The sequence below is a fragment of the Nonomuraea sp. SYSU D8015 genome (assembly GCF_008065375.1).
In the GTDB taxonomy this organism is placed as follows: Bacteria; Actinomycetota; Actinomycetes; order Streptosporangiales; family Streptosporangiaceae; genus Nonomuraea.
The window spans coordinates 111554-222025 of the sequence record NZ_VJYI01000018.1 but is presented as its reverse complement, the minus strand read 5'-3'; the positions used below and the strand labels follow the sequence as shown (position 1 = coordinate 222025).

General features: G+C 69.9%; 119 protein-coding genes, 3 tRNA genes and 2 pseudogenes (2 of these 124 only partly in view). 76 read left to right on the top strand and 48 right to left on the bottom strand.

Features of this window, described 5'->3' with window-relative positions:
- From ID574_RS47075 to ID574_RS47055, 5 genes are all read left to right on the top strand, one after another.
- Positions 1 to 681: the 3' portion of a hypothetical protein gene (locus tag ID574_RS47075; protein WP_188195578.1), read on the top strand. The gene continues 198 nt to the left of window position 1, outside the view; the window shows 681 of its 879 coding nt (coding positions 199-879); the start codon falls outside the window, past its left edge; it ends in the stop codon at positions 679 to 681.
- Complete coding sequence (locus ID574_RS47070; protein WP_188195577.1) at positions 650 to 793, top strand: hypothetical protein; 144 nt, start codon at positions 650 to 652, stop codon at positions 791 to 793. Before ID574_RS47075 ends, ID574_RS47070 begins: the two co-directional genes overlap by 32 nt.
- A gap of 27 nt (positions 794 to 820) precedes the next feature.
- Positions 821 to 1414 carry a hypothetical protein gene (locus tag ID574_RS47065; RefSeq protein ID WP_188195576.1) on the top strand — a complete coding sequence of 198 codons (594 nt, stop codon included), beginning with the start codon at positions 821 to 823 and terminating at the stop codon, positions 1412 to 1414.
- Between the two features lie 172 nt (positions 1415 to 1586).
- Entirely contained in the window at positions 1587 to 1847 is a 261-nt protein-coding gene (locus tag ID574_RS47060) for a hypothetical protein (protein ID WP_188195575.1), read from the top strand.
- A 43-nt stretch (positions 1848 to 1890) separates the two neighbouring features.
- A complete protein-coding gene (locus ID574_RS47055; protein ID WP_188195574.1) occupies positions 1891 to 2112 on the top strand; it encodes a hypothetical protein in 222 nt (73 codons plus the stop codon).
- 214 nt (positions 2113 to 2326) lie between these two features.
- On the opposite strand, the gene ID574_RS47050 is transcribed toward ID574_RS47055, so the two are convergent.
- Both ID574_RS47050 and ID574_RS47045 read right to left on the bottom strand, forming a co-directional pair.
- Positions 2327 to 2623, bottom strand: a complete 297-nt coding sequence (locus ID574_RS47050; protein ID WP_223167789.1) for a hypothetical protein — start codon at positions 2621 to 2623, stop codon at positions 2327 to 2329.
- A 330-nt stretch (positions 2624 to 2953) separates the two neighbouring features.
- Positions 2954 to 3700, bottom strand: coding sequence for a hypothetical protein (locus ID574_RS47045; RefSeq protein ID WP_188195573.1), 747 nt, complete (start codon positions 3698 to 3700; stop codon positions 2954 to 2956).
- Positions 3701 to 3891: 191 nt separating this feature from the next.
- Here ID574_RS47045 and ID574_RS47040 point away from each other — a divergent pair, with 191 nt between their 5' ends.
- From ID574_RS47040 to ID574_RS46990, 11 genes are all read left to right on the top strand, one after another.
- Positions 3892 to 4467 carry an RNA polymerase sigma factor gene (locus ID574_RS47040; RefSeq protein ID WP_188195572.1) on the top strand — a complete coding sequence of 192 codons (576 nt, stop codon included), beginning with the start codon at positions 3892 to 3894 and terminating at the stop codon, positions 4465 to 4467.
- Positions 4460 to 5359, top strand: coding sequence for a hypothetical protein (locus ID574_RS47035; protein WP_188195571.1), 900 nt, complete (start codon positions 4460 to 4462; stop codon positions 5357 to 5359). Before ID574_RS47040 ends, ID574_RS47035 begins: the two co-directional genes overlap by 8 nt.
- Positions 5360 to 5467: 108 nt before the next feature.
- Positions 5468 to 6511, top strand: coding sequence for a hypothetical protein (locus ID574_RS47030; protein ID WP_188195570.1), 1044 nt, complete (start codon positions 5468 to 5470; stop codon positions 6509 to 6511).
- Between the two features lie 224 nt (positions 6512 to 6735).
- Positions 6736 to 6809, top strand: a tRNA-Met gene (locus ID574_RS47025).
- Positions 6810 to 6880: 71 nt separating this feature from the next.
- A complete protein-coding gene (gene rpmG, locus ID574_RS47020) occupies positions 6881 to 7045 on the top strand; it encodes a 50S ribosomal protein L33 (protein ID WP_101786011.1) in 165 nt (54 codons plus the stop codon).
- Between the two features lie 169 nt (positions 7046 to 7214).
- Positions 7215 to 7664, top strand: a complete 450-nt coding sequence (locus tag ID574_RS47015) for a MaoC family dehydratase N-terminal domain-containing protein (protein ID WP_188195569.1) — start codon at positions 7215 to 7217, stop codon at positions 7662 to 7664.
- Complete coding sequence (locus ID574_RS47010) at positions 7664 to 8092, top strand: MaoC family dehydratase (protein ID WP_188195568.1); 429 nt, start codon at positions 7664 to 7666, stop codon at positions 8090 to 8092. The genes ID574_RS47015 and ID574_RS47010 overlap by 1 nt, the downstream gene beginning before the upstream one ends.
- A 99-nt stretch (positions 8093 to 8191) precedes the next feature.
- Positions 8192 to 9229 (top strand): hypothetical protein, encoded by a 1038-nt coding sequence (locus tag ID574_RS47005; RefSeq protein ID WP_188195567.1) that lies wholly within the window; start codon positions 8192 to 8194, stop codon positions 9227 to 9229.
- Positions 9230 to 9306: 77 nt separating this feature from the next.
- Positions 9307 to 10344 carry a UDP-N-acetylmuramate dehydrogenase gene (locus ID574_RS47000; protein ID WP_188195566.1) on the top strand — a complete coding sequence of 346 codons (1038 nt, stop codon included), beginning with the start codon at positions 9307 to 9309 and terminating at the stop codon, positions 10342 to 10344.
- Positions 10345 to 10636: 292 nt separating this feature from the next.
- Complete coding sequence (locus ID574_RS46995; RefSeq protein ID WP_188195565.1) at positions 10637 to 11203, top strand: TMEM165/GDT1 family protein; 567 nt, start codon at positions 10637 to 10639, stop codon at positions 11201 to 11203.
- Between the two features lie 68 nt (positions 11204 to 11271).
- Complete coding sequence (locus tag ID574_RS46990; protein WP_188195564.1) at positions 11272 to 11628, top strand: arsenate reductase family protein; 357 nt, start codon at positions 11272 to 11274, stop codon at positions 11626 to 11628.
- Here the strand turns inward: ID574_RS46990 and ID574_RS62305 are convergent.
- Both ID574_RS62305 and ID574_RS46980 read right to left on the bottom strand, forming a co-directional pair.
- On the bottom strand, positions 11625 to 14480 hold the full coding sequence (locus tag ID574_RS62305; RefSeq protein ID WP_270094320.1) for an ATP-binding protein: 2856 nt from the start codon (positions 14478 to 14480) through the stop codon (positions 11625 to 11627). The genes ID574_RS46990 and ID574_RS62305 overlap by 4 nt on opposite strands.
- Before the next feature lie 133 nt (positions 14481 to 14613).
- Positions 14614 to 14760, bottom strand: coding sequence for a hypothetical protein (locus ID574_RS46980; RefSeq protein WP_188195562.1), 147 nt, complete (start codon positions 14758 to 14760; stop codon positions 14614 to 14616).
- Positions 14761 to 15069: 309 nt separating this feature from the next.
- Between ID574_RS46980 and deoC the strand changes: the two genes are divergently transcribed.
- The 3 genes from deoC (at position 15070) to ID574_RS46965 (ending at position 18490) form a co-directional block, all read left to right on the top strand.
- Complete coding sequence (deoC, locus tag ID574_RS46975; RefSeq protein WP_188195561.1) at positions 15070 to 15999, top strand: deoxyribose-phosphate aldolase; 930 nt, start codon at positions 15070 to 15072, stop codon at positions 15997 to 15999.
- Positions 15999 to 17453 (top strand): aldehyde dehydrogenase family protein, encoded by a 1455-nt coding sequence (locus ID574_RS46970; RefSeq protein WP_188195560.1) that lies wholly within the window; start codon positions 15999 to 16001, stop codon positions 17451 to 17453. The genes deoC and ID574_RS46970 overlap by 1 nt, the downstream gene beginning before the upstream one ends.
- Before the next feature lie 179 nt (positions 17454 to 17632).
- Complete coding sequence (locus ID574_RS46965) at positions 17633 to 18490, top strand: aldehyde dehydrogenase family protein (RefSeq protein WP_188195559.1); 858 nt, start codon at positions 17633 to 17635, stop codon at positions 18488 to 18490.
- 7 nt (positions 18491 to 18497) lie between these two features.
- Here the strand turns inward: ID574_RS46965 and ID574_RS46960 are convergent, their stop codons facing one another.
- Both ID574_RS46960 and ID574_RS46955 read right to left on the bottom strand, forming a co-directional pair.
- Positions 18498 to 19805, bottom strand: a complete 1308-nt coding sequence (locus ID574_RS46960; protein ID WP_188195558.1) for an FAD-binding oxidoreductase — start codon at positions 19803 to 19805, stop codon at positions 18498 to 18500.
- 65 nt (positions 19806 to 19870) lie between these two features.
- Complete coding sequence (locus tag ID574_RS46955) at positions 19871 to 21310, bottom strand: amidase (RefSeq protein ID WP_188195557.1); 1440 nt, start codon at positions 21308 to 21310, stop codon at positions 19871 to 19873.
- A 52-nt stretch (positions 21311 to 21362) separates the two neighbouring features.
- On the opposite strand from ID574_RS46955, the gene ID574_RS46950 reads away from it, so the two are divergent.
- On the top strand, positions 21363 to 22541 hold the full coding sequence (locus tag ID574_RS46950; protein ID WP_223167788.1) for a threonine synthase: 1179 nt from the start codon (positions 21363 to 21365) through the stop codon (positions 22539 to 22541).
- A 118-nt stretch (positions 22542 to 22659) separates the two neighbouring features.
- Here the strand turns inward: ID574_RS46950 and ID574_RS46945 are convergent, their stop codons facing one another.
- Together ID574_RS46945 and ID574_RS46940 are read right to left on the bottom strand one after the other, a co-directional pair.
- Complete coding sequence (locus ID574_RS46945; protein WP_188195555.1) at positions 22660 to 25356, bottom strand: ATP-dependent RNA helicase; 2697 nt, start codon at positions 25354 to 25356, stop codon at positions 22660 to 22662.
- A 51-nt stretch (positions 25357 to 25407) separates the two neighbouring features.
- Positions 25408 to 25788, bottom strand: coding sequence for an ArsR/SmtB family transcription factor (locus tag ID574_RS46940; protein ID WP_188195554.1), 381 nt, complete (start codon positions 25786 to 25788; stop codon positions 25408 to 25410).
- A gap of 87 nt (positions 25789 to 25875) precedes the next feature.
- Here ID574_RS46940 and ID574_RS46935 point away from each other — a divergent pair, with 87 nt between their 5' ends.
- Positions 25876 to 27024, top strand: coding sequence for an MFS transporter (locus ID574_RS46935; protein ID WP_188195553.1), 1149 nt, complete (start codon positions 25876 to 25878; stop codon positions 27022 to 27024).
- Here ID574_RS46935 and ID574_RS46930 read toward each other — a convergent pair.
- On the bottom strand, positions 26976 to 27587 hold the full coding sequence (locus tag ID574_RS46930) for a TetR/AcrR family transcriptional regulator (protein ID WP_188195552.1): 612 nt from the start codon (positions 27585 to 27587) through the stop codon (positions 26976 to 26978). The two genes, ID574_RS46935 and ID574_RS46930, sit on opposite strands and share 49 nt — an antisense overlap.
- A 71-nt stretch (positions 27588 to 27658) precedes the next feature.
- On the opposite strand from ID574_RS46930, the gene ID574_RS46925 reads away from it, so the two are divergent.
- On the top strand, positions 27659 to 28624 hold the full coding sequence (locus tag ID574_RS46925; protein ID WP_188195551.1) for a hypothetical protein: 966 nt from the start codon (positions 27659 to 27661) through the stop codon (positions 28622 to 28624).
- Positions 28625 to 28943: 319 nt separating this feature from the next.
- On the opposite strand, the gene ID574_RS46920 is transcribed toward ID574_RS46925, so the two are convergent.
- Positions 28944 to 29468 carry a PadR family transcriptional regulator gene (locus ID574_RS46920; protein WP_188195550.1) on the bottom strand — a complete coding sequence of 175 codons (525 nt, stop codon included), beginning with the start codon at positions 29466 to 29468 and terminating at the stop codon, positions 28944 to 28946.
- Between the two features lie 90 nt (positions 29469 to 29558).
- On the opposite strand from ID574_RS46920, the gene ID574_RS46915 reads away from it, so the two are divergent.
- Positions 29559 to 30815, top strand: coding sequence for a serine hydrolase (locus tag ID574_RS46915; RefSeq protein WP_188195549.1), 1257 nt, complete (start codon positions 29559 to 29561; stop codon positions 30813 to 30815).
- Between the two features lie 79 nt (positions 30816 to 30894).
- Positions 30895 to 31611, top strand: a complete 717-nt coding sequence (locus ID574_RS46910; protein WP_188195548.1) for a hypothetical protein — start codon at positions 30895 to 30897, stop codon at positions 31609 to 31611.
- Here ID574_RS46910 and ID574_RS46905 read toward each other — a convergent pair.
- Both ID574_RS46905 and ID574_RS46900 read right to left on the bottom strand, forming a co-directional pair.
- Entirely contained in the window at positions 31542 to 32372 is an 831-nt protein-coding gene (locus ID574_RS46905; RefSeq protein WP_188195600.1) for an undecaprenyl-diphosphate phosphatase, read from the bottom strand. The two genes, ID574_RS46910 and ID574_RS46905, sit on opposite strands and share 70 nt — an antisense overlap.
- A 180-nt stretch (positions 32373 to 32552) precedes the next feature.
- The gene (locus ID574_RS46900; protein ID WP_188195547.1) at positions 32553 to 33434 is read right to left on the bottom strand and encodes a MurR/RpiR family transcriptional regulator; all 882 of its coding nucleotides are present in this window, start codon (positions 33432 to 33434) and stop codon (positions 32553 to 32555) included.
- Between the two features lie 116 nt (positions 33435 to 33550).
- On the opposite strand from ID574_RS46900, the gene ID574_RS46895 reads away from it, so the two are divergent.
- The 6 genes from ID574_RS46895 to ID574_RS46870 are packed head-to-tail and all read left to right on the top strand — an operon-like array spanning position 33551 to position 39744.
- Entirely contained in the window at positions 33551 to 34684 is a 1134-nt protein-coding gene (locus ID574_RS46895; protein ID WP_188195546.1) for a C45 family autoproteolytic acyltransferase/hydrolase, read from the top strand.
- Entirely contained in the window at positions 34681 to 36288 is a 1608-nt protein-coding gene (locus tag ID574_RS46890; protein WP_223167787.1) for an ABC transporter substrate-binding protein, read from the top strand. The genes ID574_RS46895 and ID574_RS46890 overlap by 4 nt, the downstream gene beginning before the upstream one ends.
- A 3-nt stretch (positions 36289 to 36291) precedes the next feature.
- A complete protein-coding gene (locus ID574_RS46885; RefSeq protein ID WP_223167786.1) occupies positions 36292 to 37206 on the top strand; it encodes an ABC transporter permease in 915 nt (304 codons plus the stop codon).
- A complete protein-coding gene (locus ID574_RS46880; protein ID WP_188195544.1) occupies positions 37203 to 38045 on the top strand; it encodes an ABC transporter permease in 843 nt (280 codons plus the stop codon). The genes ID574_RS46885 and ID574_RS46880 overlap by 4 nt, the downstream gene beginning before the upstream one ends.
- Positions 38045 to 38980, top strand: coding sequence for an ABC transporter ATP-binding protein (locus ID574_RS46875; protein ID WP_188195543.1), 936 nt, complete (start codon positions 38045 to 38047; stop codon positions 38978 to 38980). Before ID574_RS46880 ends, ID574_RS46875 begins: the two co-directional genes overlap by 1 nt.
- A complete protein-coding gene (locus tag ID574_RS46870; protein WP_188195542.1) occupies positions 38980 to 39744 on the top strand; it encodes an ABC transporter ATP-binding protein in 765 nt (254 codons plus the stop codon). The genes ID574_RS46875 and ID574_RS46870 overlap by 1 nt, the downstream gene beginning before the upstream one ends.
- Here the strand turns inward: ID574_RS46870 and ID574_RS46865 are convergent.
- Positions 39741 to 40550, bottom strand: coding sequence for an NmrA family NAD(P)-binding protein (locus tag ID574_RS46865; protein ID WP_188195541.1), 810 nt, complete (start codon positions 40548 to 40550; stop codon positions 39741 to 39743). The genes ID574_RS46870 and ID574_RS46865 overlap by 4 nt on opposite strands.
- Positions 40551 to 40625: 75 nt before the next feature.
- Here ID574_RS46865 and ID574_RS46860 point away from each other — a divergent pair, with 75 nt between their 5' ends.
- From ID574_RS46860 to ID574_RS46840, 5 genes are all read left to right on the top strand, one after another.
- Entirely contained in the window at positions 40626 to 41579 is a 954-nt protein-coding gene (locus tag ID574_RS46860; RefSeq protein ID WP_188195540.1) for an AraC family transcriptional regulator, read from the top strand.
- Positions 41580 to 42089, top strand: coding sequence for an HAD domain-containing protein (locus tag ID574_RS46855; protein ID WP_223167785.1), 510 nt, complete (start codon positions 41580 to 41582; stop codon positions 42087 to 42089).
- Between the two features lie 60 nt (positions 42090 to 42149).
- Complete coding sequence (locus ID574_RS46850; protein WP_188195539.1) at positions 42150 to 42341, top strand: PspC domain-containing protein; 192 nt, start codon at positions 42150 to 42152, stop codon at positions 42339 to 42341.
- A 56-nt stretch (positions 42342 to 42397) separates the two neighbouring features.
- A complete protein-coding gene (locus ID574_RS46845; RefSeq protein WP_188195538.1) occupies positions 42398 to 42943 on the top strand; it encodes a type 1 glutamine amidotransferase domain-containing protein in 546 nt (181 codons plus the stop codon).
- Between the two features lie 136 nt (positions 42944 to 43079).
- Positions 43080 to 44609, top strand: coding sequence for an amino acid permease (locus ID574_RS46840; RefSeq protein ID WP_188195537.1), 1530 nt, complete (start codon positions 43080 to 43082; stop codon positions 44607 to 44609).
- On the opposite strand, the gene ID574_RS46835 is transcribed toward ID574_RS46840, so the two are convergent.
- From ID574_RS46835 to lipB, 3 genes are all read right to left on the bottom strand, one after another.
- Complete coding sequence (locus ID574_RS46835) at positions 44566 to 45240, bottom strand: hypothetical protein (protein WP_188195536.1); 675 nt, start codon at positions 45238 to 45240, stop codon at positions 44566 to 44568. The genes ID574_RS46840 and ID574_RS46835 overlap by 44 nt on opposite strands.
- Positions 45237 to 45686, bottom strand: a complete 450-nt coding sequence (locus tag ID574_RS46830; protein ID WP_188195535.1) for a hypothetical protein — start codon at positions 45684 to 45686, stop codon at positions 45237 to 45239. The genes ID574_RS46835 and ID574_RS46830 overlap by 4 nt, the downstream gene beginning before the upstream one ends.
- Before the next feature lie 90 nt (positions 45687 to 45776).
- Entirely contained in the window at positions 45777 to 46412 is a 636-nt protein-coding gene (gene lipB / locus ID574_RS46825) for a lipoyl(octanoyl) transferase LipB (RefSeq protein WP_188195534.1), read from the bottom strand.
- A gap of 108 nt (positions 46413 to 46520) precedes the next feature.
- On the opposite strand from lipB, the gene ID574_RS46820 reads away from it, so the two are divergent.
- From ID574_RS46820 to ID574_RS46810, 3 genes are all read left to right on the top strand, one after another.
- Complete coding sequence (locus ID574_RS46820) at positions 46521 to 47072, top strand: RNA polymerase sigma factor (protein WP_188195533.1); 552 nt, start codon at positions 46521 to 46523, stop codon at positions 47070 to 47072.
- Complete coding sequence (locus ID574_RS46815; protein ID WP_188195532.1) at positions 47069 to 47629, top strand: hypothetical protein; 561 nt, start codon at positions 47069 to 47071, stop codon at positions 47627 to 47629. The genes ID574_RS46820 and ID574_RS46815 overlap by 4 nt, the downstream gene beginning before the upstream one ends.
- A gap of 132 nt (positions 47630 to 47761) precedes the next feature.
- Positions 47762 to 47905 carry a hypothetical protein gene (locus tag ID574_RS46810; RefSeq protein WP_188195531.1) on the top strand — a complete coding sequence of 48 codons (144 nt, stop codon included), beginning with the start codon at positions 47762 to 47764 and terminating at the stop codon, positions 47903 to 47905.
- Positions 47906 to 47908: 3 nt separating this feature from the next.
- Here ID574_RS46810 and ID574_RS46805 read toward each other — a convergent pair whose 3' ends face one another.
- Positions 47909 to 48268, bottom strand: a complete 360-nt coding sequence (locus ID574_RS46805; RefSeq protein ID WP_188195530.1) for a ribosomal maturation YjgA family protein — start codon at positions 48266 to 48268, stop codon at positions 47909 to 47911.
- 182 nt (positions 48269 to 48450) lie between these two features.
- Here ID574_RS46805 and ID574_RS46800 point away from each other — a divergent pair, with 182 nt between their 5' ends.
- The 5 genes from ID574_RS46800 to ID574_RS46780 are packed head-to-tail and all read left to right on the top strand — an operon-like array spanning position 48451 to position 54128.
- The gene (locus tag ID574_RS46800) at positions 48451 to 50229 is read left to right on the top strand and encodes an ABC transporter substrate-binding protein (protein ID WP_223167784.1); all 1779 of its coding nucleotides are present in this window, start codon (positions 48451 to 48453) and stop codon (positions 50227 to 50229) included.
- Positions 50226 to 51278, top strand: a complete 1053-nt coding sequence (locus ID574_RS46795; protein WP_188195528.1) for an ABC transporter permease — start codon at positions 50226 to 50228, stop codon at positions 51276 to 51278. Before ID574_RS46800 ends, ID574_RS46795 begins: the two co-directional genes overlap by 4 nt.
- Complete coding sequence (locus ID574_RS46790) at positions 51275 to 52156, top strand: ABC transporter permease (RefSeq protein WP_188195527.1); 882 nt, start codon at positions 51275 to 51277, stop codon at positions 52154 to 52156. Before ID574_RS46795 ends, ID574_RS46790 begins: the two co-directional genes overlap by 4 nt.
- On the top strand, positions 52153 to 53118 hold the full coding sequence (locus ID574_RS46785) for an ABC transporter ATP-binding protein (protein WP_188195526.1): 966 nt from the start codon (positions 52153 to 52155) through the stop codon (positions 53116 to 53118). The genes ID574_RS46790 and ID574_RS46785 overlap by 4 nt, the downstream gene beginning before the upstream one ends.
- A complete protein-coding gene (locus ID574_RS46780; RefSeq protein WP_188195525.1) occupies positions 53115 to 54128 on the top strand; it encodes an ABC transporter ATP-binding protein in 1014 nt (337 codons plus the stop codon). Before ID574_RS46785 ends, ID574_RS46780 begins: the two co-directional genes overlap by 4 nt.
- Here the strand turns inward: ID574_RS46780 and ID574_RS46775 are convergent.
- Both ID574_RS46775 and ID574_RS46770 read right to left on the bottom strand, forming a co-directional pair.
- A complete protein-coding gene (locus tag ID574_RS46775; RefSeq protein ID WP_188195524.1) occupies positions 54125 to 54772 on the bottom strand; it encodes a response regulator in 648 nt (215 codons plus the stop codon). The genes ID574_RS46780 and ID574_RS46775 overlap by 4 nt on opposite strands.
- A complete protein-coding gene (locus tag ID574_RS46770) occupies positions 54769 to 55854 on the bottom strand; it encodes a sensor histidine kinase (RefSeq protein ID WP_188195523.1) in 1086 nt (361 codons plus the stop codon). Before ID574_RS46770 ends, ID574_RS46775 begins: the two co-directional genes overlap by 4 nt.
- A 110-nt stretch (positions 55855 to 55964) precedes the next feature.
- Between ID574_RS46770 and ID574_RS46765 the strand changes: the two genes are divergently transcribed.
- Positions 55965 to 57035: an alpha/beta hydrolase family protein gene (locus ID574_RS46765; protein WP_188195522.1), complete on the top strand. Its 1071-nt coding sequence runs from the start codon at positions 55965 to 55967 to the stop codon at positions 57033 to 57035.
- Here ID574_RS46765 and ID574_RS46760 read toward each other — a convergent pair.
- The 4 genes from ID574_RS46760 to ID574_RS46745 all read right to left on the bottom strand — a co-directional run bounded on the left by ID574_RS46760 (position 56996) and on the right by ID574_RS46745 (position 59646).
- Positions 56996 to 57820 carry an NAD(P)H-binding protein gene (locus ID574_RS46760; protein ID WP_188195521.1) on the bottom strand — a complete coding sequence of 275 codons (825 nt, stop codon included), beginning with the start codon at positions 57818 to 57820 and terminating at the stop codon, positions 56996 to 56998. The genes ID574_RS46765 and ID574_RS46760 overlap by 40 nt on opposite strands.
- A gap of 227 nt (positions 57821 to 58047) precedes the next feature.
- The gene (locus ID574_RS46755) at positions 58048 to 58689 is read right to left on the bottom strand and encodes a maleylpyruvate isomerase N-terminal domain-containing protein (RefSeq protein WP_188195520.1); all 642 of its coding nucleotides are present in this window, start codon (positions 58687 to 58689) and stop codon (positions 58048 to 58050) included.
- A 19-nt stretch (positions 58690 to 58708) separates the two neighbouring features.
- Positions 58709 to 59023 carry a DMT family transporter gene (locus ID574_RS46750; protein WP_188195519.1) on the bottom strand — a complete coding sequence of 105 codons (315 nt, stop codon included), beginning with the start codon at positions 59021 to 59023 and terminating at the stop codon, positions 58709 to 58711.
- A complete protein-coding gene (locus ID574_RS46745) occupies positions 59020 to 59646 on the bottom strand; it encodes an FMN-dependent NADH-azoreductase (protein ID WP_188195518.1) in 627 nt (208 codons plus the stop codon). The genes ID574_RS46750 and ID574_RS46745 overlap by 4 nt, the downstream gene beginning before the upstream one ends.
- Positions 59647 to 59722: 76 nt before the next feature.
- Between ID574_RS46745 and ID574_RS46740 the strand changes: the two genes are divergently transcribed.
- Positions 59723 to 60283 carry a TetR/AcrR family transcriptional regulator gene (locus ID574_RS46740; protein ID WP_188195517.1) on the top strand — a complete coding sequence of 187 codons (561 nt, stop codon included), beginning with the start codon at positions 59723 to 59725 and terminating at the stop codon, positions 60281 to 60283.
- Here ID574_RS46740 and ID574_RS46735 read toward each other — a convergent pair.
- Complete coding sequence (locus ID574_RS46735; RefSeq protein WP_188195516.1) at positions 60252 to 60992, bottom strand: nucleotidyltransferase domain-containing protein; 741 nt, start codon at positions 60990 to 60992, stop codon at positions 60252 to 60254. The two genes, ID574_RS46740 and ID574_RS46735, sit on opposite strands and share 32 nt — an antisense overlap.
- Positions 60993 to 61002: 10 nt before the next feature.
- Between ID574_RS46735 and ID574_RS46730 the strand changes: the two genes are divergently transcribed.
- Positions 61003 to 61818 (top strand): SDR family NAD(P)-dependent oxidoreductase, encoded by an 816-nt coding sequence (locus ID574_RS46730; protein ID WP_188195515.1) that lies wholly within the window; start codon positions 61003 to 61005, stop codon positions 61816 to 61818.
- Here ID574_RS46730 and ID574_RS46725 read toward each other — a convergent pair.
- Both ID574_RS46725 and ID574_RS46720 read right to left on the bottom strand, forming a co-directional pair.
- A complete protein-coding gene (locus ID574_RS46725) occupies positions 61805 to 62743 on the bottom strand; it encodes a ribose-phosphate diphosphokinase (protein WP_188195514.1) in 939 nt (312 codons plus the stop codon). The two genes, ID574_RS46730 and ID574_RS46725, sit on opposite strands and share 14 nt — an antisense overlap.
- Before the next feature lie 33 nt (positions 62744 to 62776).
- The gene (locus ID574_RS46720) at positions 62777 to 63427 is read right to left on the bottom strand and encodes an HAD family hydrolase (protein ID WP_223167783.1); all 651 of its coding nucleotides are present in this window, start codon (positions 63425 to 63427) and stop codon (positions 62777 to 62779) included.
- Positions 63428 to 63511: 84 nt separating this feature from the next.
- Here ID574_RS46720 and ID574_RS46715 point away from each other — a divergent pair, with 84 nt between their 5' ends.
- The gene (locus ID574_RS46715; RefSeq protein ID WP_188195513.1) at positions 63512 to 65299 is read left to right on the top strand and encodes an alkyl/aryl-sulfatase; all 1788 of its coding nucleotides are present in this window, start codon (positions 63512 to 63514) and stop codon (positions 65297 to 65299) included.
- 68 nt (positions 65300 to 65367) lie between these two features.
- Here ID574_RS46715 and ID574_RS46710 read toward each other — a convergent pair whose 3' ends face one another.
- Together ID574_RS46710 and ID574_RS46705 are read right to left on the bottom strand one after the other, a co-directional pair.
- The gene (locus ID574_RS46710; RefSeq protein ID WP_188195512.1) at positions 65368 to 65862 is read right to left on the bottom strand and encodes a hypothetical protein; all 495 of its coding nucleotides are present in this window, start codon (positions 65860 to 65862) and stop codon (positions 65368 to 65370) included.
- 50 nt (positions 65863 to 65912) lie between these two features.
- Entirely contained in the window at positions 65913 to 67325 is a 1413-nt protein-coding gene (locus tag ID574_RS46705) for a purine-cytosine permease family protein (RefSeq protein WP_188195511.1), read from the bottom strand.
- A gap of 153 nt (positions 67326 to 67478) precedes the next feature.
- Here ID574_RS46705 and ID574_RS46700 point away from each other — a divergent pair, with 153 nt between their 5' ends.
- Positions 67479 to 68888 carry an MFS transporter gene (locus ID574_RS46700; protein WP_188195510.1) on the top strand — a complete coding sequence of 470 codons (1410 nt, stop codon included), beginning with the start codon at positions 67479 to 67481 and terminating at the stop codon, positions 68886 to 68888.
- A gap of 63 nt (positions 68889 to 68951) precedes the next feature.
- Complete coding sequence (locus ID574_RS46695) at positions 68952 to 72152, top strand: AfsR/SARP family transcriptional regulator (RefSeq protein WP_188195509.1); 3201 nt, start codon at positions 68952 to 68954, stop codon at positions 72150 to 72152.
- Here ID574_RS46695 and ID574_RS46690 read toward each other — a convergent pair.
- Positions 72137 to 72703 carry a dihydrofolate reductase family protein gene (locus tag ID574_RS46690; RefSeq protein WP_188195508.1) on the bottom strand — a complete coding sequence of 189 codons (567 nt, stop codon included), beginning with the start codon at positions 72701 to 72703 and terminating at the stop codon, positions 72137 to 72139. The genes ID574_RS46695 and ID574_RS46690 overlap by 16 nt on opposite strands.
- Before the next feature lie 202 nt (positions 72704 to 72905).
- Between ID574_RS46690 and ID574_RS46685 the strand changes: the two genes are divergently transcribed.
- Positions 72906 to 73673, top strand: coding sequence for an alpha/beta fold hydrolase (locus ID574_RS46685; protein ID WP_188195507.1), 768 nt, complete (start codon positions 72906 to 72908; stop codon positions 73671 to 73673).
- 73 nt (positions 73674 to 73746) lie between these two features.
- Here the strand turns inward: ID574_RS46685 and ID574_RS46680 are convergent, their stop codons facing one another.
- Positions 73747 to 74733, bottom strand: coding sequence for an NAD-dependent epimerase/dehydratase family protein (locus ID574_RS46680; RefSeq protein ID WP_188195506.1), 987 nt, complete (start codon positions 74731 to 74733; stop codon positions 73747 to 73749).
- Between the two features lie 90 nt (positions 74734 to 74823).
- The gene (locus tag ID574_RS46675) at positions 74824 to 75030 is read right to left on the bottom strand and encodes a hypothetical protein (RefSeq protein ID WP_188195505.1); all 207 of its coding nucleotides are present in this window, start codon (positions 75028 to 75030) and stop codon (positions 74824 to 74826) included.
- Between the two features lie 220 nt (positions 75031 to 75250).
- On the opposite strand from ID574_RS46675, the gene ID574_RS46670 reads away from it, so the two are divergent.
- Positions 75251 to 76576: a sensor histidine kinase gene (locus ID574_RS46670; RefSeq protein WP_188195504.1), complete on the top strand. Its 1326-nt coding sequence runs from the start codon at positions 75251 to 75253 to the stop codon at positions 76574 to 76576.
- Positions 76577 to 76658: 82 nt separating this feature from the next.
- Here the strand turns inward: ID574_RS46670 and ID574_RS46665 are convergent, their stop codons facing one another.
- From ID574_RS46665 to ID574_RS46655, 3 genes are all read right to left on the bottom strand, one after another.
- The gene (locus ID574_RS46665; RefSeq protein ID WP_188195503.1) at positions 76659 to 77534 is read right to left on the bottom strand and encodes an aminoglycoside phosphotransferase family protein; all 876 of its coding nucleotides are present in this window, start codon (positions 77532 to 77534) and stop codon (positions 76659 to 76661) included.
- A gap of 39 nt (positions 77535 to 77573) precedes the next feature.
- Positions 77574 to 77975 carry a hypothetical protein gene (locus tag ID574_RS46660; RefSeq protein WP_336245617.1) on the bottom strand — a complete coding sequence of 134 codons (402 nt, stop codon included), beginning with the start codon at positions 77973 to 77975 and terminating at the stop codon, positions 77574 to 77576.
- A gap of 314 nt (positions 77976 to 78289) precedes the next feature.
- Positions 78290 to 78859: a hypothetical protein gene (locus ID574_RS46655; RefSeq protein WP_188195502.1), complete on the bottom strand. Its 570-nt coding sequence runs from the start codon at positions 78857 to 78859 to the stop codon at positions 78290 to 78292.
- Between the two features lie 279 nt (positions 78860 to 79138).
- On the opposite strand from ID574_RS46655, the gene ID574_RS46650 reads away from it, so the two are divergent.
- A complete protein-coding gene (locus ID574_RS46650; RefSeq protein WP_188195501.1) occupies positions 79139 to 79684 on the top strand; it encodes a dihydrofolate reductase family protein in 546 nt (181 codons plus the stop codon).
- A gap of 76 nt (positions 79685 to 79760) precedes the next feature.
- Here the strand turns inward: ID574_RS46650 and ID574_RS46645 are convergent, their stop codons facing one another.
- The 3 genes from ID574_RS46645 to ID574_RS46635 all read right to left on the bottom strand — a co-directional run bounded on the left by ID574_RS46645 (position 79761) and on the right by ID574_RS46635 (position 82060).
- Positions 79761 to 80120, bottom strand: coding sequence for a VOC family protein (locus ID574_RS46645; RefSeq protein ID WP_188195500.1), 360 nt, complete (start codon positions 80118 to 80120; stop codon positions 79761 to 79763).
- A gap of 385 nt (positions 80121 to 80505) precedes the next feature.
- Entirely contained in the window at positions 80506 to 81360 is an 855-nt protein-coding gene (locus ID574_RS46640; protein ID WP_188195499.1) for a hypothetical protein, read from the bottom strand.
- Positions 81361 to 81529: 169 nt separating this feature from the next.
- Positions 81530 to 82060: a DUF4240 domain-containing protein gene (locus ID574_RS46635; protein ID WP_188195498.1), complete on the bottom strand. Its 531-nt coding sequence runs from the start codon at positions 82058 to 82060 to the stop codon at positions 81530 to 81532.
- A 374-nt stretch (positions 82061 to 82434) separates the two neighbouring features.
- On the opposite strand from ID574_RS46635, the gene ID574_RS46630 reads away from it, so the two are divergent.
- The 5 genes from ID574_RS46630 (at position 82435) to ID574_RS46610 (ending at position 86630) form a co-directional block, all read left to right on the top strand.
- Positions 82435 to 83025, top strand: coding sequence for an RNA polymerase sigma factor (locus ID574_RS46630; protein ID WP_188195497.1), 591 nt, complete (start codon positions 82435 to 82437; stop codon positions 83023 to 83025).
- Positions 83022 to 83972, top strand: a complete 951-nt coding sequence (locus ID574_RS46625) for a CU044_5270 family protein (protein ID WP_188195496.1) — start codon at positions 83022 to 83024, stop codon at positions 83970 to 83972. The genes ID574_RS46630 and ID574_RS46625 overlap by 4 nt, the downstream gene beginning before the upstream one ends.
- Before the next feature lie 370 nt (positions 83973 to 84342).
- Positions 84343 to 84909: a MauE/DoxX family redox-associated membrane protein gene (locus tag ID574_RS46620; protein ID WP_188195495.1), complete on the top strand. Its 567-nt coding sequence runs from the start codon at positions 84343 to 84345 to the stop codon at positions 84907 to 84909.
- Entirely contained in the window at positions 84906 to 85460 is a 555-nt protein-coding gene (locus ID574_RS46615; RefSeq protein ID WP_188195494.1) for a hypothetical protein, read from the top strand. Before ID574_RS46620 ends, ID574_RS46615 begins: the two co-directional genes overlap by 4 nt.
- 627 nt (positions 85461 to 86087) lie before the next feature.
- Positions 86088 to 86630: a hypothetical protein gene (locus ID574_RS46610; protein ID WP_188195493.1), complete on the top strand. Its 543-nt coding sequence runs from the start codon at positions 86088 to 86090 to the stop codon at positions 86628 to 86630.
- A 35-nt stretch (positions 86631 to 86665) separates the two neighbouring features.
- Here ID574_RS46610 and ID574_RS46605 read toward each other — a convergent pair whose 3' ends face one another.
- A complete protein-coding gene (locus ID574_RS46605) occupies positions 86666 to 87250 on the bottom strand; it encodes a hypothetical protein (RefSeq protein ID WP_188195492.1) in 585 nt (194 codons plus the stop codon).
- A gap of 211 nt (positions 87251 to 87461) precedes the next feature.
- Between ID574_RS46605 and ID574_RS46600 the strand changes: the two genes are divergently transcribed.
- A tRNA-Sec gene (locus ID574_RS46600) sits at positions 87462 to 87557 on the top strand.
- Between the two features lie 291 nt (positions 87558 to 87848).
- Here the strand turns inward: ID574_RS46600 and ID574_RS63110 are convergent.
- Entirely contained in the window at positions 87849 to 88076 is a 228-nt protein-coding gene (locus tag ID574_RS63110; protein WP_188195491.1) for a hypothetical protein, read from the bottom strand.
- A gap of 237 nt (positions 88077 to 88313) precedes the next feature.
- Here ID574_RS63110 and ID574_RS63105 point away from each other — a divergent pair, with 237 nt between their 5' ends.
- A complete protein-coding gene (locus tag ID574_RS63105) occupies positions 88314 to 88685 on the top strand; it encodes a DUF4240 domain-containing protein (RefSeq protein WP_442939410.1) in 372 nt (123 codons plus the stop codon).
- Between the two features lie 546 nt (positions 88686 to 89231).
- On the opposite strand, the gene ID574_RS46585 is transcribed toward ID574_RS63105, so the two are convergent.
- A complete protein-coding gene (locus tag ID574_RS46585; RefSeq protein ID WP_188195489.1) occupies positions 89232 to 89495 on the bottom strand; it encodes a DUF7660 family protein in 264 nt (87 codons plus the stop codon).
- Positions 89496 to 89640: 145 nt separating this feature from the next.
- On the opposite strand from ID574_RS46585, the gene ID574_RS46580 reads away from it, so the two are divergent.
- On the top strand, positions 89641 to 90021 hold the full coding sequence (locus ID574_RS46580) for a hypothetical protein (RefSeq protein ID WP_188195488.1): 381 nt from the start codon (positions 89641 to 89643) through the stop codon (positions 90019 to 90021).
- Between the two features lie 774 nt (positions 90022 to 90795).
- On the opposite strand, the gene ID574_RS46575 is transcribed toward ID574_RS46580, so the two are convergent.
- From ID574_RS46575 to ID574_RS46565, 3 genes are all read right to left on the bottom strand, one after another.
- Positions 90796 to 91383 carry a Uma2 family endonuclease gene (locus ID574_RS46575; RefSeq protein ID WP_188195487.1) on the bottom strand — a complete coding sequence of 196 codons (588 nt, stop codon included), beginning with the start codon at positions 91381 to 91383 and terminating at the stop codon, positions 90796 to 90798.
- A gap of 449 nt (positions 91384 to 91832) precedes the next feature.
- Positions 91833 to 92201, bottom strand: a complete 369-nt coding sequence (locus ID574_RS46570) for a DUF5615 family PIN-like protein (RefSeq protein ID WP_188195486.1) — start codon at positions 92199 to 92201, stop codon at positions 91833 to 91835.
- A complete protein-coding gene (locus tag ID574_RS46565) occupies positions 92198 to 92428 on the bottom strand; it encodes a DUF433 domain-containing protein (RefSeq protein ID WP_103961631.1) in 231 nt (76 codons plus the stop codon). Before ID574_RS46565 ends, ID574_RS46570 begins: the two co-directional genes overlap by 4 nt.
- A gap of 475 nt (positions 92429 to 92903) precedes the next feature.
- On the opposite strand from ID574_RS46565, the gene ID574_RS46560 reads away from it, so the two are divergent.
- From ID574_RS46560 to ID574_RS46540, 4 genes and pseudogenes are all read left to right on the top strand, one after another.
- Positions 92904 to 93416: a hypothetical protein gene (locus tag ID574_RS46560; protein WP_188195485.1), complete on the top strand. Its 513-nt coding sequence runs from the start codon at positions 92904 to 92906 to the stop codon at positions 93414 to 93416.
- Between the two features lie 907 nt (positions 93417 to 94323).
- A pseudogene (locus ID574_RS46550) lies at positions 94324 to 94548 on the top strand (helix-turn-helix domain-containing protein); the annotation flags it as partial.
- Between the two features lie 108 nt (positions 94549 to 94656).
- Positions 94657 to 94797: pseudogene (locus ID574_RS62535) on the top strand (replication initiator); the annotation flags it as partial.
- 324 nt (positions 94798 to 95121) lie between these two features.
- Positions 95122 to 95706 carry a tyrosine-type recombinase/integrase gene (locus tag ID574_RS46540; protein ID WP_262496134.1) on the top strand — a complete coding sequence of 195 codons (585 nt, stop codon included), beginning with the start codon at positions 95122 to 95124 and terminating at the stop codon, positions 95704 to 95706.
- A 95-nt stretch (positions 95707 to 95801) separates the two neighbouring features.
- Here the strand turns inward: ID574_RS46540 and ID574_RS46535 are convergent.
- Positions 95802 to 95872 (bottom strand) — tRNA-Gly (locus ID574_RS46535).
- A gap of 99 nt (positions 95873 to 95971) precedes the next feature.
- Here ID574_RS46535 and dcd point away from each other — a divergent pair.
- The 3 genes from dcd (at position 95972) to ID574_RS46520 (ending at position 98424) form a co-directional block, all read left to right on the top strand.
- Positions 95972 to 96547 (top strand): dCTP deaminase, encoded by a 576-nt coding sequence (gene dcd, locus ID574_RS46530; RefSeq protein ID WP_188195483.1) that lies wholly within the window; start codon positions 95972 to 95974, stop codon positions 96545 to 96547.
- 249 nt (positions 96548 to 96796) lie between these two features.
- Positions 96797 to 97414, top strand: a complete 618-nt coding sequence (locus ID574_RS46525; RefSeq protein ID WP_106243913.1) for a DUF47 domain-containing protein — start codon at positions 96797 to 96799, stop codon at positions 97412 to 97414.
- Between the two features lie 5 nt (positions 97415 to 97419).
- Positions 97420 to 98424 carry an inorganic phosphate transporter gene (locus ID574_RS46520; protein ID WP_188195482.1) on the top strand — a complete coding sequence of 335 codons (1005 nt, stop codon included), beginning with the start codon at positions 97420 to 97422 and terminating at the stop codon, positions 98422 to 98424.
- A 5-nt stretch (positions 98425 to 98429) separates the two neighbouring features.
- Here ID574_RS46520 and mshD read toward each other — a convergent pair whose 3' ends face one another.
- Positions 98430 to 99332, bottom strand: a complete 903-nt coding sequence (gene mshD, locus ID574_RS46515) for a mycothiol synthase (protein ID WP_188195481.1) — start codon at positions 99330 to 99332, stop codon at positions 98430 to 98432.
- 106 nt (positions 99333 to 99438) lie between these two features.
- On the opposite strand from mshD, the gene ID574_RS46510 reads away from it, so the two are divergent.
- From ID574_RS46510 to ID574_RS46495, 4 genes are all read left to right on the top strand, one after another.
- Positions 99439 to 101232 carry a bifunctional metallophosphatase/5'-nucleotidase gene (locus ID574_RS46510; RefSeq protein ID WP_188195480.1) on the top strand — a complete coding sequence of 598 codons (1794 nt, stop codon included), beginning with the start codon at positions 99439 to 99441 and terminating at the stop codon, positions 101230 to 101232.
- 106 nt (positions 101233 to 101338) lie between these two features.
- The gene (locus tag ID574_RS46505; RefSeq protein ID WP_188195479.1) at positions 101339 to 101782 is read left to right on the top strand and encodes an NUDIX hydrolase; all 444 of its coding nucleotides are present in this window, start codon (positions 101339 to 101341) and stop codon (positions 101780 to 101782) included.
- Positions 101775 to 102443: an alpha/beta fold hydrolase gene (locus ID574_RS46500; RefSeq protein ID WP_188195478.1), complete on the top strand. Its 669-nt coding sequence runs from the start codon at positions 101775 to 101777 to the stop codon at positions 102441 to 102443. Before ID574_RS46505 ends, ID574_RS46500 begins: the two co-directional genes overlap by 8 nt.
- 32 nt (positions 102444 to 102475) lie before the next feature.
- Positions 102476 to 103015 carry a GNAT family N-acetyltransferase gene (locus tag ID574_RS46495; protein ID WP_188195477.1) on the top strand — a complete coding sequence of 180 codons (540 nt, stop codon included), beginning with the start codon at positions 102476 to 102478 and terminating at the stop codon, positions 103013 to 103015.
- A gap of 65 nt (positions 103016 to 103080) precedes the next feature.
- Here the strand turns inward: ID574_RS46495 and ID574_RS46490 are convergent, their stop codons facing one another.
- Positions 103081 to 103296: a hypothetical protein gene (locus tag ID574_RS46490; protein ID WP_188195476.1), complete on the bottom strand. Its 216-nt coding sequence runs from the start codon at positions 103294 to 103296 to the stop codon at positions 103081 to 103083.
- A 243-nt stretch (positions 103297 to 103539) separates the two neighbouring features.
- On the opposite strand from ID574_RS46490, the gene ID574_RS46485 reads away from it, so the two are divergent.
- Entirely contained in the window at positions 103540 to 103878 is a 339-nt protein-coding gene (locus tag ID574_RS46485) for a hypothetical protein (RefSeq protein ID WP_188195475.1), read from the top strand.
- A gap of 3 nt (positions 103879 to 103881) precedes the next feature.
- Positions 103882 to 106005: a carbon starvation CstA family protein gene (locus tag ID574_RS46480; protein WP_188195474.1), complete on the top strand. Its 2124-nt coding sequence runs from the start codon at positions 103882 to 103884 to the stop codon at positions 106003 to 106005.
- On the opposite strand, the gene ID574_RS46475 is transcribed toward ID574_RS46480, so the two are convergent.
- Complete coding sequence (locus ID574_RS46475; protein ID WP_188195473.1) at positions 106002 to 106427, bottom strand: MarR family winged helix-turn-helix transcriptional regulator; 426 nt, start codon at positions 106425 to 106427, stop codon at positions 106002 to 106004. The two genes, ID574_RS46480 and ID574_RS46475, sit on opposite strands and share 4 nt — an antisense overlap.
- A gap of 66 nt (positions 106428 to 106493) precedes the next feature.
- Here ID574_RS46475 and ID574_RS46470 point away from each other — a divergent pair, with 66 nt between their 5' ends.
- The 3 genes from ID574_RS46470 (at position 106494) to ID574_RS46460 (ending at position 109878) form a co-directional block, all read left to right on the top strand.
- The gene (locus tag ID574_RS46470) at positions 106494 to 107147 is read left to right on the top strand and encodes a maleylpyruvate isomerase family mycothiol-dependent enzyme (protein WP_188195472.1); all 654 of its coding nucleotides are present in this window, start codon (positions 106494 to 106496) and stop codon (positions 107145 to 107147) included.
- Positions 107148 to 107300: 153 nt separating this feature from the next.
- Complete coding sequence (locus ID574_RS46465) at positions 107301 to 108245, top strand: DNA polymerase domain-containing protein (protein WP_223167782.1); 945 nt, start codon at positions 107301 to 107303, stop codon at positions 108243 to 108245.
- Between the two features lie 145 nt (positions 108246 to 108390).
- Complete coding sequence (locus ID574_RS46460) at positions 108391 to 109878, top strand: M28 family metallopeptidase (protein WP_223167781.1); 1488 nt, start codon at positions 108391 to 108393, stop codon at positions 109876 to 109878.
- 390 nt (positions 109879 to 110268) lie between these two features.
- On the opposite strand, the gene ID574_RS46455 is transcribed toward ID574_RS46460, so the two are convergent.
- On the bottom strand, positions 110269 to 110472 hold the 3' portion of the coding sequence (locus ID574_RS46455; protein ID WP_188195469.1) for a M28 family peptidase. It continues 1317 nt past the right edge of the window; only the last 204 of its 1521 coding nucleotides appear in the window; its start codon lies beyond the right edge, outside the window — the gene reads right to left on this strand; the stop codon is at positions 110269 to 110271.

Genomic DNA, 110472 nt, shown 5'->3' with positions numbered 1-110472 from the left:
CGGCCAGCCGAGGAACGCGACGGCGGCGGGCAGCAGGAGGAGGTGATCCTGCTCGCGTCCCTCACCGCGGCCAGCGTGCTCTCACTCCTGGACGGCGGCCACCGGGTGCGGGCCACCCACGTCACCCAGCAGACCGCAAGCGGCCGCCCCGTCCGCGCCACCCAAACCGTGGAGTGGACCGTAGACCTTCGCGGGCGGGTGTCGATCGCCGAACTCCACGCCGCGCTCGCAGCACCCGGGATCATGACCGCCGCAGCCGGGCACGCTGACGACGCGGCGGGGCAGGTGTTGATGGCAGAACGATCCGGCGACATGGTCATGCGAATCACCCGCGGCCGGGTCCGGGGCGCCACCCTCGTGTCGATGCCGGCGTTCGCCCAGGCATGGATCACCCTCGACCCTGCGGAGCATCTGGCCGCCGCCTGCGATGAGCCGCCGGCCGGGCGGATGCGGGACGTCGTCGCCTACGTTGCGTCCAGCCCGACACCGGTGGGCGCTACCCAGGTCGCGAACGCGCTGGCCATGTCAACCGTCCGCACGCGACTACCGGGTGCGTGCCGCTGCGGCCGGGTACATCACTGGCCTGTCGCGCGGCTTGTACGTGGCAGCGTCCACGCTGCCGGAGGGCGCCGGAGAGGTGGTGGCCGCCATGTCGGGCGACCTCGACCTGCCGATCCATGACGACCGGGAGGCGGAATGGGACGGGGACGCCACCGCCTCCCGCGTCCTGGAATGGGCCACGCGGGAGGACGGCGAGGTGGACGCGGCCCGGCTCGGCAAGGCGTTCCTGTAGCGGGACCCGGAAGCCGACCCGGGCACGTTGGCCGCGTACAAGCTGGGGATCGCCGATGTCTACCAGCGCGAGGACGGCGAGCGGCTGGAGATCGTGCCCCGCGCCGTGTTCGCGGTCGCCGGAGTGCTGCTGGGGGCGATGGGCGGGGTCGACATCCCCGAGGAGGACAAGGACCGGCTGCGCGACCGGGTGGAGCACCTGTACGAGCGGCTCGCCGACACCTTCGACGACCCCGCCATCCGAGTCCCATGGGGGCACGAGCAAGAGGAGCCGGAGACGGACGACCTCGAGGCCTCAGCGTGGTCGGAGTTCCAGTCGCTGCCGCCGCTCCCGGCCGCGTGGTTCCGCGAGCCGGAAGGGCTGGGGACGCAGGACGGGCCCGTGCACGTCACCGACGACGGCCGCATCTACGGGTGGGTCGCCCAGAAGGGGGTGTCCCACGACGGCTACACCGGGCAGTGCGTCACCATCGACCAGCTCGGCGACGTCGACACCTCGTACTTCCTGCGGTCGCGGGTGCGGCTCGACGACGGATCCGAGACGCGCGTCGGAGTGTTCACGATGAAGGCCGGCCACGACAACGACGGCACCGACGTCGCCTCCACCCGCGCTGTTCGATAAAACGCGCACCGTGGCGGGGATCGTCACCGCCGGCACCAATGACCGCGGCATGCGGTTCTCCGGGGCCGCCGCGCCGTAGCTGTCCGAATGGGACCGGGCTGTGTTCGCCGCGTGCGCCCCGTCCGTGCATTGAGGGCGGGGCGGCCGGTGGTCGCTGCGCGCGGTCCTGTCCGTGCCCGTGCCCGGCTACCCGACCCGGCTGGCGGCGTCGGCGGTGGCGCGGGCCAACCTGGCGCTGACCGCGTCCGCGACATCTCGCCCGCTGATGCCCATCGGTGTGGACATCGACGTGCTGGCCAGCGCCGTGGTGGACGAGATGGAGCGCCGGCAGGCGGCGCGGGAGGAGATTGAGCGGCTCGCCGCGGAGCTGGCTCCAGCGAGGGCGGAGATCGCCGCCGGCATGGCACGGTGTCCAGGGCGGCTTTCGCCATAGCTACGGTCTTGGCGGTAAAGCAAGCCGGATGATCGCCGACTAGATGGAACAGCGGGCGATAACTCATGGGATCGCCCGACTTGGTCTGCCGATGCAGGTTGTCGAAGCTGCGATTGATCTCGGCACATGGGTCGACTGGCGCGGCCTGCGCCTGTGGCAGCAACGCGGTGTACCGGCCGACGAAGAACGCGCCAATGACCAATGCGATCATGCTGACGATCAACGCCGTTCGTTTGACCCAGACAGGTTCTTCCGGCTCAGCTAATCGGAGAGCCACGTCTCCCATGTGTCTTCCGGTCTCTGGGCCACAGCAGTTAGACGCCGATGCTCGCCAGCGCGTGCACATCGACTCCGAACCGTTGGCGGTGCTGTGCTTGGCTGGCGCGTATCGTTGGAGGTAGGCCCGCATGGAGCCGTCGCCTGGAACCGGGAAGCCCCGCTCTGGTCCCTACGGACCGGGGCGGGGCTTCTTCGAGTTGTCAGCTACCGTATGCGCCGGCGGGTGCGTGCGCGTACTCTCTCTCGCGCGTGCGGGGCTGCTCCTCCTGCACCAGTTCTTGGCGGAGCTCTTCGACGTGGAGGCCGGAGCCGAGCGCGAAGAATGTGGGAGCCCACTGGCCGACGAAGATGCCCCACCGGTCGGCCCTGTCGATGCCCTTGCCGGGTTCGAGCTTGAGTGAAGAGGCCCAGGCCGCGAATGACAGCCCGATCGAGGCGACGCCGCACGCGTACAGGAACGAGGACCGTACGCCCATCTTGTGAAGTGTTTTGATCATGGATTTCCCCCGTGAGTGGATGCTGCTTCTACGCCGGGGGTGCTGCCCGCGTTGGACGGGCCGATGCGGAGACGGTGGAAGATTCACTGTCCACCGTCGGGCAACTCCTGGCATGCAGAGCGTGGCCAGGTGCCGGAGGGGAATCCGAACGCGCGAGGCGTGGGCGTCCAATCAGTATCCTCTTGCTGGACGCCCACGCCACCCTGAGGGCTTCTTCGCGTTGTATGGCTACCGTCGTCACACGTTGACCTTCTCCGTGACGAGCACGTCTGGTGACGGGCCACCGGACGCGGCGTAGCGTCAGGTCATGGATGACGCGGCGGGGAAGGCTCAGTGGTGCTTGGGCTCGGTCACGGGAGCGCTGAAGGGGAGAACGAAGAGGGGGCCGGTCACCACCGCGCGCTCGCTGCCCGGGCCGAAGGGAAGATCGGCGATCTGGCGGCACGTGCCGCGGTCTTCGATCCCGTAGACCGCGTTCTGACCGTCGCGTCCGGAGTTGAAGCGGCCGATGAGCGAGATGCGGTCGCGCACCCGCCCGTGCTCATCGATGAACAGGCCGTGGATGGGCGCCGTGGCGGCGAAGCTCTCCGGGGTCAGGACTTCCTGCACCAGGTCGGAGATCAGGAAGCGCAACGTCCGGCCGTCGGCGTCGGTCACGGTGCCTTCGAGCTCGCCGACGAACGGGGTGAAGATGCCCGGTGCGGAGGCGGCGAACCCGTCGGTGTACGGGAGCGGCCGTTTGGCGAACTGCGAGACCCGCCAGGTGCGCTTGAACGTCCCTGTCTTGATCGTGTACGTGCCGTTCCGGCACTCGAAGGGGCGTAGCGTGCGCCCGGTGAGGTCGATCGTCTGCCGCTCGATCGGATTGCCGGTGGCCGGGTCGCCGAACCTCTCCTCGTCGATGCGTACGTCGAGGCCGCCCGGCGACAGCTTCAGCACGAAGCCGGGGCCGATCGCCTTGACATGGAACCGGCTTTCTTTGATCTTCAGGCCGGGGGCGCCCGGCTGCGCATGGGCGGCTGTCGCCGGTAAGAGGCCGACGGCCAGCGCCGTGAGCGCGGTGACGGTGATGCGCATTGCCGAAATGCCAGGACGCATGGGTCCTCCCACAGGCCGCGACGATCAGATCATCGTACAGCGGCTACAAAGAGAAGTCGATCACCACGATCGCCGCTGGTGCCCCGGAAGCGCCGACCGGCTGCGTGAACCTTTGGTGCCGCATCGGGCTAGTTGCCGGTGTAACCCTGAAGACGGCGACAAGGACATCCATGGGCTCATCTGAGGTGCTCGGCGACGAAAGGGATGACGCGCTGCTGGTCGCGCGATCCCTGGAGGATCCCCGGTGGTTCGGCGAGCTGTTCCGCCGGCACGCTCCGCCGCTTCATCGCTACGCCGCCCGTCGTCTCGGGGGCGACCTCGCCGACGACATCGTGGCGGAGACGTTCCACACGGCCTTCAGGACCCGGGCCGGTTACGACCCCGACCGGGGCGACGTGCGGCCCTGGCTGTGGCGGATCACCACCAACCTGATCCGCCGGCACTACCGCTCCGAGGTGCGCATGCTGCGCGCGCTGGAGCGCAGCGGCGTGGACCCCGCGCTGGAGAGCCATGCCGACAGAGTGGCCGAGCAGGTCAGCGCCGCCGCGGAGACCCGGCGCCTGGCGGCCGCGCTGGCGGGCCTCCGCAAGGGTGACCGCGACGTGCTGCTGCTGACCGCGTGGGGCGAGCTGAGCTACCAGCAGGTCGCCGACGTGCTGGACATCCCCGTGGGCACTGTGCGCTCGCGGCTGAACAGGGCCCGTACGAAGGTGCGCGAAGCGCTTGGAGGAACCGCCGATGAATGAGACCGAGCTGCTGAAGCGGATGAGGTCGCAGATCCCGCTGCGCGACCCCGACGAGCTGGCCCAGGCCATCGGCTGGCGGCCGGAGGAGCCGCGCCGGCCCCGTTCCCGCCCGCGGGCGGTGCTGCGCCGTCTGCTCGTGGGCGCCCCCGTCACGGCGGGGCTCGTGGCCGTCACCCTGGCCGTGTCGGCGCTGCCGCCGGGGAACGCCACGTCGTACGCCAACTCGGCCATCGACATCAGGCAGGAGGGCGACGAGTGGGTGGCCCGGATCAAGGACCCGCTCGCCGAGTACGAGAAGTACCACGAGGCGTTCGGCGCCGTGGGGTTGGACGTCGAGCTCCGGCTCGTGCCGGCCTCGCCCGCGAGGGTCGGCGACCTGGTCATGACACCCGGCGCCAAGCCGTCCGGTACGTTCAGCGGCGGCCTCGCCCCCGAAGGCTGCCGGCTGGGCCAGTCCGGTTGCCACCTGACGCTCCGCGTCCCCGTCGGGTTCGAGGGCCGGGTGCGGACCCAACTCGGCAGGCCCGCGGCGCCCGGGGAGCGCTACCAGGCGGCCGCCCACGCCACCGACCCCGGTGAGATGCTCCAAGGCGTCCAGGTCGAGGACCGGCCCGTGGGCCAGGTGCTCCAGGAGATCCGCGAGCGCGGCCTGCGGGTCGTTTACGAGCGGGTCCGGGATGATCCCGGCAGCACGGAGTTCAACTTCGTCGACGGACAGAAGGGGTTCTTCCAGTTGTCGTACGAGCCCGTCCGCGCATCCGACGTCGGCCGCGACTGGCTCGTGTGGCAGGCCTGGTCGCAGAGCGAGGGCGTGGTCAAGCTGCAGGTTACGCCGGCGCCGCTGCGGCCGGTCAGTCCGCCCCCCGGCGTCACGCCCGCACCGCGGGACTGACCACCCTTCGTCCTGCGCGACCGCCCGACGGCGCTTGGCACCCGGATTCGCCCGGACGACGTCTGATGTTCACGTACGGGCCCTGGTCACCCCATAGATTCCGATCTCGTGGAATTCGGTGACAGGTCTGTTCTCAAGGATCATGGTCTTTCCCGGCGGTCGCTGCTCGCCGGGGCGCTCTCCGCGGCCGGGCTCAGCGCGCTGGGCGGGGCGCCGGCGGCGGCGGGGACAAGGGGAGCTCGCGTACTGATCGCCACGAACGAGCCGTGGGGCACCTACCACGTGGCCCCGCTGCTTCCCGAGGCGCGCCGGCTCGGGTGGGAGGTCGTGCAGCTGGTGCCTGACCTGTCCGGGATCAAGCCGGGCGACCCGGTGCCGGTGGCGACTCCGGACCGGATCCCGCCGGCCGACCTGCTCGTCGTGACGGGGGCGGGAGACTGGCCCGCGGACTGTGCCGCGCGGCTGCCCAAGCTGCCGATGATCGCCAGTTCGCTCGCGTACCAGCTGCCCGTCGAGGCGCCTCGGGCGGCCGAGTTCCGCGAGCGGCTCAGGGCGGTCACCGCCTCCTCGCCCGCGGAGGCGAAGGTGTTCGACGACTACCTCGGCACGCGCCGGCCCATCACGGTCGTGGGGACCCCGCAGACCGACGACCTGCCCCGGCACAAGCCCGAGCCGGGCACCGTGCTGGTGCTCACCAGCGTGACCAGGTCCAGCCAGACCGGCGGCTCGGCCCCGGGCACCGAGCTGCTGCTGGCCGCCGCCGAGCGGCTGGCGGTGGCCGGCAAGCACATCCTGGTCGGGTTGCACCCGCGTGAGGACCGCTCCCTGTGGGACCGGTACGAGATCAGCTCCGTCCCGTCGATCCAGGCGTCGGCGCGGGCCGAGGCCGCCATCGGCATCCCGGGGACGGTCTTCCCGGTCGTCGCGGCCGTGGGCGTGCCGCTGGTGGGCTGCACCGACCCGCGCCTGCAGATCCCCGGCTACCTGTTGAGCGTCTGCTCCCACACGATCACCACTCCGGACGACGCGGTGTCCGCCGTGGCGGCGGCCGAGCCGGTCTCGCGCGAGGTGCTCTACGAGGCGGTCGGCCCCATCGGGGGCTCGGCCCGCAGGCTGCTCAAGGTGTGGCGGAAGGCGGGGGTCCGGGTCTGAGGCCCGCCTCCGTCGACGTGGGGCCGTCGCCGGTGCGCTCGCGTTCCCGGCCGGCCGCTGCTAGTCTGACCGGGTTCTCCGCACGGGGGCGGGGAAGGGGCAAAGGATTTCGGTTCTCGGGGCTTCCTGAGGCATACTGTAAGAACCCTGCCCGATCAGGCGAGTTACGAATCTGCTCCCTGCGTCGGGTATCCTCTACGGGGCCGGATCCGTACCGGCCCAAAGGCGGAGTAGCTCAGTCAGGCAGAGCAAACGGCTCATAATCGTTGTGTCGCCGGTTCAAGTCCGGCCTCCGCTACTGCCCAATCCCAGGTCGGCCGACCTGGGTATGGGCGTGTCCATGTCCCGAACGTAGAAAGGCACTCCCAAGTGGCTGCCACCGACGTTAGGCCGAAGATCACGCTGGCCTGCCAGGAGTGCAAGCACCGCAACTACATCACGCGGAAGAACCGGCGCAACGACCCGGATCGGCTTGAGCTGAAGAAGTACTGCCCCAACTGCCGGACGCACCGCGCGCACCGCGAGACCCGATAGTTCTCCGGGCAGCTTCTCCATCCTCCATATCGCACAACCGGCGTCCCTCGTCTGGGCGCCGGTTCGTCGCGTCTGGACCCTCGTAAAAACCCGTCCATCACCAGCGACAGCCGAACCTTGTTCTGTTACCGTCGGCCTCGGACGAAGGACATTTGCGAGGGAGCACTGAATGGCCTTGAACCGTGACTTCGTGGGCAGGACCTACCCGCCCAGCGCCCCCTACGAGGTCAGCCGGGTGAAGATCAGGGAGTTCGCGGCCGCGATCGGCGACAGCAACCCGGTCTACCGCGACAAGGAGGCCGCCCAGGCCGCCGGATACCCCGACGTGATCGCGCCCCCGACGTTCCCCATCGTGTTCAGCCTGCAGAGCGGCGGCGAGGCACTGGTCGATCCCGACCTGGGGCTGAACCTGGCCATGGTGGTCCACGGCGAGCAGCGCTTCGAGTACGTACGCCCCATCTACGCCGGCGATCAGCTGGTCACCTCCGCCACCATCACCGACATCCGGACCGCCGGCCGCAACGAGCTGCTGACCGTCCGCAGCGACATCGCGACCGCCGAGGGCGAGCCGGTCTGCGTCACCTACAACACGATCGTCGAGCGCGGAGGGGCCGGCTGATGGGCGCCACGGTGAAGTACGACGAGGTCGAGGTCGGGCAGGAGATCCCGGCCGTGGACTACAACGTGCGCAGGCTCAACCTCGTCATGTACGCCGGCGCCTCCGGCGACTTCAACCAGATCCACTGGAACGAGCGGTTCGCCAGGATGGTCGGGCTGCCCGACGTGATCGCGCACGGGATGTACACGATGGCGCAGGCCGGGCGGTTCGTCACCGACTGGGCGGGGGATCCCGGGGCGGTGGTGGACTTCGGCGTGCGGTTCTCGTCCATGGTGGTCGTGCCCGACGACGATCAGGGGGCGACGATCTCGGTGAGCGGGGTCGTGGAGGAGAAGCTCGAGGACAAGCGGGTGGTCATCGGGCTGACGGCCAGGTCGGGCGACGCCAAGGTGCTGTCCAAGGCGCGAGCGGTGGTCCAGCTGGCCTGAAAGGTCATGATATGTCGGGCGGCTCTCGGGTACCCGGAGCCTATGAGTGAAGCTGCGCGACAGGTATGGCCCACGGTTCGGTCGATCCCCGTCTCCGCCGTGACCGACGCCAAGCCTCCGGGGCGGCTCCGCCCGGCCCGGCTCGAGCAGGTGGCGGGAGGCTCGGGGACCGGGCGCGACACGGTGGGCGGCGCCCCGGCCGGCGGCACGGCGCCGCCCGGCCGCAGGGCGGGCGCGGCCACCGGCGTGGGAACGGCGGGCGCCAAACCACCGGGTGCGCACGCGCGTCCCAACCCCGCCGCCGAACTGGGCTTCTCCGGCGACCCCGGCCAGCACGGCGATTCGGGTGACGGCATGCTGCACGCCCAGCGCACCTGGGACGCCAGCCTGGCCACGAGCCGCCTCGACGACCTGGGCGTCAACGCCGAACGGCAGCGCGTGGAGATCAGGGACGTCACGGCCGCCGTGGGCCTGCTCGTGGACGGCTGGCCCGCGGACGTCCGCGCCTGCGTGCAGTCGGTGATGGACCACACCGGCGCGAAGGTGCTCGCGCTCGACCTGGGCGACATCGACGGCGCCGGCGACGCGCTGGACCGGCTGGCGGAGCAGTACCGGGACCGGATCTTCGTCTGGCACGTGACCGAGCGGCCGCACTGGCGCGGGGGCACGGCGACCTGGGGCGAGAGCCGGGCCAAGCTGCTGCGGCTGGACGAGTCGGACGTGCACGTGCTCATGGAGACCTCCGTCGTGCTGCGCGGCGACGCGCTGACACCGCTGGTGGCGGCCGTCGTGGAAGGGGCGGTCGCGGCGGGGTGGCGGGGCGCGGAGCCGTCCGGCGACGGCGTCCACGAGGCGGGTCCCGGCAGGGTGCGGGCGCTGACCGGAGAGCTCATGGCGGTACGCAGGTCGGCGGCGCTCGGCGCGCTTCCCGAGAACGCCAACTACGGGCGCAACGCCGATCTGGAGCTGTCGCTCGGCCTGCACGGCGAGCTGGTCGTGCCGTCCGGGCCGCTGCCGGTGGACCGGCTGGGCGCCCACGACGTCCCCGACGACTATCTGGACCGGGAGTCGCGGCGCAACTACGACGGCGTGCTCCGTTTGCTGGGGGCTCCTCCTCATGGGGAACCCGCACATTAGACCGCCGCCCCGCTCTCCTGCCTGGTGGAGCCTCAGCGGCAGGGGCCGCCGTTTTCCCATTAGTAAGCTAAGTGCCCATGGAGAAGCTCGCACCGTACACGACGCTGCGCCTGGGCGGTCCCGCCCGCGAGTTCGCCGAGGCGACCACGGCGGAGCAGCTCGTGTCACTGATCGCCGAGGCCGACCGCAACAACGTGCCCACGCTGGTGCTCGGCGGGGGCAGCAACGTCGTGGTGGCGGACGAGGGGTTCGACGGGCTCGTCATCAAGGTGGCGACCGAGGGCGTGACCGTCTCGCGCGACGGTGAGCAGGCCGTGGTCACGGTCGAGGCGGGGGAGGACTGGGATCCGCTGGTGGCCCGCGCGGTGGCGGAGGGCTGGTCGGGCATCGAGTGTATGTCCGGCATCCCTGGGCAGGTCGGGTCGACGCCCATCCAGAACGTGGGGGCGTACGGGCAGGAGGTCTCCCAGACCATCCGGTGCGTGCGGGCCTACGACCGGCGCACCAGGCACGTGGTCGACCTGGAGGCGCGGCAGTGCGGGTTCTCCTACCGGGACAGCGCCTTCAAGCGGGATCTGGCGCGGTATGTGGTGCTGGCGGTGACGTACGTGCTGGACATTTCCGAAATTTCGGGACCTGTGGCGTACCAGGAGCTGGCCGGAAGGCTGGGGGTCGAGCTCGGCGGCCGGGTGCCGCTGGCGCGGGCCCGCGAGGCCGTTCTGGCGCTGCGGCGGGGCAAGGGCATGGTGCTCGACCCGGACGATCCCGACACGCGCAGCGCCGGCTCGTTCTTCACCAACCCGGTCCTGACCGCCGAAGAGGCGGCGGAGCTGGCCACGCGTGCCCCCGATCATCCCCGCTGGGAGATGCCCGACGGGTCGCTCAAGGTGCCGGCCGCGTGGCTGATCGAGCAGGCGGGCTTTCCCAAGGGCTACCAGCGCGGGCCCGTGCGCATCTCCACCAAGCACACCCTCGCCCTGACCAACCCCGACGGCTCCGCCGCCACCGCCGACCTGCTGGCGCTGGCGCGGGAGGTGCGCGACGGGGTGCGCGAGAAGTTCGGCGTGACGCTGGTCAACGAGCCGGTCCTGGTCGGCTGCACTCTGGACGACTAGCTCCGCGCAGGACGACGGCCGGTCGAGCGCGGCCCTGGAACAGCCTCGAGTGGGCCGCCGCAAGGCGGAATAAGGGGTGGGTCGGGGCTGTTATGGTGGTTCAGAACCGAAGGGGAGTAGTCCCAATCGCGTGATCGACATACTGGCGCGGCATCCGCGCCCGGTCGCGCGGGCCTTGACGGGCGGACGAGACCTTCGGCCTGGCAGACGTACGACAAGTCGCTGCCGGGCCGAAGCCGTGCCCGAACTCCCTGGGTCGTCGCTTCCGGCCCGGTCGCGCGGAAGAGGACCGTTGGAAGCGTTCTGGATCAGCCTCGGTGCGATTTTCCTGGCCGAGTTGGGTGACAAGAGCCAGCTCATGGCGATGACGTTCGCCACCCGTTTCAAGACGTGGACCGTGCTTTTGGGCATCACGATCGCCACGACCGTCGTGCATCTGGTGAGCGTGGCCCTCGGCGGCCTCATCGGGGACGCGTTGCCGACGACGGCGATCTCGGTGATAGCCGGGCTGGCCTTCCTGGGCTTCGCCCTGTGGACGCTGCGCGGGGACGCGCTGACCGAGGAGGAGTCGCGCAAGGCCCAGCGCGTCACCAGGAACGCCCTGATCGCGGTGACGGTGGCGTTCTTCCTGAGCGAGCTGGGCGACAAGACGATGCTGGCCACCATCACGCTGGCCACGCAGCACGGCTGGGTCGGCACCTGGATCGGCTCGACGATCGGCATGGTCGCGGCCGACGCCCTGGCCATCCTCGTGGGGCGCCTGCTGGGCAGGCATCTGCCGGAGAAGATCATCCGGTACGGCGCGGCGGCGGCGTTCGCGATCTTCGGGGTCGTGCTGCTGGGCGAGGCGATCCTGTAGCCGGGCCCGATCCCGCATCGACGGGGATGGCGCGGCGGCGAGGTGACCTTTCGGGCACCATCGGAGTCATGGAAATCTGGATCAACCCTCGCTGCTCCAAGTGCCGGTCCGCGCTGTCGATCCTGGACGCCGAGTCCGTCGGCTACACGGTGCGCCGCTATCTGGAGGATCCGCCCACCATGGACGAACTACGCGAGGTCCTCGCCCGGCTGGGACTGGAGCCGTGGGACATCACCAGGACGGGCGAGCAGGCGGCCAAGGACCTCGGCATGAGCGCCTGGCCCCGCGACGAGCACTCCCGCGACCGGTGGATCTCCGCCCTGGCCGAGCACCCCATCCTCATCCAGCGCCCGATCATCACCGCCGACGACGGGTCCGCGGTGATCGGGCGGAGCGAGGAGGCCGTGCGTTCCGTACTGTCCTAGAGCAGGAGCGACAGTCGGTGCGCCGCGGCGGCGGCCTCGCCGCGGGTCGTGACGCCGAGCTTGGCCAGGATGTTGGACACGTGCACGCTGACCGTCTTGGCGGAGATGAACAGCTCCGCGGCGATGTCGCGGTTGGTCCGGCCCAGGGTGACCAGGCGCAGCACCTCCAGCTCTCGGGGTGTGAGCAGCTCGGACGGCTCCTGAGCAGGCTGGAGTCCGCCGCCCACCCGCCGCGACAGTGCCTCGATCTCCTCGATCAGCGGGGTGGCCCGCAGGTCCTGGGCCAGCGGCAGCGCCGCCTTCAGCCGGGTCGCCGCCCCCTCGCGGTCGCCGTTCCGCGCGGCCGCCGCAGCGGCCCGCAGCAGGGCCTTGGCCTGGTTGTGCGGGCGCTTGAGCCGTTCCCAGCCGGCCGCCGCGGCGTCGAAGTCGCCGTTGTACGACAGCCGGTACGCCTCCACGACAGGACCGATGACCGACAGCTCGGCCGCCACCTCGGCGGCGTGCGCGCGTACCGCGGCGGCGCGTTCGGGCTCGGTGGCCTCGGCGGCGTCGCAGACGACGCTGAGCAGCGCGAGCAGCCGCCAGCCCAGCATGGCCTTGCTCGACTGCCGGGGCAGGGAGAGCACCCGCTCGGCCACGGCCAGAGCGGCGCCTGGCTCACCCTTGAGCAGGTGCCAGCCGATGTGCAGGCGGGCGTTGACGGTGTTGTCCTGGACCCAGTCCTCCGCGCGGTCCTTCAGCACCCCGATCTCGGACAGGATGCTCTCGACCAGCTGCAGCTCGCCCCTGGCCAGGCCGATGTCGGCGCGCACCCGCAGCAGGCAGTATCTGGTCTTCAGATGGGGGCCGTGGCTGAGCGCGGTCTCCACCATCTCGATGGCCTCGTCCCAGCGGCCGAGCGACTCCAGGGCCTCGGCCCAGTTGTTCTTGATGAACAGGCCGCTGCCGCGCAGCCTGCCGAACTGCTTGGCGATCGCCCAGCCCTGCTCGGACAGACGGACAGCCTCTTCCGAGCGGCCTATGTCGATCAGCGCGTCGATGTTGTTGCCGATGGCCCGGGTGATGATGCGGCCTGAGCCCTCCTGCCGGCCGATCTCCAGCGCCTGCTCGTTCACCATGATCGTGGATTCGAGCTCGCCGTTGAGCGAGTGGCCGAGCGCCAGGTTCAGCAGCAGGTCCGCCTCCAGGCACCGGTCGCCGTGCTCCCTGGCCAGGCGCAGCCCTTCGCCGATGGCCTGGCTCGCCTCCTCGATCTCGCCGCGCAGCATGAGCTGGCGGCTCAGGGGATTGAGGACCTCAGCCTGGTCGAGGGTGTCCTCGGGGACGAGCCGCAGGGCGTGCCTGAGGTCCTCGATGACGCCCATCTGACCCTTGCTCGTCTTGAACCAGGCCCGCCGCACGATCAGCTGCGCGACGCGTCCCGGCTCGCGGGTCTCGTCCAGCTGGGACAGGGCGGCCTTGACGAACTTCATGCCCTTGTCGACCTCGCCGCCGGCGTTCGCGGCCTCGGCGGCCCGCTCCAGCACGGCGGTGTGGTCGGCGCCGATGCGCTCGGCGGCGTCGGGCACGCGGTCCCAGAGCATGAGCACGCGTTCGAGCAGCGGCACCGCCTCGGTGTAGGCGAACGCCTTGAAGGACTTCTGCGCCGCCTCCCACGCCGAGATCAACGCCCAGAGGTCGTTGCGGGCGCCGTACCAGTGGTGTGCCAGCTCGACGGGGGCGCGGCCGGGCGGGACGAGCGTGCGGTCCCTGGAGATCTCCTCGGCGTACCTGGCGTGCAGGCGCTGGTGCTCGCCGGGCAGCAGCTCCTCGTGTACCGCCTCACGGATCAGGGAGTGCCGGAAGACGTAGGCGCGGTTGTCGGCGACCTGCAGGACGTTGCCCGCGATGGCCGGCCGCAGCGCGGTCTCTAACTCGACGTCGGACAGGCCGCTCACGGCGGCCAGCAGCGCGTGGCCGACCCGGAGGCCGCCGGCCGCGGCGATGCGCAGCACGCGCTGGGTCTCCTCGGGCAGCCGCTCGACGGAGCCGAGGATCAGGTCCTGCATGGACTCGGGGAACGTGCAGTCCACGCCGCACTCCAGCAGGGCCTCGACGAACAGCGGGATGCCCTCGCTGCGCTCGTAGACCTGCTCGACGCTGCCGTACTCGGGCACCTTGCCGAGGATCCCCGTCATCTGCTGGGCCACCTCGTCCCGCGACAGGCGGGGCAGGTCGAGCCGGTGCACGCCGTGCACCCGTCCCAGCTCCGCCAGCACGGGCCGGAGGGGATGCTGCCGGTGCAGGTCGTCGGAGCGGTACGTCATGACGATCAGCACCTGCGGGATGTGCAGGTTGCGGCTGAGGAAGGCGATGAGGTCGCGGCTGGACCGGTCGGCCCAGTGGATGTCCTCGATGACGAGGACGGTGGGCCGGCTGTCGGACAGCCGCTCCAGCAGGGTGAGGAACTGTTCGAAGAGCCGCGCGCGGCCGGTGTCGGTCTCGCCGTCGCCGTTGGGCTCGCCGAACTCGGGCAGCAGCCGGGCGAGATCGCGCTCGGCGCCCTCAGGGAGCAGAGCGGCGATCGCCGCCGGGCCCTGCTCCCTGACGAGCTGCCGCAACGCCGCGGTGAAGGGCGCGTACGCCAGACCCTCGGTGGACAGCTCGACACAGCCGCCGAACAGCACGTGCGCGCCGTCGGCGGCGCAACGGTCGGCGAAGCGCTGCACGAGCCTGGTCTTGCCGACCCCGGCCTCGCCCCCCAGCAGGACCGCTGTCACCTTGCCTTTTCTTGCCTCGTCGAAGCTTTCCGAGAGAGCCGCCAGCTCCTCTTCCCGCCCGACGAAGACGGGACTGACAGAACGTCCCCGCATGTCATCCAGCATGTCATGCCTCATTGATTGCTTTCGACGCATTTTGGGGGCATTTCGCGGGCGTTGCGAGGGCGCTACGGGGGCATGGAGGCCCGGCCACGAGGGAGGTGGTGGCCGGGCTCTCGTGGGGCGCTCATGAGGAGCGGCGCTTGCCGAAGAGGGAGCGGCGCTCGGACTTGTTGGCCCGCTCCACCTCGCGGACGCGCCGGTGCTCGGCCGCCGCCTTGCGCAGCTCGCTCGCGTGGCTCTTCATGAGCTCGTATTCGATCTCGGGATTCATCTCAGGTCTCCTGATATTTCGTGCTTCTTCCTGACACCTTTAAGACTCGGCCTAAGGCCCCGTACGCCACATCGGGTGGATGCCTTATCTCCGGGCGCCGGTAGGGCTCGGCATACCTAGGACCTGCGGCGTGAGCGCTCTAAGGCGCCCTAGAGGCCGGGTTTCGCACGTGCCGCTTCGTAGGGCACCCAAGCGCTCCCCGCACCTGCCGCCCTCCTCCGAGGGGACCACTGATGTGCGGAAACGGGCTCAGGGCGGTCCGGTTTGGAGGACACGGCCCTGGTCGGCGATGCTGTGATGGTGTCAACTATGACGACTTCGCTCGCGGACGTCGCCGCGTCCGGCGCGACGCTGCGGGCATTTCTGCACGGCCTGCCCGGCGTCGACCGGGTCGGCGCGGACCAGCGGGCGGCCACGCTCGGCACCCGTTCGATCAAGACGACCGCCAAGGCCAAGGCCATCGACCTGGCCATCTCCATGGTCGACCTGACCACGCTGGAGGGCGCCGACACGGCCGGCAAGGTGCGCGCCATGTGCACCAAGGCCGTGCGCCCCGGCGGTGACGCCCCCAAGGTGGCGGCCGTCTGCGTCTACCCCGACCTGGTGGCGGTGGCCGCCGAGGCGGTACGCGGCTCGGGGGTCAAGGTGGCCTCCGTGGCGACCGCGTTCCCGAGCGGGCGCTCCTCGCTGGAGGTCAAGGTGAGCGACACGGCGCTGGCCGTGGCCGCGGGCGCCGACGAGATCGACATGGTGATCGACCGCGGCGCGTTCCTGTCCGGCGACTACCTGAAGGTCTTCGAGGAGATCGTCGCGGTCAAGGCCGCGTGCGGCGACGCCCATCTGAAGGTGATCCTGGAGACCGGCGAGCTGGCGACCTACGACAACGTGCGGCGGGCCTCGTGGCTGGCGATGCTGGCGGGCGCCGACTTCATCAAGACCTCCACGGGCAAGGTCTCCCCGGCCGCGACGCTGCCGGTGACGCTGATCATGCTGGAGGCGGTGCGGGACTTCCGCGACGCGACGGGCCGGCAGGTGGGGGTCAAGCCGGCCGGCGGCATCCGTACGACGAAGGACGCGATCAAGCACCTCGTGCTCGTCAACGAGACCGCTGGGGACGACTGGCTGACGCCCGAGTGGTTCAGGCTCGGTGCGTCCTCGCTCCTCAACGACCTGCTGATGCAGCGGCAGAAGCTGGCCACCGGACGCTACGCCGGCCCCGACTACTTCACCCTGGACTGATGATGGCGATCTTCGAGTACGCGCCCGCGCCCGAGTCCCGCGACGTCGTCGACATCAAGCCGTCGTACGGGCTGTTCATCAACGGAGAGTTCACGGACGGCTCGGGTCCCTCCTTCAAGACGGTCAACCCCGCGACCGAGGAGCCGCTGGCCGAGATCGCCTCTGCCACCTCCGACGACGTGGATCGGGCGGTTCAGGCCGCGCGCAAGGCGTTCGGGGTGTGGAGCGCGCTGCCCGGCGCCGAGCGGGCGAAATACCTGTTCCGCATCGCGCGCATCATCCAGGAGCGGGCCCGCGAGCTGGCCGTGCTGGAGTCGCTGGACAACGGCAAGCCGATCCGCGAGTCGCGCGACGTGGACCTGCCGCTGGTCGCGGCCCACTTCTTCTACTACGCCGGGTGGGCGGACAAGCTGGAATACGCCGGGTTCGGCCGGAGGACGACAAATGGGCAGGGCGGCACCAAGCCGCTGGGCGTGGCCGGGCAGGTCATCCCGTGGAACTTCCCGCTGCTCATGCTGGCCTGGAAGATCGCGCCCGCGCTGGCCTGCGGCAACACGGTGGTGCTCAAGCCGGCCGAGACGACGCCGCTGACGGCGCTGCTGTTCGCCGAGATCTGCCGGCAGGCCGACCTGCCGCCGGGCGTGGTCAACATCGTGACCGGCGCGGGCGACACCGGCGCGGCCGTGGTCGCCCACCCCGACGTCAACAAGGTGGCCTTCACCGGCTCCACCGAGGTCGGCCGGATCATCGCGCGCACCGTGGCGGGCACCGACAAGAAGCTGACGCTGGAGCTGGGCGGCAAGGCCGCGAACATCGTGTTCGAGGACGCCGCCATTGACCAGGCCGTCGAGGGCATCGTCAACGGCATCTTCTTCAACCAGGGCCACGTCTGCTGCGCGGGCTCGCGGCTGCTGGTGCAGGAGTCGATCCAGGACGAGCTGCTGGCGGCGCTCAAGCGCAGGATGGGCACGCTGCGGGTGGGCGACCCGCTGGACAAGAACACCGACGTCGGCGCGATCAACTCCGCCGCGCAGCTGGCCAAGATCCGCGAGCTGTCCGAGATCGGGGAGTCGGAGGGGGCCGAGCGCTGGTCGCCCGCGTGCGAGCTGCCTGACAAGGGGTTCTGGTTCCCGCCGACGGTCTTCACCGGGGTCGCGCAGTCCCACACGATCGCCAGGGACGAGATCTTCGGCCCGGTGCTGTCCGTGCTGACCTTCCGCACTCCTGCCGAGGCCGTCGAGAAGGCCAACAACACGCCGTACGGGCTGTCGGCCGGGATCTGGACGGAGAAGGGCTCGCGCATCCTGTGGATGGCCGACAAGCTCAGGGCCGGCGTGGTCTGGGCCAACACGTTCAACAAGTTCGACCCCGCCTCTCCCTTCGGCGGCTACAAGGAATCCGGGTACGGCCGCGAGGGCGGGTTGCTCGGATTGGAGGCGTACCTTGATGTGTGAGCACCGCCGTCCCCGGCGGAGTGAACGACGTGCCCAGGCCACGCGCGGCCACGCCTTCGCCCGGGCCGGGCGGCCCGTACGCACCGGCTGGTACGCGCACCGCTGCGGCGTGAGCCGGTGCGGGCAGGTCTTCGCGCCGGTCCAGATGTCGCAGGAGTCCACGTGGAGGGGTCGGGGCGATGAGTAGGTTGTCCGTCAGAAAGACCTACAAGTTGTACATCGGAGGGGCGTTCCCGCGCTCTGAGAGTGGGAGGTCCTACCCCGTGACCTCGCCGAAGGGCGAATTCCTCGCCAACGCCTCACGGGCCTCGCGCAAGGACGCCCGCGACGCCGTCGTGGCCGCGCGCAAGGCGTTCCCCGGCTGGTCGGGGGCCACGCCCTACAACCGGGGGCAGATCCTCTACCGGGTCGCCGAGATGCTGGAGGGCCGGCGTGCGCAGTTCGCCGAGGAGCTCGCCCAGAGTGGACAGGGCGGCAAGAAGGCGGCGCTGGAGGCCGTGGACGCCACGGTCGACCGGCTGGTCTGGTACGCGGGCTGGTCCGACAAGATCGCCTCGGTGCACGGGGCGGCCAATCCGGTGGCGGGGCCGTACTTCAACCTGTCCTCGCCGGAGCCGACCGGCGTGGTCGCGATCGTCGCGCCCGCCGATCCGCTGCTCGGGCTGGTGTCCGTGGTCGCGCCGGTGATCGTCACAGGCAACACCTGCGTGGTCGTGGCCTCCGAGCCGTCGCCGCTGGCCGCCATCACCTTGGCCGAGGTGCTGGCGACCTCCGACCTGCCCGGCGGCGTCGTCAACGTCCTCACCGGGCGACAGGCCGAGCTCGCGCCCTGGCTGGCCGCCCACATGGACGTCAACGGGCTCGACCTCACCGGCGTGGCGGACGCCGACCTGGCGCTGCAGTGCGAGCAGGCGGCGGCGGAAAACCTCAAGCGCGTCCTGCGCCCCGTTCAGGAGGACTGGACGGCCGACCCCGGCATCGGGCGGATGACGCGGTTCCTGGAGACCAAGACCGTCTGGCACCCGGTCGGCATCTGAGCCCGGCTCAGGCCGGGGGGATGTTGTGGTTCAGGCGGAACAGGTTCCGCGGGTCCCACTCGGCCTTGAGCCGCCTCAGGCGCTCGTAGTCCTCAGGCTCGTACGCCTTGCGCACCTCGTCCGGCGTGGCGTTGTCGCCGTACAGGAAGTTGAGCACGCACCCGCCGGTCGCCCACGGCTCCAGCGCCCGCATGACGCGGTCGTGGGCGGGGCGCAGCGCACCGGTGTCCGTGCCCGGGGCCAGGCGGGGCGACAGCACACCGGCGTAGTAGGCCGCGTCCCGGTTGCCGACCGAGTTGGGGTGCCCTTGCGGCTTGGCCAGCGCGCCGCCGAGGTGGCGTACCTCGACCACGACGTCACGGGCGTCGAGCAGGGCGTCCAGCTCGGGGCGCGCGCCGAGCAGGGTGTGCGTGGCGAAGTAGCCGGCCGGGTCCTTGGGGTCGCTGTGGATCGTGTCCGAGGCGGTGAACGGCAGCTCGCCCACCGTGTCCACCAGCCGCGGGCCTGCCGCGCGCAGCGGGCGCAGCAGCTCCTCGCCCTCCTCCGGGCCGCCCGTGTAGGCGACGCGGACGTGGGCCACCCGCCGGCCGCGGAACGGCGGCGGGGCCTGGGGGACGTCCGGGAACGGGATGATCGCGATCGACGAGGTCATCTCGTCGGGCAGTGAGCCCGTCCACTCCGCCCACGTCCGCAGGACGTCCTCGAGGTGGTCGGTGTCGTACCAGAGCGCGCCGCCGTACAACATGCTGACCGGGACGAGGCCGATCTCCATGGCGGTCACGACGCCGAAGTTGCCGCGACCGCCCACCAGCGCCCAGAAGAGGTCGCTGTCCGGCGTGACGTGGCGTGGCTCGCCGTCGGCGGTCACCACGTCGAGGGCGCGCACCTGGTCGGCCGCGTACCCGTAGCGCCTGGCCAGGAGGCCGATGCCGCCGCCGAGCGTGTAGGAGACCGCGCCGACGGCCGGGGAGGAGCCGGACAGCGGGGCCAGCCCGTGGCGGGCGGCCTCCTCGATGACCCGCTCCCACGTCGCGCCCGCCTCGACGCGGGCCGTGGCGGTGGCGGGGTCGACGCGGACCGCGTTCATCCGGCCGGTGGTGATCAGCAGGCCGCCGGTGGCGGCGACGGGGAGGCCGTGGCCCGTGGCCTGCACGGCGACGGGGAGGTCCGCCGCGGCGGCGCGGGTCACGGCCTGCCGGACGTCGTCGGGTCCGGCGGCGGGGACGATCAGGTCGGGCTCGTGCGCGGCGAGGAGCTGGAAGCCGCTCCGCTCCGCGTCGTACGCGGAATCGTCGCGGTGAAGGATCGATGTCACCTTTTCAGGATTGCGGAGGCATCATCCAGAAGTCCAAGAGATACATCTGCTGGCAATCAGAAGCGTCACTTATAGCCGGGTGGCCGGACGTACGGGTGGGCCGCCTGGAGCTGGGCGGCCAGGCCGAGCAGGTGGGGCTCGCCGCCGGGCGGCGCGACGAGCTGGACGCCGATCGGCAGGCCGCTGGAGTGCGTGGCCATGGGGACGGTGCCGGCGGGCCAGCCGCACATGTTCCACGCGCCCGTGGCGGGGGCGAACCTGAGATTGGCCACGACGCTGGGGACCAGCCCCCGCGCGCCCGAGCGCACGGCCCGGGGCGGGGTCGTGGCCAGCGCAGGCATGATCAGCACGTCCGCGTCGCCGAACCACTGGTCGGCCCCGTAAGCTCGCCAGCGCTCGCGCCCGCGCACGCCGTCCAGCTTCAGTGCGCCCAGCACCCGGCCCGCACGGGCCAGCGAACGGGTGCGCCGTTCCAGACGCCGCCGGTCCAGGCCGTCAGCCGCGGCGGCGGCCCTGCCGAGCCAGAAGGCGATCGCGGCGGGGCCGAGCCAGAACGGCAGCCGGTGGGCGTGCTCGACCACCGTGTGCCCGGCCACGCGCAACGTCTCGGCCGCCGCCTGCACCGCCGCCTGATACTCCCTGTCCATGGGCAGGCCGACCGGCAGCGGCTGGGGCGCGTACGCCACCCGAAGGTCGAACGACTCCGGGCTGCCGGGCGGCGGCTGCGGCTCCCACACCTCGTCGTCGTCGGCCCACACCGATCGCAGCATGGCCGGGCGCGGCTCGACCCGTCGCCCGCCGCGCCACGCCTCGGCCAGCGCCGGGTCGCCGGCCAGCACGGACAGCGCCAGCGACAGGTCGGCCGCGGTCGTGGCGAACGGCCCGTTCTCGACCAGCCCGTCCCAGTCGTCGGCCGGCCGGGGCACCAGGCCGGGGCCGGGCTTGATGGCCAGCACGCCGCAGGCGGCCGCAGGTATGCGCAACGAGCCCAGGCCGTCACCGCCGACCGCGATCGGGACCATGCCGGCCGCCACGGCCGCGGCGCTGCCCGATGACGAGCCGCCGGGCGTGCGCTCGGGGTTCCACGGGTTGCGGACGATGCCGTAGGCGCTGTCGCCGAACGCGGCCAGCCCCAGCTCCGGCATGTTGGTCAGGCCGACGATCACCGCGCCCGCGGCACGCAGGCGCGCGACCGTCTCGTGGTCTTCGCGCGCGGGCGCGTCGGAAGTGCCGGCGGATCCGCCGCGCGAGGACTCCCCGGCGACCTCCAGGTTGTCCTTCACGGCCACGGGGACGCCGGCGAGCGGCAGCTCCGCCAGGTCGCGGCGTTTCTGCAGGGCCCTGGCCTCGTCGACGGCCTGCTCCCTGACCAGCCGGAACGCCCCCACCTGGGGGTCGCGCGCGGAGATGGCGTGAAGGTGCTCCTCGACGACCGTCGTGGCCGGGACATCGCCGTGCCGGACGGCCGACGCGATCTCGATGGCGGTCCTGCCTGCCCACAACATGACTAGAGTGTGCAGCTTTTCGCACCTGGTGGCGAGAGTAGGGTCGGAATGCGTGAACAGTACATCTCTCGCCACCGGCCAACGCTCCCTCGGCGACCGGACGACCGAGTTCCCCCTGTTCCCGCCGCTGACGCGGGGCTGCCCGAAGACCAGCACCGACGAGATCGCCTATCCGCTGGAGGTCGTCTACGACTACGCGCGGGTCGATCCGCGGCTGTTCGACCAGGAACCGGGGGCCGACATCGCGCGGTGGTCGCCGCTGCTGCCCCCACTGGCCGCCCCCACGCTGGGGGAGGGCGGGACGCCGCTGGTCGAGTTCGACGGCGTCCATGTCAAGGACGAGTCGCAGAACCCGACCTGGTCACACAAGGACCGGCTCAACCGGGTCGCGGTCAGCGCCGCCGTCGCCGCGGGCGCACCCGGCGTGGTCGTGGCCTCCTCCGGCAACCACGGGGCCTCGGCCGCCGCCTACGCCGCGCGGGCCGGGCTGCCCGCGATCGTGCTCACCTCGGCCGGATCGCCGCCCGCCGTGCAGGCGTTCGCCAGGGCATACGGGGCCCGCGTCGTCTCCGTGCCGGTCGAGTCACGGTGGCCGCTGCTGCGGGAGGTCGTTGACCGGCTCGGCTACCACCCGGTCAGCAACCAGACCGTCACGCACACGGGGCACCCGTTCGGGCCCGAGGGCTACAAGACGATCTCGTATGAGCTGTACCGGCAGCTCGGAGGCAAGGTTCCCGCGGCGGTCCTCGCACCCACCGGGTACGCCGAGCTGCTCTACGGGGTGTGGAAGGGCTTCACGGAGCTGCGGCTGCTCGGGCTGACCGGCGCCGTCCCGCAGATGTTCTCCTGCGAGACGGCCGCGGGCGCGCCCCACGCGCACGCGCTGGCCACCGGCGCGCCGGCCGCGATCGTTGATATGGGACCCAGCGACGCGTACGGCATCGCCGGGACGGTCGGCGGCCACCGAGGCGTGCTGGCCGTGCGGGAGAGTGGCGGCGAGGCGGTACGGGTGACGGACGACGAGATGCGGCAGGCCCAGCGGGACCTGGCGCGGCAGGGCATGTGGCAGGAGCTGTCGGGGGCGGCGGGGCTGGCGGGCTACCGGCGGCTGCGGCGCGACTTCGACGGGCCGGTCGTCTGCATCGCCACGTCCAGCGGCTTCAAGGACGTCGGGGTGGGCGCGGAGACGTTCCCCATGCTCGCGAATCCGACCCTCGAGGACCTGGTATAGCGCTTCATCCACACGCGGAGCGGACCGGCGGTGGTGCGGGCGGGTCGAGTGTGGAGAAGCTGTCCTTGGCTGAGGCGCCCGGGCCGGCGTCGATGCGGTCGAGCACGTCGCCCGATGGTCATCTGCGCGTCCGGTTCGTGGGCGTGGCGGTCAGGGGGTCTTCGGGCCAGGGGTGTTTCGGGTAGCGGCCGCGGAGCTCCGCGCGTACGGCACGGTAGCCGTCCCGCCAGAACGACGCCAGGTCGGCGGTGACCGCCACCGGGCGGCCCGCCGGCGAGAGCAGGTGCACCAGGACGGGCACGCCCGCGATCTTCGGCGTCTCCTGCCAGCCGAACAGCTCCTGGAGCTTCACCGCCAGCACCGGCTGCTCGCCCGAGTAGTCCACGCGGACACGGGAGCCGCTCGGCACCTCGATGCGCTCGGGGGCCGTCGCGTCCAGGCGTTCGCTCCACGGGATCAGGCGTCTCAGCGCCTGGGCCACGTCGATGCGCTCCAGGTCGGCGCGGCGGCGGGCCCTCGACAGCTCCGGCTCCAGCCACTGGTCGGCCAGGCCGACGAGGTCGTCCATGGACGGCCACGGGTCGCCGATCGCGCGGTGGCAGAAGGCCAGGCGGTCCTTGAGCTCCTTGGCCTGTTTCGTCCAGGTCAGGAGGTCTTCGGTGCGGAGGCCGTACAGGATGGCCTCGCGGACGTCGGCGTCCTTGAGGGGCGTGGACGACAGCTCGATGGCGCCCAGGCGCTCCACCGTGCGGGCGGACACGTCGCCGCGACGCGCGCCCGGCGGGACCCGCCACTCGACCTCGTCCTCGACGGCCGTGGGGTGGGCCAGCCTGGCGACGTCCTCGTCGATCACCACGGCCTGCCTGATGCGGGCCGACGCCGACCCGGTCGGGCGGTCGGCCACCGCGATGGCCAGCCACTGGGCGCTCTGCAGCCGGGAGCCATCGGGGAGCTGGGCCTGGGTGCCGGACGCCATGAGATATCCGCCACCACGTCGCCTCGCCACCCGCTCGGGGAACGCCAGCGCCACGGCCATCCCGGCCAGCACGTCATCGGGCACGTCCGGCCCGGCGCCGGCCCCTCCCGGCACGCCCACCGCCCTTCCCGGCACGCCCCGGTCGGCCACCGCCCTTCCCGCCACGCCCCGGTCGGCCGTCGGCCTTCCCGGCACGTCCGCGCCGGCCGTCGGTTTGTTCGGCGCGGCCGGGGCCGCCGTCGGACTTCCTGAGGCGTCTCGTTTGGCACCGGCGCGGGTGTCGCCCGGCATGTCCGGCACGGGCGGGGTGATGGTGTCCGGTGCCTGACGACCGGCCGGGGCGTCCGGCGCGCTCGGCTCACGGATCGGCCGGGATGACGTGGCGGGCCGCGTGTCCTCGTGCGCCTGGCTCGCCGTTCGGCGCAGGCGCTGGGCCTCCTGGCGCCAGCGGGCCGCGAAGCCGGTGCCGCCACGGCGGGCCGTGCGCCAGATCTCCACCAGGTCGTCGCCCGCCTCGCGGGGCAGCTGCTCGGACAGGAGCGCCACCACCTCGGCGGCGCGCGGGCCCAGGTCGAGCAGGGCCCTGGCCAGGCGAGGATGCACGCCGGCGAGCGCCATCCGCCGTCCGCGGGCCGTCACCCTCCCGTCCTCCCCGAGCGCGCCGAGCTCTTCCAGGGTGCGGGTGGCGGCGGACATCGCGGCCGCCGGAGGCGCGTCCAGGAGCGCCAGGCCGGAGGCGTCGGGGTCGCCCCAGCAGGCCGCCTGCAACGCGAACCCGGTCAGGTCCGCGAGCGCGATCTCAGGACGCGGGTGGTCGGCGAGCCTTTCGTGGTCGGCCGCCGCCCAGCACCGGTACACCGTGCCGGGGGCCTCCCGGCCCGCCCGGCCCGCGCGCTGGCCGGCCGCCGCCTTCGAGACCCTGACCGTGGTGAGCGTGCCGAGACCCCGGGCGTGGTCGGTACGCGGCTCGCGGGCCAGCCCGGAGTCCACGACCACCCGCACGCCGGGCACGGTCAGGCTCGACTCGGCGACGGACGTGGCCAGGACCACCCGGCGGTTCGCGCCGGGAGACAGGACGGCGTCCTGGACGTGGGCCGGAGCCTGGCCGTGCACCTGAAGGATCTCCGGGCCGTCCGCGCCCAGCATCGCCGCCACTTTGGCGATCTCGCCCACACCGGGCAGGAAGCACAACACATCACCCTCGCGCTCGGCCAGGGCACGGCGGACCACCCCGGCGACGTGGGACAGGAGGGCCGGATCGACGCGCAGGCCGTGCGGCGGCGCGACCGGGCGCGGGGGCGGCGCCCACACCGTCTCGACGGGGTGCGTGGTGCCGGTCGCCGCCACGATGGGGCCGCCGAGGAGCCGGGACCAGGGGGCGGCGTCGGCGGTGGCGGAGGTGGCGATGAGGCGCAGGTCGGGACGGAGCGTCTCGCGTACGTCCAGGAGGAACGCCAGCGCCGTGTCCGCGTCCAGGTGCCGCTCGTGGCACTCGTCCAGCATGACCGCGTCGACCCCGGCCAGCTCCTGGTCGCGCTGGAGCCGCTGGAGCAGCACGCCGGTCGTGACCACCTCGACCATGGGGTTCGCCCCGGTGTGGCGCTCGCCGCGGATCGTGTAGCTCACGCCCATCCGGCGGGCCGCCGCGCGGACGGCCAGCCGTCGCGGCTCGGCCACCAGCACCCGCATCCCCGTCTCGGCCAGCGCCAACGGCACGACCGTGGTCTTGCCGGTGCCGGGCGGGGCGGTCAGCACCGCACTGCCGTGCCGGTCGATGACGCCGAGCAGCTCGGGCAGGACGTGACGGATCGGCAGCGTGCCGGTGTCGGGGAAGCTCATGGGTGTCGTATCCGGGTCAGGGCGCCGATCCTACGGCGTCCGCGCCGGGCCTCAGGCGTCCGCACCGGACCTGGCGGGGACCGGCGCGGCGGCGTCCGTCCCTTCAGCGGACGTCAGCACCGCGGGCAGGGTCGCGCGCAGGATCGAGTCGAGCAGGCCGGGGAAGCGGGCGTCCAGGTCGTCGCGGCGCAGGCTCATGTATTTGAGCCTGCCCACCTGCTTCGTCAGCACCACGCCCGCCTCGCGCAGCGTCCGGTAGTGGTGCGAGGCGGTCGACTTGTGCACCCCGAGGTCGTCGCCGGCGACGGTGCACGTCATCTCGCCGGCCACGGACAACCGGGCGACGATCTCCAATCGGACGGGGTCGGACAGCGCCCGCAGGACCTCGGTGAGCTCGATGTCCTCGGTGGCGGGGTGCGGGAGCAGGCGCATGGTGAAACCCTACCTCCGTTTTATTGTTTGACAACAATCCAACTATACGTCAGTTTGATGGGCGTCCAACTTTTTGCTGGAGGCTTCATGAGCTCGCGGCTCTACCCCTTGGCTGCCGGAAATTTCGCCATCGGTACTGGCATGTTCGTGACCGCCGGGCTCTTGCCGCCCATCTCGGCGGATCTGGAGATCTCGCTGTCGGCGGCCGGGCAGCTGATGACGGTGTTCGCGCTGGCGTACGCGCTGCTGTCGCCCCTCCTCGCCGCCCTGACCGCGCGTCTTTCGCGCAAGCGGTTGCTGCTGCTGGCCATGGGCGTCTTCGTGCTGGGGAACGCGCTGACCGCCCTCGCGCCGACGTACCCGCTGGTCCTGGCCACCCGGGTGATCGCCGCGGCCGGGGCGGCGATGTTCACGCCGACCGCGTCGGGCGTGGCGAACGCGCTCACCGCTCCGGAGCGTCGCGGTCGCGCGCTGGCGCTGGTGATGGGCGGGCTGAGCGTCTCGTCCGCGATCGGCGTGCCGCTCGGAACCTGGCTGGGCGCGGCCGCGAGCTGGCGGGCCACGCTGTGGCTGGTGACGGGCCTCGGGGTGATCGGGCTCGCATGGGTGGCGGCCGTGGTGCCCGAGGTCAGGATGCCTGTGTCGGGGCGGCTGAAGGAGCGCTTCACGCCGCTGGCCGACCGGCGGGTGCTCGCGGTGCTGGTCACGCAGTTGTTGATGTTCGCGGCGGGGTTCACCGCGTACACCTACATCGGGTCGCTGTTCGACCTGCCGCTGCCTGCCGTGTTGTGGGCGTGGGGGCTGGGCGGCATCGTGGGCAACCAGCTCGGCGGGCGCCTCACCGACGCGCACGGCCCCCGCAGGATGATCCTGATCGGCCTGGCCGCGTCCACGGTGTTCATGGCGCTGATCCCCGTCGCGAACCTGGCGCTGCCCGTCGCGCTCGTCTGGGCGTTCCTGTGGGGCGCGCTCGGCTGGCTGGTGGCGCCCGCCCAGCAGTTCAGGACCGTCGCGGCGGTGCCGGACAACGTGCCGATCGGCCTCGGCCTGCTGTCGTCCGCGCAGTACCTCGGTCTGTTCGTGGCCGGGCTCGCCGGCGGCGCGGCGCTCGACTGGCGGGGCCGGGCGGGCGTCATCGTGCTCGCCACCGCTCTCGGGCTCGCGGCGCTGCTGTTCACCGTGGCCACCTATCGTCCGGCGGCGATCTCCTCCAAGGAGAGCGTGCCTGCGAGGTAGCGCCGGAGGTTCGGCGCGATGGCGGCCGCGAGCACGGGAGCGGGCATCGAGGCCAGCGGCTCCACCTTGAGGATGTAGCGGAGCATGGCGATGCCGATCAGCTGCGAGGCCACCAGCAGCGCCCGGATCTCGGGCTCGTCGTGGGACAGGCGCCGGGTGACGGGGCCGAGCAGCTCCGTGCGCATCAACTCCTTCAGCAGGTCGGCGGCCGCCGGGGTGGCGGTCGCCGCCTGCAGCACGGCCGACAACCGCGGGCCGTGCGCAGGGTCCTCCCACACCTCCAGGTATCTCCTGGAGAGCCGTTCGGCGATGTGCTCCTCGTCGCCGTCGAGGGCCTCGACCATCAGCGCGACCGGCATGCTGTCCTTGATCGCCGCCGCGAACAACCCGTCCTTGTTGCCGAAGAAGTGCATCACCAGCGCGGGATCGACGCCTGCCGCCCGCGCCACGCCCCTGATCGTCGTGTCGCGATAGCCCTTGGCCGTGAAGGCCGCGATCGCGGCCTGCAGGATCTCGTCCCTGGTCTGCGGGTTGCCCGGTCGTCTGCCTCGCTCTTCGGCCATGGGGCTATTCAACCACGTGGAATTCATCTACCCTGTAATTCAACATCGATGAAGTCATCAGGTGGTGAAAAATGGGAAAGATCATCGGCCTCGTGGTCGGGGTCACCCTGCTGGGGATGCTCTTCGCCGGATCGTTCCTCGGCGCTTTCCACAAGCCCGAGCCGCACGGCGTCCCCGTCGCGGTCGTCGCGCCCGCCGAGCAGGTCAAGCAGTTGCAGGCGGGCATCGACCACCGCAAGGAAGGGGCCTTCGCGCTGAGCGAGTACACCTCGGTCGACGTCGCGCGTGCCGCGCTGCTCGACAGGGAGGTGGACGCGGTGCTCGTGCCCCAGGAGGGCAAGCTGATCGTGGCGAGCGCGGGCGGCCGCACCGGAGCCACGGTCATCACGTCCTCCTTTCAGGCGGCGGCCCAGGCGCAGGGGCGCGCGCTGCAGGTGGAGGACGCGGTGCCGCTGCCGCCCGGCGACCCCGGCGGCATCTCCGGCATGTTCTACGTCCTCAGCGTGGTCCTGCCGGGCATCGCGCTGGCCGTGCTGCTGTTCCAGGTCGCGCCCGGGCTCGGCCTGGGCAGGCGGCTCGGCGTGCTGGTGGCCGGCGCGCTGGTCGCGGGCACGGGCAACGCGTGGCTGGCCGACGCGGTGTTCGGCGCCCTGCCGGGGCGGTTCGGCTGGCTGGTGCTGGTGTCGGCGGGCATCTCGCTGGCGATCGGGCTGGTGGTGGCCGGGCTGGTCAAGCTGCTCGGCACGCCCGGTGTGGGCCTGGCGGGGCTGCTGTTCATCCCGATCGGCCTGCCGGCCAGCGGTGGGCCGTTGGGGGCGCGGTACATCCCCGAGTGGTACGCCGCCGTCGGTCAGGTACTCCCGGTGGGACCGGCCGCCGAGGCGGTACGGAACACGGTCTTCTTCAGCGGTGCGGCCCTGTGGACGCCGCTCGGCATCCTCACCCTGTGGGGTCTGCTGGGGCTGGTCCTGCTCGCCCTCCCCGGCCGCCGTCCCCAGCCTGCCGCGGTCGCCCCGCGCACGCCCGTCGCGGTGTGAGCACCCGGCGCGGCCGGCCCACCGAGCCCGGCCGCGCCCCTCCGCCCGGCGCCCGCCAGGCCCGGCCTCTTGGTCCGGCACCCGCAAGGCCCCGCTCCCCAGTCCGGTGATCGCAAGTCACGCGGGCCGATCTCATGATCATGAGGTCGCGCGCCGCTCGGTGGTCGCGAGGCCCGCGAGCCGACCCGGCGGAGGCAACGTCGTGCGGGCCGGCGCGAGGCTGCGCGGCCCGGGTTGTCGGCGTGAGGGTGTGCGGTCGGGCCGGGAGTGGTTCGGGGGCGGCGGACGCGAGGTGCTCATCGCCGGAGGCCGCGGACCCTTATCGGTCCAGCAGGCGCTGGATGTCCTCCAGGAGTTTCGCGTCGGCGGCCAGGTGGGCCTCGGCGTTCTCGAAGAGGGCGTCGGCCAGCGGCGACAGCCCCGCCTTCGCCTCCCGCCCGGCGGCGATCACCGCCCGCCGCGCCTCCAGCGCCCGGGACGAGGCCGCCACCAGCTCCCGCGCCTCGCCCGACTCCAGCAGGTCGTGCCAGCGCAGCGCCAGGGCGAAGTCGGACCTGGTGGAGTGCGGGGGCCCGGACAGCGCCTTGCGCAGCAGGTCGCGTAGTGTGCGGCGGCCCTCGGGTGTGATCGCGTAGACGCGGCGCAACCGGTCGCCGGTGCGTTCCTCCGAGTGGGTCTCCGCCAGCCCCTCGGCCTCCAGTTTGGCCAGCGCGTGGTAGACGGACCCGGCCTTCACCTCGGTCCACTGCTCCAGCGCCCCGGCCGTGACCAGCTGGTTGATGTCATATCCGTGCCGCGGCCCCTCGTTGAGCAGGCCCAGGACGAGCAGCCGGGTCGACGACACTCAACACCTCCACGCGGATAGTCAAGCTTGACCATATCAGCCGCCTCATGCTCTGATAGTCCAAATTGAATACTCAAAATGGAGGATCGGATGTTCACTCTCTCGCGCCGGATGGACAAGCTCGTCGGCGCGTACGCGAAACTCGGCAGGTTCAGCGGCGCGGTGCTGGTCGCGCGCGGCGACCGGCGCCTCTTCGCGAAGGGGTACGGCCACGCCGACCACGAGCACGGCGTGCCCAACACGCCGGGGACGGTGTTCCGGATCGGCTCCCAGACCAAGACGTTCACCGCGATCGCGATCCTGCTGCTCCAGGAGCAGGGTCGGCTCCGCGTCGGCGACCCGATCGCCCGTCATCTGCCCGGCTACCCGCACGGCGAGCAGATCACGCTGCACCACTTGCTGACCAACACCTCCGGCATCCCCGACTACGTCACGACGGAGGGCTTCACCCGCGTCATGGGGACGCCTCGCACGCGGCGGCAGATCATCGACGACTTCAAGGACCGGCCCCTGCTGTTCGAGCCCGGCGCGCGGATGGCCTACAGCAACTCCGGGTGGATCCTGCTGGGCGAGGTGATCGAGCGGCTGTCCGGCCTGACGTACGGCGAATGCCTCCGCCGGCACGTCCTCGCCCCGCTCACCATGGAGAGCAGCGGCCTCGGCGTGGGAGGCCACGCCGTCGGCTACGTGTCGATGGACGGCGGGGTGACCAGGACCCCTCACCTGGACGACTCCAACCAGGACGCCGCCGGCGCGCTGTACTCGACCGTCGAGGACCTGCACCGCTGGAACCGGGGGCTGGGCCGGATCCTGCGCCCGGAGTCGCTCGCCGAGCTGGTCAGACCGCACGTCCAGGCCGACGCGGGGGCGTACGGCTACGGCTGCCTGGTGAGCGGCGACCGCGTCGAGAGCTCCGGCGGGACCATCGGCTTCGTCAGCGTCTCGGCGCACTACCGGCGCGACGACCTCTTCGTGACCGTGCTGTCCAACTTCGAGAACGCCGCGTACGCCGAGATCGAGACCGCGCTCGCGGCGATCGCCCGCGGCGAGCCGTACGAGCTGCCGAGCGAGCGCGTCTTCGTCACCGTGGACCCGGACGTCCTCGACCGCTACGTGGGCCGCTACACCATGCGCTTCATGGGCCGCACCTCCACGATGGACGTCACGCGGGACGGCGACCGGCTGATGGTGGAGGTGCACGGGCTGGCCAGGACGGAGCTGCGGCCGATGTCGGAGACGCGGTTCTTCGCCAGGATGAAGGGCGAGGTCGAGCTGGACTTCCTGCCGGGCGGCGAGGTCGCGCTCAACTGGTCAGGCCGTGACATCGTCGCCCGGCCCGCCGCCTGATCTTCTCCACCGAACAGGGGAGACGCGGTCGTCCGGCAGGCGGACGACGGCCCGCACGACCGCCGCCTACCGTCGGTTCATGGTGAGAGACCAGGTGACCTTCCGCCGCGTCACGGCAGGCGTCCTGCTGATCGTGGCCCCGCTGCTCCAGGCCATCGCCGTCGTCGTCGACCCGGGCACCTGGGGCGACGACAGGGAGTCCGTCAGCTTCGGCGACAACCCCGCCCTCGCGCAGGTCCAGTCCGTCCTGTACCACTGGAGCTGGATGCTCATGGCCGTCGCCGTGCTCGGCCTGGTGCATCTGACCAGGCGCCGGGCCACCGTGCTCGGTCACGTGGCGGGCGGAATGACGGTGATCGGCTACGTCACCCTGTCCGGCCTGCTGCTGGGTGACCCCGTGGAGTGGTGGCTCGGACAGCACTACTCGCCCGAGCAGGCGCAGAAGATCTTCGATGAGATGGTGGACCTGCCCGGGGTGATCTTCGGTTTCCAGATGCCGTGGATGTTCTTCGGTTTCCTCGGTCTGCCGCTGCTCACCGTCGCGGTGTGGCGGGCCGGGTTCGTGGGCTGGTGGGTGCCGCTCGTGGTGGCCGCAGGCTACCTCGGGTCCTTCGCGGTCCCGTACGGCCCCGCGACCGTGCCGTTCTGGACCGCCCCCGTCCTCGCCCTCGGCTGGATCGGGGCGAGGATCCTCAGGATGCGTGACGAGGAGTGGGCGGCGGCGTACTACCCCAGCGGCGGGATCCAGCCGGCCGTGACCGCGAGTATGACGAAGAACCCGAGCGCGATCCGGTAGATCACGAAGCCCGTGAAACGGTGGGTGCTGATGTAACGCAGGAACCACGCCACCGCCAGGTAGCCGACGATGAACGAGACGATCGTGGCGATGATGGTCGGCCCCCAGGCAGGGGCCGGCCCGTTGCCGATCTCGCTCAGCTCGTACAGGCCCGACGCCAGCACGGCGGGGATGGCCAGCAGGAACGAGTATTTCGCGGCGTCCTCGCGGCGGTAGTCGAGCAGGAGGCCCGCGGTGGTGGTGCCGCCCGAGCGGGACACGCCGGGGATCAGGGCGAGGGCCTGGGCGAAGCCGTAGACGATGGCGTGGGTGAAGCTGAGGTGCTTCTCCAGCGTGAGCTTGTTGCGGGCGGTGCGGTCGGCGAACCACAGGATGATCGCGAAGACGATCAGCGTGGTGCCCACCAGGCGCAGGTCGCGGAAGACGCCCTCGATCTGGTCTTTCAGCAGCAGCCCGAGGATGCCGATCGGGAGCGTGCCGACGATGACGTACCAGCCCATGCGGGCCGCCCAGTGACTGCGCAGGTCCCTGTTCCAGAGCGATCTGGTCCAGGTGGAGATGATCTCCCAGAGCTCCTTGCGGAAGTAGATGATCACGGCCGTTTCCGTGCCGATCTGGATCACCGCCGTGAAGGCCGCCCCGGGGTCCTGCCAACCGGCGAAAGCGGAGACCACGCGGATGTGGGCGCTGGAGGAGATCGGCAGGAACTCCGTGAGCCCCTGGATCAACCCCAGCACCACCGCTTCCAGCCAGCCGATCACGAGGACACCCTTCAGGAGCGCGGGAGTGATGAGTCTCAAAGGATCGTAGTGGGTTGACGCCCCACCACATGCCGCGCCCGCCCCGTACCGCGCCACCCGCCCTTGCCGCGTCGGCCGCCACCCGCGCGGTCCCCTCTCTTCCCCGAGGGGCCTCCGGGAAGAGAGGGGGGAGGGCAGGCGCTAGCGGAAGCGGGGGCCGAGGAGTTGCTCGCGCAGGGCGTTGAGCTGGTGGGAGTGCTCGACCGAGCGCGGCTCGTCGAGTGAGTCGAGGGCCAGCAGCAGGGCGTCGGCCACGATGATGCCGGTCAGCGGCTCGGCCGTGATGCCGGTGGGCGTGTGGGGAGCCGCCAGCACCGCGTCCACGCGCTCGGCGAACTCGCCGCCGAGCTCGTCGGAGATCAGCACGATGCTCGCGCCCACCGCCTGTGCCCGGTCGATCAGCACGGTGATCTCCTTGAGCCGGCGGCCGGGCTGGAAGATGACCAGCACCTCGCCGTGGCCCAGCCAGAGCAGGTCGTCGGCCAGGGCGAAGCCCGTCGCCGAGGTGGCCCGCGCGCGGTGGCCGCGGCGCCCCAGCTTCAACGCCAGATGCCGGGCGGCCGGCTCGGAGGCGCCGGTGCCGAACACCAGCACCGCGGGCGCGTTGACCAGCAGCTCGACGGCCTTCTTGAACGCCTCGGCGTCGAGCAGCCGCCGGCAGTGGTCGACCCGCTCGCGGGCCTCGTCGAAGACCCGCTCCCAAATGCCCGTGAGGTCCTGCCCGGCGTGGGCGATGCGCTGCCTGAGCCGCACGTCGGGGGCCACCGCCGAGGTGAACTCGGCCGCCAGCGCCCGCTTCAGCCCCGGCAGGCCGCCGAAGCCCAGCCGCTGCATCGTGCGGACCACGGTGGCGTTGCTGGTGCCGGTCGCGTTGCCCAGCTCCTGCGCGCTGGCGAAGAGAATCTGCTCGGGCGAGGCGGAGATCAGATAGTGGCACACGGCCCGTTCGGCAGGCGACAACTCCTCCCACAGCTGCCGGACCATGGCCCTGAGCTGCTCGATCGGACTGTGTGAATTTTCCATTACGGTCCTTGACTCCTGTGTAGCGCTCATTACTCTGACTTGGAAACGACCGCTACAAGACTCGCCGCCTCCTGAAATGAACGTTACAGGGTTTCGGGCCGGTCCAAGGAGCACCATTGAGTCTCACATCCCTGCCTCTCGTCGAGATCTCCGGATCCCCGCGTGAACGCGGCCGCCAATACGGCGAGCAGGCCCGCGACCGCGTCGAGCGCGCGCTGGCCTACTACGCCGAGGCGTTCGCCCACTCCAGCGGCCTGACCTGGGAGCAGGTCGTCGGCCGGGCGGCAGGCTGGGTGGAGCCCAGCAAGGCGTTCGCGCCCGAGCTGGTCGAGGAGATGGAGGGCGTCGCCGAGGGCGCCGGCGTCCGGTTCCTCGACGTCCTGGCGCTCAACGCGCGCGGTGAGATCATTTACGACACCACCTTCAGCGCCATGGAGCCGGAGGGCTGCACGTCGTTCGCGCTGATGGGGGAGGCCGCCGGCGACGGCCACGTCTACGCGGGGCAGAACTGGGACTGGCGCGACGGCGTGTCCGACACGCTCATGGTGCTCAGGGTCGTCCAGCCCGGCAAGCCGACGGTGATCATGCACGTGGAGGCGGGGCAGGTCGGGCGGCAGGGGGCCAACTCGGCGGGCATCGCGCTCAACGCCAACGGGCTCGGCGGCCGTTTCGACGACGCGATCGGCGTGCCGCAGACGCTGATCAGGCGCCGGGTGCTCGACAGCGGCAACCTCAACGCCGCGCTGGAGGCGCTGACCAAGTCGCGGGCCCACATCGCCAGCAACGCGCTGATCACCCACCGCGAGGGGTTCGCGATCGACCTGGAGACCACGCCCGGCGCGGTCGGCTGGATGTATCCGACCGACGGCCTGCTCGTCCACGGCAACCACTACCAGGCGTTCGTCCCGCCGCAACTGGCCGCGACCTACCGCCCGGGCTCGGCCGACTCGCTGTTCCGGGTGCCGCGCGCCGAGGGCGGGCTGCGCGCCGTGCGCGAGGCGTCGGGCACCGACGAGGCCCGTAAGCGGATCAAGCTCGCCATGTCCGACCACCTGGGTTATCCCGAGTCCCTCTGCACCCATCCCGACCCGACCCAGCCCCCCGTCAAACGGTGGGCGACCCTGCTGTCGAGCTGCGTCGACCTCACCACGGGCGACTACTTGATCGCGGCCGGCACGCCCTGTGACCACGAGTACGAGCGCGTGCCATGGAACCTCTACGACGGCCCCCATGGAGAAGTGACCCCGTGAAGAAGACACTCGCCCTCATCGGGCTCGCCGGTCTCACCGCGGCCTGCGGCGGGCCCGCCGCGACCACCAAGGCCCCCGATCCCGCCAAGCTCACGCTGGTCGACCGCACCGCCAAGGCCGCGGGCCCGCTCGACAGCGCTGTCTGGATGCTCGACGAGGAGCCCGGCACCCTCGACCTCGACGCCGACGGCGGCACCGACAACCGCACGATCCTGGCCAACGTCTGCGAGCGCCTCATGCAGACCCAGCCCGACATGACGGTCAAGCCGTGGCTGGCGGAGAAGGCCCAGCAGCCCGACCCCAAGACCATGGTGCTCACGCTGCGCCAGGACGCCACGTTCCACGACGGCTCCCCGGTGACGGCCGACGACGTGGTCTGGAGCCTGAAGCGGCACGCCGGCGACGGCATGGACGAGTCCGACGAGTTCGAGGACGTCGCCTCCATCACCAAGACCGGCGACCACCAGGTCACGATCGCCTTGAAGAAGCCCAACGCGCTCTTCGTCCAGGCCCTGGCCGGCGGCGCCGGCATCGTGCTCAACAAGGAGGTCGTGGAGAAGCTCGGCAAGGAATACGGCACGCCGGGGCACGAGGACGCCTGCAGCGGGCCCTACCGGCTCAAGGAATGGACGTCCGGCAGCCGGATCACGATCGAGCGCTACGACGCGTACTGGAACAAGGACGTCAAGCCGCTCACCAAGAGCGTCACGTTCCGGTGGGCCGACGAGACGGCGCTGGTCAACAGCCTGGTGACGGGGGAGGCGCAGGGGGCGTACCTCTCCGAGACCGGTCCCGCCGCGGCGCTGCAGTCCAACTCGGCGGTCACCGTCGCCTACGGCCCGACCACGCGGGTGTTCGTGCTGCTGCCGACCGATCGCGGGGTGATGAAGGACCCGAAGATCCGCCGGGCGCTGTCGCTGGCGGTCGACCGGGCGGGCATCGCCAAGTCGGGGTTCGCCGGCTTGGCCAGGCCGTGGAAGGTGCCGGTCGGGGCCGGGGCGTGGTCGTACGAGAAGCAGGTCTTCCAGTCGGCCTACGACCAGCTCCAGGGCGCGCCCGAGTCGCCGCGGCTGGAGGAGGCCAAGAAACTCGTGCAGGAGGCCGGGTCGCCCAAGGAGCCGATCATCGTGGCGACCAACGGCGAGCAGGCCCGCACGGTCATCGCCAACGCCGTGGTCGACGCGGCCAAGAAGATCGGGCTGGCGGCGCAGATCAAGACGGTCCCGGCGTCGGAGTTCGGGAGTTTCTACACTGATGAATCGGTGCGCGCCCAGGTCGACCTGGTGCCCGACGACTGGTACATCACCAAGTCCGACCCCATCGGCTTCTACGACAACGGTCTGACCGGCTCGTCCAACAACTGGGTCGGGTTCAGCTCGCCCGACTACGACAAGCTCGTGGCCAAGGCGCTGGAGACCACCGACCCCGCCGCCCGCGCCAAGGACGTCATCGAGCTGCAGCGGCTCTTCACCGCCGACATGGTGTGGATCTCGCTGGTCGAGGTGCCCAACGTGGTCGTGCTCGGCAACAAGGTGACCGGCCCGCCCGCCTCCCAGGTCCACATGGGCTACCCGTGGGCGGCCGACCTCGGGGCCAAGGGCTGAGCCGTGATCCGCAAGCTGGCCGGGCTGCTCGCCACGCTGCTCGCCACGTCGTTCGTGATCTTCGGGGCGTCGTACGCGGCGCCCGGTGACCCGGTCACGTTCCTGGCGGGCGGCAAGGAGAACCTCACGCCCGAATACCTCGCCGCGATCCGCGCCCAATACCACCTCGACGACCCGTTCCTGGTCCAGTACGGCCGCTGGCTCGGCGACGCGGCGACCGGCGACCTCGGCCGGTCGCTGCAGTACAACGACCAGGTGGCCGATCTGCTGGCGGCCCGGCTGCCGAGCACGCTGACCCTGGTCGCGTACGCGTCGGTGCTGTTCGTGGTCTTCGGGGTCGCGCTCGGGGTGCTGGCGGCGGTGCGCGGCGGGCGCACGGACGCGGCGGTGGTGGCGGGCACGACGTTCGCCACCTCCGTGCCGCCGTTCGTGGTCGCCACCGTGCTGATCTCGCTGTTCGGCGTGCAGCTCGGCTGGTTCCCGGTCATGGGCGGCGGGTCGCTGTGGCACCTGACGCTGCCGGCGGTGACGCTGGCGCTCGGGGCGCTGGCGATCATCAGCCGCGTCACCCGGCAGTCCATGGTCGAGCAGCGCGAGCTCGACCACGTGACCGTCGCCCGCGCCTCCGGGCTGTCCGAGCGCTCGATCGTGGGCAGACACGTGCTCAGGGGCGCGCTCGGGCCGATCGTGACCATGTGCGGGCTGGTCACGGCCGGGATGCTGGCCGGCACGGTGACCGTGGAGACCGCGTTCGGGCTCAACGGCATCGGCTCCCTGCTGGTCAACGCCATCAACACGCACGACTTCCCCGTGACGCAGGCGGTGCTGCTGCTCATGGTGGCCGCGTACATCGCCGTGACCACGGTCGTCGACCTGCTCCAGCCGCTGATCGACCCCAGAGTGAGGAGGCGGGCATGACCGCCGTCGCGACACTGCCGCCGCGGGCGGCCGCGAGCCCCTTCGGTTATCGCCTCGCCACCGCCTTCCTGGGGCTGGTCGTGGCGGCGGCGGTGCTCGCCCCGCTGGTGGCGCCGTACGAGCCGGACGCGGTCGACTTCGCCGCCTCGCTGGCGCCGATGTCCCCCGAGAACCTCCTGGGCGCCGACCAGTCGGGGCGCGACCTGTTCTCCAGAGTCCTGTACGGCGCCCGCACGTCGCTGATCGGCCCGCTGGCGCTGCTGGCCATCGCCTCGGTCCTCGGCGTGGCGCTCGGCACGCTGGCCGCCTGGCACCGAGGCTGGGTGGACGCCGTCGTGTCCCGGGTGACCGACGTCATGTACGCCTTCCCCGGCCTGCTGTTCGTGGTGCTGATCGTGGCCGTGTTCGGCAACGGCATGACCACGGCCGTCATCGCGCTGGGCCTGGCCTACGCGCCGACGATCGCCAAATACACCAGGAGCGTGGCGCTGGGCGAGTGCGCGAAGCCGTACATCGACGCCTACCGCGTCCAGGGCATGGGCGGCTGGACGATCTGCGTGCGGCACCTGGTGCCCAACATGGCGCGCTCGATCGTCGGCTATCTGGTCGTGCTGTTCGGCGAGGGGCTGATGAGCCTGGCCACGCTGAGCTTCCTCGGCTTCGGCGCGCAGCCGCCGTCGTCCGACTGGGGGCTCATGGTCAAGGAGGGGCAGCCGGCGATCGTGCAGGGCGCGTTCCTGCCGGTGCTGGTACCGGGCGCGGCCATCGCGCTGGTGGTCGTGTCGTTCAACGTGATCGGCGTGCGCCTCGCCGACCGCATGGGCGTGAGGGGGTCGTGATGCTGCTCTCGGTCGAAGGGCTGACGATCGAGGCGGGCGGCCGGCGGCCGATCCTGCGCGAGGTGTCGCTCGCCGTCGGCAAGGGCGAGATCGTGGGCCTGGTCGGCGAGTCCGGCTCGGGCAAGTCCACGATCGCCCGCTCGGTGCTGCGCCTGTTGCCCAACGGCGCGAAGGTGTCGGGGCGGGTGCTGGTCTCCGGCGCCGACGTGCTCACCATGGGCCCGGCCGCGCTCAGGGACCTGCGGGCGTCGCAGGTGTCGATGATCTACCAGGACCCGCGCTCGTCGCTCAACCCGGTCCGCAGGATCGGCGACTTCCTGACCGAGCGCATGGTGCTCACCCTGGGCCGCCCCAAGGCCAAGGCCCGCGCGCGGGCCTTGGAGCTGCTGGCGGCGGTCGGCCTGCGCGACCCCGCCCTGATCATGCGACAGTATCCGCACGAGGTCTCCGGCGGCATGCTCCAGCGGGTGGTCATCGCCGCCGCGCTGGCCGCCGACCCCGCGCTGCTGCTGGCCGACGAGGCGACCAGCGCGCTCGACGTCACCACGCAGGCCGAGACGATCGCCCTGCTGCGCCGGATACAGGCCGAGCGGGAGCTCGGCATGCTGTTCATCACGCACGACCTGCATCTGGCGGCCGCGTTCTGCGATCGGGTGCACGTGCTGTACGCGGGGACGGTCGTGGAGTCGCGGCCGGCGAAGGAGCTGTTCGAGGACCCGCGGCACCCGTACACCGCGGGGTTGCTGGGCTGCACGCCCGAGCTGGGGGATCCGCGGCCGATCCGTCCCATCCCGGGGCGGCCGCCGTCGCTGGACGACGTGTTCGACGGGTGCCCGTTCGCGCCCCGGTGTCCACAGGCTGTGGACGCGTGCACGGAACGGCTGCCGGAGCCCGTTGCCGTATCGGGCGGGTTCGCCGCCTGCCTGGAGGTCTGATGCTCGCCGTACACGAACTGTGCAAGTCCTTCCACGGCACCGTGGCGGCCGACCGGGTCTCCTTCGAGCTGCCCTCCGGCGGCTCGCTGGGGCTGGTGGGCGAGTCCGGGTCGGGGAAGACGACCATCGCCCGCATGATGGTCGGCCTCGTCACGCCCGACTCCGGCACGATCACCGTGGACGGGCGGGTGCGGGGCCCGCGCGAGCACGGCAGGGCGGCGCGGCTGCGCCGGGCCCGGGAGATCCAGATGGTCTTCCAGGACCCGTACGTCTCGCTCGACCCCCGGCTGACCGCGGCCCAATGCCTGCACACCGCACTCCAGCTGCACGGCAAGGACCGCTCACGGGCGCCTGACCTGCTGGAGCAGGTCGGGCTCGGCTCGCGCGAGGCCGGGGCGCGGCCCCACCAGCTCAGCGGCGGCCAGCGCCAGCGCCTGGCCATCGCGCGGGCGCTTGCGGTGGAGCCGTCGGTGCTGGTGCTGGACGAGGCGGTGGCCGCGCTCGACGTGTCGATCCAGGCGCAGATCCTGGAGCTGCTCGCCCAGGTGCGCCGCGACTCGGGGGTCGCGCTCCTGTTCGTCAGCCACGACCTGGCCGTGGTGCGGCATCTGTGCGAGGAGACGCTGGTGCTGCACCGGGGGGTGGTGGTGGAGCGGGGGCCGGTGGAGCGGGTGCTGGCCGAGCCGGAGCACGCCTACACCCGGCTGCTGCTGGACTCCGTGCCGCGGCCCGGATGGGATCCGGCCAGGGTCACGCGGGTCTAGGCCTTCCAGAGGTGCGCGTTGGCCCGGGCGAAGTCGGTGAAGTCGCGGGCGGGGCGGCCGAGCGCCTGCTCGACGCCGTCGGCCACGGTGGCGTTGCGGCCGTCCAGGATCTCGGTGAACATCGCGCACAGGCTCTCCGCCTCCGCCTGGGGCACCCCGTGCTTGACGGCCTCGGCCACATACTCCTCCGGCGGGACCCGGACGAACGTGATCCGCCTGCCGGTCGTCCGGGACAGCTCCTCCGCCACCTGTCCGAACGTCAGCAGCCTCGGCCCCGTCATCTCGTACAGCTTGCCCGCGTGGCCGTCCTGGGTGAGCGCGGCCGCGGCCACGTCGGCGATGTCGTCCACGTCCAGGAACGGCTCGGGGACGTCGGCGGCGGGCAGCGCGATGACGCCCTCGCGGACCGGGCCCAGGAGGAAGTCCTCGCTGAAGTTCTGCATGAACCAGCTGCAGCGGAGGATCGTCCACTCCGCACCCGACTCCTGGACGAGGACCTCGCACGCCTGCGCCTCCGCCTCGCCCCGGCCCGACAGCAGCACGAGCTTCCGCACACCGCAGAGGGCGGCGAGCTCGGTGAACGCCTTGACGTCGGCGTACGCGCCGGGGAAGGCCAGGTCGGGGTAGTAGGCGATGTAGGCGGCCGTGACGCCGTCGAGCGCGGCCGGCCAGGTGGAGCGGTCGGCCCAGTCGAAGGCCGGCGTGGCCGAGCGGGAGCCGATCCGCACGGGCAGTCCGAGAGCGGTGAGCCGGTCGGCGATGCGGCGGCCGGTTTTGCCCGTGCCGCCCAGAATCAGAATCGTCATGGGTCTAGTAAGCGGCCATACCCATAAGACTCTCCATGGTTGAGAAGCGCAATCCCATATGCGATCGTCTAAGCCATGGATCAGCTGGCGGCGTTGCTCGACGGGCCGCGCGCCCGTGGCGCCTTCCTGCTCCGCTGCATCATGGATTCGCCCTGGTCGATACGCATCCAGGACGAGTCGCCGCTGGCGTTGACGGCGGTGGTGCGCGGGGGCGCGTGGGTGGTGCCCGAGAAGGGTGAGCCCGTACACGTGCGTCCCGGCGAGGTGATGATCAACCGGGGGCCGGATCCGTACGTCGTGGCCGATGACCCCGCCACCGAGCCGCAGGTCGTCGTCCACCCCGGCCAGCACTGCACCACGCCCGACGGCGAGTCCCTCAGCCAGGCCATGGATCTGGGCGTGCGGTCGTGGGGCAATGACCCCAACGGGGAGACCGTGATGCTGATCGGGGCGTACTCGATGGAGGGCGAGGTCAGCAGGCGGCTGCTCGAGGCGCTGCCCCCGCTGATCGTCCAGCCGGGCGGGCCGCTCATCTCACTGCTCGGAGCCGAGATCGTCAAGGACGAGCCCGGGCAGGAGGCGGTCCTGGACCGGCTGCTCGACCTGCTGCTCATCGCGGTGCTGCGCTCGTGGTTCGCCACCCACGAGGCGCCGGCCTGGTATCGCGCCATGGGCGACCCCGTGGTCGGCAAGGCCATGCGCATGCTGCACAACAACCCCGCCCACCCATGGACCGTCGCGTCCCTCGCCGCCGAGGTGGGGGTGTCCAGGGCGTCGCTGGCCCGGCGCTTCACCGAGCTGGTCGGCGAGCCGCCGATGGCCTTCCTCACCGACTGGCGCCTCGCGCTGGCCGCCGACCTGCTGCGCGAGCCCGACGCCACGGTCGGCTCGGTGGCCAGGAAGGTCGGGTACGGCAGCCCGTTCGCGCTGAGCGCGGCCTTCAAACGGGTGCGGGGGATCAGTCCGCAGGAATACCGGGCCGGAGCCGACGCCTGGCGGCGGACCGAGGCGGGAACCGGAGGCCCCTGAGTGAAGCCTCTGCTGCTGCTCGACGTGGACGGCGTGCTCAATCCCATCGGCCGGCCCACGCCCGACTACCGGCGTTACCGGTGCACGATCGGCGGCGAGGTCTACACCGTCCACCTCAACCCCAGGCACGGCCGCCGGCTCCTGGACCTCGCCCGGGCGACCGGCGCCGAGCTGGTCTGGGCCACCACCTGGGAGCAGCACGCCAACGACTGGATCGCTCCCAGAATCGGCCTCCCGTCCCTCCCCGTCATCCCCGTGAGCACCGCCGAAGTCCCGAGCGAGCACGGCGAGATGTTCAAGACCCCGCACGTGGCGGCGTACGCGGGGCGGCGCCCGTTCGTCTGGTTCGACGACCAAGTGTGGGCGCAGGACGAGGAGTACCTCAGGGTGCATCAGGGTCTCGACGATTTCCTGCTCGTGCACGTGGACCCCGCACACGGACTGACCAGCCGCCATTTGGGCATGGCACATGAATGGCTGACCCTTACAGGGTTTTCTCAGGGTTCCTGACGGGAGTCCTGCGGCCTGGCTGTCCGTTTTTGAGGTAGGTCGAAAAACGGAAGGAACATCATGTACCGCTCACGAGAGCACAGGATCATAGCCGGGGTGTGCGGGGGCCTCGCGGACAAGATGGGCCTGCCGCCCACCCTCGTCCGGATCCTCTGGCTCCTCCTGTCCCTCATCCCGGGGCCGCTGTGGGTCGTCTACGTCGTCATGTGGATCCTCATCCCGGAGGAGCCGAAGAGCGCCCGTACCGCGTAGGGCATACATCGAACCCCGGCGGATAGGAGGGGGGAAACACGTGGGAGGGAGTTCACATGCTGAACGGCAAGACCATCGCGTTCCTGGTCGCTCCCGAGGGGGTCGAGCAGGTGGAGCTCACCGAGCCGTGGAAGGCGGTCAAGCAGGCCGGCGGGACGCCCAGGCTCGTCTCCACCGCCACGGGCCAGGTCCGGGCCTTCAACCACCTGGACAAGGCCGACTCGTTCGCCGTGGACGACACGGTTGACGACGCCGACCCGGCTTCCTTCGACGGCCTGGTGCTCCCCGGGGGCGTCGCGAACCCCGACTTCCTGCGTACGGTGCCGCAAGCCGTCCGGTTCGTCCGCGCCTTCTTCGACGCGAGCAAACCGGTGGCGGCCATCTGCCACGCCCCCTGGACCCTGGTCGAGGCGGACGTGGTACGCGGGCGTACGCTCACGTCCTGGCCCAGCCTCCAGACCGACCTGCGCAACGCCGGCGCCACCTGGGTCGACGAGGAGGTCGTCGTGGACACGGCCGGGCCGAACACGCTCGTCACCAGCCGCAAGCCGGACGACCTCAAGGCGTTCTGCCAGGCGGCCGCCGACGCGTTCGGAGCATGACCTCAGACCCGTGGCCTTCGGGCCACGGGTCTCATGACCACAGCGAAACTCACCTGTAACACCTTGTCGCCTGGGTGGAAATGGTCTAGATGTAGTCCAAATGGAGCGTCCTCCGCGCCCCCCATTGGGAGACCTCATGACCATTGACGAGGATTCCAGGCGACTCGCCGAGCTCGGCTACAAGCAGGAGCTGGCCCGCACCTGGAGCGGATTCTCGAACTTCGCCATCTCCTTCTCCATCATCTCGATCCTCGCCGGCTGCTTCACGACGTTCGGACAGGCCTGGAACAACGGCGGCCCCATCGCCATCTCGTGGGGCTGGCCGCTGATCTCCCTGTTCATCCTGATCATCGGCTTCTGCATGTCGGAGCTGGTGTCGGCGTACCCGACGGCGGGCGGCATCTACTGGTGGGCCGCCAAGATGGGCAAGCCGATCCACGGCTGGTTCACCGGCTGGCTCAACCTCATCGGCCTCATCGCCGTCACCGCGTCCGTCGACTACGGTTGCGCGACGTTCCTCAACATCACCCTCAACCGGCTGACCGGCGGCGCCTGGGAGGCCACGCTCCCCCAGGCGTTCCTGCTCTTCGTGATCATCCTCGTCCTGCACGCCCTGATCAACATCTACAGCCACCGGCTCATCTCGCTGCTGCAGAACGTCTCGGTCTGGTGGCACGTCGCCGGCGCCTTGATCGTGGTCGCCATCCTGGTCTTCGCGCCCAGCCAGCACCAGTCGGCCGATTTCGTCTTCTTCGGCACGAACAACAACTCCGGCTTCGGCGACGGCTCCGACGGGCTCACCTTCTGGCTGTACGTGCTGCCGCTCGGTTTCCTGCTCACCCAGTACACGATCACCGGCTTCGACGCCTGTGCCCACGTGTCGGAGGAGACCCAGGGCGCGGCCAAGTCGGCGGCGCGCGGCCTCTGGCAGTCGATCTTCTACTCGGCGATCGGCGGCTGGATCCTGCTGCTGTCGTTCCTGTTCGCCGCCACGAACGTGGAGGAGCTCAACAAGCAGGGCGGCTTCGTCGGCGCCATTTTCGAGACCGCCCTGTCGTCTCCCCTGGCCACGGCCATCTTCGCGATCTCCACGATCGGGCAGTTCTTCTGCGGGATGAGCTGCGTGACCTCGATGTCACGGATGACGTACGCGTTCTCGCGTGACGGCGCCGTGCCGGGCTGGCGGCTGTGGTCCAAGGTCGACCGCAACCGCACCCCGGTCAACGCGATCCTCGGCGGGTGCGCGGTGGCCGCGCTGATCACCCTGCCCGCGTTGTACGCCCCGCCCGGGTCCGCCACGCCGGTCGCCTTCTTCGCCGTCGTGTCTATCGCGGTCATCGGGCTCTACCTGGCGTTCCTCATCCCGATCTGGCTGCGTCTGCGCATGGGCAGCAAGTTCGAGCCCGGCCCGTGGACGCTCGGCCGGAAATATCGGGTGCTGTGCTGGATCGCCGTCGTCGAGATCGCGATCATCTCGGTCTACTTCATCATGCCGTTCTCCCCGGCCGGCGTCCCCGGCAACGAGGCCTTCACGTGGACGTCGGTCAACTACGCGCCGATCGCGGTCGGCGTCGTGCTGATCGGCATCGCCCTGTGGTGGGCGCTGTCGGCCAAGCACTGGTTCACCGGCCCCCGCCGCACGGTGGACGAGGTCCCGACCTCCTGACGTCCGAAGCGTGGGTACGGCTCGCGCAGGGCCGTACCCACCGGTGCGTCAGAACGGTTGCGTCCGACCCAGAACATCTCCCTTCACGTCGTAGGCGATGAACGTGGCCTCGAAGGCATCGACGTCCATGGCGACGAACCATCTCCTTCCGCAGGTCGTCAGGGCCGACGCTCATGTCGAAGTGCGACGCTCCTTCCAGGGACCGCAGCTGCACCTTCGTCTGACCATTGCGCTCGGCGACGCCCAGCGCCCAGGGCGCCCCTTTCGCCCTCCCGGCGGCCGCCAGTCGGAACCCGGGGTCGAGTAGCTTGTCCGGCGGGCGATCGTACGCATCGGCGAAGGGCGGCATGCCGGCCGCACCCGTCACGCCTCGCATGCGGCGTGCCTCGGCCGGAGCGAGCGCGGCCGCCAGCGCCTCCGTCCGGGGGTCGTACCCGGCCAGCGTGAGCTTCAGCCAGACGCCCGCGCGACGGTCGCTCCAGGTCAGTGTCGTGCCGCCGGACAGGGACAGGGCCCAGAACTGGCTCATCAGCAGGTCTCCGGACGCGAGCGGCCGCAGGCCGCGTGGCAGGCCGCGGCTGTTGACCGTCGGCTGCTTGGCGTGCTGGTCCAGCTCGCCGGCGGCCGTCATGAGCTCGCGATCCGACAGCCCGCGTCCCAGGACGCCATAGAAGACCGGCTCCGCGGCGCCGAGCCGCCGGACCGGCCAGGCGATCCACCGGTGGGTGCCCGTGCCGCCGATCTCCGCCCCGGCCGGCCCCCGTCCAGCTTCCTTCCGCCTTCCGGCAACGAGCCCGCCCAGTCGCCGCTGACCTGGTTGATGGCGACCAGTAGCCGGCCGTGCAGCACGTTGCCGGCCTCGCCGTACACGACGACGTCGTCGCCGCCCTCTGGAGAGGCGATCGACTCGAGGTGCAGGCCGGGCGGGGGTTCGCGCGGCGCCAGCACGGACTTCGGCGTCCGGACGTCCGCCGGCGGCGCCGGCACGGTGCCCTCCGCGGCAGGCCCCGCGACGAACGCCAGCGCCATGACCGCGATGATCCGAACCGCCACCGTGCCGATCGAGGCAGGTCTCACCCTGCCACTTCTCACGCCGAGCGGACATGATCCCCCATATCCAACTGGATCCGGCGATCGCCCGTGAGCCGGTCGGGGAATCCCGTGCCGTCAGGAGGCCTCGAAGGCGGCGGCGACCACCGTCCGCACCTCGTCCATGGAAGCGGTGCCGAGCTCGCGCTTGAGCGAGGTCATGTCCACGTCCGGCATCCCGCAGGCGACCGCCCAGTTCCAGGGTGACAGGTCGCCGTCCACGTTGAGCGCGAACCCGTGGCTGGTGACGCCCCGGCTCTGCCGCATGCCGATCGAGACGATCTTGCGCCTGGTCTCGACCGTCCAGACGCCGGTGAGCAGCTCGGAGCCCGGAGGAGTGTCGCGCCGCTCGGCCGGCAGGCCGAGCTTGCCCAGCGCCTCCACCAGCCGCAGCTCCACCTCGCGCACGTAGTCGACGATGCCCTGGTCCTCGTCCAGCTTGACGATGAGGTAGCCGACGAGCTGCCCCGGCCCGTGGTAGGTGAGCTGGCCGCCGCGGCCCGTCTCGACCACGGGGATGCCGCGCGACGGGTCGGGCAGGTGGGACACCGGCGTGCGGCGGCCCACGGTGTAGACGGACGGGTGGCTGAGCAGCCAGAGCGTGTCGGGCCGCTCGTCCCGCTGGCGCTGCCCGACGAGGTCGGTCATGCGCTCCATCGCCGTGTCATAGTCGACGAGATCGTCCTGAATGAGTGTCAGCGGCCTTGCCCTCATGCCTTCGAGGATAAGCGCGTTCCGAGAAGCAGGCGCCACGACCTGCGGCTGTAACCCTTTTGCCGGTTCTCACCAAGCACGGGCGAATCGACGAAGGGAGCATGACCGGTGCGTCGCAAACAGGCGAAGATCGCCACAGATCCTGTGGCCTTCGAGGCCTTCTACCGGCGGCACGTCGATGCGGTCACCCGTTTCCTCGCCCGTCGCGTCGACGACCCGCACGACGTCGCCGACCTGGTGGCCGAGGTCTTCGTGGCGGTGCTCGACTCGGCCCACACCTATCGGGCCGAGTTGGGGACCGAGATCGCGTGGTTGTACGGCGTGGCCCGCAAGACGATCTCGGCCGAGCGACGCAGGGCGTACAAGCAGCACCAGTTGACGGATCGGGTGAGCGGGCGACGCCCGCTGGACACCGACGACGTCGCCAGGCTCGAGGAGCGCATCGACGCCGAACGGCACGCCAGGCTGGCCTTCGAGGCCATGGCCGAGCTGCCCGAGGGGGAGCGCGCGGTACTGGAGCTGGTCGTCCTGGACCAGCTCACGGTCACGGAGGCCGCGCTCGCCCTCGGCATCCGGCAGGGGGCCGCCAAGGTACGCCTGCACCGCGCCCGCCGGACACTGCGGAACCTGCCTTTCGTCATGGACGGAGCACCAGGATGAGATTCGAGGAGCACCTGCTGATGGACCTCAAAGCCGAGATCGCGGCCCGCAACGTACGGCGCCGCCGCATCGCCCGCCGGCTGTACGCCGGAGGCGCCGTGGCCGCCCTGGCCGCCGCGGCGGCGTTCGCGGTGCCGTCGCTGGCGGGGACGGAGTCACCCGCGTACGCCGTGACCAAGAACGCCGACGGCACGGTACGGGTGGAGATCAACGAGTTCGAGGACGCCGACCAGCTGGAACGGGACCTGCGGGAGGAGGGCGTCACGGCCGACGTCACGTACCTCCCGTCCGGCAAGGAGTGCAAGCCCGGCAGAGGGAAGACCACCGGCCAGGTGGCCATGGGGCCGGGCTCCGACGCGGTGGCCCGCATGCGCGACGGCGGGCTGGACATCGATCCCCGGCGCATCGGAAAGGGCCAGACGTTGGTGATGGAGTTCGCCGGGACCGCTGAGGAGACCGCCGAGACGAAGAAGCAGAAAACGCTGTGGTCGCTCACGGCCTCCTTGATCACCGGCCGGGTCGGGCCATGCGTCGTCGTCGACACCCCGCGCTGGTGACGACGCCGCCGAGGTGATCCAGCGCGCCATCGGCCCGGCCGTTCGGGCCGGGCCTGTGGTGCGATTGTGGCGACTCTATGGAGTTCCCGGCGCATCATTGATCGCCTGATCCACGAGGACGAGGAGATTGCGATGCGGGTTGAGCCGAAGGAAGGCCTGTGGGAGGCGGTGGGCGGCGGCGTGCTGTGGCTGGAGGGCTGGACGGGCGCCCCGGACCGCACCTGTGGGTTGAGGAGGTGGCTGCCCGCACGGGCGTGCCTTCTGGTCATCGCGTGACGATCAGCCGGACGCGGCGGGGCGGCGTCTGAGCCAGAGGGCGTGGGCGGCGCAGGCGGCGGCCGCGCCCACCGCGTACCAGAGCAGGTCGGGCGGGTTGAACGTGCTGCCCAGCACCGGCCGCAGCAGCGCCGGGATCTCCCCGAGCTGGGCGAACTCGATGGCCCAGCTCAGCCCGGCCGACGCCAGGGCCGCCGCCCACGGGCGGACGCCCGGCCGGGCGAGCAGGACGAGCGTGTAGATCAGCACCGTGTAGAGCGCGTCTCCCGCGTATTTCGGCACCGGCCCGTCCCACAGCAGTCGCACTCCCAGCCCGGCGGCGACGGTCAGGGCGGCGGCGAGGAGGACGGGCAGGCGGGGCACCTGATCACGGTAGCCCCAAGCGCACTGAAAATTTACACCGCCAAAGGAAACGAAGATGAAACAATTTTCCGAAGCGCGTTGACACGCGCTCTCCGTATGGTGTGCCTTTCTCTACACAGGAACCCCCGCCTGAAGGTGAGGCACTTATGAGGAAATGGTTCGCGCGCCTGGCTACGCTGGGCGTGGCGCTTTTAGTGGCAGGCCAGGGCACCACGGCGGCCCTTGCCCAGGATCCGGCGGCGGGGAAGAAGACAGTCCGGGTCGGCGCGACGCAGTCCATGGACTCGATGAACCCGTTCCTGGCGGTCCGCCTGGTCTCCACGTCGATCCACCGCTGGATGTACGGCTACCTCACAGTCCCCGACTCCAAGACCCTCCAGCCCAGCCCCGACCTGGCCGAGTCGTGGACCACGTCCGAGGACGGGCTCACCTGGACGTTCAAGATCCGCGCCGCCAAGTGGTCGGACGGCAAGCCGGTCACGGCCGAGGACGCCGCCTGGACGTTCAACAAGATGATGACGGACGAGGCCGCCAAGACCGCCAACGGCCCGGCGGTGGAGAACTTCGAGAGCGTCACGGCCAGCGGCCAGGACCTGACCATCAAGCTCAAGGCCCCGCAGGCCTCCATGCTGGAGAACCCGGTCCCGATCATGCCCAAGCATGTCTGGGAGTCGGTCACCGACATGGCCAACTACGACGCCGAGAAGTACCCGACCGTGAGCAGCGGCCCGTACATCGCGGTCGAGCACAAGAAGGACCAGCACGTCAAGCTGCAGGCCAACCCCAACTACTGGCGTGGCAAGCCGAAGATCGACGAGTTGCAGGTCGTCTTCTACGACAACCCGCAGGCCGCGATCGCGGGCCTGAAGAACGGTGACATCGACCTGATCGGCCGCCTGCAGCCGCCCGAGTTCGAGGCCATCCAGAACGACCCGAACATCGAGGCGTGGAACACCCAGGGCCGCCGCGCGGCCTACCTGCAGATCAACCACGGCGCCACCACCACCGACGACAAGCCCGTCGGCGACGGTCACCCGGCGCTGAAGGACCTCAAGGTCCGCCAGGCGCTCCACTACGCCATCGACAAGCAGAAGCTGGTCACCGAGGTCCAGAACGGCCTGGCCAAGCCCGCAGACGGCTCGATCGTGCCGCCGATGTACAAGGACTTCTTCTGGGAGGCCACCGGCGACACCAAGGTCACCTACGACCCCGCCAAGGCCAACAAGATCCTCGACGACGCCGGCTACAAGAAGGGCTCCGACGGCGTCCGCACGATGCCCGACGGCAGCCGCAAGCTGGAGTTCCGCTTCACCATCCACACCGACACGCCGATCGAGGACAAGCTCGCCGAATACCTGACCGGCTTCTTCAAGGAGATCGGCATCACGCTGACCACCGTGAAGCTCGACTCCAGCAAGTTCAGCGAGGAGACCGGCGTCACCGGCAACTTCGACATCGCGATCAGCGGCTGGTCCGTCAACCCCGACCCCGAGGAGGTCATGGCCACGCACCTGTGCAGCCGCAGGCCGGCCCCGGGCGGTGAGGGCGGCGGCACCGAGTCGTTCTTCTGCGACGAGACCTTCGAGAAGCTCTACCAGGAGCAGTTGAAGGAGCTCGACCGGCCCAAGCGCGCCGAGATCCTCAAGCAGATGCAGGAGCGGCTCTACACCCAGGCCCCGATCATCGCGATCTACTACCCGAACGACCTCGAGGGCTACCGCAAGGACCGGATCACCAGCATCACCCCGATCCCGGAGGACAAGGGCCTCCTGTACGGCGGCAGCAGCTACTGGCCGTTCTACACCGTGGACGCCAAGGCCACGGCCGCGAGCGGCGGCGCGTCCGGCGGCGGCTCCAACACCGGCCTCATCGCCGGGATCGCCGGCGGCGTGGTGGCCGTGGGCCTCGTGGTCTTCCTCGCGACCAGGCGGCGCAAGAGCACCGCAGACGAGCGCGAATGACCGCACCGCTAGAGGCAGCAGAGCCCGCCGTCCAGGCGGCGGGCCCTGGTGACGAGCGTCCCACCCGCCGCGGCACGCTGCAGTACGCGCTGTCGAAGGCTGGTGGGGCGCTGTTCAGCATCGCCATGGTGATCGTCGGGACGTTCTTCGTGTTCCGGCTCCTCCCCGGCGATCCCGTACGCAACCTCGCGCAGGGCCGCAACATGACCCCCGCGCAGCTCGACCTGGAACGGCGGCGGCTCGGCCTGGACCAGCCGATGATCGACCAGTTCTTCGACTTCGTCGGCAAGACGCTCCGCCTGGACCTCGGCATCTCGTACGAGTACAAGCGGCCGGTCCTCGACCTCATCGGCGAGCGGCTCGGCCCGACGCTGCTGCTGGCCGGCACGGGGCTGGTCATCGCGGTCAGCCTCGGGATCTGGCAGGGCACGCGGGCCGGGTGGCGGCACGGCAGCCGGTTCGACCGCTTCTCCACGGGGGCGTCACTGGTGCTGTGGTCGGTGCCGACGTTCTGGCTCGGGCTGCTGCTCATGATGGTGTTCGGCGTCGGCATCGGGCCGATCCCCGGCCTGTTCCCTTTCCGGGGGATCGAGAGCGTGGACGCGCCCGACGGGTTCGCGTACATCCTGGACGTGGCCTCGCACATGGTGCTGCCGTGTCTGACGCTGGTGGCCGTGGTGTACGCGCAGTATCTGCTCGTCATGCGGTCGTCGCTGCTGGAGGAGGTCAGCCAGGACTACGTCACGGTGGCCCGCGCGAAGGGGTTGCGCGACGACGAGGTACGCCGCCGCCACGCGGTGCCCAACGCGTTGCTGCCCACGGTGACGCTGGTCTTCATGCGCATCGGATTCGTGGTCGGCGGCGCGGTCACCGTGGAGACCATCTACACCTGGCCGGGCCTGGGGCAACTGTTCTACGAGGCGGTCCGGGTGCCTGACTTCACGCTCATGCAGGGCACGTTCCTGCTGATCACCGTGGCGGTGGTCGTCATGAACACGCTGGCCGACGTGGTCTACCACATGCTCGACCCGAGGGTGAGGTCCGCATGACGAGTCCCGCCGCGGCCCGCAGGCGGTTGGCGCTGAGCCGCTTCTGGGCCGATTTCCGCACCCATCGCGGCGGCATGGCCGGCCTGGTGACGCTCGTCGTCGCTGTGGCACTCGCGCTCGTCGCGCCGCTGTTCATCAGCGCGGACGTCACCAGCGTCGTCAGCGGCACGGGGGAGAGGTGGGCGCCACCGAGCCTGAGCGAGCCGTTCGGCACCGACGAGTCGGGCCGCTCGATCTTGCTGATGGTGTGGTGGGGGTCGCGTACGTCGCTGCTCATCGGCTTCCTGGCCGCGCTGCTCAGCGTCGTGATCGGGCTGGTCGTCGGCGTCGCGGCCGGTCATTTCCGCGGCTGGCTCGGCGGCGCGCTCATGCGGGTCACCGACTGGTTCCTGGTGCTGCCGTCCCTCGTCACGGCGCTGGTGCTGGCGGCCATCCTGGGCGGCAGCACGTTCACGATCATCATGGCGATCGGGATCACGACGTGGCCGGCGACGGCCCGCCTGATCAGGGCGCAGACGCTGGCCGTGGAGGCACGGCCCTACATCGAGCGGTCGAAGGCGCTCGGCGCAGGGCATTGGCACATCACCACCCGCCACGTGCTGCCGAACGTGGCGCCGCTGCTGCTGGCCAGCACCACGCTGGAGGTCGCCAGCGCCATCGTCACCGAGTCCACGCTGGCCTTCCTCGGCGCCAGCGCGAACAAGACCTCCTGGGGGACCATGCTGCGTGCCTCCTACGACTTCGGCGCGGCCACTCAGGGCGCGTGGTGGTACATCCTCATCCCCGGTCTGGCCATTCTGGCCGTCGTCATGGCGTTCACCCTGGTGGGACGGGCACTGGAGGCCGTGCTCAACCCCCGGCTCAGGAGGGCCGCATGAGTTTGCTCGAACTCGACGACGTGTCGGTGATCTACCGCATAGCCTCGGGCGAGGTGCCCGCGGTCCGCGGCGTATCGCTGAGCCTCGACTCCGGAGCAGCACTCGGAGTCGCCGGCGAGTCGGGATCCGGCAAGTCGACGCTGGCCATGGCGCTGCTCCGGCTCCTGCCCCGGGACGCGCGCGTCGGCGGCCGGATCCTGCTCGACGGTGAGGACGTGCTCACCATGAAGTGGGGCCGCATGCGGGCGGTGCGCTGGGCGGAGGCCTCGATCGTGTTCCAGGGCGCCCAGCACGGGCTCAACCCGGTACGCAGGGTCGGCGACCAGATCGCCGAGCCGCTGCTCGTCCACAACCTGGCCAAGCCGGACGCCGCCCGCAAACGCGTGGCCGAGCTGCTCGAACAGGTCGGCCTGCCGGCCTGGCGGGCCCGCAGCTACCCGCACGAGCTGTCGGGCGGGCAGCGGCAGCGGGTGATGATCGCGATGGCGCTGGCCTGCTCGCCCCGCCTGATCATCGCCGACGAGCCGACCACCGCGCTCGACGTGATGGTCCAGGCCCAGGTCCTGACGCTGATCAAGGAGCTGGTGGCCGAGCACGGCATCTCGCTGATCATGATCTCGCACGACCTGTCGGTGCTCGCCGACGTGTGCGACCAGCTCGCCGTCATGTACGCCGGCCGCGTCGTCGAGCACGGCCCCTCGCACGAGGTGTTCCACGACGCCAGACATCCCTACAGCCGGGCGCTGGCGGCGGCGTTCCCGACGGTGGGCGACCCGGTCTCGCGGCTGGCGCCCAAAGGGCTCGGCGGCGACCCGCCCGACCCGATGCAGCTCCCGACCGGCTGCTCGTTCCACCCGCGCTGCCCGGTCGCGCTCGACGAGTGCGCGACCATGGACGTGGAGCTGTGGGCGGCAGGCGCGGGCCGCACCGCCGCATGCGTGCACGTACAGGAGGCCTCGTGACGGAGACGCAAGCGGCCGCCGAGGCGGTCTCGACGACCCGGCCCACCCTTCTCGAAGCCCGCGACCTGCACGTGGAGTTCGCCTCGCGGGGCCGGCGGGCCCGCGCCGTGGACGGCGTGAACCTGGCCATCGGCGCGGGCGAGATCGTGGCGCTGGTCGGCGAGTCGGGCTGCGGCAAGACCACGCTGGCCCGCACGCTGCTCGGCCTCGAACGCCCCACCTCCGGGGAGGTCCGCTACGGCGGCAACGTCCTGGACTACCGCTCCAAGGCGCTCAAGGCATACCGCAGGCAGGTGCAGCTCGTCCTGCAGGACCCCATGGGCTCGCTCAACCCCCGGCAGACGGTGTACGAGGCCGTCGCCGAGGGCCCGCGCATCCACGGCCTGCCGGACGAGCGGGAGGTCGTGACCACGGCCCTGTCCAGGGCGGGCCTGAGGCCGCCTGACCGGTTCTTCCTGCGTTACCCGCACGAGCTGTCCGGCGGGCAGCGGCAGCGCGTAGTGATCGCCGGCGCGCTGGCGCTCGACCCGAAGGTGCTGATCGCCGACGAGCCGGTGGCCTCGCTCGACGCCTCCGTACGCGGCGAGATCCTGGCGCTGCTGCTCAGGCTGCGGGCGGACCTGGGACTGTCGGCGCTGGTCGTCACCCACGACCTCGGGTTGGCGTGGAACATCGCGGACCGGGTGGCGGTGATGTACCTCGGCAGGATCGTCGAGTCCGGGCCGGTCGAGCAGGTGCTGACCGCGCCGCGGCACCCGTACACGCAGGCGCTCATGTCGGTGCTGCCGGAGTCGCCCGAGCGGGTGGTGCTGACCGGCGAGCCGCCGGATCCGACGCGGATCCCCGGCGGGTGCCGTTTCCACGCCCGCTGCCAGGTGCTGGCCTCCGGGAAGGCGGCCGAGGCCGGGGTGGACGGCAAGTGCCGGTCGGAGCTCCTGCAGATCCTGCCCGCGGTGCCCGAGGCTCAGGCCGCCTGCCACTACGCGGCGCTCTCCCAGCCGGGGGCCTAGCCCAGGTCGGCGTCGTGGACCAGGATGGCCGCCTGGACCCGGTTGGCCAGGCCCAGCTTGGCCAGCACCCGGCTGACGTGCGCCTTCACCGTGGCCTCCGTCAGGCGCAGCTCGCGGCCGATCTCGGCGTTGGAAAGGCCGCGGGCCACCGCCCTGATCACGTCCTCCTCCCGGCCGGTGAGCGCGGCCAGCTGCCTGCGGGCGGCCTCGGCGCGGGAGGGGGCGCGGTCCACGTACGAGGCGATCAGGCGCTTGGTCACCGAGGGGGAGAGCATGGCCTGGCCGTCCGCGACCGTTCGGACGGCGGCGGCCAGCTCCCTGGGCGGCGTGTCCTTCAGCAGGAATCCGACCGCGCCCAGCCGGAGCGCCTCGTGAACGTATCCGTCCAGGTCGAACGTCGTCAGCATCACCAGCTTCGGGGCGTCTGGCCTGGACAGCAGGCGGGCGGCGGCGGTCAGGCCGTCCATGCCCGGCATGCGCACGTCCATCAGCACGACCTCCGGCCGTAGCCGGGTCACCGCCGACACCGCCTCCACGCCGTCGCGGGCCTCGCCGACGACCGCGATGTCGCCGGCCGCCTCCAGGATCAGCCGCAGCCCCGACCGTACGAGCTCCTCGTCGTCGACCACGAGCACCCTGATCATGCCGGGATCCTCGCGCTCACGAGGAAGCCGCCGCCCTCCTGGGCGCTGGTGCGCAGGGTGCCGCCGAGCAGCTCCACCCGCTCCCGCAGGCCCACGAGCCCCCAGCCCGCGCCCGGCAGCTCCCGGCGCGGCGACTCCGGCGCCTCATTGCGCACCTCCACCTCCAGCTCCCCGGACCCGTAACGGATGCGCACGTCCGTGCGGGCGTCCCCCGCGTGTTTGTGCACGTTGGTGAGCGCCTCCTGGACCACCCGGTACGCGGTCCGCTCCACGGTCGGCTCCACCGCTCGCGCCTCGCCCTCGTCATGCCTGGTCACCGCGATGCCGAGCGCGCGGGACTGGTCGAGCAGCCGGTCCAGATCGTCGAGGGTGGGCGGCGGCCCGGTGTCCGTCGCGGACGAGCGCAACACGCCGAGCACCTCACGCAGGTTGGCCAGCGCCTCCCGGCCGATCCCGCCGATCATGGCCGCCGTCCGCGCGGTCTCCTCGTCGCCCGTCCGCAGCTCCAGCGCCCCGGCATGCAGCACGATCAGCGAGACCCGGTGCGCCACGACGTCGTGCATCTCCCTCGCGATCCTGGCCCGCTCTTGCGCCCTGGCCTGTTCGGCCCGCATGACCTGCTCGCGTTCGGTGCGCCGCTGGATCTCGCTCCTGGCGCGTACCCAGAGGCCGAGCGCGAACGGCATCCCGATCACGGCCAGCGCCATGAACAACGCGTTGCCCAGACTGGCGGTCAGGATCTCCTGCAGGCCGTTCTGCCACTCGCCGACCAGCGCGGAGATTCCGCATACCACCAGGCTGCCGCCGAGGTAACCGGCGATGTCGCGCCGTCCGCTCAGTGAGCGGCCCGCGTAGTAGGAGGCGAGCAGCAGCGGCGGCCACATCACCAGCCATGCGTACGTGACGGCCCCCACGGCGGCCAGCGGCCACCAGGACCGCCGCACCCACCAGGCCGCCAGCCCCGCTGCCGCGGCGACGGCCACCAGCACCGGCAGGGGCAGGCTCGACGGCACCCCCGCCTGGCCGTGCAGCACCGGTAACGAGAGCGCGAACACGCCCACGCCGAGGAGAACGAACCGCATGGCCCTCAGCGTATGGGTCCGGCCGGAAGCGGCATTACGACGAAAGTCGTAAGAGCCGATCGACGATCGGGGCGGACGGCCGGGAGCCCGGGGCCGCCAGCCTGGGACCCATGGTCACGATTCTCGCCACATCCCTGATCGTCCTCAGCACGCCGGCCGTCGCACTCCCGCTGCCGGAGCCGACCGGTTCCAAGCCGGTCGGCACGACCAGCCTGCACCTGATCGACTCCAGTCGCCCCGACCCCTGGAACCCCGAGGCGGACGAGCGGGAGCTCATGGTCACGCTGTGGTACCCGGCGCGGAAGGCCGCCGGGAAGCGGGCGCCTTACCTGACCCCGCAGGAGTCGGCGGCGGTCCTGAAGCCCTTCCCCGACGTCGCCCCGGACGCGCTCACCAAGGTCAGGACACATGCCGGGCTCGACGCTCCCGTGCGGAAGGGCCGCATGCCGCTCGTCGTCATGTCGCCGGGTTTCGGCTTCCCGCGCGCCACCCTGACCTCGCTGGCCGAGGACTTCGCCAGCAGGGGATACCTGGTGGCGGCCGTCGAGCACACCTACGAGTCGGTCGGCACCACGTTCCCCGACGGCCGGACCACCACCTGCCTGGCCTGCGTGAAGGGCCAGGACCCCACCAAGGTGACGGCGAACCGGGTGGCGGACGTGCGCTTCGTGCTGGACGAGCTGACCAGGGGCCGCTGGGGCAGGTCGATCGACCGGTCCAGGATCGGCATGGTCGGCCACTCGATCGGCGGCCACAGCGCTGCTCACGCCATGAAGGCGGACACGAGGATCAAGGCCGGCGCCAACCTGGACGGCACGTTCCACGAGCCTTTCGTCCAGCGCCTGGACCGGCCGTTCCTGATGTTCGGAGCATCCAAGTCGCACGCGCCTGACGGTACGGACGACTCATGGAAGAAGTCCTGGTCCCACTTGAGCGGCGCCAAGCGCTGGATCACGGTCGCCGGGACCGACCACTCCTCGTTCGTCGACCACGCCGTGCTCCGGTCTCCGCTCGGCATCCCCTCTCAGGAGCTCGACGGCGAGCGGGCACTGCGGATCACCCGCGCCCACCTCGCCGCCTTCCTCGACCGGCACCTGCTGGGCAGGAACACGCCGGTCGAGGACTTCCCCGAGGTCACCGATCACTCGCGGAAGGCGTCGGCGTTCTCCGCCGCCCACTGAGCGAAGCCGCGCGCGTCCCGGCCGGTGATCTCCTTCACGGTCGGGACCACGGTGTAGCCCTCCTCCGGCGTGTTGCCGAGCGCGTTGACGAGGAACTCGATGGTCTCCTCGCCCATGCCGTCGCCGCGCCACTTGGCCCGCGCCTGGTCCACGGTCAGCTCCACGAACTCCACGTCCCTGCCGATGGCCGCGCCCAGGATCGCGACCTTCTCCTTGAGCGTGATCGCCTCGGGCCCGGTCAGCGTGTACGTCTTGCCGCCGTGTCCCCCTTCGACCAGCACCGTCGCGGCCACGGCGGCGATGTCGCGCTCGTGCACCAGCGCGCTCAGCCGCTCGCCGAACGGCTCCTTGATGACGCCCTCGGTCTTGACCGTCTGCGCCCACCAGCGCAGCGTGTTGGACATGAACTCGACCGGGTGGAGCAGCGTCCACTCGATGTCGGTGGCGGCCAGCGCCTGCTCCAAGTCGCCCTCCGCGCGTCCGCCGAGCACCGTGACGCGCCGCACGCCAGCCTGGGCGGCCAGCTTCACCAGTCCGCCGCCGTCCGGCAGGGGCGCGTAGTCGTCGCCCGCGAAGTTGATGAGGTGCGCGGCCTCGACGCCGTCGAAGACGCCGGCCAGCGTGTCGAGCCGGGCCAGGTCGCCGGCGACGACCTCGACGCCCTCGGGGAGGTCAGCCTGGGCGGGGTTCCTGGTGAGGGCGCGTACCTGGCGCCCGGCGGCGAGGAGCTCCTCGACGACGAGACGGCCGACGGTCCCGGTGGCACCGGTGACGAGGAAGGTCATGGCGAACCCCTATCTGTTCGGAACGGAACGTTCTGATCTCAGCATATCAGAACGGAACGCTTCATTCCATAAAGTTCTTGAGCGAGATGGCGTTCGACGCCCCTTCGGCCAGCGGTCCATGCGGATCAGGGAGATCGACGTATCCGCTCCGGGGACGGCGTGCGGCGCCGCCCGCACCCGCGTCGTGCAGGCGCATTCGAGCCGGAGCGGACGGCGGTGGGGTGGTGTCAGAAGGCGCTTATGGTGGCGGGGGCGCGCTCGGCGCGGCTCAGCGTGCGGATGACGGCCGTCGCCCCGTGGCGGTGCACGGCCAGCCGTGCCAGCAGCTCGACCACCGGATCGATCACCGACTCCGGCAGAGCAGGGGTCTCGACGCCCACGCTGGCGGCCAGGTCGTCGGAGTGCACCACCAGCTCGACGAGCCTGGTGAGCAGGAAGTCGTCCAGCGTGAGCGCCCAGTCCGCCCACGGCAGGTGCACGACCCGGTCGGCGGGCTCGGCGGGCAGCTGGGTGATCAGCACGTCGAGCAGCGCCTGGGTGCGGTCGACCAGCGCGGCCGCCCCGTCGGCCGCGGCCGCCTCCCCGCCCCGCCGCACGAACACGTTGCTCTCGTGGTCGAGGCCCGCCTGCACCCACGGCGACCTCGAGAAGTGCTCCAGCAGCCCGATCGGCTCCTGGGCCGCGCCGTTGTCGGCCGCGAGCGCGTCCCGGACCCTGACGATCTGGTGGGCCAGGTGCCCGGCCAGCCCTCCGACGCTGAACTCCGTGAGCGCGCTCGGCTTGTCCCACGCCGCCGCCACGGCCGGGTCGCGCAGGAGCGACACCGCCGACGTCGCGGCCACCAGATAGGACTGCCTGCTCTCCCCCATATGTCGCCCTTCTCCTGGTTCAAGTGGTAACTCGCGCCAACACTATCCCTCCAACAATGAGAGAGAGCGCCGCCATCCTGCCCACCGAGACGGGGTCGTCGTTGAGCACGATGCCCAGGGTGATCGCGCCGGCCGCGCCGATGCCGGTGAAGACCGCGTACGCGGTGCCGACCGGCAGCGTGTTCATGGCCTGCGACAGCAGCCAGACGGCCGCGGCCATCAGGATCAGGCAGACCAGAGTGGGGAGCGGCCGGGTGAAGTTGTGCGTCGGCTTGATGCTCTGCGACCAGGCCACCTCGACCAGCCCGGCGAGCAACAGGATCAGCCAGCTCATCGGGCGGCCTCCTTCAGCGCGGCCGCCAGCGACTCCTCGTGCCGGTCGCGCAGGTGCGCGAGCGCCGGGTCGAGGCGGGCGTTGACCAGCTCCGCGTGGATGAACGTCACGTCCTCGACCTGGAAGTGGCCCTTGAAGAAGTCTCGGAGATAACGCTCCTGGTGGTCGTAGGGCTCGCGGGGCGTGCCCGGGCCGTACGCGCCGCCGCGCGCGCTGGTCACCACGAACGTGCGGCCCTTCAGCGACATCTTCGGGAAGGTGATCTGGTCGAGCCAGGCCTTGAGCGCCGACGGGATCGAGTAGTTGTACATCGGAGTGCCGATCAGCACCACCTCGGCCGCCACCACCTCCGCCAGCAGCGGCTCCACGACGGCCCACGCCGCGCGCTGGGCGGGGGTGCGGACCGCCTCCCGGTAACGCGCGACATCGGTGATCTCGTGTTCCAGGACGTAGTCGCACAGCTCCGTCCACGCCTCGCCGATGTGCGGCACGGGCTGCGCGGCCAGGTCGCGGTAGACGTACCCGGCCTTCGGATGGGCGGCCCGCCAGGTCCCGGCGTACACGCTCGACAACCTCCGCGAGAACGACGCCCGGCGGGCGCTGGCGTCCAGGTGCAGCAGCATGATCTCTCCTCGCAGCTATGTGGACACACTGTCCGGTTCAATATAAGCGGACGCTGTGTCCAGATACAATTCCGGCATGGAGAGAGCCGACGCCGCACGCAACCGCGCCAGGATCCTGGAGGCGGCCGCCCTGCTCTTCGCCGAGAAGGCGCCACAGGACGTGACGATGGACGACATCGCGAAGAAGGCCGGCGTGGGCCGGGGCACGCTCTACCGCCGCTACCCTGACCGGGCCTCGATCGCCGTCGCGCTGCTCGACGAGCACGAGCGGGAGTTGCAGGAGCGGCTGCTGCGCGGCGAGCCGCCGCTGGGCCCGGGCGCGCCGCCCGCCGAGCGGCTGGCCGCCTTCTACGCCGCCATGGTGCGCCTGCTGGAGGACCACCGGCACTTGGTGCTCGGTTCGGAAGTGGGCCGCTCGCGCTTCGAGACCGGTGCGTACGGCTTCTGGCGCGCCCACGTGCGCGCGCTCCTCGTCGCGGCCGGCACGCCCGGCCCGGACGCGCTGGTCGACGTCCTGCTCGCGCCGCTGGCCCCCGAGGTCTACGGCTATCAGCGCTCGGTGCTCGGCCTGACCCCAGGCCAGATCACCGAGGCGCTGACCAGGCTCACGGCCACCCTGGCTCCAGAGCCCTCGTGATCGCGGACCGGATGAACGCCCGGGCCAGCTTGGCCCTCCTGAACCGGCTCAGCTTCGGCGGCTGCGTGCCGTACCGCCGGGCACGGACGTCGGCCACCACGTTCGGGGGCGCGCCCAGCTCGTGGAGCACGTCGAGGGCCTCCCGTTTGCTGATCAGCCGCCCATCCTGGAGGGTGACCGTGGCCCTGGCGACCGTCACGGTGCCCATGTCCACCCAGACGTCGCGGAGCCACCGCCGCCGCCCGCGCGTCATGACCAGCCAGAAGTCCCGCAGGTCCCGCCGGACGAACTCGGTCAGCTCCGCGTCGGACACCGGCGGCAGCAGGCCGGCGGGCGGTGGACCGTACAGCTCCAGGGGCTTCGTGTGCAGCTCACGCCGGGTGACGGCGGTGACGGGACGGCGGAAGATGCGCTGGTGCGCCCAGGTCACGTGCTCGGTCGCCAGGTCCGCCAGCTCCTGCCGGGGCATGTACGAGCAGTGCAGTTTGTCCGCCAGCGGCAGGTCGAGACCCCGGTGCAGGGCCTTGATCCGCCGCCACTGCTCCATTGTCACCGGCTCGTCGAGGACGGCGATCAGGTCCAGGTCGCTGCGGCCGGGCTGGTAGTCGTCCGTCGCCAGCGATCCGTGCCCCCATAACGCGACGAGGGGCACGACCGGCTCCACTGCGTCGAGAAAATGCCTTAGCAGGCGGTCGGTCGCTGCGTGCATGATGGCCACTATGATCGATACACGGCTGACTGGGAAGGTCGCGCTGATCACCGGGGCCAATCACGGCATCGGCGCCGCGACCGCGATCGCGCTGGCGGCCGAGGGAGTCTCGGTCTTCCTGACATATAAGCGGCTTCCCCCGCTCAACGATCCGGCCTATCCGGAAACCTACGACTGCAATCGCGCCGGCGATGCCGACGACGTGGTGGGGCGCATTCGCGAGACAGGCGGCAGGGCGGAGGCGGTTGAGGCCGACCTGGCCGACCCGGAGACCCCGAAGGCGCTGTTCGACCAGGCAGAGAAGGCGTTCGGGCCGGTCGAGATCCTGGTCAACAACGCCAGCGGCTGGCTCAGCGACACGTTCGCGCCGAGCGAGCACGACAGCTTCGGCCGCCCGCTGCGGCCGGTGGACGCCGAGACCCACGACCGGCAGTTCGCGGTGGACGTGCGCGCGCCGGCCCTGCTGATCGCCGAGTTCGCCCGCCGTCACGTCGAGCGGGGCGCGACCTGGGGCCGCATCATCGGCCTGACCTCGGAGGGGCCCCACGGCTTCCCGAGCGAGGTCTCGTACGGCGCCGCCAAGTCGGCCCAGGAGAGCTACACCATGTCGGCCGCGCACGAGCTGGGCCCGTACGGCATCACCGCCAACATGGTCCACCCGCCGATCACCGACACCGGCTGGATCAACGAGGAAGTGGAGAAGCTCGCCGCCACCTACGGCCCGCTGCGGTCGGTGGGCCGGCCGGAGGACGTGGCCGAGGTGATCACGTTCCTGGCCTCTCACCAGGGGCGGCGGGTGACGGCTCAAGTGATCAAGATGTACTGAACAGGGCGCTCACCGACTCGCCGTCGTGGATGCGGCGCATGGCCTCGGCCAGGGCGGGCGCGATCGACAGCACGGTGAGCTTGTCGCTCGGCTTGGGCGGCGGTACGGTGTTGGTGCAGACGATCTCCTCGACCTCGGGGAGCGCGCTGAGCCGCTCCACCGCCCCACTGGAGAACAACCCGTGCGTGCAGGCCACGCGCACCGAGCGCACGCGGAGCTCACGCAGCCGGTCGAGCAGCTCGATGACCGTGCTGCCCTTGGCGATCTCGTCGTCGAGGATGATGACGTCCTTGCCGGTCACCTCGCCGATGACCGAGCTGATCACCACGCGGTCGTCGCTGAAGCGCTGCTTCGCGCCCATCGCGACGCCGGTGCCGAGCAGACGGGCGAAGTGGGCGGCCTCCTTGGCGTTGCCGAGGTCGGGGGAGACGACGACCGCGTTCGACAGGTCGTACTGGCGGAAGTGCGCGGCCAGCTCACGCAGCGCGTGCAGGTGGTCGACCGGGATGCTGAAGAAGCCGTGCACCTGCGGCGAGTGCAGCGTCATCGCCAGCACCCTGCTGGCGCCCGCCGCCACCATCAGGTCGGCGACCAGCCGCGCACCGATGGAAATGCGCGGGGCATCCTTTTTGTCCGACCTGGCATACGCATAATGCGGGAGAACGACCGTGGTCCTGGCGGCCGAGGCGCCGCGTGCCGCGTCCAGCATGAGCAGCAGCTCGACCAGGTGCTCCTGCGTGGGCGGGACGAGCGGCTGGATGAGGAAGACGTCACGTTCGCGGCAGTTCGCCTGCAGCTGCACTTCGAGTACGTCGTTGGCGAAGCGGTGGAGCCGGACCGGATGCAGGGGCGTGCCCAGGTGGGCACAGATCTCCTTGGCCAGCTCGGGGTGGGCGGAGCCGCTGAATACGGTGATGTCTCGCACGATTCCCAGAGCATAGCCAGCCGGTGCACGAATTCACGAGAGCAGGTCGAGTGTGAGCGCGTCGAGGTCCGGCAGCACCTGCCAGGCCAGCGCCAGCGCGTCCGGCGCGGGCGGGTAACGGGGGTGGGGCACGGCGATCACCCGCATGCCGGCCGCGTGCGCGGACCGCAGGCCGTTGCTCGAATCCTCGACCGCCACGCAGCCCCGCGGGTCGAGCTCCATCCGCCGCGCCGCCTCCAGGTAGCCGTCGGGCGCCGGCTTGCCCCGCTCGACCTCCTCGGTCGAGACCGTGGCCGCGAAGCACTCCTTCAGCTCGGCCGCGTCCAGCACCACGTCGATCAACCGGCGCGGCGACGAGCTGGCCAGCCCCAGCGTGACGTGCCCGGACAGGCGCCGCACGGCCTCCACCGCCCCCGGCATGAGCGGCATCTCGTCGCGGTAGCGCGCCGCCATCTGGTCCACCACGCCGCGCGCGATCTTCTCGGGCGCCATCCGCACCCCCAGCTCGTGCAGGTACGCGGCCCACTCGGCGGTGCTCATGCCCATGAGCCTGGACTGGGTGTCCGGCTGCCGGGTGCCGCCGTGATCGGCCACGAACGCCCGCCGCACCTCCTCCCACACCGGCTCGGAGTCCACCAGTACGCCATCGAGGTCGAACACACAGGCTTCCACGTCCAACATCATCGCATGTCCTTATTGCCCTAGATTCATCCTCTTAGGGATGTTTTTTGAGCTACTCCGGGCCGGATCCCGGGCATGCGGCTAGGCATGGCAGACCTTGCATTTCATGACGGGAGCGACTTCGCGAACGCGGACCGCGGCTTCATCGCCAAGCTCAGCCCCGGTGTGATCAAGACGGCGGACGGCCGGGTCGTCTGGGACATCGAATCCTACGACTTCCTCCGAGGGGAATGTCCCGAGACGGCCCATCCCAGCCTGTGGCGACAGTCCCAGTTGTGCGCCAAACAAGGTCTGTACGAGGTCACCGACGGCGTCTACCAGGTGCGTGGCCTGGATCTGTCCAACATGACGCTGGTCGAGGGCGACACCGGCGTGATCGTGATCGACCCGCTGATCTCCACCGAGTGCGCCGCCGCCGCGCTGAAGCTGTACCGCGCCCACCGTGGCCGCCGCCCCGTCGTCGGCGTGATCTACACCCATTCCCACGTCGACCACTTCGGCGGCGTGCGGGGCGTCACCCGCGGCGGCGTGCCGATCCTGGCCCACGCCGGATTCCTCGAGCACGCGGTCTCGGAGAGCGTGTACGCGGGCCCGGCGACGACCCGTCGCTCCGTCTACATGTACGGCCCGGCCCTGCCCCGCTCGCCCGAGGGCCAGATCGGCTGCGGCCTCGGGCCGACGGCCTCGACGGGGACCCTGTCCCTCATCCCGCCCACGGTGGACGTCACGCGCGCCGGCCAGGAGGAGACGGTCGACGGCGTACGCATGGTCTTCCTGCCGAGCGCCGGCGCCGAGATGGCCTTCCTCCTCCCCGAGCACCGCGCGTTGTGCCTGGCCGAGAGCGCCACCCACAACCAGCACACACTCCTCTCGCTGCGCGGCGCCATGGTCGGCGACGCCCGGGCCTGGGCGCGAGGCCTCAACGACGTCCTCTCCCTGTTCGGGGACCGGGCCGAGGTCGCCTTCGCCTCACACCGCTGGCCCACCTGGGGCGGCGACGAGATCGCCCGGCTCCTCACCCAGCAGCGCGACTTGTACGCCTACCTGCACGACCAGACGCTGCGCCTGCTCAACAAGGGCCTGACGGCGGCCGAGATCGCCGAGGTCCTGCGGCTGCCGCCCGAGCTGGAGCGGTCCTGGCACGCGCGCGGCTACCACGGCTCGACCAGCGACAACGTGAAGGCCGTCTATCAGCGGTACCTCGGTTGGTTCGACGGCAACCCGGCGCACCTGTGGGAGCATCCGCCGCGGGAGGCCGCGATCCGGTACGTCGAGTGCCTGGGGGGCGGCGCGGCCGTGGTCGAGTTCGCGCGGCGCTACATGAGAGAGAACGACCTGCGCTTCGCGGCCCAGCTGCTCAACCACGCCGTCTTCGCCGACGAGGGCAACAAGGAGGCCCGCGACCTGCTCGCCGAGGTCTACACCAGGCTCGGCCACGGCGCCGAGAACGCCACGTGGCGCAACTTCTACCTCATGGGCGCGCTGGAGCTGGCCGACGGCATCGTGCCCGCCAGCGCGGACACCACGCCACGTGACCTGGTCGCGGCGCTGACCGTGGAGCAGATCTTCGACTCGCTGGCCGTCCGCGTCGACGGGCCGCGGGCCTGGCGCGAGCGCCTCGCCATCGACTGGCACCTCACCGACCTGGGGGAGCGGCATCGTACGACGTTGTCCAACGGGGCACTGATCCACCAGGTGGACCCGCCCGACGAGACCGCGGACCTCACACTGCGGCTGACGAGGGAGCAGCTCCTCGGCCTGCTGGCGGGGAGGGGCGTCGAAGGGGTGGAGCGCGAGGGGGACACGACTGCGCTGCGACGGCTCGTGGCGGTGCTGGACCACCCGGTGCCCGACTTCGCCATCGTGACCGCCTGATCGCCTCGGCTGGCTGGGGCTCTCAGCGGTCGCGTGGATGGGGGCCATCAGCGGCCGCCTGCAGAGCGTCACTCGCCGCCCGCCCGGCCGGGGCCGCCGGCGGAACCGCGCTCGGCACACAAGGCCCGGCAGGCCAGCGCCAGCAGCGTGACCAGCACGGCCGCGACGCCCGGCCCCAGCACCAGCGGCGCCGTCAACCCGCCCGCGTGCCAGGCCGCCACCCCGATCGCCACCGGCGTCAGCATGCCCACCCCGAACATCGCCGCCCACAGCGGCAGCACGCGCAGGTACGCGAACAGCAGCGGAAACGCCAGCCACACGAACGGCGGCGCCACAGCGGCCAGCACCACCCAGCCCGCCGTCACCGACGCCAGCCACACCCGCGCCGTCACCGGCCTGCTCTCGACCACCGGCCCGGCGGCATACAGCAGACCGAGCAGCACGCCTCCGGCGGCCTCGGCCGCCCGGCCCTCGTGCAGCATGGCGGCCACGGCGATCAACAGCAGCCCGCAGGCGGTGGCATGCATCGTCCACCGGAGCAGCCGCAACGGAATGTCCATCATTGCTCACCAACAGTAACCATCATTCGACGGTGACGCGATGAGCAGGGACGTCAGGCGTCCCGGCGAGCCCGGGCGAACACCGAGGTGATCAGGAAGTAGAGCAGCCCCGCCAGCACGAGCGCGATGACCACCCCGATGTTCGCCGTCCCGAACGTGCTCCCCTTCAGCTCCTCGCTCATCAGGAACCCGACGACGGCCGCGATGTTCTGGTCGGCGGAGGTGATCAGCCCCAGCCCGACGACGGACGCCACGGCCAGCGACACCACCCCCGGCCAGTTGACGGCGGGCGTCCCGGCCCGCAGCAGCCGCTCGTCATAGGCCCTACCGCCCGCCCGCAGCCGCCACATGTCCACCAGGAAGATCGCCGCCCAGGCCGCCATCACCACGCCGATGATCGCCAGGAACGCCTGGAAGGTGCCGAGGAAACTGCTGGAGACGAAGAGCAGGTAGTAGCCGCCGAGCACCATGAGCAGCCCGTCGATCAGCACCGCGTAGTGCCGCCTGATCGGCACGCCGAGCGCCAGCATCGACAACCCGGACGAGTAAATGTCCATGATCGCCCCGGCCAGGAAGCCGCCGATGGCGGTCAGCAGGTACGGCAGCAGGAACCACGTCGGCAACGCCCCCGCCAGCGCTCCCACCGGATCGCCGCCCGCCGCCTCGGCCAGCTTCGGGTCCCCGCCCGCCAGCAGCACGCCGAAGACGAGCAGCACCATCGGCGGCAGCGCGCCGCCCAGCATCGTCCACAGGGCCACCGACCTCGGCGGCGAGTCGGCGGGCAGGTAGCGCGAGTAGTCCGCGCCGCAGTTGACCCACCCCAGGCCGAGCAGCGTCATCGCGAAGATGATCCCGCCCACCCAGCCGCCGGGCCCTGCCGTGGTCTCCAGTGACGCGCCGAGCCTGGGGGCCATGAGGATCATGTAGACGACGGTCAGCACGACGAACGCGTACGTCAGGTAGCGCTGGACCACCATGATCATGGCGTGGCCGTACACGCCGACCGCGATCACGACGACGGCGGCGACCGCGAAACAGACGACGGTGGCCGTCGTGCCGGGGATGCCGGGCGCGAGCCGGCCGAGGATGGCCGCGCCGCTCTGCGCGGCCAGCGTGACCAGCACGATCTCCCAGCCGACGGTCGAGACGTACGAGAACGCCGCGGGCAGCTTGTTGCCCTGGTACCCGAACGGCGCCCGACCCAGTGTCATCGTCGGCACGCCCGATCGTGTGCCGCCGATCGCGACCAGGCCGACCAGCAGGAACGACAGCGCGTACCCGAGGACGCCGGCGACGACGGCGGGCACGACGCCGAGGCCGAGACCCACGATGTACACGCCGAACGCGACCCCGAACAGGGACAGGTTGGACCCGGCCCACGGCCAGAAGAGGTCCCTCGGGCGGCCGCGCCGCTCGGCCTCGGGGACGGCGTTGATGCCGTTCTGCTCGACGGTCATCGTCTCCATGATCGGACGTTACCTGCGTTCTCCTCGGGGGCCCACCCTCTGAGGCGTGGAAATTGTCGTGATAAAGAGTTGATTGTCCGAGAAGGGTGATTCTTCCTGTCGGGCGGAGAATCATTGCCTGGCTGCGGTGGGCCCGCGGAGAGGTAGCCGCTCATGAAGGCGTCCGGATTCGACACGCGGCGGCGCGCGCTGGCCGTCTGCCTGGTGGCGGCGTTCATGAGCGGCCTGGACGTGAGCATCGTGAACGTGGCGTTGCCGTCCATCAGCGAAGGCCTGCGGGCGAGCGAGGACGAGTTGCAATGGACGGTGTCCGGGTACGCGCTCACGTTCGGCCTGCTGCTGGTCCCGGCCGGGCGGCTGGGGGACGCCAGGAGCCGCCGCGCGATCTACATGTGGGGCGTGGCGCTGTTCACGCTGTCCAGCGCGGTGTGCGGGCTGGCGGGGAACATGCCGGTGCTGATCGCCGCCAGGCTGGTGCAGGGCATGGCCGCCGGGATGATGAACCCGCAGGTGTCCGGGCTGATCCAGCAGATGTTCCAGGGAAGCGAGCGGGGCCGCGCTTTCGGCGCGCTCGGCGCCACCATCGGCGTGTCCACGGCTGCCGGGCCGCTGATCGGAGGGGCGCTGGTCACCGCCTTCGGGCCCGAGCACGGCTGGCGGTGGGTGTTCCTGGTGAACGTGCCGATCGGGGTCGCCCTGCTTCCCCTGGCCCGCCGGGTGCTGCCCGCGCCCGGCCGGGCGGAGGCGCCGGACGTGCCGACGGGGCGGCGCGAGAGCATGGATCCGGTCGGCGTCCTCCTGCTGGGTGTCGGGGTGGCAGCCCTGCTGCTGCCGTTCATCCAGCAGCACCAATGGGAGGGCGAGGCCAAATGGCTGCTCATCCCCGCCGCGCTGGTCGTGCTGGCCGGGTTCGTCGCCTGGGAGCGGATCTACCGCCGCGAGCCCCTGGTCGACCTGGCCCTGTTCCGCAAGCGCTCGTACAGTCTGGGCTCGGCCATCGCCCTGCTCTACTTCGCCGGCTTCACCGGCATCTTCTTCACCTTCACCCTCTATCTCCAGAGCGGCCTTCACTACAGCGCCCTGATGGCGGGCCTGTCGATCACGCCGTTCGCCCTCGGCTCGGCCTCGGCGTCCGTGGTGGGCGGCCGGCTCGTGTCCCGGGCCGGACGGCGAGTGGTGGCGGCCGGCCTGATCACGGTGATCGTCGGCCTCTCCGCCACGATGGCCGCGACCTGGCTGGTGCCCGGGCAAGGGGTCGGACTGGCGACCGCCCTGCCTTTGCTGGTCGCCGGCATGGGCAGCGGCCTGGTGATCTCCCCCAATCAGGCGATCGCCCTTTCCGAGGTGCCGTCCGCGGGCGGCGGGAGCGCGGCCGGAGTGCTGCAGACCGGCCAGCGGCTCGGCTCGGCCATCGGGATCGCGGCGGCGGGCTCGACGTTCTTCGGCTCAGTGGCCCAGGGCTGGCCGACGGCCTTCCGCCACGGCCTGATGGTGGTGCTGCTCTGCGTCTTCGTCGCCCTCGTCGCGGCCGTCTACGACCTCGTCCGCACCCACTTCTCATGATCGCCCGCATGTGGAGCACCTTCGCCCGCCGATCCGTCCCCTATGTCGGGCTAGCCTGGGGCGATGCGATTCGGGGTGCTGGGGCCGCTGGCCGTGTGGACCGACGGCGGTGAGCCCGTCAGGATCCTCGGGCGCCAGGTGCGCGCCCTGCTGGCCGACCTGCTGGTCCACGAGGGGCGTCCGGTGTCGGTCGACCGGCTGGTCGAGGACGTGTGGGGCGAGGCGGCGCCCGCCGATCCCAGCGCCGCCCTCCACGTACGGGTCGCGCAGTTGCGCCGCGCCCTGGCCGGCGCAGAGCCGGGCGGCAGGGAGCTCGTGGCGTCCCAGGCCCCCGGCTATGCGTTGCGGGCCGGGCCCGACGCCGTGGACGTCGTGCGGTTCGCAACCCTGGTCGGGCAGGCGCAGGCGGTCGGCGACCCGCGGGCCAGGGCCGCGCTGCTGGCCGACGCGCTGGCCCTGTGGCGCGGGCCGGCCCTGGCCGACTTCGCCGACGAGGAGTTCGCCCGCACGACGGTGACCCGATGGGAGGAGCAGCGGCTGGCCGCCATGGAGGCGTACGCCGAGGCCCGGCTCGACCTCGGCGAGCATCACGAACTGGTCGGCGAGCTGGGCGAGCAGGTGTCCCGCCACCCCTACCGCGAGCGGCTGAGGGCGGCCCACATGCGGGCCCTCCATCGTTCCGGCCGGGCGGGCGAGGCCCTCGACAGCTTCCAGGAGCTGCGGCGCCTGCTCGCCGACGAGCTGGGCCTCGACCCGAGCCCGGAGCTGGCCGCGCTGCATCAGGCCATCCTGGCCGGCGACCCCTCCGAGGACGCGCCGGCGCCGGCTCCGCGCCCGGTCAAACCCACCAGCAACCTGCCGGCTCCGGTGACCGAACTGATCGGACAGGACCATGCCGTGCAGCGGATACGGGAGCTGCTGGCGACCGGCCGGCTGCTCACGATCACCGGCCCGGGCGGCGTGGGCAAGACCAGTGTGGCCCTCGCGGTCGGCCGGTCCGTGGCCGAGGCGTACCCGGACGGCGTGTGGCTGATCGACCTGACCACCTGGGACGGGATGGGGGATGTGGCGGAGCTGGTCCTGTCCGTCCTGTCCATCCCCGATGCGCCGGGCGGTTCGCAGCCGCCGGGCGAGCACCTGGCCGCCGCCCTGCGGGAGCGGCAGGTGCTGCTGGTCCTGGACAACTGCGAACACGTGGTCGCCCCGGTGGCCGATCTGGTCGCGGCCGTGCTGCCGGCCGCGCCCGGCCTGCGGGTGCTGGCCACCAGCCGGGAGCCGCTGCGGCTGCGTGGCGAGGTCCGGTGGGAGCTGCCGCCGCTGGCCGTCCCCGACACCGACGACCCGGAACGACTGGCGCGATCCTCCGCCGTGCGGCTGTTCCTGGCCAGGGCCGGGCTGGAGCCGGAGCCGGAGACCACCTCCCACGTGGCCGAGGTGTGCCGGCGGCTGGACGGGATCCCCCTCGCGCTGGAGCTGGCCGCCACCCGGGTGCCCGCGCTGGGCGTGTCCGAGCTGGCGGCCCGGCTACGCGTGCCCCAAGACTGGCTGGGGCTGCTGGGCACCGGACCGCGAGACGCTCCCGCCCGGCAGCGCACCCTGACCGCGGTGATCGACTGGAGCTGGCACTTGCTGGCCGAGCCCGAGCAGGCGGTGCTGCGCCGGCTGGCCGTGCACTCGGGCGGGTGCACGCTGGCCGCCGCCGAGTCGGTGTGCGCCGGGGACGGGGTCCTCGCCGGCGAGGTGCTGGACCTGCTGGCGGGGCTGGTGGACCGCTCGCTGGTGACGCGCGGTGACGGGGCCCGGTTCCGGCTGCTGGAGTCGGTGTCCGCGTACTCTCTGGAGCGGCTGCGTCAGGCCGGGGAGGAGACGGCGCTGCGGCGCCGGCACGCCGGCTACTACCTGGCGCTGGCCGAAGAGGCCGAGCCGCGGCTGCGCGGGCCCGGCCAGCGGGAGTGGCTGCGCCGGCTGGACGCCGAGTCCGCGAACCTGCGGGCCGCGATGGACACCTTTCGGCGCGAGGGCATGGCCGAGTCGGCGCTGCGGCTCTCCGAGGCCCTGGTGTGGCATCGGTTCCTGCGTGGCCGGCTCACCGAGGCGCGCCGGTCCCTGGCGGAGGCCTCGGCCCTGGCAGGGGAGGCACCTGCCGAGGTCCGGGCCAGGGTCGCGGTCTGGCACGCCGGCCTGGCGATCCGGCAGGGGCAGGCCGAGCCGGGGCTGGCGGCGGAGGTGCTGGGGGAGTACGAGAAGGTCGCGGACCCGGCCGGGCTGGCCCGGGCCGCATGGTTCCTGGCCGCGGCGATCATCGACTACGGGGACGAGAGCGCCACCGGGGAGCTGCTGGAGCGGGCTCTGGAGACGTTCCAGGACGTCGGTGACCGGTGGGGGGAGGCGGCGGCGCTGAGCACCCGGGCCATGCTCGCGCACATTCGGGAAGACGCGGCCGCGCTGGAGCGGGACGTCCGGCGCAGCGCCGAGCTGTTCGGCGAGCTGGGCGACGACTGGGGAGTGCTTCAGGCCACGGATTGGCTGATCGGCCTGGCGGACATGACCGGCGACCATGCGGAGGCGGCCCGGCTCAGCGAGGCCGGCCTCCGGATGGCCGAAGACCTGGGCCTGTGGCCCGACGTGGCCGGGCGGCTGGCCTGGCTGGCCTGGACCTCCGTGCAGGTCGGGGACTATCCGCGCGCCCGCGAATACGCGGAGCAGGCGCGGCGGCTGGCCGCCGAGCAGGGGCAGCAGGCGATGGAGGTGTTCGCCGCCATCGGGCTGGCGTTCGCCGCCCGCCGCGACGGCAAGCTCGACGTGGCGGAGGAGCATCTGCGGTGGCTGCTGGCGTCCGCCCGGCGGCAGCAGCAGGGCGGTGGCGGCCGTCCGCCGTACCTGTCGATGGTCCTGGCCGAGCTGGGGCTGCTGGCCGAACGGCGGGGCGACCCGGCCGCGGCGCTGGCCCGGCACCGGGAGGGCTTCGACGTGTACCGGGACCAGGGTTCGGCGCGTGGCATGGCCTGGGCTCTGGCCGGGATGGCCGCCGCGCTGGTGCTGGACGGGCGGCCCGGCCTGGCCGCTGAGCTGCTCGGCGCGGCGGACGCCGTCCAGCGGGAGGCCGCGCTGCCGTCGTCTCCGTCGGAACGTGCCGAGCTGGCCCGGATCACCACCGTGGTCCAGGCCGCCGAGCCCGAGTTCGCCGCCCGGTTCGCGCGTGGTGGCGAGCTCACGCCCGAGCAGGCCCGGGCCCTGCTGGACGAGGATCACTTGGGGACATAGACGTGGACGACGATCCCGGAGCCGAACTGCTTCACGTCGGCCAGCTTCAGGTGGGTGGTGTCGAAACCGGCGCCCTCGAACAGGTGCTTGCCGGCCCCGACGATGACGGGGAAATACCAGAAGTGGAACTCGTCGATCAGACCGTGCTCCACCAGGGTGCGGTCGAGCTCGCCGGTGCCCCACTTCACGATGTTCTTGCCCGGCTGCTCCTTCAGTTTGGCGACCTCCTCGGCGACGTCGCCCTGGATGAGGGTGGCGTTCCAGGTGACCTCGGTCAGGGTCCGCGACGCCACGTACTTGGGCATGTTGTTCATGTGGTCGGCGTCGGGTCCTTCTCGCCCCGACCACGCCTCCGCGAACCCCTCGTAGGTCACCCGTCCGAGCAGCATGGCGTCCGCTGAGGACAGCAGGCCCGCGGCGTATCCGCCGTGGTCCTCGTCCCAGTACGGGTGACCCCAGTTCTGCGGCTCCGCTCGGGACGCCGTGGACGGGCGGGTGTCGTCGATGATGCCGTCCAGCGACACGAACGTCGACTCGATGAGCTTGCGCATCTTCTGCTCCTTGTTGATTCGCTCTGTGCCGGCGACTCGGTGCCGCCTTCCTGACGACCACGAATCTGCCAGGGGGGCCTTACCGTTTCCTTCTCGTCCCCCTTCTCGCTCCCGCCGATGGAGTCTGCTAGATCGAATCCAGCGGAGCGCGTGCCCGCGCCTCGCGCCTTCCGGCTGAGGATCACCTGCGAGGAGGAGTCTCATGGGCCGTGTGACGTCGAAGGACGGCACGTCGATCGCGTACGACCGGCAGGGGCGCGGGCCGGCCGTCGTCCTGGTGGGCGGAGGGTTGGACGATGGCTCGGAGAACGCGCCGCTGGCCGCCGAACTGGCGGGGCGCTGCACTGTGTACAACTACGCGCGGCGAGGCAGGGGCGGCAGCGGTGACACTCCGCCGTACGCCGTGGAGCGCGAGATCGAGGACCTGGCCGCGCTGATCGCCGAGGCCGGCGGATCGGCGCACGTGTATAGCGTCTCGTCGGGCGGCATGTTCGCGCTCGAAGCGGCGGCGGCAGGAGTGGCGATCAACCGGCTCGCGGTGTATGAGGTGCCCTACGACACGGCCGACGACGCGCCGCGGCGGTTTCAGGCCTACCGCGAGCAGCTGGCGGCCGCGCTCGCGGACTCCCGCCGCGGCGATGCGGTCGAGCTGTTCATGCGACTGGCCGGAGCGTCGGAGGGGGACGTCGCGGCGGCCAGGAACTCACCCTACTGGCCGGGCCTGGAGGCCTTGGCGCACACGCTCGCCTACGACGCCGCCTGCTACGGACCGCCGCCGACCGCCCGCCTCGCGACGATCACGCAGCCGACGCTGGTGCTGGTCGGCGGGGGGAACGGCTTCTACGAGCCGGCCGCGGCCGCGATCCGCGCGAGCATTCCCCGCGCCGAGCGTCACACCTTCGACGGGCAGGGCCACGTGGCCGACCCGAAGGCGGTCGCTCCCGTCCTCACCCGCTTCTTCGAACCCTAGGGCCACGTCATGTGCTTCGCCGGACCGTGACGCCGCCGGCAGCCCCAGCCGGCCGGCGATCGGGGCCCTTCCGTCAGCGGCCTTCCAGCAACCTCGCCTCCACCGCCGGATCGAGCCCCACGCGCGGCCGATCCGGCCGCATCGGCGCCTCGCCGCCGATGCTCCGCAACCACGCCCAGGTGTCCGCCACCGTCTCCTCCACGGTCCGGAGCCGCAGCCCCTCCGCCACGGCCTTGGACACATCACCCCCGTGCATGAAGTCGTGGTCCTCGCCCACCAGCCAGATCGGCAGCTGGATCCACGGCGTCACCCCCGCCGCCAGGATCGTCTCCGCATCGACCCACCGCAGCTCGGCCTCGGCCCCCGTCACCTTCACACAGGTCTCGAGCAACTCCCCCATCGTCGTGAACCCCGGAGGGCTCACCACGTTGAACGCCCCGCCGACCCCGCGCTCGGCCGCCCGCAGGCACCACACGGCCAGGTCGCGCGCGTCGACGTACTGCAATCCCAGATCACGGGAGCCCGGCGCGAGCACGGGCCCGCCACGCGCGATCCGGCTCAGCCACCACGGCAGCCGCCCGATGTTCTCGTAAGGGCCCAGGATCGTCCCGGCCCGGGCCAGCAGCGCCCGCTCCCCGAACGCGGCGACCGCCGCCAGCTCGCCCCCCGCCTTGTTCCTGGAGTAGTCGGAGGCGTCGTCATCGTCGGCGGACGCCGCCACGAGGGGCGCGCTCTCGTCCGCCCCGAAGGGCACCGGATCGGCGTACACCGACCTGCTGGACACGTAGACGTAGTGGCCGGCCCGCCCGGCCAGCAGCGACGCCGCGTCCCTGACCGCGGAGGCCGCCCACGACCAGGTGTCGACCACGACGTCCCACTCGCCGCGCTCCAGCGCCGCAAGCCCACCGGCCGCCGACCGGTCGCCGCGGAGCGCCGTCACGCCCGCGGGCGGCCGATGACGCCCCCGGTTGAACACGGTCACGTCCCACCCGAGAGCCAGCGCCTCCTCGACGACCGCGCGCCCCACGAACTCCGTGCCACCCAGCACCAGGACCTTCATGGCACCCACTCTGGCCGAGGCGCCCACGCGCCGGAAGCCGTCCACGCCATCAGCGGAATCGCCACGAGCGAAAGCCGCGAGCCCCCTCGCTCAGAACTCGCACCCGCCCGGATCAGCCAGATCCTCCTCGTCGTACTCGACGAGAGGGTCCGGAAGACGGCGATCGCGGGCCACGCCCCAGCCGGGCTCGGGCTCGCCGGAAACCCACACGGCGAGCCCCGGGCCGCCGTGCGAACCGGCATCGGTCATCACCTCGCCGCCCCGCAGCCACACCCACACCGGCCCCAACGCGCTCACTCCGCATCACCCACCCACCCCGATCCTGAGCCGAAAAGATGCACGGAGCGTGGCGAAGCGCCCCTCTTGGCGCCTCGCTTACCGAATCTCGATCGACAGAGGACCAGGTCAACAACCTCGATGTTGCGAACGCCGTCCCTGGGTACGTGTCACAGACAGTGATACGGGGGATGGGATGGTGCAAAGGTTCTTTCCGCGCTCGATCCGGGCGCGATTGACCATGATCGCGACACTGGTCGCGGCGCTGGTCTTCACCGCCACGTCCACCATCACCCTCGCCACCGTCCCGGGCAACCTGCGCGGGCTGGTGCACACCAGGGTCGAGCTGGCCGTACGCAGGGTCGCCAGCCAGGCCGAGGCCGGACAGCTGCCGGCCGAGCTGGAGACGCCGTCACGCGTCCACTTCCTGCAGGTGGTCTCGCAGGAGGGCAAGGTGATGGCAGCATCCCCGGATCTCCGCGGGGACCCGCGCCTGGTCGCCATCCAGGTGGACGAACCCGAGAAGATCTACGTCACCGAGCGCAGGCTGCCCCGCATCAGGAACGAGGACGAGGGACAGTACCTCGTGGTGGCCATGCGCGCGCAGACCCCCTCCGGCCCTGCCATTGTGTACGGCGCCGAATCGCTCACCGAGGTCAACCGGGCCCTGGCCTGGCTCTACATCCTGGTGTTCCTGGGCACCCCGCTGGTCCTGGTGATCGTCGGAGGCACGACCTGGGCGGTGGTCGGGCTCGCCCTGCGCCCCGTCGAACGCATCCGCGCCGAACTGGCCGAGATCACCGGCCAGGACCTCAGCAGGCGGGTGCCCGTACCGGACACCGGCGACGAGATCGCCAACCTGGCCATCACCACCAACCACACCCTCGACCGCCTCGAACGCTCCGCCGAGACCCAGCGCCGCTTCGTCGCCGACGCCTCGCACGAGCTGCGCAGCCCCATCTCGGCCATGCGCGCCCAGCTCGAGGTCGCCAACGCCTACCCGGAGGAAACGGACTGGCCGGCCACCGGCGCCCGTACGCTGGCCGCCGCGGAGCGCCTCACCGGCATCATCGACGAGCTGCTCATGCTGGCCAGGCTGGACGCGGGCGCGGTCCCGCAGCGGCGCGTGGTGGACATGTGCCGGGTGGCCGAAGAGCAGGTACGCCTCCGTGAGGGCGCCAGGGTCCCCATCGTCCTCGACCCCTGCGAACCGGCCCCGGTCTACGGCTCGCCCATGCAGCTCGACCGCCTGCTGACGAACCTCCTGGACAACGCCACCCGGCACGCCGCCACCAGGATCGACCTGTCCGTGACGGTGGAGGGCGACAAGGTGGTCGTGACGGTGACGGACGACGGCGACGGCATCCCGCCGCAGGACCGGGAGCGCGTCTTCGAACGCTTCACCCGCCTGGAGAGCGCCCGGGCCAAGGACAAGGGCGGCAGCGGCCTCGGCCTCCCGTTGTCCCGCGAGATCGCCACCGCCCACGGCGGCACCCTCACCGTCACCGACCACTGGCCCGGTGCCCAGTTCGTGGCCGTCCTGCCGCTGTACGAGGGCGAGTCATAGACCTCGCCGAATGGACCTGCGCCGGCTCTCCGACGAGATCGAATCCGTGTCGAGCCGCTACGCGGATGCGCTCGGCCCGGCGTCAGTCGATGACCGAGTCCTCAAGGACGTGGACGAGGACGCCGTTCTGGAAGCCCTCGGGGTCGGGGCTGGACAGGCCGGCCATGGTCGCGAGCGCCTTCCACAGCGCCCATCCGCGTGCCCGCCGCCACGTGTCATCCGAGAGCCCGACCGCCTCGCGGAAGACCTTCCGCTCGTCACCGGCGAAGTGCGTCCAGGCCATGACGAGATCACAGGCGGGATCGCCGACCCCGCACGTACCGAAGTCGATGACCGCGGACAGCCGTCCATCGACGGCGAGCAGGTTGCCGGCGGCGACGTCACCGTGGAACCACGCCGGCGGGAACGGCCAGGCCGAGGTCAGCGCGCTCGCCCAGACGGCCTGGCAGGCCTTGACGTCGACGACGTCCCGGAGCCTGTCGAGGGCGCACTGGACCTGATCACCGAAAACGCTGGGGTGGCATCCCCGGAAATGAGAGTGACGACCGCCGACCGGCCCCCGCTGCGCGGGAATCTTCCGTAGCGCGGCGAGAAAACGTCCGAGATCGCGAGCCAGCTCACTCCGATCGACGTCCGCCGCCCTGTCCACCGTCTCTCCGGGCAGCCACCGCCGTACCGACCAGGGAAAAGGGTAACCGGGCGCGGGACGTCCGGTCGCGACCGGCGACGGCACAGGCAGGGGCACATGCCCGGCCAGGACGGGAAGCCAGCGATCCTCCTTCTCGACGCCGGCTGCGTACGCTTCGGCACTGGGCAGGCGCACGGCCAGCTGATCGCCCAGCCTGAAGGTCCGGTTGTCCCAGCCTTGGCGGGCGACGGGCTCGATCGGAAGACGACTCCACTCGGGGAACTGCTCGGCGACCAAGGCACGTACGAGGTCAACGGTGATGTCGATCATGCCTCTCGCTCCTCGCGATTCACGCTCAGCCCAGCGGGTTCACCGACTTTTCACGAGGCTTAACAGAAAGTCGGAGTCACCGGTTCGGATCAGCTGCGCCAGCCGCTGAGCAGGTATCACACTGTTGAAGACGGCCAACACGTGCTCCTCTTCGTCCTCCAGACGAGCCCCTCCAAGGACCATGTGCTGGCCGTCACCTCTGACGATGGGGCCGTGGCCTTGAGGTCGGTCCCGGTCCCGGATTCGCCCTGTCGCCCAGGCATAGTCCCAGGCCTGAAGGTCCGGCGGCTGGATCCCGAGGCCGGTCAGGATGGCGCAGACCTGCTCGCGGTGATGGTTGGCGTGGTTGAGCGCCTGAGCCACGAAGATGCCGGCGCGGACCTCGCGGAGGCCGCTGTCCACGACGATCACGCGTTCCACGTCGATGGGCTTGGCCAGCACCTCCCCCCAGAGCTGCTCGGCCTCCGAGGCCCAGACCAGGAGCTTGTGCAGATCGGCGTCCTCGTCGCTGGAGACCCAGGGGAGGTCGGCGTCGGCCAGACGCCGTACGTAGCTGATCCCAGGAGCTGCTTCGTCGCCCAGTTGTGTGACGGATCGCGTCGAGCAGGACTTCGTTCATGGCAGCCTCTCTGTCCCGGCACTGACTTGATCGTGCCGGGATGCCACCTGGAGCCGCAACGCATATACGGCGGCGGCGTACGAGGCCATCCGCCGCCGCTCTCCGAAGGCTTTCCAGCCGCTCCCAAGCCTCAGCCCTAGAACCGCCGGCACTGGCCTTCCTTGTTGCCGCCCACGATGTTCCCGCTCCCGGTGGGTGCCGGACGGTTCTCCTTGCACTGCAGGTTGCCGTTCACCTTGTTGCGCCGGATCTCCGCGCCGCCGCGGTTCCCGACCACCTGGATGCTGCCGCCCACCCGGTTGCCGTTGACCTTCAGATACCGGCCGTTGGCGTCGAACTGGATGTCGGACTTGATCCGCGAGTACTCGACCGTGGCCGCCCCACCCTGCTTCACCTGCACACTTCCGTCGACCACCGAGCCGGCGGTCACCGTCACCCTGGCCGCCCCCTCCGCCTGGACGTTGCCGACGACCTTCACTCCCCGGGCGACCAGGGTCGCCCTCTTCTCCACCTTCAAGGTGCCCTTGATCCGGGTGCCTTTCAGGGTGCACTTGGCGCCCTGCGGGACGCGTACGTTGTCGAGGGTCACCGCGCCGATGGTCCCGCGGCAGGTGCGCTCCTCGGCGAGCGCCGGGGCGGTGAGGACCGCCGTGCCCATGCCGAGTCCGAGAACGGTGCCCGCCAGTGCCGATCCGATCTTCCGCATGTCGTGAACCTCCGTCAGTCATGACCTGTGTCTGATGAAGAGGGTTTCGACCGGCGGTGAGGTGATGCTGAGACCGACATTAGACCCATCTCATGAAATGTCGCAGTTGAGCGGTCGGAGCCGTTGTCGCTTCTGTACAAGACCTGAGCCCTGGTTCTCCTCTAACCTCCCAGACGCAGTCACGGGGCAAGATCCGAGCCGGGCATCGCCCTGGGACATGACACGGGGCGAGCCGGCCCGGCCTAGGGGATCGGCGCCCGATGACCAAGGAGCAGAGCCATGGCTAAGATCATCTCCAGCTTTTTCATCTCCGTGGACGGTGTGGTCGAGTCGCCGGACCAGTGGCATTTCCCGTACTGGAACGACGAGATGGGCGCCGTGGTCCAGGCGGGAGTGCAGAGCGCGGTGGCGATGCTGATGGGCCGCAAACTGTACGAGGAGTGGTCCGCGTACTGGACCTCGACGGACGCCGATCAGGACTTCGCCGTGGCCCTCAACAATGTCCGCAAGTACGTCGTGTCGAGCACGCTGGAGAAGGCGGACTGGGACAACACCACCGTCATTTCCGGTGACGTCGCCGGCAAGGTGCGCGAACTCAAGGAGCAGACCGACGGCGACATCCAGATGTCCGGCTCCGCGACGACCGTGCGGTGGCTTCTGGCCAACGGGCTGCTCGACGAGCTGAACCTGCTCGTCCACCCGATCGTCGTCGGCCATGGCCAGCGCCTGTTCGAGGACACCCCGACCCACCCGCTGAAGCTGGTCAAGTCCGAGACCTTCCAGACCGGCGTGCTCAACCTGACCTACGCTCCGGACGCCGACTGACCGGCACCCGCACCGGACCAGGTGGACGGCGGCGCACCACCATGGGAGGCCGGCGGCAGAACGGGTGACGGTCGTTCTACGCCGGCTCCCAGTAGACCTCGATCACGTAGCCGTCCGGATCGAGGCATTTGAAGCTGCTGAAGCGCGGCTCGTCGTAACGTTCCACGATCGGCACCCCGTCCGCGGCCAGCAGGTCCAGCCGCTGGTTGACCGCCGCTCCGTCCGAGCAGGCGAACCCGAAGTGGCTGAAGTCGGGCATCTTCCGGGGATCGGGATCCGGGTGGAGCGCGAGATCGAAGCGGTCCGCGTCCCTGATGATCACGGTGCCGTCCGGGTACTCGCTCGCGGGACCGGCGCCGAAACCGAAATACTTCTCATAGAAACGCCGTGACCGCTCGATGTCGCGCACGGCTAAGGCGAGATGGTTGAGTCGCATGCCGCCGACGGTAACTCCGCCTCCGCCACCCGTGCGACTCGATTTCCGGCCGCTGTGGACGCAGCCGGTCCTGGCGATTTCATGTGTCCGCCACACGCACGCCGGCGCCCTGGTCCCGCCGAGCCTGTAGACCTCTGACATCCGAACGGAGCGTGGCCTCGCACGCACCGCAGACGCATTCACGCTGATCATGCGAACTCCAGCGTTGACCACGACCCCACTGGCCGGCTTGCGCCGCTCGAGGCCGGCTGTGACGAGCGGGGCATGGGCGCGGCGCGGCGGGCGGCATCGTCGGCGGGGGAGCGCAGCGGGGGCGCCCAGTGCGTATCCGGCTCCAGCGATGATCACCGGCGTCCGGGCCCGCATGGTCACTTCATCCGTGGTGTCACAAGGGGTACTGCTCGGCGGCCTGCTTCTCGACCGCGTTGTCCTTCGGGAGGTAGACCGGGTAGAAATCCCTGCCGCACTCAAGGTCGTCGAGCGCTGCCTTGATCTCCCTCTGCAGGTAAGGCTTGGCCTGTTCAGGGGTCAGGGTCGGCACGTAGAACGTCCATGGCTCGCCGTCCTTCCTCGAAGGCGCGACATCGGGGACGTCGTCCTTCTGCTCGCGTCCGAGCCTGTCCCACAGGTCGAGGAACGACTGGCGACCGTACTCGGCCATGGCCTTCGGGGTGACCTCGCTGAGTGAGTACCCCTTGCCCTTCAGGCACGTGGCCATGGCGGAGGCCAGCTCCACCAGCGTGGGGTCGGAGTTCAGCGTGCGCTCGATCGCCTGGATGCGGGCCTTGGCCGCCTGCTTGTGGTAGTCCATGTCCGACTTCACGTTCAAGCCGAGCACCTGGTTGATGGCGGTGGCCGTGCAGGAGTCCAGAGCCTTGTGGTAGGCGCTGATCTGGGCTTTGGAGAGGGCGGACTGAATCTTCCCGTTCGGGTTGCTCTCAGGGCCGGCGTCCTGACCGTTGAATACGTCGGGGTAGACGTGCTCAGCGAAGACCCCGAATCCGTATTTTTCGCGATATTTCTGCATCGCCTGGTAGTCGCCGGCGGCCCGCTCCTCGTCCTCGTGGGACACCTTCCATTCCTGCACGAACGCCACGTACTTGAAGCCCTTCTGCTTCATGCAGTCGGCCTTGGCCGCTTCGACCTGGTATCTCTTGTCCTTGGTCGCCGGCGCGCCGGTTGACGGCGCGGCGCTCCCGGCGGCGCCCCCGCAGCCGCCGATCAGGGTCAGTGCAGTCACGGCGAGGACGATCTGACGTGATCTCGTGAGCATGGCAGCGGACCATACTCCGTTGAACAGAGCATGGTCAATGTCGGCGGTGCCCCCGCTGGCCGAACGGCGCGAACGCGGTCAAGGCCTGCGTGGCCACGACGGTGGATCGGTCGACCGGATCGGGGCGTACGTACGCTCAGGGCAGCGCGTCGGCCTCATCGAGCAACGCGGACAGGCGGGGGTAACGACGGCGCATCTCTTCGACGTCGGCGAAGTCCCACATCTCCCCGAGCTCCGGATACACCCCGCTGCCTTCGGGCAATTCGTGGCCGGTCATGCGCTGGTAAGCCCTGTCGGGGGTGTACATGAAAACCTCGCATTCGCACTCCTCGAAATCGTCGAGGATGCACCTGCGGACCGGCCCGTAGTCCGCCAGGGAATCCGGATCGGCGAGCGCCGCCTCATAGATCTCACGCCCCTGGCCGACCAGCCAGCAGCGGAAATATTCGAAGCCGTCGTCAGAGCAGCCGCCGTTGATGAGATACGCGGCCCCCCACAGGTCGACACGATGCGCTCCGAGGCGGAGATCGGTGAGGTGCTGGTCGAATGCGACGATCTCCTGCGGAGGCAACCGGCTGAGCCTTGAGACGAGTTCGTCGCAGTCGTCGTCGGGGCCTGTCGGCCGAGGGCATTCCGCGAGGATGGCCCAGAAGTCATCCCGAGTCATGATCGGCATTCTCGTGCGTCAAAGCCGAAAGTGTCGTCCGCCTTCCTCACCTGTTGTGCTTCGGTAACACTGTCGGCAGAACGGGCATGAAGAACCGCGCCTTTTGCCGCGTGAGCTCCCGTTCGCCAGGGGCTCCTCAAAACCGGCCAGGTACCTGTTGAGGAGATCCTCGGACACGGTCACAGAATTGGCCCCGTGCAGCTTGTTGCGTACGGCGAGCCGCTGACGCAGCGTCTCAGGGCTCGCCTTGAGGTAGATCAGCTCCCCCTGACACCTCCCGCCACCGCCCGAATGCGAACACCTGCCGGCCGCACCAACTCGGCAGCCGGGGCGCTTGGCGAGAACCGGATCCGGCCTATCGGGAGACAGCAGGCATGACACGAACAGAATCGGTCGAGAGAGCGGAGGAGGATGATGCGGAGCTCATCCGCTGCTCGCACGATGATCCGGAGCGGTTCGCCGGGATTTTCGATCGCTACATCGAACAGATCCATCGGTATGTGGCCCGCCGACTCGGGACCCAGGCGGCCGACGACATCGCGGCGGAGACGTTTCTGATCGCCTTTCGGCGGCGCGCGTCCTACGACCTGGCGCAGCAACTGGCCAGGCCGTGGCTGTACGGCATCGCCACCACTCTGATCGCCAGGCACCGGCGCAGCGAGGAACGGTTCCTGCGGGCGCTGTCCCGTACGGGCGTGGACCCGCTGCCGGAACCGATGGCGGAGGCGGTCATCGACCGAGTGACGGCGCAGCAGAAGGACCGCCTGCTGGCAGGGGCGCTGGCGGGCCTGTCGCAAGGTGATCGCGATGTGCTGCTGCTGGTGGCATGGGGCGACCTGTCGTACGAGGAGGTCGCCGAGGCGCTTGGCGTCCCGGTCGGGACCGTGCGCTCGCGCCTGCACCGAGCCCGCAAGAAGACCAGGGCAGCCCTGGGAGACGACGATCCGACAAGGCAGGACGCATGATGGACGAAATCAAGAACTTCCGCAGCTCCACCCCTGTGATCACCCGCCAGGCGGAGAACACGGCGCGCGCCCGGTTGCTGCAGGCGATGCGCGAACCGGCCCCCGCACCTCCCCGGCGTCGTATGCCTCGCCTGGCATGGCGTCTGGCCCTCGCCGCATCGCTGGCAGCGGCCGTGGGGACGGGTGTCGCTCTCACGAACGACGGCGGCGGCCAGCAGGCCTTCACCCACGTCGCAAGCGTCCAGGAGCTTGGCGAGCGAGCTGCGAGAGCGGCGGTGATCGACCCCTCCAAGACCGTCCCTTCTCCTGGAAAGTGGCTGTACGTCAAGGAGACGATCGCGCCGCTTCGCGAGGAGCCCGCGCCTGCGGTGGACCGGGACAAACGAACCACCCTGGAGCTGTGGAACAGCGTGGACGGCAAGCAGACGGCCCTGGATGACGGCAAGGGCAAGCTCGTCGTCCACGAGACCGGCCCTGGCATCACCGCCGCCGATCTGGGTGAGGCCCCTGTCACTCCAGAGCGGATGCTCGAACGAATCAGGGCGGCCATCGCCGAAGCTCCCGTGCCGCCGGGCGACGACAAGTCAGAAGAACAGCGGATCGTCGAGTCGATCTCCCAGCTCATGAGCGGGCAGTCGCTTGAGCCGGAGGTACGGGCTGCACTGTTCCGCGCGTTGCCGATGATCCAAGGAGTGTCGATCAAGCAAGACGCGGTGGACGCCGCCGGCCGCCATGGGATCGCCTTCGCCTACACAGGCCGGTGGGAGCGCTTCGAGATCATCCTGAACTCGAAGGACTACACCTACCTGGGGAGCTACGGAGAGACCGTCGCCACCCGCACGTACTCTCCGCCTTCCGGAACACGCGAGATCAAGGCGGGCACCCCCGTCGTGTGGACCGCTCATCTGGAGTCCAAGATTGTCGACAAGCCGGGGGAACGCCCATAGAGGCCGCGCTGCCAGCTTGGGAACTCTTCAAGATCATGGCCTCTGAGCAGCGGAAGCGCCGACCTGGGCATATGTCGGTCGAGTGACCATGAGTCCCCGCTGATCCCTCTACGAACGGGCACGCAACCAGCGGCGCACCACCACGTTGGCGAACCCCTGGCCATGGCGGCTCAGGAACCCCATGCCCGTTCACAGAGAGATCGGCGGGAGTCACGGGTAAACGGTCACGTGGATCCCATACCCGTAGTGCGTCGCAGGTGGGCACCTTGATGATCGATCCTTACTCCACCGAGATGATCTCGTCAAGATCTTGATCATATTGGGTTGTTCCCATACGTTTCGATCATCCCACCCTAAACGGGAGCAACAGATGAACGTTGATGTGGTGGTCATGGCTGGAGCCGGAGCTCAAGCCATACTCATCCTGGTTTTCCTGGTCGCTGCACTGTCGAAGATCATCACCCATCGCGAGCTCGGCCAGACCATCGCCCGGCTAGGTCCGGCGGCTCTGGCGAGGCAGGGCACGATCGCCGTGATTTCCGCGGAGCTGCTCGCCGTGACAGGTCTGACGGCGTTTCCGTCCGCCACTTGGCCCAGGGGGCTCATCGCGCTGCTGGCACTGGTGTTCGCAGGTGCCGGAATTCGCGCGCTGAGCAGCGGAGAGAAGATCAAGTGTGGTTGTTTCGGGAACGGCGCCGCCGTTCTCGGCTGGCGGCAGGTGCTGTACCTCCCGCTGTGGCTGGCGCTGGCCGCGATGGCCGAGATGCGCCCGCCGAACTGGACCGGGGAGGAGGGGCTGCTCGGCCTGGCCGTGGCGCTGCTCGTCCTGGTGGCCTGGAAGCTCAGGGCTGAATGGCGGGTCTGGCGCCCGCTGCGGGAGGACCGGCTGGCGATCCCCGAACCGACCCGACCCGAAGCGGAGGTGCCCGCCTCATGACGACGGTACTGCTTATTGTGATCTGTCTGCTGGCCGTGGTGGTGTTCATCCAAATCGGCGCGCAGGTGGAACTGTTTGAACAGGTCAAGCAGATCCGGGCATATCTCGATCTGGAGGACAAGCCCGATCCGGTGGAGCTGGGAAGTCTGGTGGGCAGGAGTCCCAGCAGCTTCGGGTTGCCGGCGGTCCTCGACGAATCCGATGCGGCGGTGGTGCTCTTCGTCTCCAACAAGTGCGAGACCTGCCGCAACCTGGCGTCGGCATTGCGCGGTGGCGCGGTGCCGCCATCGATGTGGGTCGTGGTCGTCCCGGTGTCCGGGGACGGCAACGAGTTCATCACCGAGTTCGAGCTGCACGGGGAGCGGGTCCTCCTCGACGAGGAGGAGCGCATCGTCAACAGCCTCGGGCTCGATCTCACGCCCGTCGCCCTTCATGTCACCGACGGGAAGCTGACACGGGCCCACACGGTGCCGACGGTGAGGCAGATGTATGCGGCCGCCCCTGTCCCCTACAAGATCACTTTGGGTCGAAAGCCCTCTGTGCGGCACTGATCCCAGTCCACCCCATGGTCAGAGAGGCCACGTATGGACGATCTCAACAAGATGTCGTTAGGGAACCCTTCGCACCGGCGAGGGTTCCTCGGCTGGATGGGCAGGGTCGGCGTAGCGGCGATCGGCGCCGTTGCCGGCGTAGCGGCGACGACCAAGACGGCCGAGGCGGCGAACTGGCGCTGCTGCACCCTCGCCAAACCCGACAACTTCTGCAGGACCAACAGCCAAGGGCAGTACATCTGCCCCTCCGGCTACACCATGAAGACGTGGACATGCTGTAGCGGCTCAGGCTCAACCCGGCGGAGGTACGGCTGCGGCGAGTGCACCAAGGGAAGGGACTGCTGGACGGGACCGTTCGCCTGTTCCGCCGGCTGGACCGTCAACCCTAACGGCTGCTGACGACTGACCGGGTGGCCGGTTCTGGCACGAAGCTGTCCGGATCGGCCACTCCGGCGGGAGGATGTCTTGTCTTTCGACACCTGGGTGACCTTCGCGTTGCTCCTACTCGTCGCGAGCGCGGGCTTCGCGCAACTGTTCAGCTTTTGAGGCCTGTCCTTCGTCGGATATCTCCGCCCCCTGGTCCAGGGGAGATCTCCTGGGGAAAAGGCTTGGTATCAGCCGATCCTCATGCTCTCGTTCGGCTTCACCCTCTCGGCCCTGACCATGTACGGCCTGGTCCACCTGCTCGGCTCCGGTGTGTTCGGCGGGATGGGGCACACGGGCGCCAAGTCGGCCGCGGCGCTGGTGATGCTCGGCTGCTTGGTCATCGATTCCGGCCTGTTCGGGCTCAGCACGCCCATGTGGCGACGTCAGACTCCGCGGCAGCACTTCTATCGGTTCGGCCCGGTCAGGGGAGCCCTCCTGTGGGGGCTGGACACCGGCCTGGTGGTGACCACGTTCAGGGTCACCTCGCTGACCTGGGCGGCGCTCGGCGTCACCCTTTTCGGGTTGGTCCCGTGGTGGGTTGGGCTGGCCTACGCACTCGGCTTCACCGTGCCGGCCTTCGCGATGGTGGCGCTCGTGCCGCCATCGAAAGACCCGGTGGAAATCCCCGAGCCGATCTGGCTCATGGACTGGCTCATGGAAAGGGAGAAGCCGATCAGGCGGGTTGCGTTGGCCGTGCTCACGGCCGCGTTGGCAGGGGTTGCCATCTCTGTGTTCCAAGGCTGAGGCGCCGCGTGCGGCGGGCGGCGTCTCGGCTCAGATCAGCACTTGCCGTTGAAGAAGGAGATCTCGCGCTGGACGGTGGCCTTGCCCGGCACACTGAACTCCAACAGGACGCATCGGGGTTCCTTCACATAGAAGCCGCCGACGAAAACCGTGTCGTGGTCGGCGCACGCGGTGAAAGTCACCGCATGGTCGGCCTCGGCCGGGGTGCGGGCGCCCCTGGCCTGCTCGGAATAGAGCAGCCCTGCGCTGTCGTGGAACTTCGCGGGAATGGACAGGGTGATCGTCCCACCCTTCCTGACCATCGCGCCGACCTTGAATCTGTGGTTGCTCCCGTACTCTTCGGCGCGAGCGCTGCCCCACGCGAGCAGCCCTGGGATGACCAGCGGCCCCACTGCGAGGTCGTCTGGCCCGACGGCAACCCCGTCCTCCTCCCCGGACACCTCCACGTTGCGGTTCTCGCAGTTCAGCAGGCGGGGATTGCTGAGGCTTCCCTGCCGCCCCACTTCCTTTCGGGGTCTCGGCTGCAGGCCCGCCTCTCCGACGCCACAGGCCGCCAAGGACGGCAGCAGAGCCGCCAGCGCTGTCCAGGTCAGTTTCCTGCGAACACCCTTGAAGATCACTACCTAGTTGTACACCGGCCGATCGCCAAGGGCCAGGTCCTCCGCGCGTTCAGCGGATCACGACGGCGCGGTGATTGCGGGGGGCATCATGGCAGGCAAGCGATCGCTCCCGGGTCACGGCCAGAACCTGTCCGATCGAGGGTTCGGACAGCCGCCGATCTTGATCGCCGAAAATCGCCACCCTCACGCCAGGCTGGCTGAGATCGCGGTCGGAGACGTCCAGGTGCCTGATGGCCCTCCCGGTCTTCAAAACCGGTGGCACCGAGTATCTCGGCGCGGCGGGTTCGATTCCCGTCCGTCTCCGCCAGACCACACCTTCCGGAGCGCCGTGAGCATCGACGAATTGCTCGCTCAGACACGTGCCGGGCTGCCCCGCGTGCTAGCCGTCGAGATCCGGGCAGCAAGTCCCGTGATATCCCGCTGATCACTCTGCGAACGGGCACGCAACGGGCACGGCGGAGGGCATGGTTCTCACGGCATACCTGTGTTCGTTCAGCCGGGCCGTGGGAGAAAGGTCCTCACACGGCCCGCGCCGACCTGGCCGAGCCGGACCTCCGGCGTGGATGCGCTCACGCTGTGTGCTTCCCGCAGCGCGGGCTCATAGCTTGTAGAGCTTGTTGAACGGCGTGGTGATTCGTTCCTGTCGCGATCCGAAATCGACGAACACGGCGACCTCGTCTTCTACACCAATGACGACGCCAAGACCATATCGATCATGGGTCACCTGGTCGTTCACGCTGAACCGCTCGGCAGGCAGAGCGGGAGGCGGAGGTTTGAAGGGACTTGTGGGCAGGTGACGACGGGGTGCGCCGCTGGCTGGCTTCATCCCCTCAAGTATGTGCTGCCCGAGGGAATGCCCGCTACGGAGGATCGACCAGCTCGCCAAAACGATCAAGGCCCACGCGCGGATGCGACTCCTGACCTGGGCCTCCATGGGTAGAGCGGGTGACGGAAATCGAACCGCGCTGTCAGCTTGGGAACCGGCTACTGATCTTGGCGCCCTGAAACAGACCGCGGCTGCCCGCCTGTTCTGGCATGGATCTGGCACGCGGTCCAGGTCTCCATGGTGCGGCATTGCCAGCCGGGCCTGGCACCATGCAGCGTCATGGAGGTTGATGAGTTCTGGCTCTTCCTTCGGCGGTCCCGGGAAGTGACCAGTGATCCTGATGAGCGCCTGCGGTGGCTGGCCCTTCACCTCGGGCGGAGTCCGCTGGCCCGGATCGTCGACTTCCAGGTCTTGCTCAACCAGATGCGACGACGATCCGACACATACGACATGTGGGAAGCCGCCAACCTGATCTTCGGTGGCTTCTGGGCGTTCCCCCTTGAATGCGGACACCTTGGAGACTGGATCTTGAGGTCCAGGGGAAGAGATGTCCCTGATGGTGATGAAGAACTACCCGCCCGAGTTCAAGGCCGACGCGGTGGCGTATAACCGACGCCGATCCCAAGGTCCGCGTCGGTGTGACTCAGAACCCACTCACCACAATAGATCGACACCGCCTTCTCGCAAACGACAAGTCCGCAGCCGTGCGCGCGGCAGCAGTGCAGTCTGGAAAGCTCCCTCACGACGAACTGCAACGCCTTGCCCACGATCGCTCGGTCAACGTGCGATGGTGGCTGGCCACATGGCCCACCACACCGGAAGCCGTCTTGCGGGTTCTCGCAGAGGATCCTCATCACGATGTGGAGACCCAAGCCCAAGCGAGACTCAGGAAGAATGCCTAGCTTGTTACTGGCCCGAGAAGATCGAACGAGCTCGTATACGGCCGAGGTCCAGACATCGAATCCATCGGTCCACCTGGGCTTTCATGCTGAGAGCGGGTGACGGGAATCGAACCGCGCTGTCAGCTTGGGAAGTCTCGAACGATCTTGACTGTTGAGCTGGGGAAACGCTGACCTGCGGGGAGCGGTCCGGCTGCCGTGGTTCCCCGTGAGTCCCCCTCGTTCCCTCTGCTGACGGGCACGCACCGGGCCCGGCCTACTCGTAGATCGTTGCCGCTCCCAGCGCGTTGGCGAAGAACGACCAGGAGGCATCGTCAGGTGCAGGACGACCCGTGTTCGCGTAGTAGCCCGGGGACGACCTGATCCAGGCGGCCAGCGCTTCCAAGAAACGCTCCAAGCGGTCGTTCTCCCAGACCGCTCCGTCGATCAGCTCTGCGTGGAGGGCTTCAACGTAGCGGGCGAGATCTTCGCGGGTCTCGACGGCTTCGGCGGCGGCCGGCGATATGTCGTTCTGCCCCATGAACTCCATAGTGGAGGGCTAACAGCAAGCCCGCACCAGGCCCCTACCCCAGCCACCGACAGACCGGTGGTGATGAACACGCCCATGGTGATCCTCCCGGAGCCGGAGGGCTCTCGCCGGAGGCGTGGGCTGTACGGTCGTCCACATGGATCCGCAGTACGCCGCGGACGCCCGTCACATCTGGAAGACCTACGTGCCGCCGCGAGGGCAGGCCGACACCGTTCAGGGCGAGTTGCTGCGGGCGGTGGAGAAGCTTCGCGACGAAGCCCAGCGCAACGGCAACGTCAGCTGGGACGAGCACCACGAGCGGCTTCTGGCCTATCTGAGCGAGAGACTCATGGGCTCAGAGTCGTTCGATGCGGAGACGTCACGGCAGTTGCTCGCGGATCTGAGGCGTCTGGTGGACTTCGAGCGTCCGTGCGTTGATGACGAGCCCTTCGACCGCATCACGTACCGCGTTGTTGACTGGTGCCGTACCCATCCCGAGTCGGTGCCGCATGAGCATGATCCGGAGTTGCGGCGCTGAAGCCCGCTGGTAGCGGCGCGGCTCTGAGGCGGCGAGTTTGTTCGGTACGGCAGGTGCGGCGCCGCGCCGCGCCGCCGCTTTGGTGACCATCAGCCCGCCCAGGTTGGAAGCAGGCAAGCGCATTGTCAGCATCCCGGTTATCCTGCTCCCGGACCTCCGCAAGCACATGGGACGTACGCCGAGAAGGGTGAGCTCGGACACGTCTTCGTCGGGCCCAAGGGTGCCAAGCTCCGACGCGCGAACTTCGCCCGTGTCGGGGCGGCGGCGCTGAAGAAGGCCAAGCTCAGCGGATTTCACTTCCATGATCTCCGTCACACCGGAAACACCTTCGCGGCCCAGTCCGGTGCGACCCTTCGGAACCTGATGACTCGCTTGGGCCCTCGTCCACCCTGGCGGCGCTGATCTACCAGCACACCGCGATGGAGCGCGACCGGGCCATCGCCGACGCCTTGGGCAAGCTGGCCCGAGAAGGCCCTGAAGCCCGGAAGACGACCAAGATCCAGACGGATCGGGCATGTAACGGGCACGGAAGATCGAACGGAGCCGTGGAAACGATCAAAGCCAGGTCGGGAATCAACCCCTGACCTGGCTTTTCGTTCTTGGAACGCGTGACGGGAATCGAACCCGCGCTGTCAGCCTGGGAACTCTTTCGAGATCATGGGCTCTCGGCAGGGAAACGCCGACCTGGGCATATATCGATCGAGTCGCCATGAATCCCCTGACTCCCCCCGGTCACCGAGCGAACGGGCACGCAACGGGCACGCAGGGCAACGCTTAGGGAGCGGTCAGGACGAGAAACGGGATAGTCACCCTGATAGGGAGCTCCAGTTCGAGGTCTGCCTGGTGTACCCGATGAAGCCTGTACTCGGAGGCTACGGCATCGAGATGGAACTCCTTCACCTCGATGATTTCGTACTTCTCGTCGAGCAAGATGAGCAGGTAGAGCGGGATTCCAGCGGCGGCATACTGCGTGCGTTTGTCAGTGAGATCTTCCCGGACGGTCCCAGGTGAGGAGACCTCGACGACGGCCAGAGTCTGGGACGCATCCGGCTTTTGACCAGGATCCTCCAAACACTTGTAGACCACCACATCCGGACGTCGGAAGGTGAACTTGGGAACCCGCCAGAGCACGACGTCGATATCGGTCTCAACGCTCAGACAAGGCCCGCTCATCGGACGAGCGGCTTCCAGTGAGCCAGCGAGACGACGGGCTATGCGGTTGTGCTGCGGAGCAGGTGACTCGCACTTGATTACATGCCCGTGGACTACCTCGATGCTTCTGGCGATGTCCTCTGGCAACGCTTGATACTCTGCTTCGCTCATGACTTCGGGAAGTGACTCGTACCAGGAAGGGGTTGCCATGCCGGTCTCCCTCGCTTGAGGCTGACATCGAAGATCGGCTAACTGGAAGACGTGGAGCGGGGTACGGGAATCGACCCGCGCTGTCAGCTTGGGAACCGCACCGATCACGGCCACCGTACCATCGGGAGCCTGGCTGGCGGGGACGTCGGACAGGGCATGCGCGGGCCCTCGCCCTCTGACTTCCTCGGTGCACGACAATCAGCCCGTGGAAGGCCGAAGCTGGTCCCTGACCACGGACAAAGCCAGGTCGGGGATCAACCCTGACCTGGCTTTTCGTATGTGGAGCGGGTGACGGGAATCGAACCCGCGCTGTCAGCTTGGGAATTGCAGGGATCTTGGCTTGTGGACGCGCTGACCTGCGACTGAGGCCGGCCGTGAGTGACCGTGGTTGACCCCTCGTCACCGCGCTTAATGGCACGCTAATGGCACGGCGGTCAAATGCTCTTTGTTCAACGGAGCGGGAGCGCTCGCACTCTGATGCCTGCGGGGGCAAAGGCCACGATCGCACCCGTAGACAGGTGAGGGTCGAGGACATCAAGGTGGTTAAGGATGATATTCACCAGCTCAGGCGGTCGAAGCTCAAGGATCTCCCGCACAAGCATGACCGAGGGCTTGGTGGTACGGGCCTGAGCCAAAAGTGCGCCGAAGTCTGTATCCGCCGAGACGATGACCCGGTCGTCCGCCATGGCAAGGGCCATGATCGTGGAGTCCGGCGCACTCGTCGCTTGGAGATCGCGCACGTGCACCGCATCGTGACCGGCCTTCGCCAGCAGTTCAGCGACGCGCGGTGAGAGGTTCTCATCAATCAGGAAGTTCACGCCGGCTCTCGGAGGCGGTAGAAGTGGACGTTCGTGGAGGCCGCTGCGTATTCCAGCCCCTGCTTGATGTCCTCGCGTTCGAGGTCGGGGTAGTCCGACAAGATCTCATCGAAGGTCCATCCAGCCGCGACGAGCCGTACCACCGTCTCCACGGTGATCCGCAGCCCTCGGATGGTCGGTTTGCCTTCGAGCTTGTCGGGCTCGACAGTGATCCGATCGAAGTTCATGGTGTCTCCCCTCCATCTCGATACTGCCAGCTCGCACCTGTGCTAGCGACCGCGATACCACGGCGACATGAAGAGAGATGAGGAAGATCAAGGAAACCGGCCAGTGCCAGAGGCCTGGCTGAGCTTTCTGTGGAGCGGGTGACGGGAATCGAACCCGCGCTGTCAGCTTGGGAACCGGCTACTGATCTTGGTGTCCTGAGCGGGGAGAACGGGGGTCCTGGTCAGACCGCGACGAGTGGCCGTGAGTGACCCTGAATGACCTTGACCTGCCGTTCGTTCTGGCACGCATCTGGCACGAGGATCAGCTCTCCGACCTGGGATTGAAACGCACTGCGCGCACCCCGCCCGCCTCGGCCCCATGAGGACCCGCCGATCTTGAGCACTTCCCCCTCCCTGAGCTGGAGATCCACTCCAGAGGCGATTGTTGACTCGGCACTACAGACCCTCGGGCGACGCGTGCGTGTAGCGGTTGAGCGTGGTCGAGGTCGACGAAGCGGGTATCCGGCCTGGCCTTGCCCGAATCACTGCCATACCCGCGATATACCGCCCCTCGCTAGCGTTGGCCGTGTCAACAACCCGCATGTGGCGGGCGTTTCTTGCTGCCCAACCGGCAGCATCCAAAATCGCCGCGATATCCCCAAGGAGATTGATGGATTCCCGTGCCTTCATCCGAGCCGCAGCTGTGGCGGCAGCTGTGCTCACCATGACTGTCGCCACACCGGCCGCCGCCGCTCCGGCGGCCAACGCCGCGCCCTCCTGCGTCAATGTCCAGCATGGGAGGACCTTCTACGAGGAGACCGCCTTCGGAAAGTACTATCACCACTGGGTGAAGATCACGAACAACTGCGCCAGCAAGAAGAAGCTCAAGGTGGACTGGAGGGGGGCCTTTATGCCCGACTCGAAGTGCACCACGATCAACAAGGGCAAGAGCGCAGAATTCACCAAGAACGGCAAGTGGGACGCCTACGCCGGGTGGTACGGCTGCTGAGCTGACCCGTAGGGCATTCAGCTCCTCACCGGGTTCTGGCGGAGAACGCCAGCCCAGCCCGGTAGAAGACCACACCGAAGCTCCCGGCCGACGGCCTGCCACCCAGCAGATCGCCGACCGGGAGCTTCGCTGTGTTCCGCGTCCTGGGCTGAAGGCGTGGCACGGCATCGCGAGCCGCTACGACAAGATGCCCGAGAGCGATCTCGCTGGCCTCCACCTGCGAGGAGTAGTGATCTGGATGCGCAGCCTCCAATGATCACGACTCAACACAGGCCCTAGCGGACCTCCTGCGGTGCTGACCCAGGCAGCACTGATGCCCCGCTTTCGATGCATGATCGTTCTTGCTAGGGCACAGAGTATGGGCAGCAGTCAAATCCCGAAAGGGCGCACAGACGATCCGCTGTCTCGCTGTCTACCTACGACGACACGACCGAGTCAGCAGCCACATGCTTGGCTTCGCGACCTGAGGACACCGCTATCCGGTGAGCCGGTGCTGAGGAACGAAGCACCGGATCGTCGATCGCCCCCAGCCACTACCTGAGGCCAGCCCACGCGTGGCGATCGTAGGGCTGCATTCGTGCGGCGGCGTGACGCTGGGGTCGGTGAGCTTGCTCAGTACGGCGGGCGCCACGATCGGCGTGGCGGTCCGTGCTGCTGCCGCCCGGGACCGGCCCCCAGGCCGCATGCCCGGGCGGCGGGCAAGCGACGGGCCGCTGTACGGCGGCGCGGCGCGCCGCCGCTTGATACCTACAAGAACTATTCGGCAATGTTCCGATCGAGCACCTGTCCTGTCTCGCTTGATGGTTGACACTCTGGCCTGGCTTGATGCTTGACACCTTGATCGTCTTCTGTGCCTGCTCGTGGCGTTATCGACGCTTCGGGGGAGGCTCAGGTGGCATTGGTGGAGTTGAGCGTCGTGGAGCAGCGCTATCATGCGGTGATTGAGGTGTTGTCGGGGGCGAAGGTCACCGATGTGGCCGGCCGGTATGGGGTGTCGCGACAATCGGTGCATGCCTGGGTGCGCCGGTATCAGGACGGCGGCCTGGCAGGGCTGGCCGACCGTTCGCATGCGCCGAGGGCGCATCCGATGCAGACGCCGGCCGCGATCGAGGCGCTGATCTGTGAAGTCCGTTTCGAGGGGGACCACCTGCCCATCTGGAACGACGGCTACGTGGACCCAGAGACGGGCGAGGTCCTACGCACCTGAGACGAAGCACTCGACCAGCTCGACGACGAGCCCATGCACGTGATCCGCTTCGGCGATCAGGTGGACGTCAAGGGCGTGCTCGCCGGGTCGCCGGACGCCGATCAGTGCATCCGGTACCTGTCCAAGTACCTGACGAAGAGCCTCGGCGAGACCCTGGACGGTCAGGCTCAGCGGGAGCACGCGGCGGCCGAGGACGACCGGATCATCTCCCGCAACCCGTGCAGGATCCGCGGGGCCGGCGACGAGCACGCCGAAGAGCGACCGGTCCTGTCCGTGGGGCAGGTCTTCGAGCTGGCTGACAAGGTCGGGCGCCGCCCGGTAGGCAGCATTCGCGGGCTCAAGAGAGGTGAGGGGCACCGCATCCGGTTCCAACGGCATGGGGAGATGCGGACTTACCCGGAGGTCTTCCCGACGCGAGCAGAAGCCGAGCGAGCGCTGTGGCGGATGATCGACACCGGTCAGGCCGACTGCACGCACGATCGGCGGTACAGGGCTTTCGTGCTCCTGGCCACCTTCGCGAGCCTGCGATGGGGCGAGATCACCGCGCTGACCCGAGCGGACCTCGACCCCGACGCGGGTACGGTCCGCGTTCGCCTGGCTTATGTGGAACGCTCCACTGGCGAGCTGGTCCTTGGTCCGCCCAAGTCCAAGGCGGGCAAGCGCATCGTCGGCATTCCGCAGGCCATCATCCCGGCCCTGAAGGAACACCTGCGGCTCTACGTGAAGCCTGACGCGGGAGCGCTGATCTTCACCGGGGTCAAGGGCGGTCCGATGCGCCGGAGCGGATTCAACAAGCTCTCGGGATGGGTCGAGGCGGTGAAAGCGATCGGTGTTCCGGGGCTGCACTTCCATGATCTCCGTCACACGGGAAACATGATCGCGGCGGACTCGGGCGCGGGCCTCAAGGACCTCATGGCACGCATGGGACACGACAACGTCCGCGCCGCGATGATCTATCAGCACGCCGTCCGGGGAGCCGACAAGCTGATCACCGAAGCCATCGACAAGCACCTGATCGGGCACGAACGGGCACGCGACGAGGACGACGACGACCCGCCCGGCCTGCTGGTTCCCGCCGGGTGACCACGAGCCCTAATGGCACGCGGAGATCAACAGCTCTAGAAGACAACGAAGCCCAGGTACCGAATCCATCGGTCTACCTGGGCTTTCTGGCTGAGAGCGGGTGACGGGAATCGAACCCGCGCTGTCAGCTTGGGAAGCTGATGTTCTGCCATTGAACTACACCCGCGCACGACCCGAAGTCGCGTCCCTCACTGTACCGGAAACTCGGCCCACAACAGCAATCCCGGGACGCCGAAGTTTGGACCCGGGCGGTAAGTTGCTCTGCGTGCTGCTATCTGACCGCGACATCCTTGCCGAGCTCGACGCCGGCCGGCTCGTCATCGATCCCTTCGACCGGGACATGATCCAGCCCTCCAGCATCGATGTACGGCTCGACCGGTTCTTTCGGGTGTTCGAGAACCATCGGTACCCGCACATCGATCCGTCGGTGGAGCAGCCGGATCTGACGCGGATGGTGGAGCCCAGTGGCGACGAGCCGTTCATCCTGCATCCGGGGGAGTTCGTGCTGGCCTCCACCTATGAGGTGATCACGCTGCCGGACGATCTGGCGTCGCGGTTGGAGGGTAAGAGCTCGCTGGGACGGCTCGGGTTGTTGACGCACTCGACGGCCGGGTTCATCGATCCGGGGTTCAGCGGGCACGTGACCCTGGAGTTGTCCAACGTGGCGACCCTGCCGATCAAGTTGTGGCCGGGGATGAAGATCGGGCAGCTGTGCGTGTTCAAGCTCAGCTCGCCGGCCGAGCACCCCTACGGGTCGGACAAGTACGGGTCGCGCTACCAGGGGCAGCGGGGGCCCACGCCGTCCAGGTCTTACCGGAACTTTCACCGCACGAAGATATGAACAAGATGAACATCAGGTGAACAGCTAGAGAACATCGAGGTGGTCGAGGGGCGATTCGTCATCTCTGGCGGGTGCGTATGGACTGGTCAAGAGGGGTGCGAGCTGCGAAAACCCTCGAAACTACCTACTTTCGCGGTGTTGCACAACATACGGCGGGTAGCCATTAGGCGAAGGGGACATGAAGTTCGCATTTCGCCTGGTAGGCCGTACCCTCTTCCACGGACCATCCCCGCACATCTGGAGAACGACGTGCGCCTGCGTCTCACGCCACGTGAGGACAGCTACTACGACCTGTTCGCCGACTCCGCGAACAACCTGGTCACGGCATCACGCCTGCTGGTGGAGATCATCAGCGATGGCTCGGACAGGGAAGCCCTGGCCGAGAAGATGCGCGCCTGCGAGCACGCCGGCGACGAACGCACCCATGCGATCATGAACCGGCTCAACGAGAGCTTCATCACTCCGTTCGACCGTGAGGACATCTACCGCCTCGCGTCCAACCTCGACGACGTGATGGACGCCATGGAGGCGGCCTCCGATCTGATCGTGCTGTATCAGATCGATCACCTGCCGAAGGACGTCGTCAGGCAGGTCGAGGTGCTCGAGCGGGCCGCGGAGCTGACGGCCGAGGCCATGCCGCGGCTGCGGTCGATGAAGAACCTCAACGAGTACTGGATCGAGGTCAACCGCCTGGAGAACCAGGGCGACCAGGTCTACAGGAGGCTGCTGGCGAAGCTGTTCAGCGGCGAGTACGACGCCCTCACGGTCATGAAGATGAAGGAGGTCGTCGACGCCCTCGAGGAGGCGGCCGACGCCTTCGAGCACGTGGCCAACACGGTCGAGTCGATCGCGGTCAAGGAAAGCTAGGCCCAGTGGACCTCACGCTCGCCCTCGTCATCGGCGTGGTCGTCGTCGCTCTGGTCTTCGACTACACCAACGGGTTCCACGACGCGGCGAACGCCATCGCGACCTCCGTCTCGACCCGGGCCCTCACCCCCAGGGCCGCGTTGTTCATGGCCGCGGCCATGAACTTCATCGGCGCCCATCTGGGCACCCAGGTCGCCTCGACGGTCGGCAAGGGCATCATCGACGCGCCGAACGGCTCACACGGCTTGGTCATCGTGGCCGCGGCGCTCATCGGCGCGATCACCTGGAACTTGATCACCTGGTATTTCGGCCTGCCTTCGTCCTCCAGCCACGCGCTGATCGGCGGACTGGTCGGCTCGGCGCTGGCCTCGGCCAGCGTGGTGCACTGGGACGGCGTCCTCGAGAAGGTCGTCATCCCGATGGTGCTCTCACCGACGATCGGGTTCAGCCTCGCCGCTCTGATCATGATCGCAATTTACTGGATCTTCCGCAACCGCCAGCCGGGCAAGACCAACCGCGGCTTCCGTTACGCGCAGACCGTCTCGGCCGCCGCCATGGCGCTCGGGCACGGCCTGCAGGACGCGCAGAAGACGATGGGTGTGATCTTCCTGGCTCTCGTCGTCGGCGGCTACGTCGCGCCGGACGATCCCATCCCGCAGTGGGTCATCCTGGCCGCGGCGGCTGCGATCTCCCTCGGCACGTACGCCGGTGGCTGGCGCATCATGCGCACGCTGGGACGCCGCATCATCGCCCTCGACCCGCCACAGGGCTTCGCGGCGGAGACGGCGGCGTCGACCGTTCTGTACGTGGCGGCCATGGGGTTCGGGGCGCCGATCTCCACCACGCACACGATCACCTCGGCGATCATGGGTGTCGGCGCCACCAAGCGGCTCAGCGCCGTGCGGTGGGGCGTGGCCGGCAACATCGTGACCGCCTGGATCCTGACCATCCCGGCCGCCGCCCTGGTAGCCGCCCTCTCCTACTTCGCCCTCCACGCGCTGGTGGAATAACCCCCTTACGCGACCGCGTACATCACGTCCACGTCCCAGCGGGCGAAGCCCAGGGACTCGTACAGCCTGATCGCCGCCGTGTTGGCCTCGTCCACGTACAACATCGCCTGGGCGAGGCCGCGCGCCCGCAGATGGCTCAGACCGGCCAGGGTGAGCGCCCGGCCCAGGCCGGTGCCCTGCTGCGAGGGGTCCACGCCGACGACGTAGACCTCGCCGAGCGGCTCGTGGCCGTGCTCGGACGAGCCGTGGATCTTCGTCCAGTGGAAGCCGGCCAGCCGGTCGCCGCGGAAGGCCAGGAAGAAGCCCTCCGGGTCGAACCAGGGCTCCCGCTCGCGCCGCAGCAGGTCGTCCATCGTCCATGCCCCCTGCTCCGGGTGGTGGGCGAAGGCCGCGGCGTTGACCTTGAGCCAGGACTCCTCGTCTTGACCGGGCACGAACGTCCGCAGCCGCACGCCGTCCGGGAGGACGTACGGCTCCAAGGGGGCGAACAGGGAGCGGCGCATCTGCCAGAGCGAGCGGACGCGTTCGAAGCCGAACCTGGCCGCCAGCGCCCCGGCGGCCGCGTGGCCGCCGTGCGCCCACAGGCGGAGCCTGCCGTCGGTCAGGTCCAGCACGGACCGCAGGAGGCCGGCCCCGTGACCCTTCCTGCGATGATGGGGATGGATGACCAGCTCGGCGCTCGGGCCCTCGACCTCGTCGGTCGGGTCCACGTGGGCGTAGCCGACCAGGGCGTCGTCGTACAGGAGGAGTGAGCGGGCCTGGGGGTCGCCGCCGTACCGCAGGTGGAGCATCACGTGCTCGTTGAGCGGACGGACGCCGTCGGCGTCCGTCGCCGCCTGCACGAGGCCGAGGACCTCGGCGATCTCCGCCTCGTCGAGCCGTTCCCTGATCTTCACGCGCGCGTTCACACCAGAACTCTAGGCGTATGACTGGCAAATACCGCCATGTGGCCGTCCGGCAAATCGTTCCTTTGCGACATTGGTCGCACAGGATCCCACCGTAACGTCTAAGGCCATGACGTCTCGATCCCTCCTCCGGCTGGCACTGGCCGGAGCCGTCGCCTCGGGGGCGGTCCTGCTCGCCACCCTCCCGGCGGACGCGAGCAAGGCCGCGCGCACGGTCCCCGTACGGCTGCTCGCGCTCAACGACTTCCACGGCCACCTCGAGCCCCCGACCGGGTCGTCCGGCCGCATGGTGGACGAGCACGGCCACACCGTGGACGCGGGCGGTGCGGCGTACATCGCCACGCACATGAAGGCACTGGCCGACCAGAACACCATCGCCGTGGCCCAGGGCGACCTCATCGGCGCGACACCGCTGATCTCGGCGGCGTACCACGACGAGCCGTCCGTCGAGTTCATGGACAAGCTGGGGCTCAAGGTGGCCGCGGTGGGCAACCACGAGTTCGACGAGGGGTACGCCGAGCTGCGCCGCATCATGGACGGCGGCTGCCACCCGGTCGACGGCTGCTCGCCGGCCGGCGAGTGGAAGGGAGCCAAGTTCGACTACGTCGGCGCGAACGTCCTCTTCAAGAACCCCAACGAGAGGACGGACGCGCTGTCCGCCGTCACCAAGCTCGGCCTCCAGCACAGCCAGGTCAAGAAGCTGCTGTCGGAGTGGGGCGTGCCCGCGCTGCCGCCGGTCAGCGTCAAGTGGATGAACGGCGTGCCGATCGGCTTCATCGGGCTCGTCACGCAGACCACGCCGAGCATCGTCACGAGCGAGGGCATCAAGGACCTCAAGTTCGTGGACGAGGTCAAGGCCGGGAACGTCGCCTCCAAGCTCCTCAAGCTCGTGGGCGTGAAGGCGCAGGTCGTGCTCGTGCACGAGGGCGACCAGGTGACCTCCGGCCAGTCGCCCGACGCGTGCAGCGCCATCCCGGGGCTGGGCAACCGCATCGCCACGCAGGTCGACGCCGAGGTCGACCTCGTGCTCAGCGGGCACTCGCACCAGGCGTACCTGTGCAAGGTCAAGGACCCGGCGGGCAACGACCGCGTCTACTCGCAGGGCGGCTCGTTCGGACGGGTCATCACGCAGGTGGACATGAACGTGAACGTCCGGACGCGTGACATCGAGCGCGCCTCCGTCGTGGCGGACAACCACGTCGTCACGCGGACAGTCCCCGCCGATCCTGAAATTTCTGCCTTCGTGCAGACGTGGAAGGACCGCGTCGCGCCCGTGGCCAACAAGGCGGTCGGCACGATCTCCACCGACATCACCAACACGGCGGCGCCTTCCGGGGAGTCGCCTCTCGGCAACCTCATCGCCGACGCCCAGCTGGCCGCCACCAAGACGGGCGGCAACGCGCAGATCGCCCTGATGAACCCGGGCGGGGTGCGGGCGTCGCTGACGTACGCCAACTCGTCGGCGAACGAGGGCGACGGCGTCGTGACGTACGGCGAGGCGTTCGCCGTGCAGCCGTTCAACAACCTCATGCAGGTCGTGACGCTGACCGGCGCCCAGCTGAAGACGCTGCTGGAGCAGCAGTTCACCGGCGGGCCCAACAACCAGGCGTTCACCAAGATCCTGCAGCCCTCGGCGAACTTCGCCTACACCTACAGGCGGAGCGCCCCCTGGGGCTCCAAGGTGTCGGACATGAAGATCGACGGCGTGCCGGTGACGGACACGCAGACGATCCGCGTCGCGGCGAACAACTTCCTGGTGGGCGGCGGCGACGCGTTCCTCGCCTTCCGGGACGGGACGGAGCTGTGGAGCGGGCCGCTGGACATCGACGCGTTCGTCGACTACCTCGGCAAGAACAGCCCCATCGCCCCGCCCGCCACCAACCGCATCACCGCGGTCGACTAGCTCCTCACTCGTCGGGCCCGCTCCCTCTCACGGGGGCGGGCCCCTTTCCGTCCCTCGGCAGACGCCATCGCTATGATCACGTCTCCCGACCTCAGAGGAGACGACCGTGCCCCCTGACAGACCCATCCGCGAAAAGGTCCTTTGCTACATCGTCCGGGATGGGCGTCTGCTGGTCTTCAGGCACACGGACTACAGCTACGAGGAGGTCGGCATCCAGGTGCCCGCCGGCACCATCAAGCCGGGGGAGGACCCGGAGCAGGCCGCACTCAGGGAGGCGCGGGAGGAGACCGGCCTCCACGATTTCACCGTCGTCAGGAAGCTCGGCACGTTCGAGTACGACATCACCCCGGCCCGTGCCGAGATCCATCGCCGTCACGTCTTCCACCTGGCCCTCCACCAGGACACTCCGGAACGATGGGCCAGCCAGGAGGACAACGACGGGGAAGGGGAGCCGATCCGGTTCGAGTGCTTCTGGATCCCGCTCGAACACGGCCACATCCTCGAAGGCGGCCAGGGCATGCTCCTCTCCCGGATCTTCGACGATGCGTGAGATTCTGCTGCTTCCCGGCGGCGGCCGGACGAGCCGTGACTGGACGCGGGCGATGCCGTTCCTGCAGGCGGCGGGTCTGCGCACGGTGGCGGTCGACCTGCCCGAGATGGGCACATGGTCGTGGCCGGGCGCGCTGGCCGCCGTGGCGGCGGCGATCGAGGAGCACGGCATGGACCGGCCCGCCGTGGCCGGGCACTCGCTGGGCGGGCTGGTCGCCGCTCTCTGGGCGACCGAGCATCCCGAGTGTCCGCTGGCCGTCAACCTCGACGGGCACACGAACCCGACCGGTCCGTACGAGGGGATCGACCCCGTCGAGGGCGAGCGGATCATGCGTGACTTCCTCACCGCGGAGGCCACCGATCCGGCCGTGGCGCACCTGGTCGCCGAGATGGATGTGCTCGACCTGTTCGCGACGTACCGGGCGGCGCGGTGTCCGTTGCTGGTGGTCTCCTCGACCGCGACGGACCTGGAGGAGTTGTTGCCACCGGACGTCGCAGAGGTGTTCACCGCCTATCGGCGCGGCTTCGCCAGAGAGCTCGCCGCGACCGCCGCGGCCACACCCCTCCTGACCCTGGCCGACCTGCCCACCGGCCACTACGTGCACATGGAGTCGCCTGAGGAGGTCGCGCGGCTGATCGCGGGGGCCGCGAAATCCCTTTGACCGGAAGACCGTCCGGCGATCATCCTCGGCGGATGCACATCGAGTTCACGAAGATCTCCGCCGGAGACGGCGACGCGCTCGCCGACTTCCTGACGGGCGAGGAATGGCCCTACCACGCGGGCACGCAGGACCGCGAGACCATCGCCCGACGGCACGCCGAGGGCCGCAACGACGACGAGGAGGAGCGGACGTTCTGGGTGCTGGCGGACGGCGAGCGGGCGGGGCTGGTCCGGCTGCAGGACCTCGCCGACGACACACCCATGTTCGACCTGCGGATACGCAAGGCGTGGCGCGGGCGCGGGCTCGGCACGGAGGCCGTCGCCTGGCTCACCCGCCACCTCTTCACCGAGCTGCCCGATGTGCTCCGCATCGAGGGCCACACGCGCCGCGACAACCACGCGATGCGAGCGGTGTTCCGCAGGAGCGGGTACGTGAAGGAGGCCCACTACCGGGAGGCCTGGCCGGCCCCGGGCGGGACGCGCCACGACGCGGTCGCGTACGCGATCCTCCGCCGTGACTGGGTGTCCGGTACCGTCACCCCGCCCGACTGGGACGACGAACCCGCTACCTGAGCGGCGGGACGGCGACGCGCCCCTGGCCCGCTCGCCCGGGCCAGGGGCGCGTCTGCTCCCTGGAATCACGCATAGAGGAAGTAGTAGTTGTACTGACCCACGCACCTCCAGTAGCCCCACCACCCTTGGTCGTAGCCGTACCGTCCGGCCCGCTCGCAGTCCAGGTAGTCGTAATAGACGCCGCGCAGCTGCTCCGCGGCGAGCGCCGGGGCGGCGTTGACCGACGACAACAGCCCGGTGGCCAGGACGGCCGAGACGAGCAGAGCACGCGCCTTGCGCATCGATCCTCCTGCGGCGGGACGGGGAGCCGGGGTATCGCCGCGATTGTGACCCACGGGCTGCCCTTCGCAGAGCGTCACGGCCGCCCGGGGGCGGGGCTCCGGCGGCCGGATCGGCCGTGACCTGCCGCGATCCGCGGCTGTAACGCTGAAACTTTCAGGCGCGGCGGCAAGCGTTTCAACGGCCACTACACCGGGTAAGGCCGACGTTAATTTTCTGAGCTACCTGATTTTCAGGAGCCACAGATGCCCCGTATCACGCTCACGCCCGCGGCCCGTGAAGCGCTGCGCGACGACGAGGTGGTCTTCTTCGACTGGCACGTGACCGGCCTCTGCTGTGCGGACGCCGGCGAGTTCTCGGTCAGGCCACTGCGCCGCTCCCGGCTTCCCAAGCGGGCGCGCAGCCTCGAAAGCGATCTGGTGTACGCGCATCCGACCGCCTGGGTGCATCTTGCCGAGCTTCCGGTGACGATCGACTGCCGTCCGCTGTGGCGCTGGCGGCGCTTCACCTCCGATCTGCCGCCGGACGCCGGACTGCGCTGCTGCCTGGGGCGGCCTCTATATGGCCCTCTATCTGGGAGGTAACCGGTGAAGCTGCGCTCGGTCATCATCTGGACGCTCGTCGCCGTCGTGGGTGCTGTCGGGTGGGCGGTGCTCGCCCTGTCCAGAGGTGAGAACGTCAACGCGGTGTGGCTCCTGTGCGCCGCGCTCGGCTCGTACGCCATCGCCTATCGGTTCTACGCCCGCTTCATCGTGCGCAAGGTGCTGCGGGCCGACGACCGCCGCGCCACTCCGGCCGAGCGGCTCAACAACGGCATCGACTATCACCCGACGGATCGGCGGATCCTGTTCGGGCACCACTTCGCCGCCATCGCAGGGGCGGGGCCGCTGGTCGGGCCGGTGCTGGCGGCCCAGATGGGCTACCTGCCCGGCACCATCTGGATCATCGCGGGCGTGATCTTCGCCGGGGCCGTACAGGACATGGTGATCCTGTTCTTCTCGATGCGGCGCAACGGCCGCAGCCTCGGCCAGATGGCGCGTGAGGAGATCGGGCCGGTCGGCGGCGCGGCGGCGCTCGTCGCGGTCTTCGCCATCATGATCATCCTGCTGGCGGTGCTGGCGCTCGTGGTCGTCAACGCGCTCGCGCAGTCGCCGTGGGGCGTCTTCTCCATTGCGATGACCATCCCGATCGCCCTGTTCATGGGCTTCTACCTGCGGGTGATCCGGCCCGGCAAGGTCGTCGAGACCAGCGTGATCGGCGTCGGGCTGCTGATCCTGGCGATCGTGGCGGGCGGCTGGGTGCAGGAGTCCAGCTGGGCGCCGATCTTCACGCTGAGCCCGTCCGCGCTGGCGTTGTGGCTGATCGCGTACGGCTTCGTCGCCGCCGTGCTGCCCGTGTGGATGCTGCTCGCGCCGCGTGACTATCTGTCGACGTTCATGAAGATCGGCACCATCGTGCTGATCGCGATCGGCATCGCCGTCACGCTGCCGCCGCTGCAGACCACCGCCTTCACCGACTTCGCCTTCAGCGGTAAGGGGCCGGTGTTCGCGGGATCGCTGTTCCCGTTCGTGTTCATCATCATCGCCTGCGGGGCGTTGTCGGGGTTCCACTCGCTGATCTCCTCCGGCACCACGCCCAAGATGATCCAGAAGGAGACCCAGGTCCGGATGATCGGGTACGGCTCCATGTTGATGGAGTCGTTCGTCGCCGTCATGGCCATCACGGCGGCCTGCGTGCTGTCCCCGGGGCTCTACTTCGCCATGAACTCGCCCGCCGGCGTCGTCGGGACCACCGTCCAGACCGCCGCCGAGGCGGTCACCAACATGGGCTTCGTGATCACGCCCGAGCAGTTGCAGGCCGCGGCGGCGGCCGTACAGGAGCAGACGCTCGTCGCCCGGACCGGTGGCGCGCCCACGCTGGCCGTGGGCATCTCGCAGATCTTCTCCGGGTTCCTCGGGGGAGCGGGGCTGCAGGCGTTCTGGTACCACTTCGCGATCATGTTCGAGGCGCTGTTCATCCTCACCACCGTCGACGCGGGCACCCGGGTGGGCCGCTTCATGCTCCAGGACACTCTGGGCAACGTCTGGAAGCCGATAGGGCGGGTGAGCTGGTGGCCGGGGCTGGTGGCGGCCAGCGCGATCGTCGTGGCGGCCTGGGGCTACTTCCTCTACCAGGGCGTCAACGACCCGCTCGGCGGCATCAACCAGCTCTTTCCGCTCTTCGGCATCGCCAACCAGTTGCTCGCGGCGGTGGCGCTCACCGTGGCCACGACCCTGCTGATCAAGAGCGGGCGGCTGAAATGGGCCTGGGTGACGGCGGTGCCGCTGGCCTGGGACGTCGCCGTCACGCTCACGGCCAGCTACCAGAAGGTGTTCTCGCCCGACCCGGGGCTCGGCTTCTTCGCCCAGCGCGACCGCTACCAGGCCGCGCTCGACCAGGGGCAGTTGCTCGCCCCGGCCAAGTCCATGGATGCGATGCGGCAGATCGTCATCAACTCCACCGTGGACGGCATCCTGGCGGCGCTGTTCGCCGTCATGATCATCATCGTCATCCTGGACGCGGCCCGAATATGGGTCAAGGCGATCAGGGCGCGGGAGCCGTTGCCGACCACCGAGGCGCCGTTCGAGGAGTCGAAGCTTCTCGCGCCGTCCGGCCTCATCGCCACCCGCGAGGAGAAGGAGATGATGGCCAAGGCCGGGTCGTCCGGCTAGAACGCGCTGATGATGCGGCCCAGCGTGGCGTTCAGCTCGGCGAGGCCGTCCTCGCCGAGCAGCGCCGCCACCCGGCGCTCCACGTCGTCGATCGTGGCGTAGCCGACCTTCAGCGCCTCGTCGCCCTGCTCGGTGATGACGATGAGCTTGGCTCGCCGGTCGTCCGGATCGGGCACCCGTCGGAGGTAGCCGAGCCTCTCCAGGTCGTCGACCAGCGCGCCCATCGCCTGGGGGGTCATCTGGGCCTTCTCCGCGAGCCTGCTCAGCCGGATGCCGTCGTGCTCCATGTGGAAGAACACCGCCGAGTGCGCGGGCCGGATGTTCGGGTCGTACGCTCTGGCGGCCTCCAGCACGACGTTCTGGAGGCGCAGGTACGCCTCGTAGAGCAGGGCCACGACGTGCGGCGGATGAGTGGCGGCCACAGGGTCTTCTCCAATTGTTAAGGCTGCCTTATATTAAGGCCACCTTAGCAAATCGGAGGGTGGGCGATGAACCAGGACGAGATCTGGGCTGCCCTGGAGACCGAGCGGCGCGGCCTGGCCGACCTGCTCGGCTCGCTGTCGGCCGACGAGTGGGAGCGTCCGTCGCTGTGCGGGGGCTGGCGGGTGCGCGACGTGGCCGCCCACCTGGCGCTCGCCACCCGGGTGAGCGTCCCGAAGGCGCTGGCCGAGTTCGTGCGGGCGCGCGGCGACTTCAACCGCATGGTGCGGGACAGCGCGGTGCGGTACGCCGCCGGGCTGTCACCCGACGAGATCGCCGGCCAAGTGCGCGAATCGGCCACGTCGCGCCGCCGGGCGCCGACCACCAAGCCGCTCGACCCGCTCTTCGACGCGCTCGTCCACGGACAGGACATCGCCGTTCCCCTGGGCGTCGAACGGGTCATGCCACTCGAACCGGCCCGCGCCTGCGCCACCCACATCTGGGAGCGGGGCTTTCCCTTCTACCCGCAGCGGCGGTTGCGTGGGCTCCGGCTCGCCGCCACCGACGTGGACTGGGTGGTCGGGGAGGGTGACCTGGTGGAAGGGCCCATCCAGGCGCTGCTCCTGCTGATGAGCGGGCGCCCGGCCGCCCTGCCCAGCGTCGGCGGGGCGGGTGCGGCGGCGCTGGCCGCGCGCCTGCCGTCGCCGGCGGTCAGGGAATGAGCCAGCGCGCCGTATCGCGGGGCAGCTCGTTCTTCTCCGGCCGGTAGGGGATGTAGTCGCCGGCGGCTTTCCGACATGTGCAGGAGGCCGTGGCGGGTCAGGTAGAGGTAACGGGTCATGGTTTCGACCATTGGTCCGGATATCGTAGGACGGGTGACCGGCGATGAGACGCGCGACGGGGTCAAGCTGACCAACCTCGACCAACCGCTGTTCGACGGCGCAGACGCGACCAAGCGCGACCTGGTCGACTACCTCGACGCGGTCGGCGATCGCATCCTCCCGGTCCTGCGCGACCGGGCACTCTCCGTCATGCGGGTACGCCCCGGGCAGGAACCCTTCATGCAGAAGAACCTGCCCAAATACGCTCCCGAATGGATGGAGACCATTTCCGTCTGGGCTGAGGCGTCGCGCAGGCAGGTGACGTACGCGCTGTGCAACGACCGGCGGACGCTGCTGTGGTTCGCCAACCAGCGAGCAGTGGAATACCACCCGGCGCTGTTCGTCGGCGGCCACTGGACGCACATGGTGCTCGACCTCGACCCGCCCGGTGACGATTTCCGGCCGGCCGTGCAGGGAGCCCTCCTAGTACGCCAGGCGCTGGCGGACTGCGGGCTGGCCGGCGCGGTCAAGACCAGCGGGGCCAAGGGCGTGCACGTGTTCGTGCCCGTGCCGCCCGACACCGCCGTGGACGATCTGGCCGCGGCCACCCGCGCGGTGGGCGCCCGCGCCGAGCGGCTGGATCCCGCGGTCGCCACGACGGCGTTCATCCGGGAGGACCGGGCGGGCAAGGTGTTCATCGACTCGACCAGGGCGGGCGGCGCCACGGTCGTGGCCGCCTACAGCCCGCGCATCCGGCCCGGCGTGCCCGTGTCGTTCCCTGTCCCGTGGTCCGACCTCGATCGGGTGTCGCCGCGTGACTTCACCGTTCACACGGCGGCCGGGCTGCTCAAGGACGCCGACCCGTGGGCCGAGGCCATGCCCGCGCCGCAGCGGCTGCCGGCCGACCTCATCGAGGAGGGGCACACGATCCCGATCGCCCGAGTGGCGGCGATGCACGAGGGTAAACGCCGTGCTCGGGCCCGCCGCGGCCAAGAATAGCCAAGCGTAAATGTCCTGACTTTGGCTAATAGTCGGCGCATTCGGGGTCTACCCAAGGGTACGAAATCGCGTTAAGTTCGCGTTCGGCGAGCCTCGGGGGAATTGCCCGCCTTCCTGTCCTATCAGGGGGATTTGTATGCGCAAAATGGCTATCGCACTGATCACGGCACTCGCCCTGCCGATCGCCGCGGCCGCGCCGGCCAACGCCGGCGGGCTGGACGACGCGTTCGCCAAACTGCTCGTCAAGCAGGTCAAGGGCGCCAACGTCAGCAAGCACATGCAGGCGTTCCAGGACATCGCCACCGCGAACGGCGGCAACCGCGCGGCCGGCACCAGCGGCTACGACGCCTCCCGCGACTACGTGGCCGGCAAGCTGCGCAAGGCCGGGTACAAGGTCACGCTCCAGCCGATCAACTTCGTCGAGAACTGGAGCGAGAACAGCCCGCCCACACTGGAGCTGACCGCGCCGAGCGCGAAGACGTACGTGCCGAACGAGGACTTCTTCACCTTCCGGCCCTCCCCCTCGGGTGACGTGACCGCGCAGGTCCAGGGTGTGGACCTGACCCTGCCGCCCGCGCCGACGCCGTCCTCGACCAGCGGCTGCGAGGCGTCCGACTTCACCGGGTTCGTGGCCGGGCGCATCGCGCTCATCCAGCGCGGCACCTGCCCGTTCGTCAACAAGGTCCAGAACGCGAAGGCCGCGGGCGCGTCCGGGATCATCGTGTTCAACGAGGGCCAGCCAGGGCGCACCGACGCGTTCGCACTGGACATCGGCGAGTGGCGGGCCGGGATTCCGATGGTGTTCGCCGACTTCGCCGTGGGCAACGAGCTCGCCAGCACGGCCGGCGCCACCGTGCACCTCAAGGTCGACGCCAACCTCGTGCTCGGCACCGACGAGAACGTGATAGCCGAGAGCCGCTTCGGCGACCCGCGCAACGTCGTCATGGTCGGCGCCCACCTCGACAGCGTGACGGAAGGGCCCGGCATCAACGACAACGGCTCGGGCAGCGCGGCGATCCTGGAGGTCGCCGAGGAGATGGCGTACTACCCGGTCAAGAACAAGGTCCGCTTCGCCTTCTGGGCCGCCGAGGAGATCGGGCTGCTCGGCTCCGACCAGTACGTCGCCTCGCTGTCGCAGGCGCAGCGGGACCGGATCCGTCTGTATCTGAACTTCGACATGGTGGCCTCGCCGAACTACGCCTACAAGCTGTACGACGGGGACAATTCCGACAACGTCGGCGCCCCGGCCGGCCCGCCCGGCTCCGCCGAGATCGAGAAGCAGTTCGAGGCGTTCTTCGGCTCCCGCAACCTGTCCACTGTGGGTACCGACTTCGACGGCCGCTCGGACTACGGGCCGTTCATCGCGGTCGGCATCCCCGCGGGCGGCGTCTTCACCGGCGCCGAGGGCATCAAGACGGCCGAGGAGGCGGCGCTGTTCGGCGGGACGGCCGGGCAAGCGTACGACCCCTGCTACCACCAGGCGTGCGACACGATCGCCAACGTGAATGCGACGGCGCTGGACGTGGACTCGGACGCCATCGCCGACTCCGTCGCCCGCTACGCCTTCAACCTCCGCTCCATCCCGCCCCGCACCACCCCAGCCGCGGCCGCCTCGCTGACAGCGATCCGTTGACATCCCGAACCGGCCGACGGCACGCACCCGGCTGACCGACCCGCCCGGCCGGGCAGGTTCCCCGCACCTGCCCGGCCGAGCCCCACGCTCGCTCACCGCATCCCGGCTCTCGAATCCGTCACCCGAGCGCACCTCGTCCAGGCCGCTGGTAGGGCGATGGGCGCGCCAGGTGGTGCAGAACTTGCGAGGGAGCCCGCCACGACCGCGTTGGCGAGGCCGATGAGCAGCCGCCGCACCGAAGGGCATCTGCGTGGCGGCGGGCGTGGCAGGTCGCTCACCAGGCCGAGGACGGCGACGGAGACCGCACCTGCTCCGCCCGGCCGCGTGGAGCGGCGCGTCGTTGCCGGTCGTGTGGCGGGCCGGGCGGAGTGGGCAGTGGGCTTGCGGGGGTTACCGGGCGATCTTGATGTCGTCTATGCCGGCCTCGACGAGGGATGCGCCCGAGGCGTCGGCGGCGTCGATGAGGATGCGGACCGTCTGGCCGGCGAAGGCGTTCAGATTCGCGGTGGCCGTGGTCCAGGCGCCGTTGCGGTTGGTGGCCGCGCCGGTCTGGTTGAGTACGGTGGCCGTGGTGGTGCCGATCACGCGGACTCT

Bases quoted from the DNA above. Each gene is read 5' to 3' on its own strand.
- ID574_RS47070 (WP_188195577.1), top strand. From the start codon at position 650: ATGTCGGGCGACCTCGACCTGCCGATCCATGACGACCGGGAGGCGGAA.
- ID574_RS47055 (WP_188195574.1), top strand. From the start codon at position 1,891: ATGGAACAGCGGGCGATAACTCATGGGATCGCCCGACTTGGTCTGCCG.
- ID574_RS47050 (WP_223167789.1), bottom strand. From the start codon at position 2,623: ATGATCAAAACACTTCACAAGATGGGCGTACGGTCCTCGTTCCTGTAC.
- ID574_RS47045 (WP_188195573.1), bottom strand. From the start codon at position 3,700: ATGCGCATCACCGTCACCGCGCTCACGGCGCTGGCCGTCGGCCTCTTA.
- ID574_RS47040 (WP_188195572.1), top strand. From the start codon at position 3,892: ATGGGCTCATCTGAGGTGCTCGGCGACGAAAGGGATGACGCGCTGCTG.
- ID574_RS47035 (WP_188195571.1), top strand. From the start codon at position 4,460: ATGAATGAGACCGAGCTGCTGAAGCGGATGAGGTCGCAGATCCCGCTG.
- ID574_RS47015 (WP_188195569.1), top strand. From the start codon at position 7,215: ATGGCCTTGAACCGTGACTTCGTGGGCAGGACCTACCCGCCCAGCGCC.
- ID574_RS47010 (WP_188195568.1), top strand. From the start codon at position 7,664: ATGGGCGCCACGGTGAAGTACGACGAGGTCGAGGTCGGGCAGGAGATC.
- ID574_RS47000 (WP_188195566.1), top strand. From the start codon at position 9,307: ATGGAGAAGCTCGCACCGTACACGACGCTGCGCCTGGGCGGTCCCGCC.
- ID574_RS46990 (WP_188195564.1), top strand. From the start codon at position 11,272: ATGGAAATCTGGATCAACCCTCGCTGCTCCAAGTGCCGGTCCGCGCTG.
- ID574_RS62305 (WP_270094320.1), bottom strand. From the start codon at position 14,480: ATGCGGGGACGTTCTGTCAGTCCCGTCTTCGTCGGGCGGGAAGAGGAG.
- ID574_RS46980 (WP_188195562.1), bottom strand. From the start codon at position 14,760: ATGAATCCCGAGATCGAATACGAGCTCATGAAGAGCCACGCGAGCGAG.
- deoC (WP_188195561.1), top strand. From the start codon at position 15,070: ATGACGACTTCGCTCGCGGACGTCGCCGCGTCCGGCGCGACGCTGCGG.
- ID574_RS46970 (WP_188195560.1), top strand. From the start codon at position 15,999: ATGATGGCGATCTTCGAGTACGCGCCCGCGCCCGAGTCCCGCGACGTC.
- ID574_RS46965 (WP_188195559.1), top strand. From the start codon at position 17,633: ATGAGTAGGTTGTCCGTCAGAAAGACCTACAAGTTGTACATCGGAGGG.
- ID574_RS46955 (WP_188195557.1), bottom strand. From the start codon at position 21,310: ATGTTGTGGGCAGGCAGGACCGCCATCGAGATCGCGTCGGCCGTCCGG.
- ID574_RS46945 (WP_188195555.1), bottom strand. From the start codon at position 25,356: ATGAGCTTCCCCGACACCGGCACGCTGCCGATCCGTCACGTCCTGCCC.
- ID574_RS46940 (WP_188195554.1), bottom strand. From the start codon at position 25,788: ATGCGCCTGCTCCCGCACCCCGCCACCGAGGACATCGAGCTCACCGAG.
- ID574_RS46935 (WP_188195553.1), top strand. From the start codon at position 25,876: ATGAGCTCGCGGCTCTACCCCTTGGCTGCCGGAAATTTCGCCATCGGT.
- ID574_RS46930 (WP_188195552.1), bottom strand. From the start codon at position 27,587: ATGGCCGAAGAGCGAGGCAGACGACCGGGCAACCCGCAGACCAGGGAC.
- ID574_RS46925 (WP_188195551.1), top strand. From the start codon at position 27,659: ATGGGAAAGATCATCGGCCTCGTGGTCGGGGTCACCCTGCTGGGGATG.
- ID574_RS46915 (WP_188195549.1), top strand. From the start codon at position 29,559: ATGTTCACTCTCTCGCGCCGGATGGACAAGCTCGTCGGCGCGTACGCG.
- ID574_RS46910 (WP_188195548.1), top strand. From the start codon at position 30,895: ATGGTGAGAGACCAGGTGACCTTCCGCCGCGTCACGGCAGGCGTCCTG.
- ID574_RS46900 (WP_188195547.1), bottom strand. From the start codon at position 33,434: ATGGAAAATTCACACAGTCCGATCGAGCAGCTCAGGGCCATGGTCCGG.
- ID574_RS46880 (WP_188195544.1), top strand. From the start codon at position 37,203: ATGACCGCCGTCGCGACACTGCCGCCGCGGGCGGCCGCGAGCCCCTTC.
- ID574_RS46875 (WP_188195543.1), top strand. From the start codon at position 38,045: ATGCTGCTCTCGGTCGAAGGGCTGACGATCGAGGCGGGCGGCCGGCGG.
- ID574_RS46870 (WP_188195542.1), top strand. From the start codon at position 38,980: ATGCTCGCCGTACACGAACTGTGCAAGTCCTTCCACGGCACCGTGGCG.
- ID574_RS46865 (WP_188195541.1), bottom strand. From the start codon at position 40,550: ATGACGATTCTGATTCTGGGCGGCACGGGCAAAACCGGCCGCCGCATC.
- ID574_RS46860 (WP_188195540.1), top strand. From the start codon at position 40,626: ATGGATCAGCTGGCGGCGTTGCTCGACGGGCCGCGCGCCCGTGGCGCC.
- ID574_RS46850 (WP_188195539.1), top strand. From the start codon at position 42,150: ATGTACCGCTCACGAGAGCACAGGATCATAGCCGGGGTGTGCGGGGGC.
- ID574_RS46845 (WP_188195538.1), top strand. From the start codon at position 42,398: ATGCTGAACGGCAAGACCATCGCGTTCCTGGTCGCTCCCGAGGGGGTC.
- ID574_RS46840 (WP_188195537.1), top strand. From the start codon at position 43,080: ATGACCATTGACGAGGATTCCAGGCGACTCGCCGAGCTCGGCTACAAG.
- ID574_RS46835 (WP_188195536.1), bottom strand. From the start codon at position 45,240: ATGACGGCCGCCGGCGAGCTGGACCAGCACGCCAAGCAGCCGACGGTC.
- lipB (WP_188195534.1), bottom strand. From the start codon at position 46,412: ATGAGGGCAAGGCCGCTGACACTCATTCAGGACGATCTCGTCGACTAT.
- ID574_RS46815 (WP_188195532.1), top strand. From the start codon at position 47,069: ATGAGATTCGAGGAGCACCTGCTGATGGACCTCAAAGCCGAGATCGCG.
- ID574_RS46810 (WP_188195531.1), top strand. From the start codon at position 47,762: ATGCGGGTTGAGCCGAAGGAAGGCCTGTGGGAGGCGGTGGGCGGCGGC.
- ID574_RS46795 (WP_188195528.1), top strand. From the start codon at position 50,226: ATGACCGCACCGCTAGAGGCAGCAGAGCCCGCCGTCCAGGCGGCGGGC.
- ID574_RS46790 (WP_188195527.1), top strand. From the start codon at position 51,275: ATGACGAGTCCCGCCGCGGCCCGCAGGCGGTTGGCGCTGAGCCGCTTC.
- ID574_RS46785 (WP_188195526.1), top strand. From the start codon at position 52,153: ATGAGTTTGCTCGAACTCGACGACGTGTCGGTGATCTACCGCATAGCC.
- ID574_RS46775 (WP_188195524.1), bottom strand. From the start codon at position 54,772: ATGATCAGGGTGCTCGTGGTCGACGACGAGGAGCTCGTACGGTCGGGG.
- ID574_RS46770 (WP_188195523.1), bottom strand. From the start codon at position 55,854: ATGCGGTTCGTTCTCCTCGGCGTGGGCGTGTTCGCGCTCTCGTTACCG.
- ID574_RS46765 (WP_188195522.1), top strand. From the start codon at position 55,965: ATGGTCACGATTCTCGCCACATCCCTGATCGTCCTCAGCACGCCGGCC.
- ID574_RS46760 (WP_188195521.1), bottom strand. From the start codon at position 57,820: ATGACCTTCCTCGTCACCGGTGCCACCGGGACCGTCGGCCGTCTCGTC.
- ID574_RS46755 (WP_188195520.1), bottom strand. From the start codon at position 58,689: ATGGGGGAGAGCAGGCAGTCCTATCTGGTGGCCGCGACGTCGGCGGTG.
- ID574_RS46750 (WP_188195519.1), bottom strand. From the start codon at position 59,023: ATGAGCTGGCTGATCCTGTTGCTCGCCGGGCTGGTCGAGGTGGCCTGG.
- ID574_RS46745 (WP_188195518.1), bottom strand. From the start codon at position 59,646: ATGCTGCTGCACCTGGACGCCAGCGCCCGCCGGGCGTCGTTCTCGCGG.
- ID574_RS46740 (WP_188195517.1), top strand. From the start codon at position 59,723: ATGGAGAGAGCCGACGCCGCACGCAACCGCGCCAGGATCCTGGAGGCG.
- ID574_RS46735 (WP_188195516.1), bottom strand. From the start codon at position 60,992: ATGCACGCAGCGACCGACCGCCTGCTAAGGCATTTTCTCGACGCAGTG.
- ID574_RS46730 (WP_188195515.1), top strand. From the start codon at position 61,003: ATGATCGATACACGGCTGACTGGGAAGGTCGCGCTGATCACCGGGGCC.
- ID574_RS46720 (WP_223167783.1), bottom strand. From the start codon at position 63,427: ATGATGTTGGACGTGGAAGCCTGTGTGTTCGACCTCGATGGCGTACTG.
- ID574_RS46715 (WP_188195513.1), top strand. From the start codon at position 63,512: ATGGCAGACCTTGCATTTCATGACGGGAGCGACTTCGCGAACGCGGAC.
- ID574_RS46710 (WP_188195512.1), bottom strand. From the start codon at position 65,862: ATGATGGACATTCCGTTGCGGCTGCTCCGGTGGACGATGCATGCCACC.
- ID574_RS46705 (WP_188195511.1), bottom strand. From the start codon at position 67,325: ATGGAGACGATGACCGTCGAGCAGAACGGCATCAACGCCGTCCCCGAG.
- ID574_RS46700 (WP_188195510.1), top strand. From the start codon at position 67,479: ATGAAGGCGTCCGGATTCGACACGCGGCGGCGCGCGCTGGCCGTCTGC.
- ID574_RS46695 (WP_188195509.1), top strand. From the start codon at position 68,952: ATGCGATTCGGGGTGCTGGGGCCGCTGGCCGTGTGGACCGACGGCGGT.
- ID574_RS46690 (WP_188195508.1), bottom strand. From the start codon at position 72,703: ATGCGCAAGCTCATCGAGTCGACGTTCGTGTCGCTGGACGGCATCATC.
- ID574_RS46685 (WP_188195507.1), top strand. From the start codon at position 72,906: ATGGGCCGTGTGACGTCGAAGGACGGCACGTCGATCGCGTACGACCGG.
- ID574_RS46680 (WP_188195506.1), bottom strand. From the start codon at position 74,733: ATGAAGGTCCTGGTGCTGGGTGGCACGGAGTTCGTGGGGCGCGCGGTC.
- ID574_RS46670 (WP_188195504.1), top strand. From the start codon at position 75,251: ATGATCGCGACACTGGTCGCGGCGCTGGTCTTCACCGCCACGTCCACC.
- ID574_RS46665 (WP_188195503.1), bottom strand. From the start codon at position 77,534: ATGATCGACATCACCGTTGACCTCGTACGTGCCTTGGTCGCCGAGCAG.
- ID574_RS46655 (WP_188195502.1), bottom strand. From the start codon at position 78,859: ATGCGGAAGATCGGATCGGCACTGGCGGGCACCGTTCTCGGACTCGGC.
- ID574_RS46650 (WP_188195501.1), top strand. From the start codon at position 79,139: ATGGCTAAGATCATCTCCAGCTTTTTCATCTCCGTGGACGGTGTGGTC.
- ID574_RS46645 (WP_188195500.1), bottom strand. From the start codon at position 80,120: ATGCGACTCAACCATCTCGCCTTAGCCGTGCGCGACATCGAGCGGTCA.
- ID574_RS46635 (WP_188195498.1), bottom strand. From the start codon at position 82,060: ATGACTCGGGATGACTTCTGGGCCATCCTCGCGGAATGCCCTCGGCCG.
- ID574_RS46630 (WP_188195497.1), top strand. From the start codon at position 82,435: ATGACACGAACAGAATCGGTCGAGAGAGCGGAGGAGGATGATGCGGAG.
- ID574_RS46625 (WP_188195496.1), top strand. From the start codon at position 83,022: ATGATGGACGAAATCAAGAACTTCCGCAGCTCCACCCCTGTGATCACC.
- ID574_RS46620 (WP_188195495.1), top strand. From the start codon at position 84,343: ATGAACGTTGATGTGGTGGTCATGGCTGGAGCCGGAGCTCAAGCCATA.
- ID574_RS46615 (WP_188195494.1), top strand. From the start codon at position 84,906: ATGACGACGGTACTGCTTATTGTGATCTGTCTGCTGGCCGTGGTGGTG.
- ID574_RS46610 (WP_188195493.1), top strand. From the start codon at position 86,088: ATGCTCTCGTTCGGCTTCACCCTCTCGGCCCTGACCATGTACGGCCTG.
- ID574_RS63110 (WP_188195491.1), bottom strand. From the start codon at position 88,076: ATGAAGCCAGCCAGCGGCGCACCCCGTCGTCACCTGCCCACAAGTCCC.
- ID574_RS63105 (WP_442939410.1), top strand. From the start codon at position 88,314: ATGGTGCGGCATTGCCAGCCGGGCCTGGCACCATGCAGCGTCATGGAG.
- ID574_RS46585 (WP_188195489.1), bottom strand. From the start codon at position 89,495: ATGGGGCAGAACGACATATCGCCGGCCGCCGCCGAAGCCGTCGAGACC.
- ID574_RS46580 (WP_188195488.1), top strand. From the start codon at position 89,641: ATGGATCCGCAGTACGCCGCGGACGCCCGTCACATCTGGAAGACCTAC.
- ID574_RS46575 (WP_188195487.1), bottom strand. From the start codon at position 91,383: ATGGCAACCCCTTCCTGGTACGAGTCACTTCCCGAAGTCATGAGCGAA.
- ID574_RS46565 (WP_103961631.1), bottom strand. From the start codon at position 92,428: ATGAACTTCGATCGGATCACTGTCGAGCCCGACAAGCTCGAAGGCAAA.
- ID574_RS46510 (WP_188195480.1), top strand. From the start codon at position 99,439: ATGACGTCTCGATCCCTCCTCCGGCTGGCACTGGCCGGAGCCGTCGCC.
- ID574_RS46500 (WP_188195478.1), top strand. From the start codon at position 101,775: ATGCGTGAGATTCTGCTGCTTCCCGGCGGCGGCCGGACGAGCCGTGAC.
- ID574_RS46495 (WP_188195477.1), top strand. From the start codon at position 102,476: ATGCACATCGAGTTCACGAAGATCTCCGCCGGAGACGGCGACGCGCTC.
- ID574_RS46490 (WP_188195476.1), bottom strand. From the start codon at position 103,296: ATGCGCAAGGCGCGTGCTCTGCTCGTCTCGGCCGTCCTGGCCACCGGG.
- ID574_RS46485 (WP_188195475.1), top strand. From the start codon at position 103,540: ATGCCCCGTATCACGCTCACGCCCGCGGCCCGTGAAGCGCTGCGCGAC.
- ID574_RS46470 (WP_188195472.1), top strand. From the start codon at position 106,494: ATGAACCAGGACGAGATCTGGGCTGCCCTGGAGACCGAGCGGCGCGGC.
- ID574_RS46460 (WP_223167781.1), top strand. From the start codon at position 108,391: ATGGCTATCGCACTGATCACGGCACTCGCCCTGCCGATCGCCGCGGCC.